Below are 107,276 nucleotides of genomic sequence, written 5' to 3' on the forward strand. Positions count from 1 at the left end.
CGATCTCTCGTTAGCGGGAGGCGAATTCTACAGCGTTACTCGCTGCTGTCAACACCTCTTTTTCACCGCTTTCGACCGAGAAGATCGAACCGCCGATAGAGCCAAACAACACCGCTCCACCTGCTCCTTCCGGGCTTCGATGAACTGAAGCCCCGCACCTTCGAAACCTACTTAACTCATTGAATCTCAAGGAGTTTTCCGTTTCGACTGCGCCGGAAGTGGGGCGAATTATAGACTTCCAGAATCTGCCGTCAACCCTTAATTTGATTTTTCTATCTTTAGCCCGACATGACACTTAAATCTGCCCGGTATATAGACGGAATCGCTGCATATGCGCAATATACTGCTCAACATTGCCCCCCGCCTTTATTCTGGACGACACTTCGTAATGACACCCCCTCCACATCGCAGCCTGGCCGCCACCCTGTATCCGGTTGCCCTACTATTAATAGCCATGGCCTCCATTCAATCGGGAGCCTCCCTCGCCAAAAGCATGTTCCCTGTAGTGGGCGCACAGGGCACAACAACGCTGCGACTCATTTTTGCCAGCCTCATCATGCTGTTATTGCTACGTCCCTGGCGCGCCAAGCTCACCGCCCAATCCCTGCGCACCGTGATCGTTTACGGGATGGCATTGGGCGGCATGAACTTTCTCTTCTATATGTCGGTTCGTACCGTTCCACTGGGCATTGCCGTAGCACTGGAGTTCACCGGCCCCCTGGCAGTCGCCATATACGCCTCACGCAGGGCAATCGATTTTCTCTGGATCGCCCTGGCAGTCGCTGGCCTGCTTCTGCTTATACCGACCGGTGCGACCAATGCCGGTATTGACCTGCTTGGAGCCGGCTACGCGCTGGGCGCAGGTGTTTGCTGGGCGTTGTACATCCTGTTTGGCCAGAAAGCCGGTGCGGACAATGGCGTACAAACCGCCGCTTTGGGGGTAATGATCGCCGCTCTGTTCGTCGCACCGATTGGTATCGTGCACGCGGGTGCCGCACTGCTCACACCGAGCCTGATTCCAATCGCCATCGGCGTCGCCATCCTGTCTACGGCCCTGCCCTACACCCTGGAAATGATCTCCCTGACCCGAATGCCAGCCCGCACTTTCGGTACTCTGATGAGCGTCGAACCGGCAGTCGCGGCCCTGTCGGGGCTAGTCTTTCTGCAGGAGTACTTGTCCTTGGCCCAATGGCTCGCCATTACCTGCATCATCCTCGCGTCGGTCGGCGCAACGATGACCATGGGCAACACTGCGAAGCCTGCCGTCGCGGCAGATTGAAGCAGGATTTAACGAAGGTCTGGTATTTGCCCCGCATTTAGGCCATGTTTAGACCGGTAACCCAATGTCAGACATGGATTTTTTCATACAGGACGTCATGAACGCTTCAAGCAAGAGCGAACACAATCGTACGTGGACACAAGATCCACGACGATTATAAGGACGGGAATGAAACGAATTTTGATACTGATCGCCGTACTTGCAGTAGCAGGCTGTGCGGCAACATCGAAAACTGAAGTCAAGCGCGGCAAGAAAGGCCTGCACATCAACTGCTCCGGCCTGTCCTCATCCTGGGATCAGTGCGCCGCCAGCGCCGCCAATTCATGTGCTCCCAAGGGTTACAAGGTCATTGCCAAGTCCGGCGACGCCGTCGAGGAGCCCGGGGATTATCCCTTCGGGCTCAACCCCGCTGGCTATACCAGCCGCAGCATGATCGTCATCTGTAAATAGGCCACGTCAGTCGAGCCCTTGCTCGGCCATTCGGCGCCTAATCTCCTCATGACTGGATTTGAGGACGTCACGCTGGACCTGCGGCGTGACCAGCATCCGCGCAACCACCAATGCTCCCACGCATTGAGACAGGATTGCCCAGGCCAGACTGTCGCTTCCCAATATCCGCGCCCAGCTTTCGTGCAAACGACAGATCCACGTTTGCGCCGCCTCCCTCACCTGGACATCCGATCGCGCGATCTCGGCACCCAGCACCGGTAACGCACACCCTGCTTCGGGCTGCTCAACGTGGCTCATGCTCAGGTACTGCTTGAGGCAGCGCTCCAGCTTCATTGAGTCCATCGCACCGTCGCCACTCAGACGATCCAGGCTTTGGGCCAATTCCCGCTCAACAATGGCCTTGAAAAGCTCATCCTTCGATGAGAAGTGGCTATAAAACGCACCGCCGCTCAACCCGATAGCTTTCATCAAACCATCGACGCCGACCGTGGAGAAACCCGACTTCTTGGCAGAGACGGCACTGCTGGCGAGCAGTTTCTCGCGGGTTTCCATTTTGTGATTGGCTGAATATCGCATGGTTCCTGCCCCTGATTGCTCACCTTGACGCTTGCCGGATCTTAGCATAACGTCCGTTTAGTTAACGATCGTTTACCAATGAGGCTGACCATGAATAACAAGAAGGTCGTACTGGTTGTTGGCGCGGGCGATGCCACCGGCGGAGCGATTGCCAAACGCTTTGCGCAGGAAGGTTTTGTGGCCTGTGTTACCCGTCGCAGCGCCGACAAACTCGAACCCCTGGTGGATGGAATCCGCGCCCAAGGCGGCGAAGCCCACGGGTTTGCCTGCGATGCACGCAAAGAGGACGACGTGATCGCACTCATCGAGCAAATCGAGAACCAGATCGGCCCGATCGAAGCCTTTGTGTTCAACATCGGCGCCAACGTCCCCTGCAGCATCCTCGAAGAAACCGCACGCAAGTATTTCAAGATCTGGGAAATGGCCTGTTTCTCAGGCTTTCTCAATGCACGGGAAGTGGCCAAGCGCATGGTCAAGCGCCAGCGCGGGACAATTCTGTTTACCGGGGCAACGGCGGGATTGCGTGGCGCTTCGGGGTTTGCCGCATTCGCGGGCGCCAAGCATGGCATCCGGGCACTGGCCCAGAGCATGGCCCGTGAGCTGGGACCGATGAATATTCACGTGGCCCACGTGGTGGTGGACGGCGCCATCGACACTGACTTCATCCGCGATAATTTCCCGGAGAAATATGCCACCAAGGATCAGGACGGCATCCTGAACCCTGAACACATCGCCGACAATTACTGGTACCTGCACAGCCAACCCCGCGACGCCTGGACCTTCGAACTGGACCTGCGGCCCTGGAGCGAACGCTGGTAAACCTCCCCTCACACAACAAGAGAGCAGATCCCATGAGCAAATCGGTGGAGTTTTACTTCGATTTCGGCAGCCCGACTACGTACCTGGCCTACACCCAGTTGCCGACACTGTGCGCGCAGACCAACAGCCAGCTGATCTATCGCCCGATGTTATTGGGTGGCGTCTTCAAGGCAACCGGCAATGCATCACCAGCGACAGTGCCGGCCAAGAATCCTTACCTGTTCAAGGATCTGAATCGCTTCGCCAAGCGCTATGGGGTCGCTTTCAAGTTCAATCCACACTTCCCCATCAATACACTGCAACTGATGCGCGCGGTGACTGGCATGCAATTGCGCCAACCTGAACGCTTCGAGGCCTTCGTCGATTGCCTGTTCCGCGCCTTTTGGGTGGACGCCCGCAACCTCAATGACCCCACGACCGTCGCAGCAGTCCTGAACGAAGGCGGTTTCGACGCCGACTATGTGCTGGCCCTGACGAACGACGAGCAGGTCAAGCAAGCCCTCAAGACCGCCACTGAAGAAGCCGTCGCACGGGGCGTGTTCGGCGCCCCGAGCATGTTTGTCGGCAACGAGTTGTTCTTCGGCCAGGATCGGTTGGACTTCGTCCGTGAAGCCCTTGCCTGATCCTCTACTTCAAATGGCCATCGTTCGCGTGTTCAGCCATTGCAGTGCGTCACCGTCCAGCAAGGGACCCAAACGACGCTGAACCTCGGCGTGGTAAGCGTTGAACCAGTCTTTTTCGTCCTGGGTCAGCAAAGAAGGTTCCAGGCAGCGGGTGTCGATCGGGCACAGGGTCAGGGTTTCGAACTCAAGGAACTCGCCGAACTCGCTGCTTCCGGCTTCACGGTTCAACACCAGGTTCTCGATACGCACACCCCAGCGACCGGGACGATAAGTGCCCGGCTCGATGGAGGTGATCATGCCAACCTGCATCGCCGTTTGCGGCGCGGCAGCGGCTTGATAGGCAATCACCTGCGGGCCTTCGTGGACATTGAGGAAATAGCCGACGCCATGACCGGTGCCGTGGCCGTAATCCACCTGCTCTGCCCAGATCGGTGCGCGCGCGATGGCATCCAGCAACGGCGAAAGAATGCCCCGTGGGAATTTGGCCCGGGACAGGGCAATCACGCCCTTGAGCACGCGCGTGCAATCACGTTTCTGCTCGGCAGTGGGTGTGCCGACCGGCACCATGCGAGTGATATCGGTGGTGCCCCCCAAGTACTGGCCGCCAGAATCGATCAGCAACAGGCCATCACCTTCGATGACCGCATGGGCTTCTTCCGTGGCGTGGTAATGAGGCATCGCGCCGTTGGCGTTAAAGGCGGCGATGGTGTTGAAACTCAGGGAGACGAAGTCCGGCCGGCGCGTGCGGGCGGCGGTCAGGTGCTCGTCGATGGTCAATTCGGTGATGCGCTCGCGCCCCCAGGCCCCTTCCAGCCAGGCGAAGAACTCACAGAGCGCCGCGCCATCCTGCTCCATGGCCCGACGGATGTGCTCGGCATCGGCCAGGCTTTTTCGGGACTTGGCCAGCGTCGTTGGGTTGAGACCTTCGACCAGCTTCACGCCGCTGCCCAGATTATCCAGCAAGCCGACCGTCACCCGCGCCGGATCGATCTGCAGGCTCGCACCGTCCGGCACTTCACGCAAAGCGCCGGCGGCTTCGCTGTAATCGCGCAGGGTCACGCCGTCCTGTTCAAGAACGGCACGCAGCGCTGCGTCAACCTTGTCCAGGGCCACGAACAGCGTCGCCTGTTGCTGGCCGATCAAGGCAAAGGAGACGAATACCGGGTTGAACGACACATCCGCGCCGCGCAGGTTGAACAACCAGGCGATGTCATCCAGCGTGGCGATGAAATGCCAGTCGGCACCACGCTCCTTGAGGGATTCGCGCAGCTTGGTGAGTTTCTCGACCCGGCTGACGGTCGCCTGGGGCGGCAAATGGGCATAGACCGGCTGATCCGGCAAGCTTGGGCGATCGCTCCAGGCCTCCTTGAGCAGGTCGATGTCGGTACGCAACCGCGCGCCACGCTCCGCAAGTTTGCCCCCCAGGGTTCGGGCCGATGCCACGGCCATGACCGCACCGTCGACGGCGACCACCCCACCCTCAGGCGTTTGTTCCGCCAGCCAGTCCAAGGGGCCGGGTTGGCCGGGAATGAGCTTGACCAGTTCGATACCACTGCCCTCCAGTTCCTTGGTGGCCTGCTCCCAATAACGGCTATCGGCCCAGACGCCAGCGAAACTGCCCGTCACGATCAAGGTACCCACCGAGCCATGGAAGCCTGACAACCATTGCCGCCCCTGCCAATAGCCCGGCAGATATTCGGACAGATGCGGGTCGGCCGATGGCACCAGAAGCGCATGAATGCCCTCTCGGCTCATCAGTTGGCGGATTTTGGCCAGGCGCTGGGGAACCAGTCCACGGGACAAAGGCTCGGTGCTCATTGTTTCTCCTGCTCATTGATATTGTTGTTCGATGCCGAAAACGGCTTATGGGGTCGTGGCCCAGAACGCCGGCGCAGTCGCGCACGCCGCCTGGATCAGCCGCACCGCCTCGTCGATATCCTGTTCAGTGGTAAAGCGGCCCAGGCTCAGGCGAATGGTTCGCCCGGCCGCGCGCGCATCGTGCCCCAGGGCCAGCAGCACGTGGGACGGGCTGTTCTGCGCCGAATTGCAGGCCGAGGTGGCGGAAAATGCAATCGATGCGCTCAACGCCGCCGGGTTGAACTCACCTTCGTTGAAGGTCAGGCTCAGCGTGTGGGGAATCCGGCGGCTCGCACTGCCGTTTATACGCACACCGGGCAAGGCCCGCAGCGGCTCAAGCAAACGATTGCGCAACCGGGCGATTTTAGCGAGTTCTTCCTCGAATGCCTCGGCCGCGAGTTCGAATGCGGCGCCCATGGCTGCGATCTGGTGGGTCGCCAGGGTCCCGGAGCGCAAACCACCTTCATGCCCACCGCCGTGAATCTGTGCCGACAGCCGTGGCCGGGCACAGTCGCCGACGTAGAGCGCACCGATGCCCTTGGGGCCGTAGATCTTATGCGCGGAAAAAGACATCAGGTCCACCGGCCAACGAGACAGGTCGATCTGCACCTTCCCGGCGCCCTGGGCTGCGTCCACATGAAACAGCGCACCGTGCGCGCGAACGATCTCGCCGATGGCGATGACGTCGTTGACGGTGCCCAACTCGTTGTTCACCAGCATCAGCGACACCAGGAACGTGTCTTCGCGTAACGCCTCGCGAACCGCTTGCGGGCTGATCAGGCCCTCGGCGTCCGGCGCCAGCCAGGTCACCGCGACGCCGCTCTCTTCAAGCTGGCGCGCCGTATCGAGAATCGCCTTGTGTTCGATCAGACTGGTGATGATATGGCCGGCGGAACCACCGCGCGCCTGGGCCACCCCCTTGAGGGCCAGATTATTGGACTCGGTAGCGCCGGACGTCCAGACGATCTGTTCGGGCTGAGCCCCGACCAGTTGCGCCACCTGCTGGCGGGCACGCTCTACCGAGCGCCGAGCCTCCTGGCCGAAGGCATGGGAACTGGAAGCCGGGTTGCCAAAGTTGCCGTCAAAGCCCAGACACTCGACCATGACCCGGATGACCCGCTCATCCACCGGCGTGGTGGCGGCGTAGTCGAAATACAAAGGACGTTTATTCATAGGAAACTCGCAGAGCCTGCTCCGGGATCAGGCGCCCTCGTTGGGTTCGAGACTAGCAATACCTGATCAAAGACCTTAAAGAAGTCGGACTTCGTTTAAAAGTGCGTAGGAACGCTCCTGAACAGCGAGCTTAGCAGGCATCGCGGCGAAGCTCAGCCCTCAACTGATGCTTTCGAGCAACAATGGATACAGCGAAGCGACCAACAGCAGCGCCATGCCCCAGTTGAACAGGCGCAACCAGCGACGATCACGCAACAGGTTGCGCAACAGGCTGCCGCACACCACCCACAGACTCACGCTTGGCAGGTTGATCAGGGCAAACACCGCCGCGATCACCAACACGTTAAAGAAATAACCCTGAAGTGGCGTGTACGTACTGATGGCACCGATGGCCATGATCCAGGCCTTGGGATTGACCCATTGGAACGCCGCCGCGCCCCAGTAGCTGATCGGCGTATTGTCTCCCGGCTGGCTTTCCGAAACCGGACCGGAGTGGGCGATTTTCCACGCCAGGTACAACAGATACGCCGCGCCGATGTAGCGCAGCGCGGTATAAAGCAGTGGATAAGTCTGGAACACCGCGCCCAGGCCAAGGCCCACCGCCAGCACCAGGGAAAAGAAGCCGCAGGTAATACCCAGCATGTGAGGAATGGTGCGGTTGAAACCGAAATTGACACCCGAGGCCAACAACATGGTGTTGTTAGGGCCAGGCGTGATCGAGGTCACCAGGGCAAACAGGGCGAAGCCCAGCAGCAGGTCAAGCGAAAGGGTCATTTCAAGGCAGTCCATCAGGGCGATCAGTCAAGTCACGACCCTACCCCACGCCTTGGCGCAAACCCACGGACAGTTGGGCAAAACTTTAAGCGGTACAGTCCCTCAACTTGACCGGCCTGGCTGTTGCACGACCCGCTCGGCACTCATCTGGCCCTGATCGTCGAAACCCACGTTTTTCTGCGACGAACCGAGTAACTCGGCTTTTTTCGCGTGGTATTCATCGAACGAGAGGCCGCGGCGATTCAGGGCCTCAAGCGCCAGTTCGCGGGTCTCGTCGGCGGTGTAGGGGCGCAGCTCCGGGGAAGAACTGGCGCAACCGCCCAGGAGGGTGGCGGTCAACAGCAGCAAAACAGCAAGGGTACGGTTCATGGCAAGTGTCCGGTGTTCTGGAGTTGGGCGATGAACAAAGGCTACCCGCCAGCCCTGCGCGGCAGAAATCAACCCTCTCGATAGTGGCTATTGCCTTTGCGGATCAGCCGCTGCACTCAGTCGACCAACTGGCAATGCAACGCGTTGTCCAGACTGCGCTCGATGTTGTGCAGCACTTGGAACGAGCCAAACGTCACGGCTTTGGCTCGATGAGCCTGGATCAGCCACCAGAAATCCCGCTCGCCCGTTTCGAAGCTTTGAAGCGCCGCCTCGCCTGCCTCGCGGGTTTGCCACTGCAAATAGTTGAGCACCCGCCGACCATCCTCGCTGGCCTGGATACTGGCACTCAGGAACCCCGGGTGGTCCCGAGCCAGGCGCTCGGTTTGTTCCGACAAGGCGGTTACCAGCGCCTGCTGCCATTGCGGTTCGATATCGAACTCCATCAACTGGGTGAAACTGCGGTTGTTCCTTGGTGATTGCATGAAAGGTCCCCTCTGCACGTAAGGCGGATCTTGCGACCCGAACGCGTGCAGGGTAAAACCTCAAGTTAACTTTAGGTCAAGCAGCGAATCGAAGCGATGACGCAGATCGATATCCACAAGGAACTCACCGTCGGCCAGGTGGCCGCCCGCAGCGGCGTGGCGGTCACGGCCCTGCACTTCTATGAATCCAAGGGGCTGATCAAAAGCACGCGCAACCAGGGCAACCAACGTCGCTACTCACGGGCAGTATTGCGCCGCGTGGCGCTGATCAAGGTTGCCCAGCGCCTGGGTATTCCTTTGGCGGAGATCGGCGAGGCGTTGAACAACCTGCCGGACAACCGTGCGCCAACGGCCGCCGACTGGCAGACCTTGTCGGCGCAGTGGAGCCGGGACCTGGACGAGCGCATCAACCAATTGGTGGCGCTGCGTGATCGACTCAACGGCTGCATCGGCTGCGGATGCCTGTCGATGGAGGCTTGCCCGCTGCGCAATCAGGGCGACGTGCTGGGCAAACACGGGCCAGGGGCTCACCTGCTGGAGCAGCCGTGAAGCGTTCGTCGGGACATGAGCCCGTCCACGGCGGCTGACCTATAGTGGATGGGCGCAAAACGACGAAGACTCTCTTCGCCTCCCATAACAACAAGGAGAACCGTCATGGGTGTCAAAGCCATTCCCGAAGGTTTCCATAACATCACGCCCTACCTGGGCATTCAAAAAGCTGCCGAAGCCATCGACTTCTACAAAAAAGCCTTCAATGCCACCGAGGTCATGCGCTTGGCCATGCCCGACGGAGGCATCGGGCATGCCGAACTGCGGATCAACGGGTTTCCTATCATGCTCGGCACGCCTTGCGACCAAGGCCCACTGAGCAACCCGGACAAATCGCCATCGGTCGGCCTGCATTTATATGTCGAAGACGTGGACAGCGCATTTGCCCAGGCCATTGCGGCTGGTGGCACAGTGATTTCAGAGGTCAAGGACCAGTTTTACGGCGATCGTACCGGCACCTTGAAAGATCCCTATGGGCATCTGTGGTTCCTGGCGACGCACAAGGAAGATCTGAGCCAGGAACAGATCGAGCAACGGGCCAGGGAGATGTTCCAACAGCAAGGCTGATTGCCCAGAAGCTCCCTGCCCTTGTGGCCAGGGAGCCGAGCTCCCTGGCCACAAAAAGCACTGAAACTAAACGCGAAACATTTTCTTTCATCTTCCTTTTCGGGATTTCGCTCGCTCGTTCGTCTTAATTAGATGCAGTAGGCCGCGTCGGCAAAAGCCACGGCCTGCCTTTTACGGTTCACGGTACTGCGAAGCCCGTAATACCGAACCTTTCATCGAATCAAGACGTTCAATCATGTCGAAGAAATCCCGCTCCAAACTCTGGTTCCTGGTCCATAGCTGGCTGGCACTGCCCATCTGGTTTTTCGTGCTCATCGTTTGCGTGACCGGCACCCTCGCGGTGGTCAGCCAGGAGATCGTCTGGCTGGTCAACCCTGACATGCGTGCCAGCAAGCCCTCGGACGATGCCCCGCTGCTCAGCTATGACCAGGTGATTGCCTCGATCAAGCAAGCCCAACCGCAAACCCAGGTGCAAAGCATCGCGCGTCCGGACGAGTCACATTTTGCACTGGAGGCCAAGGTAACCTATCCCGACGGGCGCCCCGACACGGTCTACGTCAATCCGTACAGCGGCGTCATCCAGGGCTCGGCACCGGCGTTCAATTTCAGGGGCTTCACCCGCGCGCTGCACGGATGGTGGTTGGTGCCGTTCACCAACGGCTACAGCTGGGGCTGGTACCTGGTGTCGCTCCTGGGGCTACCGTTGCTGGCGTCCCTGGTGACCGGGCTGGTGGTCTACAAGCGCTTCTGGAAAGGCTTTTTCCGTCCAACCTTGCGTATCCGCCACGGTGCCCGCATTTTCTGGGGCGACTTCCACCGGCTCAGCGGTATCTGGTCGATCTGGTTCATCGCGGTCATCTCCGTCACCGGCACCTGGTTCCTGATCGAAGCCTTGCTGTCCGACAACCAGATTTCCATCTCCAGCGCCCCGGTCATCCCGGTCGTCGCCCGGGAAAGCGTGCCGCTGTCCGTCGATGGCGTTGCGCCGCCGCAACTGAACCTGGACCGGGCCATCGAGATCGCCCGGCAGCGCATCCCGGGCTTGGAAGCGAGCTTTGTCAGCCTGCCCGGCAACGCCTACAGCCATCTGGAAGTCGGCGGCCGTGGTTGGTACCCGCTGATGTACCAGACCGCCACCATCAATCCCTACAACGGTGACGTGGCGGCCTCGCGGTTGCTGTCGGACCGCACGACGCTGGAGTTCGTCACCGAGTCCATGCGCCCACTGCACACCGGGGATTTTGGCGGCCTCTGGATCAAACTCATCTGGTTCTTCTTCGGCTTGATCCTGAGCATGATGGTCCTCAGCGGGTTGCTGATCTGGACCAAACGCACCGCCCTGGCCACTGCCAATGCGTTCAAGCGCAGCCAAAAACCTGCACGTGAAGCCCGGGCTGCCCGGGCATTGCAGCCGTCCATGCAGCGTGAATCGCCGGAGGGCAACCTGTGAACACGTCCAACACAGCCTCGCCACCGTCACGCCTGAGCCTGTTCTGGCACAAATGGCGCTTTCACCTCAACGTGCTGTTGCTACTGATTCCCCTGGGCTTCATGCCCAAGTATTTCTCGGAGGCGTCGTTGTTTCGCGGCGATGCCGGGCTCGGCGAGCGGGAAGTCGGTGAAGTCCAGGTCGGTCCCTGGAGCCTGCGCCTGGCCGAATTTCGCAACGAAGCCCCCCGCGTCCAAGGGCCTGCCGGGCCGATGAAACACTTCAACGCCGCCCTGTGCCAAAGCTGCATCGGTCAGGTCAAGGCCACCTACCTGCGTATCGGCAAGCCCCGCAGCCTGCGGGCCGCCGGGGTGATTTTCTTTGGCTCGCCCTATCGCATGGGCGCCTTGTTGCCGGTTCCACCAAAGACCCAGCCCGATGCCGAACTGTGGATAACCCTCGAAGGTTGGGACGGTTCGATGCATCAGGCCTCCATTCCCCTGAGCCAGGCCTCCCCGGCCACCGTTGCCTGGCTGAAGAACCAAGGAGCCAAACCATGACCCTCCGCGCTTTATCCAAGGGCCTGGCGCTGCTGTTCTGCGCAGGTGCAAGCACCAGTGCCCTGGCCCACAACCCGATGTGCGAATGCAAGGCCATCGACGCCGAGCAGATCCAATGCACCGGAGGTTTTTCCGACGGCAGCGGTGCACCCGGAGTGACCCTGGACGTGATCGGTTATGACGAAACCATCCTCGTCCCGGGCAAGCTCGGCGCCGACTCGAAGCTGACCTTCAAGAAACCGAACGCCGAATTCTACGTGCTCTTCGACGCCGGCCCCGGCCACGTGGTGGAAATCGACCAAGCCGACATCGAGGCCCCATGAGCAACGCCACGACTCAAGTCATCCGCCCCGCGGGTGCGGGCCATGAAACCCTGTATGTGTTGCTGCTCTGCCTGGTCATCGTGGTGGTCGCCGGGTCTGTGGTGGCCTGGCATGGCAAAGCCGAGGACACGCCTCACCTGGCCTCGAACCAGCTCGACGCCCGCCGCGACCTCAGCGCCGCCGAGCAAGGCATCTACGCCGACCTGCGGGTGACCCTGGATGAAATTCGCTTGCTGCGCGAAGACCAACCCACCCTGCCCAGTCCGCCAACCCTGGCCGAAGAAGGCTTCGCGCCATTCGCCCAGGACGCCAGTTCCGTCAGCCGGGGCGGCCACGCCTGGCAACAACTGCAGAACCGGGCTTACTTCGGCGCCAGTGCCAATCCGTCGGTGGCCGGCTCGTTTCTGATGCGTATCGGCGAAGCGTCCGACGCCGCCCCGGACATCTGGCTCAACCGCGGAACCGGCCTAGCGACGCCCACCGCGCTGGACGATGCGACGCTGTCCGCCACCGGCTGGCAACAGATCGTCGCGCAATTCGATGCCGGCGTAACCCGCCAGCACCGGCACTGACCCCACGCCTTCATTCGAGAGAAGACCGTTTGCCCATGCCTATTGCATCCCAACGCCGCCCCTTGCTGCGCCTGCTGCTGATCGGCCTGCTGGCCTGCCTGTTCACCTCGCCGGTGAGCGCCGAAACAGCCAAGCGTCTGCGCATCGGCATCACCCTGCACCCTTATTACAGCTATGTGAGCAACATCGTCGGCGACAAGGCCGAGGTCGTGCCGCTGATCCCGGCCGGTTTCAACCCCCATGCCTATGAACCACGGGCCGAGGACATCAAGCGCATCAGCGGCCTCGACGTGATCGTGCTCAACGGCGTGGGTCACGATGACTTCGCCGACCGCATGATCGCCGCCAGCGAAACCCCGAACGTGAAAGTAATCGAGGCCAATGAAAACGTGCCCCTGCTGGCTGCCACCGGCACGGCGGCTCGTGGCGCGGGGAAGGTCGTGAATCCACATACTTTCCTGTCCATCAGCGCCTCCATCGCTCAGGTCAATAACATCGCCCGAGAGCTGGGCAAGCTCGACCCGGACAACGCCAAGGCCTACACCCAGAACGCCCGCGCCTACGGCAAGCGCCTGCGGCAGATGCGCGCCGCGGCCCTGGCGAAGCTGACCCAGGCCCCCAACGCCGAGTTGCGGGTCGCCACGGTGCATGCCGCCTACGACTACCTGTTGCGCGAATTCGGCCTGGAAGTGACCGCTGTGGTCGAGCCGGCCCATGGCATCGAACCAAGCCCCAGCCAATTGAAGAAAACCATCGACCAACTGCGCGAGCTGGACGTGAAGGTGATCTTCTCGGAGATGGATTTCCCGTCCACCTACGTCGACACCATCCAGCGTGAATCGGGCGTGAAGCTGTACCCGCTCTCACATATTTCCTACGGCGACTACAGCCCCGAGAAGTACGAAAAGGAAATGGCCGGCAACCTCGACACCGTGGTCCGGGCCATCCAGGAGTCTGGCGCATGACCGTCCAGGAAACCCTCACTCTGCGACACGTCGGCCCCTTGATCGAGTTCGCCGATGTCAGCCTGAACCTGGGCCGCACCACCATTCTCGACCGCGTGGCGTTTCAGGTGGAACCCGGTAGCATCCATGCCTTGGTGGGCCCCAATGGCGGCGGCAAGAGTTCGCTGATCAAGACCTTGCTCGGGCAGATGCCACACCAGGGACGCTTGAGCCTGCAATGGCCAGGCGAACCCGGGGTGATCGGCTACGTGCCCCAGGCGCTGGAGTTCGACCGGGGCCTGCCCATGACGGTGGACGACTTCATGGCGGCGATGTGTCAGCGGCGACCGGCTTTTCTCGGCTTGAGCAAGCACTACGCTGGGGCCATTGGCCAGGCCCTGGAGCGGGTCGGCATGCAGGACAAGCGCAAGCGGCGCATGGGCGCGCTGTCCGGTGGTGAGCGCCAGCGAGTGTTGCTGGCCCAGGGGCTGATTCCCTCGCCGCAACTGCTGGTACTGGATGAACCGATGTCGGCCCTGGATGAGGCCGGTATCCAGGTATTCGAGCAATTGCTGCAGGACTGGCGCCAAGCCGGAATCACCGTGCTTTGGATCGAACATGACCTGGAAGCCGTCGGGCGCCTGGCCGACCGTGTCACCGGCCTGAATCGTCGCGTGCTATTCGACGGTCCGCCCCGCCAGATCCTGACTCCAGAACGCCTGCTGACGCTGTTTTCCACCCATCCGCGCACGAACGGGAGCGCTGCCTGATGAGTTATGAAGCCTTTCGTCTGATGGTTCAGGGCTGGGCCTCGTCCGGTTACCTGCCCGAGGCGCTGGCCTACGGGTTCGTGGTCAATGCGTTGCTGGCCGGGTTGTTGATCGGCCCGGTGCTGGGCGGTCTCGGCACGCTGGTGGTGGTCAAGCGCTTCGCGTTTTTCTCCGAGGCGGTGGGCCATGCGGCGCTGACCGGCGTGGCCATCGGCATCCTGCTCGGCGAACCCTACACCGGCCCTTACGGCAGCCTGTTCGGCTACTGCCTGTTGTTCGGCATCCTGCTCAATTACCTGCGCAACCGCACCGGCTTGGCGCCGGACACGCTGATCGGCGTATTCCTGTCAGTGTCCCTGGCCTTGGGCGCCAGCCTGCTGTTGATCCTGGCGGGCAAGATCAATGTGCACATCCTGGAAAACGTACTGTTCGGCTCGGTGCTGACGGTCAATGGCAATGACCTGCTGGTGCTGGCGGTGGTCGGCTCGCTGGTGATGGCCCTGGCCTTGCCGCTGTACAACCGCATCATGCTCGCCAGCTTCAACCCGCAACTGGCGGCAGTGCGCGGGGTGGCAGTCAAGACACTGGACTACCTGTTCGTGATCTTGGTGACGCTGATCACCGTGGCGGCAGTGAAAGTCATCGGCGCCATTCTGGTGGGCGCGTTGCTGGTGATCCCGGCTGCGGCGGCTCGCCTGCTCAGCCAATCATTGAAAGGCTTTTTCTGGTGTTCAGTGCTGATAGCCACCGCCAGCACCTTGTGCGGGATCCTCGCGCCGATTGTGTTCGACCTGCCGATCCCATCCGGTGCCGCGATCATCCTGGTGGCCGGCATCGCCTTCGCCCTGAGCGCCATCGCCCGCGGTGTCGTCCCCAGCCTCAAAGGGAATCTTGGATAAATGGTTTTTTCATTGCGACAACTGAGCCTGGCCGTCGCGTTATGCGGCGTGGCCATCACCTCGTCATTCGCCGGCGAAAAGGTTCGTCTGCTGGCATCGCTGCCAGTCACCTATGGATTGGGGGAAGCCTTGCTCAAGGGCACCGAGGTCAGCCTGGAGCGGGCCGCGCCCGCCAATCTGCCCGGCACCCGGCAGAGCGCCTACTTCAGCGGCCGTGGCGCGCCGGCCTTGAGCAAACTGGCCAGCGCTGCTGACGGGGTCATCGGCCTGCGCTCGCTGTGGCCGGACGATCCGCTGTACCCCATGGCCCGACGCAGCAATATTCGCATCGTCGAAGTCGATGCCGCGCGCCCGGTGGACGGTGCCCTGCCCGGTATCGCCGTGCAACCGGGCATGGCCGACGGCCTGGCGAGCCAACCGTGGATGGCCAGTCATAACCTGGGGCGCATGGCCGACGTGATCGCCGCCGATCTGGTGCGCCTGGCCCCGGCGGACAAACCGAAGATCGACGCCAACCTGGCGGCCCTGAAGCAGCGCCTGCTCAAACTCAGCGCCGATAGCGAAAAACGCCTCGCCAGCGCCGACAACCTGAGCGTGGTCAGCCTGAGCGAGCATTTCGGCTACCTGATCAGCGGGCTCAACCTGGACGCCATCAGCACCGATACCCGGCCCGACGCCGACTGGACAGCCGAAACTCTCAAGCAATTGACCGCGACCTTGAAAGACAACGACGTGGCGCTGGTGCTGCACCATCGCCAGCCTTCGGAGGCGCTGAAAGCCGCCATCACCGAGGGTGGCAGCCAGTTGTTGGTGCTCAGCACCGATGGGACCGATCCGGTGACGGAGCTGGAAAGCAATGTGGGGCTGGTCGTTACCGCGCTGACGGAAGGCTGACGGCCATCCCCTGTGGGAGCGAGCCTGCTCGCGATGAGGCCAGCACATCCAACAGCGATGTTGGCTGACACACCGCCATCGCGAGCAAGCTCGCTCACAGCTTTTTCGACTCAGTTCAAGACATCCCCCGGCACCCGCACAAACCCTTCCATCAACACCCGTGCGCTGCGGCTCATGATGGCTTTTTTTACGGTCCATTCGCCGTTGACCTGGCTGGCCTCGGCGCCGACGCGAAGAGTGCCGGACGGGTGCCCAAAACGCACCGCGTTGCGCTCGACGCCGCCGGCCGCGAGGTTGACCACGGTGCCGGAAATAGCAGCGGCCGTGCCAATGGCCACCGCCGCCGTGCCCATCATGGCGTGGTGCAGCTTGCCCATGGACAGTGCCCGCACCAGCAGATCGACATCCCCGGCCGCGACGGCTTTTCCGCTGGATGAAACGTAGTCCGCCGGCGGCGCGACGAACGCCACTTTCGGTGTGTGCTGGCGCTGGGCGGCTTCGTCCAGGTGCTTGATCAAGCCCATGCGCAGAGCGCCATGAGCGCGAATGGTTTCGAACATGGCCAATGCCTTGGGATCGCCGTTGATGGCGCCCTGCAACTCGGTGCCGATGTAGCCGACGTCCCGGGCATTGATGAAAATCGTCGGGATCCCCGCGTTGATCAGCGTCGCCTTGAAGGTGCCAACACCGGGCACTTCCAAGTCGTCCACCAGATTGCCGGTGGGAAACATCGAGCCACCACCGCCCTCTTCCTCGGCCGCCGGGTCCATGAATTCCAGTTGCACTTCGGCCGCCGGAAAGGTCACGCCGTCGAGTTCGAAGTCCCCGGTTTCCTGCACCGCGCCGTCCGTGATCGGCACATGGGCGATGATGGTCTTGCCGATGTTGGCCTGCCAGATCCGCACCACGGCCACGCCGTTCTGTGGGATGCGACCAGCGTCCACCAAACCACTGCTGATAGCGAATGAACCGACCGCTGCCGACAGGTTGCCGCAATTGCCGCTCCAGTCCACGAACGGCTTGTCGATGGACACCTGGCCGAACAGGTAATCGACGTCGTGGTCGGCTCGGGTGCTCTTGGACAGGATCACAGTCTTGCTGGTGCTGGACGTCGCGCCGCCCATGCCGTCGATCTGCTTCTCGTACGGATCGGGGCTGCCGATTACCCGCAGCAACAGGGCATCCCGGGCGGTGCCTGGGACACGGGCCGCTTCGGGCAGGTCTTGCAGACTGAAGAACACGCCTTTGCTGGTGCCGCCACGCATATAGGTAGCGGGAATTCTGATTTGCGGTGCGTGAGCCATGATGCTCCTCAAGCGGACAATCCGGGTGTCCGCAGCTGTGATTTAGACGGCAACCGCCGATTCAAGGAAGTCCTGGGCAAAGCGTTGCAGCACGCCCCCGGCTTCATAGATCGACACTTCTTCAGCGGTATCGAGGCGGCAGGTCACCGGCACTTCGACGCGCTCGCCGTTCTTGCGCGTGATGACCAACGTCAGCGTCGCACGCGGGGTGCGCTCGCCGATCACGTCATAGACCTCGCTGCCGTCGATGCCAAGGGTCTTGCGATCGGTACCGGGCTTGAACTCCAGCGGCAACACGCCCATGCCCACCAGGTTGGTGCGGTGGATGCGCTCGAAACCCTCGGCGGCGATCGCCTCGACACCGGCCAGGCGCACGCCCTTGGCCGCCCAGTCCCGGGACGAGCCCTGGCCGTAGTCGGCGCCGGCAATGATGATCAGCGGCTGCTTGCGCTCCATGTAGGTCTCGATGGCTTCCCACATGCGCATCACCTTGCCTTCCGGCTCGACCCGGGCCAGGGAGCCCTGCTTGACCTTGCCGTTTTCCTGGACCATTTCGTTGAACAGTTTCGGGTTGGCGAAGGTGGCGCGTTGCGCGGTCAGGTGGTCGCCGCGGTGGGTCGCATAGGAGTTGAAGTCCTCTTCCGGCAGGCCCATTTTCGCCAGGTATTCACCGGCGGCGCTGTCCAGCATGATGGCGTTGGACGGCGACAGGTGATCGGTGGTGATGTTGTCCGGCAGCACCGCCAGCGGGCGCATGCCCTTGAGCGGTCGCGCACCGGCCAGTGCGCCTTCCCAATATGGCGGACGACGGATGTAGGTGCTTTGTGGGCGCCAATCGTACAGCGGCGTCACTTTCGGCCCGGTGTCTTCCTGGATGGCGAACATCGGGATGTACACCTGGCGGAACTGCTCCGGTTTCACCGAGGCCTTGACCACCGCGTCGACTTCTTCGTCGCTCGGCCAGATGTCCTTGAGGCGGATTTCCCGTCCGTCCACCACGCCCAATACATCCTTCTCGATGTCGAAGCGGATGGTCCCGGCGATGGCATAAGCGACCACAAGCGGTGGCGAGGCGAGGAATGCCTGCTTGGCGTACGGATGGATACGTCCGTCGAAGTTGCGGTTGCCCGACAACACGGCGGTGGCGTACAGGTCGCGGTCGATGATTTCCTGTTGGATCACCGGGTCCAGCGCGCCGGACATGCCGTTGCAGGTGGTGCAGGCGAACGCCACCACGCCGAAGCCCAGCTTCTCGAGTTCGGACGTCAGGCCGGCCTCATCCAGGTACAGCGCCACGGTTTTCGAGCCCGGCGCCAGGGACGACTTGACCCACGGTTTGCGGGCCAGGCCCAGGCGGTTGGCGTTGCGTGCCAGCAGGCCGGCGGCGATCACGTTGCGCGGGTTGCTGGTGTTGGTGCAACTGGTGATGGCGGCGATGATCACCGCGCCGTCGGGCATTTGCCCCGGCACATCGTCCCACTGCCCGGAAATGCCTTTGGCGGCCAGGTCCGACACCGCGACGCGGGCGTGGGGGTTGCTCGGGCCGGCCATGTTGCGCACCACCGACGACAGGTCGAAGGTCAGGCCACGCTCGTATTGCGCGCCCTTGAGCTTGTCGGCCCACAGGCCTGCCTGCTTGGCGTAGGTCTCGACCAGTCGCACCTGGTCGTCTTCACGGCCAGTGAGCTTCAGGTAATCGATGGTTTGTTGGTCGATGTAGAACATCGCCGCCGTCGCACCGTATTCCGGGGCCATGTTGGAAATGGTCGCGCGGTCGCCCAAGGTCAGGGCACTGGCGCCTTCGCCGAAAAACTCCAGCCAGGCACCGACGACTTTTTGCTTGCGCAGGAATTCGGTCAGCGCCAGCACCATGTCGGTGGCGGTGATGCCCGGTTGCAGCTTGCCAGTCAGCTCGACGCCGATGATTTCCGGCAGGCGCATCCACGAGGCGCGCCCCAGCATGACGCTTTCGGCTTCCAGGCCACCGACGCCGATGGCGATCACGCCCAGGGCATCGACGTGGGGGGTGTGGCTGTCGGTGCCGACGCAGGTATCGGGGAATGCCACGCCATCACGTTGCTGGATCACCGGGGACATTTTTTCCAGGTTGATCTGGTGCATGATCCCGTTGCCCGGCGGAATCACGTCGACGTTCTTGAAGGCCTTCTTGGTCCAGTTGATGAAGTGGAAGCGGTCTTCGTTGCGCCGGTCTTCGATGGCGCGGTTCTTGGCGAAGGCTTGCGGGTCGGAACCACCGCTTTCCACCGCCAGGGAGTGGTCGACGATCAGTTGGGTCGGTACCACCGGGTTGACCTGCGCCGGGTCACCGCCCTGCAAGGCGATGGCGTCGCGCAGGCCGGCCAGGTCCACCAGCGCGGTCTGCCCGAGGATGTCATGGCACACCACGCGCGCCGGGAACCACGGGAAGTCCAGGTCGCGCTTGCGCTCGATCAGTTGCAGCAGCGACTCGCGCAGCGTGGCCGGGTCGCAGCGACGCACCAGGTTCTCCGCCAGCACGCGGGAGGTGTACGGCAGGCCGTCGTAGGCGCCGGGGCGGATGGCATCCACCGCCTCGCGAACGTCGAAATAATCCAGCGAAGTGCCGGGCAGCGGTTTGCGAAATTCTGTGTTCATCGTCAGGACTCGGTCACGGTGGTTTCAGAAAGGCGCTTGCCACGACCATGATCGTTCCCACGCTCTGCGTGGAAACGATCATGGTAATAGCGCGGCCCCTCCAGCTCAGCGTTGTTCGATTGGCACGAACTTGCGCTGTTCGACGCCGGTGTATTCGGCGCTCGGTCGGATGATGCGGTTGTTGGCGCGTTGTTCGAACACGTGGGCGGCCCAGCCGGTCAGGCGCGAGCAGACGAAGATCGGCGTGAACAGTTTGGTCGGGATGCCCATGAAGTGGTACGCCGAGGCATGGTAGAAATCGGCGTTGGGGAACAGTTTCTTCTGCTCCCACATGGTCTTGTCGATGGCTTCGGAGACCGGGAACAGCACCGTGTCGCCCACTTCATCGGCGAGTTTTTTCGACCAGCCCTTGATGACCTCGTTGCGCGGGTCGTTGTCCTTATAGATCGCATGGCCGAAGCCCATGATCTTGTCCTTGCGCGCGAGCATGCCGAGGGTGCCTTCGATGGCCTCCTGCGGTGAGCTGAAGCGCTCGATCATTTCCATCGCCGCTTCGTTGGCACCGCCATGCAACGGGCCGCGCAACGAGCCGATGGCCGCGGTGATGCAGGAAAACAGGTCCGACAGCGTGGAGGCGCAAACCCGGGCGGTGAAGGTCGAGGCGTTGAATTCGTGCTCGGCGTAGAGGATCAGCGACACGTTCATCACCTTGACGTGCAACTCGCTCGGCTTCTTGCCATGCAGCAGGTGCAGGAAATGGCCGCCGATGGACACTTCGTCGGTCACGCATTCGATGCGCTGGCCTTCGTGGCTGAAGCGATACCAGTAGCACATGATCGCCGGGAACGCGGCCAGCAGGCGATCGGTCTTGTCATGCTGCTCGGAAAAATCCTGCTCGGGTTCCAGGTTGCCCAGGAACGAGCAGCCGGTGCGCATGACGTCCATCGGGTGGGCGTCGGCGGGAATGCGCTCCAACACCTCTTTCAGGGCTTGGGGCAAATCCCGCAACTGGCGCAGTTTACCGGTGTAGGCGTCCAGCTGTGCCTGGGTCGGCAGCTCGCCGTACAGCAGCAGGTAGGCCACTTCTTCAAATTGCGCATCTGCCGCCAGGTCGCGAACGTCGTAGCCGCGATAGGTCAGGCCGGCACCCGATTGGCCCACGGTGGACAATGCGGTTTGCCCGGCCACCTGGCCACGGAGCCCGGCGCCACTGAGTACTTTTGCTTCGGCCATTTGCTGTCTCCATTTTCTTGAATTTGTAGGGGAGTCGCGCCTTACTTCTTCGCCGCGAACAACGCATCGAGCTTCTGCTCGAAGGTGTGGTAGTCGATGCGATCGTAAAGCTCCATGCGCGTTTGCATGGTGTCGATGACATTCTGTTGCGTGCCGTCGCGGCGGATCGCGGTGTAGACGTTCTCGGCCGCCTTGTTCATGGCCCGGAAGGCCGACAAGGGGTAGAGCACCAGGGACACGTCGGCACCGGCCAACTGCTCGGTGGTGTACAGCGGGGTCGCGCCGAATTCGGTGATGTTGGCCAGGATCGGCGCCTTCACGCGGCTGGCGAACAGCTTGTACATCTCAAGCTCGGTGATGGCTTCGGGGAAAATCATGTCGGCACCGGCCTCGATGCACGCGGCGGCGCGGTCCAGGGCCGACTCCAAGCCTTCCACCGCCAAGGCATCGGTACGGGCCATGATCACGAAACTGTCATCGGTACGGGCATCGACGGCGGCCTTGATGCGGTCGACCATCTCTTGCTGGGAGACGATTTCCTTGTTCGGACGATGGCCGCAACGCTTGGCGCCGACCTGGTCTTCGATATGAATCGCCGCGGCGCCGAACTTGATCATCGACTTGACCGTGCGCGCCACGTTGAATGCCGAGGAACCGAAGCCGGTGTCCACGTCCACCAGCAGCGGCAGGTCGCACACGTCGGTGATACGCCGTACGTCGGTCAGCACGTCATCCAGGCCAGTGATCCCTAAGTCCGGCACGCCGAGGGAGCCGGCCGCCACGCCGCCGCCGGACAGGTAGATCGCCTTGAAACCGGCGCGCTTGGCCAGCAGCGCGTGGTTGGCGTTGATGGTGCCCACCACTTGCAGCGGATGCTCATTGGCGACCGCATCGCGAAAACGCTGGCCTGGAGTGCTGTTGCTCATGACTCACCTCGTTCAGTGGCGCTGTCCTGGAAATGACGCGCGATGTTGCGTTTGGAAGCGCCGATGTGCCGGCGCATCAGTAATTCAGCCAGTTCGCCGTCGCGGTCGGCGATGGCGTCCAGAATCCGATGGTGCTCGGCAAAGGCCTGGCGCGGACGGTTGGGCGTGGTGGAAAACTGGATGCGGTACATGCGCACCAGTTGGTACAGCTCGCCGCAAAGCATTTGCGTCAGGGTGCGGTTGCCGCTGCCCTGGATGATCCGGTAATGGAAGTCGAAATCGCCTTCCTGCTGGTAATAACCGACACCGGCCTGGAACGCCGCATCGCGCTCGTGGGTTTCCAGCACCCGGCGCAGTTCGTCGATTTCTTCCAGGGTCATGCGTTCGGCCGCCAGGCGGCAGGCCATACCTTCGAGGGATTCACGGATTTCGTAGAGTTCCAGCAGCTCGGCATGGCTCAGCGACACCACCCGGGCACCGACGTGAGGCACCCGCACCAGCAGGCGCTGGCCTTCCAGGCGATGAATAGCCTCGCGCAGCGGCCCGCGGCTGATGCCGTAGGTGCGCGCCAGCTCGGGCTCGGAGATCTTGCTGCCGGGGGCGATCTCACCTTTGACGATGGCGGCCTGGATACGTCGGAAGACGTTCTCGGAAAGCGTCTCCGAATCGTCTTGGGCCACCACCGGGGTTTCGAGCTGATCGAGCATATTGTCGACACCTTGCAAATCAATATGACAAAAACTAACCAATAGCAGCCTTAACGTCAAAGCAAAAATCAATATTGTCGACAATCGTCTAATAAGCTCACCCGCCATAACCGCTCGTTTGAATGCGTCGTAGCGTCCGGCCAGCGGTGGCGTCAGAAAACCACCGTGCTAGAATGCCGCGCGATTTGCCGCTCCCCTTTTATAGGGAAGGCTGCCCAGGGAGCTTGTGCAGTAATGCCAGGGCCTGAACCGATAAACGGAACGCTGCGCACCAGGATCTATGACACTCAAGCCCTTCACCGCTGCTCTTTATTTCATGTGCCTGCCGGGGCTTGCCGTGGCGGGTGAAAAAACCGTGTACGGCCTCAACGAATACGCCGCCCTGCAGGGCATCGACCTGGAAGTCGCCGCCAAGCTCGACACCGGCGCCAAGACCGCCTCTCTCAGCGCCCGGGACATCAAGCGCTTCAAACGCAATGGCGAATCCTGGGTGCGGTTTTACCTGGCCATCGACGCGGCCCACTCGCACCCCATCGAACGTCCGCTGGCCCGGGTCAGCAAGATCAAGCGCCGCGCCGGTGACTACGACCCGGACGAAGGCAAGAAATACACGGCCCGGCCGGTCATCGAACTGGACATCTGCATGGGCTCGGCCCTGCGCAGCATCGAAGTGAACCTGACCGACCGCAGCGCCTTCCAATACCCGTTGCTGATCGGTTCCGAGGCGCTCAAGCGCTTCGATGCGCTGGTCGACCCCAGTCTTAAATACGCTGCCGGCAAACCCGCCTGCGCCAATGCCGCTCAAACCGCAGAGTAATTCCAATGCGCTCCCTTACCCTCCATCTGAAAATGCTGATCGCCATCCTGGTGGTGCTGGGCCTGTCGGTGACGGCCTATCAGATTTTCGTGCTCGGCATCCCGGTCACCGAAGACGCCACCGACGACTTGTGGAACATCGACGCCAAGGTCGAATTCGTGCCCAACGCCAAGGATCCGGTGAAGATCCAGATGTTCGTGCCGCCCCTGAGCCGCGACTACGTCAGCCTCAACGAAAGCTTCATCTCCAACAATTACGGGGTGGCGGTGAACCGGGTCGACGGTAACCGCAAGGTGACGTGGTCGGCCCGTCGGGCCAAGGGCAACCAGACCCTGTATTACCGCCTGGTGCTGACCAAGCGCTACAGTGCCGAGAAAACCAAGGTCAAGGGCCCGACCTTCCGCGACAGCATCGCCGTCGAAGGCCCGGAGAAACTGGCCGCCGAAGCCCTGCTCGCGCCGATCCGCCAGCATTCGGCCGACGTCGAGACGTTCATCAGCGAAGCGATCAAACGGGTCAACAACCTCAACGACGACAACGTCAAGCTGTTGCTGGCCGGCGACCCGTCCTCGGCCAACAAGGCGCGCATCGTCGAACTGGTGCTGTCCATCGCCCACGTGCCGGTGGAAAAGGTCCACACCATCCGCCTGGTGGCCGAGCAGCCGCAGACACCTGAACTGTGGCTGCGCAGCTTCAACGGCACCGACTGGCTGTATTTCAACCCGGACACCGGCGAACAGGGCCTGCCCACCGACCGCCTGCTGTGGTGGACCGGCGATGAAAACCTGATCACCGTCGATGGCGGCAAGAAAGCCACCGTCACCTTCAGCATGAACAACAGCGAAATGAACGCCATTCGCCTGGCCAAGCTGACGGACGAGAACACCGACGCCAACTTCCTCGAATACTCGCTCTACGGCCTGCCGCTGCAGACCCAGCAAACCTTCATGATCATGGTGATGATCCCGATCGGCGTTCTGGTGATCCTGATCCTGCGCAACCTGATCGGCCTGCAGACCCTAGGGACCTTCACCCCGGTGCTGATCGCCCTGGCCTTCCGTGAAACCCAGTTGGGCTTCGGCATCATCCTGTTCACGGTGATCACCACGCTGGGCCTGTCGCTGCGTTCGTACCTGGAGCACCTCAAGCTGCAGATGCTGCCAAGGCTCTCGGTGGTGCTGACGTTCGTGGTGGTGCTGATCGCCGCCATCAGCCTGTTCAGCCACAAGCTGGGCCTGGAGCGCGGCCTGTCGGTGGCGCTGTTCCCGATGGTGATCCTGACCATGACCATCGAGCGCCTGTCCATCACCTGGGAAGAGCGCGGCGCCGGCCACGCGATGAAAGTCGCCATCGGCACCTTGTTCGCCGCGTCCCTGGCGCACCTGATCATGAGCGTGCCGGAACTGGTGTACTTCGTGTTCACCTTCCCAGCGATCCTGCTGATCCTGGTGGGCTTCATGCTGGCCATGGGTCGTTATCGCGGCTACCGCCTGACCGAGCTGGTGCGGTTCAAGGCCTTCCTCAAGGCAGACTCCTGATGTTCGGCTTCTGGAAGACCTGGAAGGCCCTGGAAGCCCGGGGCATCATGGGCATCAACCGGCGTAACGCCGATTACGTGCTCAAGTACAACAAGCGCAGCCTGTACCCCATCGTCGATGACAAGATCATCACCAAGGAACGGGCCATTGCCGCTGGCATTCATGTGCCGGAGCTGTACGGGGTGATCTCCACCGAAAAGGAAATCGACAAGCTCGACGAGATCATCGGCGGGCGCACCGACTTCGTGATCAAGCCGGCCCAGGGCGCTGGCGGCGACGGCATCATCGTCATCGCCGACCGCTTCGAAGGCCGTTACCGCACGGTGTCCGGCAAGATCATCAGCCATGAGGAAATCGAGCACCATGTCTCCAGCATCCTCACCGGCCTGTATTCCTTGGGCGGGCACCGTGACCGGGCGTTGATCGAGTACCGCGTGACGCCGGACCAGATCTTCAAGAGCATCAGCTACGAAGGCGTGCCGGACATCCGCATCATCGTGCTGATGGGCTATCCGGTGATGGCCATGCTCCGGCTGCCGACCCGGCAGTCCGGCGGCAAGGCCAACCTGCACCAGGGCGCCATCGGTGTGGGCGTCGACCTCGCCACGGGCCTGACCCTGCGCGGCACCTGGCTGAACAACATCATCACCAAACACCCCGACACCACCAACGCGGTGGACGGCGTGCAACTGCCCTACTGGGACGGTTTCATGAAACTGGCCGCCGGTTGCTATGAACTGTGCGGGCTGGGCTACATCGGCGTCGACATGGTGCTGGACCAGGAGAAAGGGCCGTTGATCCTGGAACTGAACGCCCGGCCAGGCCTGAACATCCAGATCGCCAACGACTGCGGCCTGACCTTGCGCACCCACGCAGTGGAAGCCCACCTGGAAGAACTCAAGGCCCGTGGCGTTACCGAAACCGTGGAAGAGCGCGTAGCGTTTGCCCAGGCGTTGTTTGGGCATATTCCGCCGGTTGAAGGCTGAGGGCTGAACCTGAGGTTTGAAGTTTGCCCCTGTGGCGAGGGAGCTTGCTCCCGCTGGGGTGCGAAGCGCCCCCAAACCCGGCACCACGGTGCATCAGGCTGACCGCGTTCAACTGCCTGGGGGTTGCTGCGCAACCCAGCGGGAGCAAGCTCCCTCGCCACAAGGTGTTCACACCCGAATATTTTCGACAGCCACTGACGTGCTCATCTCCGACATCCCCCTAGGAGCAAATCCTACAGGGGATTACAATCGCTCCCCCGCCTGAACGGCTGATCCGCCCCGCCCATGCCAACCTGCTCCGTATACCCGCTGCCCTACCACGCCAACCCCGCCGAGTACTTCGCGGCGATCCGTCATGCCCCCGGTAGCGTGCTGCTCGACAGTGGCCGGCCGAGTGCGGAACGCGGGCGTTACGACTTGCTCAGTGCCTGGCCGCTGGAACAACTGGCCGTGTTGCCCGACGAGAGCGGTAGCGATTTCCTGCAACGCCTGCGCATTCAGCTGACGCAGCTAGGTGACGCGGAACTACCGACCACAGTGCAACTGCCCTTTGCCGGCGGCGTGATCGGCTACTTGAGCTATGACTTTGGCCGACACCTCGAAACCTTGCCCTCCCACGCCAAGGACGACCTGCAACTGCCCGACGCGCGTTTTGGCGTGTACGACTGGGCGCTGGTCAGCGATCACCAGGCCGGCACCAGCCAATTGGTCTTCCACCCTCATTGTGGCGAAGACGAACGCCAGCGCCTGATCGCGCTGTTCAGCCAACCGACTGCGGCATCGGTTGGCGTCTTCAGCCTCGAAGGACCGATGACCCCCGACCTCAGCGCCGAAGCCTATCGACAGGCGTTCGAACGCATCCAGGCGTATATCCAGGCCGGCGACTGCTATCAGGTCAACTTTGCCCAACGCTTTCGCGCGCCCTGCCAGGGCGACGCTTGGACCGCTTACCAAGCGCTGCGGGCGGCGTGCCCAACACCATTTTCCGGCTTCCAGAGCCTGCCCGATGGCGGCGCCGTGCTGAGCCTGTCCCCCGAACGCTTCGTCAAGGTCAGCGAAGGCCAGGTGGAAACCCGGCCGATCAAGGGCACCCGGCCCCGCGGCACAACCCCCAGCGAAGACGCGGCCCACGCCGCCGAGCTGCTGGCCAGCCCCAAGGACCGGGCGGAAAACCTGATGATTGTCGACCTGCTGCGCAACGACCTGGGCCGCACCTGCCGCATCGGCTCGGTGCGGGTGCCGGAGCTGTTCAGCCTGGAAAGCTACCCGAATGTGCATCACCTGGTCAGCAGCGTGACCGGCGAACTGGCTGTGGATAAGGACCCCTTGGACTTGATCGCCGGCAGCTTCCCCGGCGGCTCGATCACCGGCGCGCCAAAAATCCGTGCCATGCAAATCATCGACGAACTCGAACCGACCCGACGCGGCCTGTATTGCGGCTCGTTGCTGTACCTGGACGTGCGCGGGGAAATGGACAGCTCCATCGCCATCCGCAGTTTGCTGGTCAAGGATGGACAGGTGTGCTGCTGGGGCGGCGGCGGGATTGTCGCGGACTCGGACTGGGAGGCCGAGTATCAGGAGTCGATTACCAAGGTTCGGGTGTTGCTCAAAACTTTGCAGGATCTGTAGTCCTGTCACCGGATGCATTCCCACGCGAGCGTGGGAACGATCAACTTACAGGCTGAGATTGCGGTTCGAGGCCTTGAGGAATTCCTGCTTCAACTCGGCAAACGTGTGCACCGCCGGGAATTGCGGGAATTCACGGATCACGTTCTCAGGCGCATGGAACAGAATCCCTGCATCGGCTTCGCCCAGCATCGTGGTGTCGTTGTAGGAATCCCCCGCCGCAACCACGCGGTAGTACAGGCTCTTGAAAGCCAGGACCGACTGGCGCTTGGGATCTTTCTGACGCAACTGGTAGCCGGTCACCCGCCCGCTGTCATCGGTAATCAAGCGATGGCAGAGCAATGTCGGGAAGCCCAACTGGCGCATCAACGGCTGGGAAAACTCATAGAACGTGTCGGACAGAATCACCACCTGGAAGCGCTCGCGCAGCCAGTCGACGAACTCGATGGCGCCGTCCAGCGGCTGGAGGGTGGCAATGACTTCCTGGATGTCGGAAAGCTTGAGGCCGTGTTCATCGAGGATGCGCAACCGTTGCTTCATCAGCACGTCGTAGTCGGGAATGTCCCGAGTGGTTGCCCTGAGGGAATCAATCCCGGTTTTTTCGGCGAAGGCGATCCAGATCTCCGGGACCAGCACACCTTCCAGGTCGAGACAGGCAATTTCCACAAGACACTCCCATTTTTTCTGATGTTTATCGATTGAGCGAACAAAAGGCATGCCGACTCTAGCCATTCGTCGAAGCCTGCGCAACGCACAGGAGCGCGCCAGCCCCGACAGCTTTTGTTACCATCAGCCCCATATAGAGCGCCCAGCGCCACCGACCTGTAGGAAACCGCCCTGATGAGCCCATCGTTCGACGTCGTGGAACTCGCCACGACCTATGCCAACAAGTCCCCCCAGGACATCCTCAAGCTGGCCTTCGCCGAGTTCGGCGACGACCTGTGGATATCGTTCAGTGGCGCCGAAGACGTGGTGCTGGTGGACATGGCCTGGAAACTGAACAAGAACGTCAAGGTGTTCAGCCTCGACACCGGTCGCCTGCACCCGGAAACTTATCGTTTCATCGATCAGGTGCGCGAGCACTACAAGATCGACATCGAGCTGGTTTCGCCGGACTACACGAAACTTGAACCCTTCGTGAAGGAAAAAGGCCTGTTCAGCTTCTACAAGGACGGTCACGGCGAGTGCTGCGGCATCCGCAAGATCGAGCCCCTGCGACGCAAACTGACCGATGTCCGCGCCTGGGCCACTGGCCAGCGCCGTGACCAGAGCCCCGGCACCCGCAGCCAGGTGGCGGTGTTGGAAATCGACACGGCGTTTTCCACCCCGGAGCGCACCCTGTACAAGTTCAACCCCCTGTCGCAGATGACCAGCGAAGAAGTCTGGGGCTACATCCGCATGCTCGAGCTGCCTTACAACAGCCTGCATGAACGCGGCTTCATCAGCATCGGCTGCGAACCCTGCACCCGCCCGGTGCTGCCAAACCAGCACGAGCGCGAAGGCCGTTGGTGGTGGGAAGAAGCCACGCAGAAAGAATGCGGGCTGCACGCCGGGAATATCATCAGCAAATCCAAGGCTTGAAAAAACCGCAGCACCGCGGAAGCCTGGGGCCGCTTTATTTTGCATCGAAAAGGACAGCTCATGCGAATTCTCGTGGTCAACGTCAACACCACCGAATCCATCACCCAGGCCATCGCCCGCCAGGCCCAGGCCGTGGCCGCGCCGGGCACCGAAATCGTCGGGCTCACGCCGCATTTCGGTGCCGATTCCATCGAGGGCAATTTTGAAAGTTACCTGGCGGCCATTGCGGTGATGGACCGGGTGATGTCCTACGACGAGCCGTTCGACGCGGTGATCCAGGCCGGCTACGGCGAGCATGGCCGCGAAGGTCTGCAAGAACTGCTGAACGTGCCCGTGGTGGACATCACCGATGCCGGCGCCAGTACCGCCATGTTCCTCGGCCACGCTTACTCGGTGGTCACCACCCTGGACCGCACCGTGCCGCTGATCGAAGACCGGCTCAAGCTGTCCGGCCTGTTCGACCGCTGCGCCTCGGTACGGGCCAGTGGTTTGGCGGTGCTGGAGCTTGAGCAGGACCCGCAACGGGCGATTGATGCCATCGTGCAACAGGCGGAACTGGCAGTGAGCCAGGACAAGGCCGAAGTGATCTGCCTGGGCTGCGGCGGCATGGCCGGGCTCGACGAGCAGATCCGCCAGCGCACCGGCGTGCCGGTGGTCGATGGCGTGACGGCGGCGGTGACCATTGCTGAATCGCTGGTGCGGCTGGGGTTGTCGACGTCGAAAGTGCGCACCTACGCGACGCCTCGGCCCAAGACCATCATTGGCTGGCCGGGGCGGTTTGGGCGGTGAGTTCACAGGCTTGGACCGAAGTGTCCCGAGTCGGTCTGGTGCCCCGCTCAAACCGCACTAAACCGCCGCGCCAACCCCTGCTCGGCAAACTGCTCGATGATGAAATCCACGAACGCCCGGGTCTTGCCTGGCAACAGCTTGTGTTCGGCGTAGTAGATGGAGATGTTGCCGTCGTCGACGTACCAGTCCGGCAGCACCCGCTGCAGTGCCCCGCTTTCCAGGAAGGGAACGGCGATCGGCATGCTCACCAGGCCGATGCCAAGCCCTTGGGTGGCCGCCGCGCAATCGGCTTCCGAATCGCTCATGGTCATGCGCGTCTTGAGCGTCAGCGGGCTGTGTTCCCGATTACGGCTGGTCAGTTGCCAGGAACGCACGCGCCCGGTTTGTGGTGAACGAATCAGGATGCCTTGATGCTGTGACAAATCTTCCGGTTCTGTCACCGCGGCATGGGTTTGCAGGTAGTCGGTTGACGCAACCAGCACCCGATGAGCCACCGTCAACTTGCGCGCCACCACGCCCTGGGGCAGCTCGAAACCACCGCCGATGGCGGCATCGAACCCCTGGCCGATCAGGTCTACCTGGCGGTTATCGAAATGCCAGTCCGGGTTGATCGCCGGATAACGTCGCAGAAATTCCCCCAGCAGCGGCACGACATACAATCGACCGAACGCCGTGCCCATGCTCACCTTCAGCGTTCCCGTCGGTTGCCCACCGGCGCTGGCCAGGTTGGCGACGGCGTTCTGGATGGTGTTGAAGCTGCTGCCGACTTCCCTCAGAAACAACTGGCCGGCTTCGGTCAGCCTCAGGCTGCGGGTGCTGCGCTGAAACAGGCGTACGCCCATTCGCGCCTCCAGCTTGGCGACGCTTTTACCCACCGCGGCCGGGGTCACGCTCAGACGTCGCGCCGCCTCGGCAAAGCTGCCGACTTCGGCGCTGCGCACAAAGCATTCGATACTGTTGAAGGTCTCCATGAGCCCCACTCTAAACTTTTGGTTTAGACAGACTATAGCAATGGCGGTCTACACAGCCCACGGCACCTTCTTGATACTCGCTCCATCACCGCGGCACCTCGCCCCGGCACTTTTTGGAGAACATCATGAATACCCAAGCACTGAACGGTAAAGTCGCCTTGATCCAGGGCGGTTCTCGCGGCATCGGCGCCGCCATCGTCAAACGCCTTGCCGCGGAAGGCGCCGCCGTGGCCTTCACCTACGTCAGCTCTGGCGCAAAATCAGAAGAACTGCAGAACAGCATCATCGCAGCGGGCGGCAAGGCCTTGGCAATCAAGGCAGACAGCGCCGACGCCGACGCCGTTCGTAACGCCGTCGCCGCCACTGTCGAAGCTTTTGGACGGCTGGATATCCTGGTCAATAACGCGGGTGTGCTGGCCATGGGGCCGCTGGATGAATTCAAACTCGAAGATTTCGACCAGACCCTGGCCGTCAACGTGCGCAGTGTGTTCGTCGCCACCCAGGCGGCAGCGCGGCACATGGGCGAAGGTGGCCGTGTCATCAACATCGGCAGCACCAACGCCGACCGCATGCCCTTCGCTGGCGGCGGGCCTTACGCCATGAGCAAAGCCGCGCTGGTGGGCCTGACCAAAGGCCTGGCCCGTGACCTCGGCCCACGCGGCATCACCGTCAACAACGTGCAGCCCGGCCCGGTGGACACTGACATGAACCCGGCCGACAGCGACTTCGCCTCCAGCCTGCTGTCGCTGATGGCTGTCGGGCGCTATGGCAACGTCGATGAAATCGCCAGTTTCGTCGCCTACCTGGCAGGGCCGGAAGCCGGTTATATCACCGGTGCCAGCCTGACCATCGACGGTGGTTTCGGCGCCTGATCCGAGCCGATCATTGTGGCGAGGGAGCTTGCTCCCGTTGGGCTGCGCAGCAGCCCTTCGCTGTCAGGCCCACTCTAACTCCGGCAGACCGCAAAGGCTGGGCTGGAACATTTTCAAGGAGCGGATGATCCCATCGGCGTGGGCGTATTTTTCATCCGCCATGGCCGAATCCGGAATGGCAATGGCGGTCATGCCGGCGGCTTTCGCGGCGGTTACGCCGAACGGCGAATCCTCGAACACCAGGCAATCGCGCGGATCGACACCCAGGCGCCGGGCAGCGGTGAGGAAGATATCCGGCGCGGGTTTCGCCGCGCCGACCTCGGGGTCGTCCGCCGTCACGATGAAGTCGAACAGCGCGAACCAGTCCCGGTGCAAGGTGGTTTTCAGTGCGAACGTAGGGCTCGACGAACTGGTGCCCACCGCAATCGGAACGTTGTGGGCTTTCAAATGCCGCACCAGCTCCTCCGCACCGGGCATCCCCAGGGCGTGAGGAAAGCGCTCGCGCATCAGGGGCTCGCGGATGACCAGGAACTCTTCGGGGGTGATCGGCAACTCCAGCGCCTGGACGACGTAATTGGCCAAGTCCGTGGCCCCACGCCCGATGATGTTCTGCTTGACGCTCCAATCGAACGTGCGTCCGTAGCGCTCGGCGATGATGGACGTGACCTCGGTGTAGATCCCCTCGGTGTCCAGCAACAGCCCATCCATGTCGAAAATCACAGCTTTGATCGGGCCAAACTCTTTCAGCGGTGTATTCATCGCATCTGATCCGTTATCAACACAACATTCCAGGGATGGCTCAGGTGCGGCCAGGGCAGCGTGTTCGCCTTAAAGGATTCAGCAGGATAACGAAGGGGGCTTGGAACCGGCAATGGGAAATCCATGGATGGGGTTCGTGGCGAGGGAGCTTGCTCCCGCTCGGGTGCGCGGCAACCGTAGGATCGTGGGGGCTGCTTCGCAACCCAGCGGGAGCAAGCTCCCTCGCCACAGAAAGCGGATGGGTGTGAAGGGATGGTTATTGTCCCGAGCTGCCGGAGCCGCCCGACCCCGAGCTGCTGCCGCCCGAGCTGCCACCGCTGTCGCTGGTACCGGTTCCTCCGTTGGTCCCACCGCCGGCGTCGGCACCGCCCATCGTGCTGCCTCCACTCATCGAACCGCTACCCGTACCGGGGCTGGTGCTGCTGCCGTTGGCATCGCCGCCGTTCCCGCCGCTCACGGAGCCCGGGGGCAAGGCGTTACCGTTGGCACCGGAATTGGAGCCGGCCTCCATTTCTGAGGAAGGTGGCATCCCGCCCTTGTCCACGGGGGGCGTGCCGCCCGAAGATTCTGCCAAGGCAGCCAGTGAACTGAGCGAAAGAATCCCGGCGAGTGTCAGCGCTGTCATGTTGGACTTCATCATGGTGAGTCTCCTTTTCAAGATCCTTACCTGATGTGTGGCACGCGTGGCAGGACGATGGTGCCACTGAATCGACAGACGGGCCCGCGATCAGCTCGGCTTGCCGGAGGCATCGTCACCGGCGATGTCCGGGTCATCCGGGGTCGCTTCGACATCCTCATCGTCGCTGGGTACCTGCTCGACGCCCGCATCGTCATCGGGCGGACGTTGGTCGCGACTCAGGGAGTTGGTGGGCGAAGGCAGCGGGTATTCCGGGGTTTCATCCTCCTCGATCAAGGGAACCTGGGCGTCATCCATCAGGGACCCGGGGTCTTCATTGCCCGGGTCATTGACGACAGGCGTGCCCGAGGAGTCTTGTTCTTCCTGGCCTTGCGTTTGCGGCGTCATGGTACACCTCGCAATTGTTGATGGATGTATGTGTTCGAAGCGGGGGGATGGCAATCGTTCCGGAGATTTTGATTTGCCGTTTTTTTGGGGGGGCAGGTTGGAGTGTATATCCGTTTTTGTGGTAACGGCCGCTTATGGTTCCGCCGTTACGGCGGCTCGCTGGAAAGTGTCAACCATGTCCCCGCACACCCGTCAACCATGTGTCCGGTCCGTACACTTTCAACCAAAGCCCAAAAAAAAGGCGCTTCCCATTTCTGAAAGAAGCGCCGTTTTTTCCAGATGAACAGCATCACGGCACAAGGCCAGGTCTCTTCATCCAAGCATCCGCTTAACGATGCTTTTTCTTGTGCTTGTACTTCTTGCCACTGGAATGACGGTCGTTGTCATTGGACAGGTTGCTACCCAACGCGCCGCCCGCCGCGCCGCCGATGCCTGCACCGATGGTGGAGCCGGTGGAGCCGCCCAGGCGGTTACCGACAACCGAACCACCGGCCGACCCCAAGCCACCGCCAATGGCCGCTTCGGTGCGGCTGCCCTTGCGAGCGCCCACCGCACTGCCGGCTGCGCCGCCAACGCCCGCGCCAATCGCGGCGCCGGTGCTGCCGCCCATCTGCTGGCCGACCACATTGCCCAATACACCGCCCAGACCACCGCCGACCGCGGCGGTACCGTCGCCGGCAGCCATCGCGCCCTGGGCAACCACCAACCCCAGTACCAAGGTGGACAAAGTCAAACGCATGATAGAAACCTCAAAAATGCCGCATCGGGGAGAAATGGCCGGTGCGCGCGGGCGCGAGTTTACGCCAGACAGCGTCAGCCATGACGGTTGGACAACGAAACGGCGGTTTATTTTATGACAGGCAAAAAAAAGCCCGCTGGGGAAACGGGCAGGTACTGCTTTCTAACGGATGAGCTGAGAGTACGTACTTGCTTGTGAAAGAAACGTGAAAGAAATCGCCCGTTGAGAAAAGATGAAAAATATCTGCGTAGTGACCCCAGAAGCGGAACGCGGAGCGTCCCTGGCAACGTTCCCACCCAGGAGGGTAAAAACTGTCAAAAAAAAGGGCTGCTATGCAGCCCGGCGGGAGCAAGCTCCCCTACCATGATCCGCCGTCACTTTCTGACCGGGACCCTGGGCAAGAACTTGGCCTTCTCCCCTCGCTGCACTTTGGCCACCTTTGTCCTGATGGACTTGATCGGCTCGTCACCGAAGTCTGCATGATAGGCCGACTGGCCACACTGCAACCCTTCATTGATCGGATACGCGGCAGTGTTCTCCTCGCTGTACGGTGCTCCCATTGCCTTTCCCCTTTCATCGAGGCCCATACCGGCAACAACCGATTGCCTGAAAATATCGACCTTCACGACAATGAGACTAGTCGGTCATCAACAGACTGTTGATTCAACAAAGCCCTTGGCCGACGAATGGAACTCACTGTTTCAATAAGGAAACACTCATTCAGCCCCCAGTATCGTCCTGTTTAAAACCCGGGAAACCTGATCGGCCGAATAGGGTTTGGACAAGAATTCAAAGCCCTCATGGCCGCTGTGGGCCAACTCTTCGCTGTAACCAGAAGTCAGCACCACCGGCAAATCCGGGCGCCGCTGGCGCAGTTCCCTGGCCAGGGCAATGCCGCTGATCCCCGGCATCATTACGTCAGAAAATATCGCGTCGAATGCCATCGCATCCGGGCCGACCATTTCCAGCGCTTCTTCGGCGTTGGTCGCCCAGGCGGTCTCGTAGCCCAGGTCCTGAAGGATCTGGTTGGCAAAACGCCCCACCTCCAGGTTGTCTTCCACGATCAACACCCGACGCTTGCCCTTTTCCGGCAGCAGATGCGTGTGTTCTTCCCGGACAGGCTCATGGCTTTTTTCGGGCGCTACTTCCGGCAGGTACAAGGTGAACACCGTGCCCTCACCCACCACGGTCGAGACATCGACGTTGCCACCGGATTGCTTGGCAAAGCCAAACACCTGGGACAAGCCCAGCCCCGTGCCCTTGCCCACCTCCTTGGTAGTGAAGAAGGGTTCGAAGATGTGCTCGAGCACTGGCGAGTCAATACCGGTACCCGTGTCCGCCAGGGCAATGGCAGCAAAGGATTGCCCGGCCCCGGCATGACCACGGATCGGCGGCATGCCACCGCCGCAACTGAGCCGAAGCCACAACGTGCCCTGGCCATTCATGGCATCCCGGGCATTGAGGGCTATGTTGATCAGCGCGGTCTCGAACTGGCTCAGATCCGCCCGGATGTAACAGGGCCGATCGCACAACTCGACGTGGACCTGGATCCGCGCCCCGGTGACGGTTTGCAGCATGTCCCCCAGGCTCTGTACTTGCTTGCCCACATCGATGACTTGCGGCTTCAACGGCTGGCGCCTGGCAAACGCGAGCAACTGGCTGGTCAACTTGGAGGCGCGCTCCACGGTTTCGGACACCGCCGTCATGTAGCGTTGCCGACGCTCCTCGGACAGGCTGGGTTTGCGCAGGAAGTCGACCGAAGAGCGAATGATGGTCAGCAGGTTGTTGAAGTCATGGGCCACGCCGCCGGTAAGCTGGCCGATGGCTTCAAGTTTTTGCGATTGACGCAGCGCCGCTTCGGTCTGTTTCAAGCGCGTGGTGCGCTCCTCGACGCGTTCTTCCAGCGTCGCATTCAATTCGGCCAGGGCCGCCAGGCCTTCGCGCACGGCAGCGTCGGCACGGGCGCGCTCGATGTGGGCCCAGGATCGCTCGGTGACTTCCATCAGCAGCGCCAGGTCGTTGGATGACCAGACCCGCGGCATTTTATCGTGGATCGCCATCAACGCGGTCAATCGCCCGCCCTTGATCAACGGCACGCAGATGGTGGCCGCGATGCCAATGGCCTGGAACGTCGCCGCTTCCTCCGGCGCCAGTTCCTTGAGGTTATCGTTGATCACCAGCGGCTTGCCGGCCCGCAGGTTAGTGACCGCCAGTCGGCCAAAATCAGCCAGTCGATAATGCCCAAGGATATGGGGCGAACCCACCCTGGCCCAATCACCACGAATGGTGAAGCCGTCTTCGTCCTCATCCATGTCTGCGTAAGCACAATTGGACAGGTTCAGGTGCGCCGCCAGGATCCGTGTGGTGGCTGCCATGATGCTCTGCGGGTCGGTGGCATTCGCCACGGCATTGCCGATGGCATCGAGCACCGCCAGCCGCTGGGTCATGAACACCGTGGAAGTGGTCTCGGTAACCGTATCCAGCATGCCCACGACCTTGCCGAACTGGTCACGGATGGGGCTGTAGCAGAACGTGAAATAAGCCTGCTCGGGACCGCCGCCGCGCTCGATGACCAGGGGGAAGTTCTCTATAAAGGTCGCTTGCCCATCGAAGGCCGCGCGCACGATCGGCCCGATATCGCTCCAGACCTCCCGCCACACCTCATCGAACCGCCGCCCCAGCGCCTCGGGCTTGCTGCCAAGGATCGGCAGGAACGCGTCGTTGTACAACGTGATCAGGTCCGGCCCCCACACGATGGCCTGGGGAAAATGCGAGGCAAGGCTCAGGGCCACGGTGGTCTTCAGCACATCAGGCCACTGCGAAGGCGGCCCGAGCGGCGTGTCCCCCCAGGGATGGCGCCGAACCCGTTCAGCCATTTCTCCAGAGCTCTGAAGCCAATCTGTCATTGCGTTCGATCCTTCTGAGACGCCAATACCAACGAGGGGGAAACGCTTATGACCCCAAGCAGGGCCGTATTATCCCGCGCCGGATGGGAATGCGCGATTGGATTGTGGGAGGCGTCGGGGGGCAAATGGGGGGTAATGGGCAGATACGGGCGGTGAGGCTACAGAAATATCCTACATATCGTTGGGATTTAGCCCGATGTAAGTGAGGGGCTTGCTCAGTTGTAAGACATATAGCTCAGATACTTACGGCTGTGGCAACGTCCTACACATGATTGGGAATCCCCTTCGCTATCAATCCCTTGCGTATTTTTTGCGGCGGTGACTATAGTCTTCGCGTCGCCCAGATGGCGACCGGGTTTGGCGACTCGATTGACACAATTGCAACGGTGTTTTCTGCTGTGGCAGAAGCACACTCGTGCTCACAGAAACTGCTTTATGGCAGCTGTGCGCGGGAGACCTTCGGGTCTGCCGGCTCCTTGTGTCTCCGGTTCGCCAACCTGCGTACAGCTGCCACCCTTTGTTTGGCGACAAAGTGTGGCAGTTCATTCATGACACAAGGAATTGATATGAACCGATATATGGGCCTTACCAGCAACGCCGACGATCAACCCCTCTACGTCGATACCACCGCCCCGCTACACATCCTGCTCGACTCAGCCGCCTATCGAATCCGTGCCGCCACCCAATTCCTGGAGAATCTGGCGATGCGTGATGAATTGACCATCGATCCCGCAACCCTTCAGGACCTCGCACAACTGTGCTGCATCCCACTGCGTGATGGGTGCGACGTGATGGATGTGATTGCCCGAAGATTGGATGCGGCACCGGCAGGTTCCCCCCTATAAGCCTGCCCGCCGACAACCTGTGGCGAGGGAGCTTGCTCCCGCTGGGCTGCGCAGCGGCCCCAAAGACTTTGGCGCGGCGAACCAGGCAAATCACACCAGCCGGTTTCAGGACTGCTGCGCAGTCCAGCGGGAGCAAGCTCCCTCGCCACGGGGTTTTGTACGGCGTGATTGATGGTGGGCTATTCGGATTGGTCAGCGTCGGGCAGACCTCTTCATTGGCAACGCGGACTTTTTAATGCTAAACTCATGACACCGCCAGCACCAAAGCTGTGAACACACAACTGTGGCGAGGGAGCTTGCTCCCGCTGGGCTGCGCAGCAGCCCCAAAGACTTTGGCGCAGCGAACCAGGCAAATCGCATCCGCCGGTTTCAGGACTGCTGCGCAGTCCAGCGGGAGCAAGCTCCCTCGCCACGGGGTTGTGTACGGCGTGATTGATGGTGCGCTATTCGGATTGGTCAGCGTCGGGCAGACCTCTTCATTGGCAACGCGGACTTTTTAATGCTGAACCTCATGACACCGCCAACACCAAAGCTGTGAACACACAACTGTGGCGAGGGAGCTTGCTCCCGCTGGGCTGCGCAGCGGCCCCTTTTGTAAGCGCTGCGCACTCAAGCGGGAGCAAGCTCCCTCGCCACCGGTGCATCGTCGACCTGAACTACTCGACAATCCCGTTATAAACAACAGTCGCAGCGCCTTCCTTCTTGACCATGAGCTTGTTCCCTTCCGCCATGGCCTCGACCAACTCAGAACACCCGTCCACTTCACGCTTGCCATCAACGCGCTCGGCCTGGGTGTCGAAACTGAATACATAGGTCGACGCCGGGCAAGCATTGCCACCCTCCCCCGTGGAAACCACCAGAACATACTTGTTCGGACCAAACGTATAAGCCTTTTCAATCGTCACATAACCGGTGTACTCGGCCTGCTCGACGATGGATTCCATGACGTTCATCACACCCGCTCGCGATTGGTAATTCAGCGCAGTTGCCATCGCCTCAGTCTGCGTCGTGAAAGGTCCGGCACGCTCGGTATTGACGGGCAGCGGTTGATAGGCAACACCCGGAGGCGCGGGTGGTGCGGCTTGAGTCTTGGCGGTGGTTTTTGCAACAGGGCTTCGCTGGAGCTGAGGGCTGTCGCATTGGCCGTTTTTGCAGATGAAATCGCCCTGACAATCGATATCTTCCGAACACTGGTTCGTTTCTTCGAAGGTGCTCTGGTCGGCGTTGGCGTAGCCGATGACGGCCAGTGTCAGGAGGGTGCAGGCGAACAAACGCTTCATCAGTGAAGTCCTTTTCTTGGATGGTGGCTGGATGATAACTGCAAACCTACCGGGATTGTCTCTGGTCGCCGTCCTTTACCAATGTCGGGTGGTCCCACTTTGGTTTACAGACTAGCCTTCCAAATGCCCGCCCAAGGACGAACCATGGCTGACCACAAACAACTCCACCAAGACGGCTACGCCCTGCTCCGTCAAGCAATCCCGAACGAGTGGCTGGCCGACCTTCGTGCCGTGTTCGATGCAGGCGTGCGACCGTCGGACCAATGGCCAGTGCCCCGCGGCATGGACTGGCGCTATTCGATGCTGGACGATGATTCAAAGATTCAGGCCGTGTGTCGCCTACCCCAGCTACTGGCTGTGGCAGGTGAGTTGATCGGCGAGCGGTTCTTCCTCTCCCAAGTGGAAGGCCGCGAGCCCCTGGCGGGTAACGGTCACCAACAACTGCACCGCGACTTGTCAGCCCAACGGCCAGGCGACATCGTCATCGCCCTGGCTTTCTTCGACGATTACGGCCCCGAAAACGGCGCGACACGGATCGTCCCCGGCAGCCACCGCCCCGAGCCGGATGCCCCGCCCTTCGACTTCAATGACGAGTCAGGCGCCATACAGCTTTCAGGCTCTGCCGGTGACATCCTGGTGTTCGATGTCGATCTGGTGCATGCAGGCAGCCTGAACGTGATCGGTGCACGCCGTCGTTCCATTCTGATCAGCTATTTCTCGGAGTCGCTCTACGCGTCACACTTGGAAACCGTGGCGCTGCGCAATATTCGTATGGACACCAGCGACCGATTCGCACCGTCGGAGTTTGCTTTCGGGGACTAGTTTCTCGGGTTGATGAAAATCATGCGCAGCGGTTCGAATCTGAGCTTTAATGCCCGTGCTCATCGCCCCCCATTCGTCTAATCAAGGAAGAAACGACATTGAAAACAGCTTTCGGCGCCCTGTTGTTGGCCTGCCTGACAACAACCGCATTGGCTGGCGAGAACCCCATCGGTTTCCAATCTTCCACCCTGCCGGATCCGCACAATGGCCGCGCACTGGAGATGGTCGTCTGGTACCCCGGCGCAACGACCGAAACCGCGCAACTGATCGCCGATAACGCGGTATTTGTCGGCGCGTCTGCCGTGCGTAACGCGCCGCCAACGGCCGGCGAACATCCATTGGTGGTGCTCTCTCACGGATACAGGGGTAACTGGAGCAACCAGATCTGGCTGGCCAGTGCGTTGGCCCAGAAGGGTTACATCGTCGCCGCCGTCAACCACCCCGGCAGCACCACCCATGACCGCAGCCCCCAAGCGGCGGCGCAGTTATGGCTGCGGCCCGTTGATCTGCGTCGAGCCATCGATGCGGTCACGACCCAGCCTGAAAAATTTGGCCGGGTGGCCAATGGTCGAATTGCAGCCGTGGGCCATTCACTCGGAGGCTGGACGGCCCTGGAGATCGGCGGCGCTCGCTTCGACCCAGAGCGCTTCGCCCAAGACTGTAAAACCCACCCGCAGCTAGCCAGCTGCACCGTTTACGAACAGATGAACCCCGCCAGCACCGCTGAATCAAAGGCCGAACTGGCCGCCGCTTGGCGCGATAAACGCGTCACTGCGGTGGTGACATTGGACCTCGGCCTTTCACGGGGCCTGACCGATAAAAGCTTGGCCGCGCTGCCTGTCCCCGCTCTGGTGATCGCTGCCGGAGTACCGTCGCAAGAACTTCCCGCTGAGTTGGAATCTGCCAACCTGGCCAAGCGCCTGCCCCCAGCGTCTAGCCGTTACATCGAAATCAGCGATGCGAGCCATTTCAGCTTCATGTCGATGTGTAAACCCGGGGCGGAGGAAATGCTTGAGGAGGAAGTGCCGGGGGATGAGATCATTTGTCGGGATGGTGATGGCGGTCGTGCTCGGGAGGTGATTCAGCAGCAGGTCGCATCGCTGATAGCGGAGTTTCTGGCGCAATCACCTGCAGACAAAAAAGGCAGTTTGTAACCGATCACCTGCGCAGTGTTCGAACTATCCTTTACGCCTCCACCCCAAACGGAATTCGCCAAGATGTACCTGCGCTCAAGCGTATTGTGCCTGTGCCTTTTCAGCAGCCTGAGCCAGGCCGCTGTCAACTGTTCTGCCCTGGCGGAAAAGATCTCCGGAACGGTGCCTGAGTTTCATCCGTCAGTGCAAGGCAAGGTCATTGGTACCGGGCGCCTGTATTTCCACGAAGCGCCAGATGAAGCCTGTGCCAATAAGAAGATTTTCGTAATACCCGGCGACTCTCTCACCGTTTACTCCAGCCTTGAAGATGAATCGTGGCTGGAAGTGAACTTCATCGCCAAGAGCGGCGACGACTATACCGGTTGGGTAAAGGCTGATCGGGTCGAGATTGGCGCACCTTACGGAGCGCCACCGGAAGATGTCGAAGATGAACCGGCGGGTGATGCCCAATAAATACCTTTTTCATTTTTGAAGCGCAGGAGAAACGATGACGGGTTCGCCAGAAGAGAACGGTCTATTCACGGCCAGCACACACGGCGACCTAGACGCGGCTGATGTCACGGGTTTCGACGCCTGGGCTCGCGTCTGGGCGGAGCTTGGCGTCGTACGCGTGTCACGCGAGACATACGAAGAACCCATTCGACACTACTGCGAGCCGCACCGCGCCTACCATAACCTCCAGCATCTGAAGGAATGCCTTCAAGTGCGCCGATTCGTCAACGCGGCGTGCCAGGCCCCCGCCGAAATCGACCTCGCACTATGGTTCCATGATGCGATCTACGACCCCCTTCGCAGCGACAACGAACTGCGCAGTGCGCAATGGTTGGACCACGTGGCACGTGATAGTGGCCTGGGCGATGAAACGAGACACAGGCTTTACAACCTGATCATGGTGACGCGACACGACGGCGCCCCGGCATCGACAGACGAAGCGGTGTTGGTGGACACGGATCTGGCGATCCTTGGAGCGTCGTTCGAACGGTTCGAGGAATACGACCAACAAATTCGCCGCGAGTACCAATTTGTGCCCCTGCCGGTGTACCGCCAAAAACGGCGCCAGGTCCTTGAAGGCTTCCTGGCGCGCGAGCGCATCTATACGACTGCGGCGTACTTCGACGCATTCGAGCAGCAGGCACGCGCAAATCTTGCACGCGCCATCGAACGTCTCGACTGAGGACTGGATTCAAGCGGCGAAGGGATAACTTACTCCCCTGACTGCACGCTCTTCATGGCTTCGAGAAGCTGGCCCTCAAAGTACTCGCTCCCATCTCGTTCCTGCTCTTTTATGCGGCGCTTTGCTTCTATAAGCATCTACGAAGCATCTGCGTGACAGCGATGTCCTGATTCAAAAAAGTGGCAACCATCAGGTCGGTCAAATTTGCTAAGGGGTATCCCAGACCGCCCTGCAACGCTGCATCAGACCTGTAGGTGAATCCCCACATCACGGACCCAAAAAATTTGAGATTGTAAGATTCGAATTCATGGACCGACCTCTGAAGAAATCGAAGGGTGGGTCATTTCGCATGACCAGAAGATAGCTAAAAAACGAGATCGGATGACTACTTTTGGCCGATTGCGAGCCTTAGCGATAGGCAGCATACGGCCAAAAGCGGTCAGTGGATTTAGGGTGCTTGCACCTCTAGCTGTAGCTTTGTAGGATCCTGCGAGCGCACCGACAATGGCGGTTCACATGGACAGCACGTCAAGTTTGGAAATCGAGGGCGTTGATTTAAATTCCAGACTTCGATTACGCTGCGATCAGATATGGAGATTCTTCTACTTTGAATTATGGACAAGCTGTAGCAGTCGTCGAAGCCTTTCAAAATCTTGCACACAGAATTGACATTGAATTTCCAGAACGCCTCGCAGCACTCATGGGAATTGCGCATACCCCCCCTTCAAAGGCTGCACTGAGTAGCCTTGTAGATTTTCACTGGCTCGATGCCGAAGAAGCAGAACGAGAAATCAATGAGTGGCTTAACCCTGATGACCAGCAAGGTCGAACCTTTCTTCCCTTTGCGGCTACAGGCGGCGGTGAGCCTTACTGCCTGGTTCGATTGGAAAACGGGACTTCGGGGATTGCTCAGGTACTTCATTTTGCTCAGCCATCCCCACTTACCCATGCCGATATCTCGTCGTTCGTGACAAGGGAATACGTGCGCGTCGCTACGGACTTATCTTGGCTACCGCCTCAAATGGACTTCAGTATCGCACTGAAAAGTGAAGTGGCATTGATCGAAACGGCTTTGCTGCCCGCAGACTATGCGCTTCTTCAGGCCCTGTTTAGTCGACAGTGTGTCGCCATAAATTACCAGGCTGGCCCTCGAGGCATCTCGAAAATTGTCAAAGCCTTCATCTCTCAAGAAGAAGAGGAATCGTTAGCCGCCCGACTACGCCATCCGAACCCAACCGAGTTCGAAGCTCTTCGTGCTTGGATGCGGTGAATGTGTGTCCACTAGGAACCGAGCCGGCTAACACTCGCAACTTGCCAATATCCGCTTTGGGTTGTTGCTCGTCCCAATAGACAGCAATCGGCCATCAGCGGCCTTGGGCTGAAGTCGTAGACGACGGTGGTTGTCTCGCGGAGTACAGCCCCTACGATTGGCACCGGCAGAACAGCAAAAACCGGCGCCCCCCTTGCCCCCCTGCTACGTGTGTCCAACGGTGTGTGGTACTGAGCGAAGGCGGGGCGAAACGGCATATGCTGTTGGTACCGGTCTTGAAGCGCTAGGTCTCACAGTTGATCTGCCGCCTGACGGGCGAAGCCCCCGCAATTCTCTGCCGATCAGCATTTACCTGATCGAGCATCAGGACCCGCGACTGGCCTATTGCAAAGAGGCGGCGCAGATCACTTGCCTTGCGCTACTCAATCAAGTGAACCGAAGTTCCGGTGCTGGTGCACGTTCGTTGGCTGCGTGTTTCAGGCTCCAATCCTCAGTCATCACGTTTACCTGACCAACACTTTATCAATTTCCTCAGCCAGGGACCTGGGTATGGGCGTATCGGCGTACACCCGAGCCATCTCCATTGGATCGATCATTGGCGTGGTCACCCCGTCGAGGGAAAAACCGCCGACCACATAACGTGCGAAGGTCGGCGACGCCGGGTCTTCGTCGATCTGCCAATACCCGTCATACTGTGTCGCCAGGTACTCGCCGATGTAGTAACCGATACGAGTAATGAACCATACACGGTTGGCCTGGCTAATCACTGCACTTCGAAAACCGCTGTCCAATTGAGCCAAAAAACTCCAAGGAGTGTTCAAGACCTCGTGAGGTTGTTCAAACCCCAAGCTGCTGCAGAAATCATGGAGCACCGGCAGGCGCTCGGACGTGAATGCTGCGAAACCAGCCTTGCGACGCGCCAGCAATTGCTCGTCTACCCCTTCAAAATTATCCATGCAGCCCTCATCAACCAACTATGAATAAGCACATCAATTTTATTTTACTCCAGCCTCCTTGATTACTCTTGAGATGGCGAAGCTTCCAAAATATCCATCGTGGCTCATAACCTTTGAGCCACCCCGGTTTTTTTCAAATAATGACTGACCGCTTTTGTCCGAAAGCGGTCAGTCATGACCGGCTGCTTTCGATCCAAAAGGGGCCTACTGTTACACCCATAAAAGCGAAATTCACCCACCACTCAGCCTTCAAATCAACCGATCCACAACCCTCGCATTCCACAATTCCCGATACCGCTCCCGCCAGCCCGGGCTCCCCTTATCCAACCACTCCAACGTCGCCTCAATACTCTCAGGGCTGATCATGAAGTGATTGATATGCTCCTGGATCCGCTCTTCCGATAAATGCAGCGAATCCAGATAGCCATTGAAAGAATCCGCCAGCACCACGTACTCATCGCCCTGCTGGCGGCGCCCAGTCCAGGCAGGTAAGCCCGCCACCATCGCCGCCACGTCCTGGCGCCCTTCCCGCAGGTCCAGCAGCAAGATACTCGCGCCGCCGTCGCGACCGATCGGCAGCAATCCCGTTGCAGGGAAGCCGGGCTGCGCACGCAGTTGCTCCAGTTCGAAGGGGTTGGATTCATACTCTTTGTCCGGGTCCAGCCCGTACAGTGAAAAACTCAGTAGCTCCTCGTCGCCATTGGCCAGGGTCGCCAGCACATCGTATTCCACGTAGGCGCCGTTGCAGGTCTTGAGGAATTGGCGATAGTCGTCCGGCAAGCGGGCACCCAGGCGGGCTTCCAGTTGCGCGATGGCGCGGTCGGTGGCGCCTTCACGGGTATCTTCGAGGATGAGTCCGCGGTAGTCAGTCATTGTTGTCTCGAAAAGGTATTGGGACCCTAGAGGTCTTGAAACACACCGCGTCGCACAATCAGTCCGACGCATCGATAACAAGCGGCAAGTGCTGCGCTCACTCGCTGGCCAGATGTCTCTCGATCAGCCTCGCTGCCTCATCTGCGTGAGTAAAGCCCAGGTTGTGATCGGCGCCAGGGAAAACGTGCAGTTCAGCGCGGGGCAACAGTTGGGCAAGGTACTGGCCGACGCGAACGGGACTGATCGGATCAGCGTCGCCCCAGAGCAGCAGGACCGGCATGCGCAACTCGACCAAGCGGGATGTGAGGTCGGTGCGGTCGTCGAGAAACCAACTCGGCAGTGTCGAGTTGGCCGCCGCAAAATCCGGGCGCCAGTCGTATGCGCCCAGCGCCGACATGTCCACCCCGCCCGAGGTGACGGTCAGCACCAGGTGGGTGATCAGCTCAGGGCGTTCAAGTGCTGCGAGCACCGCGACGATACCGCCCATGGATTGCGCCACAAGCGCTGTGGGTTGGTCGATCTCGGCCAGCACACGCGCCACCAGGTCACTCATGCCGGTCACGCCAGGCATGGGCGGTGTGTCTCCAAAGCCGGGCCAGCCGATATGAACTGGCTGCGCCAGGTGGGCCAAGCGCTCAGCCACCGGATGCCAGAATTGGGTGTTGCCTGAGGCGCCGGGCAAGAAGATGAGTTTGGCGGGGGATGCGGTCACGGGTTCGTCCTTGAAAATGGGATTGAAAGAGTCAGCAGGAGGCCAAAGGGATACCAGCAGGTTCAATGACCGGCTCCAGCCTCACACCACACTCGCCCGATGCAGGCTGCTCATATGCCCAACGCCCGCCGCCTTCAAACGACTCACCAGATCCTCCCGCGCCGCTCGCCCTCCCGAACGCACGTATTCCAGCTCCGCCGCCGTAATCAATACCACCGGCACCAATCTGACCGGAGACAAGGGCATGTCATCCAGTTGGGTAGGAAAATCCGGTGCCGGGGCGCCGAGCAGAACGCCGGTGGAGTCGTCATCGGTCACGAAGAGCTTGGGCAGTTGATCGCTCATGTGATGGGATTGGCTCAGCCCGGGAAGCTCAAGGGATAGCGCCCCGTGCTGGTCGAGTTGATGGGTGATGCCGCCCGCGTCGGCCACCGTTTTGGCGACGTGCTCCAACAACTCGAATGCCCAGCTGCGTTTGAACGGATCGACCTCTCCCACGGGGCCATAGGCGTGCTCGGGGATATTCGCGGTTTCGACAAACAATTCCATCTCGAAACCGTTGCCCATTCCTTCCGTATCATCGAATGGATCGGACAGGCCTTCAGTGGCGAGGATGATCGCGTCGCCACGGCGCACCACGCGGTAGGCCTGGCGGGTCGAAGGCCAGTACGGGCCGCCGGAAAAGGTCGGGCTGATCAGGTAGGCAAGGACATCCCGCTCGACCGTGCCGACAGCGCTCCAATGACGATCCAGGCACGCTGCGCCAGCTTCCCGGACGGCCAGATTGGCGGCCTCAGCCTCGGTCAGGTCGCCAAGCTCATGGGGTTGCGGTGCAGGCTGGTCGTCTTGGGTTTCAGGCGCTTTCGATGAACCGAAGAGCTTCTTGAAAACATTCATGGGCGTTCCTTGCTGGTTTTTCGCTGAGCCTCATCTGCGTCAGCACTCGCTGATCCAAGGGCAGGCGTTGGGCGCATTGTGGCGTGTTGGCGTTGATATGAAAACGCGGGTAGGCACTTGCGGGCAGTTTCAACGAAAGGCGTGACAATCAGGCTATACACCGTCAGGTAACGCGCGTGGTCCTGTTCTCCGGTGCCGAAACACAAGTGCTCGGGCTGCGAGCGGGTGACATAGAGCGTGCCGAACATCCAGTCCCACAGCGACAGGTTGACGCCGAAATTGCGATTGAAATGGCGCGGTGCATCGCTGTGGTGGATCTGGTGCTGGGCCGGACTGTTCAGCACATGTTCCAGCACCGGGCCAAAGGACAACCAGACATGGGTGTGACGCAAGTTGGCCGCCAGGCTATTGAAGATGAACACCAGATACGTCACACCGAACAACGTGTAGCGGCTGATCTCACCACCACAGACATACCAGAAGCCGCCCGCGAAGAGGCCCATGCAGGCGGTGATGCCGAGCTTCTCGACGATCTTTTCCACAAAATGCACCCGACTGGCCGTAGCCGGCACCAGCACTGGCGCCGAGTGATGAACCTTGTGAAACGCCCAGAGCCAGCGCGAATGAAACGCCCGGTGCGCCCAGTAGTGGACGAAATCCTTCACCAGGAACACCCCCAGCCCATAGAGCAAGGCGAGCGAAAGGTTCTCCCCCAGACGCGGACGCGCGCCCCACAGGTTGCTGAAAAAAGCCAGGTAATCCCCGGAGCGCAGGATGTACGGATCGACCAGATGAACAATGGGCAACACCAAGGCAATCTTGAGAATCGCCCGGACGAAGTAGTAGCGATAGTCCAGCAGTGCCGAACGGTGCAGATGCACCTGATTGCCGCCAATGAATTGCCAGAACGAACGGGCATCGGTCAGGCCGCGGTGTTTTCTGAAACGGAACAGGCCATAGGCGACACCGTAGGAGGCGCAGAGAAACAGGACCCCGAGGCGGCCGTTCAGGTTGAAAATGCCGAGGAACTGCTGGGTGACGGGCTCGATTACCCATGCGCCCAGGTGTTGATAGACAAGGGAAAACGCATCCACGAACGGCCGCTCTCTGTCGAAGGAACGGCATTGTAAATCAGTCGCGTTGGGATGGGCTTGGGTTTTCAGGCATTTTCTGGGAGACCGCTCAAAAGAACCCAGGGGCGGCCCGATCTAACACGACGCATATGGATGAGTGCGGTTCTACGATTATCTGGAGAAACTCGCTCTTCGACAGCAAAGGGCAAAAAGCCCAGCTTTGGATAAAGCAGCAAGCCCGCCGTATTTTCATTGAAACACGATACCTGCACCTCAGTGGCGTCATAGCGGTCGAACGCCAAGGCCGTCATCGTTTCCACAAGAAAACTGGCAACGCCTTTGCCTCGCGCCTCTTGGGCAACGATGACATTGCCGATACAGCAAACCCCATCTTTTTCGGCCCGATAGAAGTTAGCAAAACCAACGACACGGTTCCCAGCCTCGATGACCGTCGAATCGAATCGTTGGGCGATAGCCTCAGCCAACTGAGCCTCAGTCAGAGGGTATTGGGCTTTCGGGAACATATGGAACAGTTCCCGAGCGTCCTGTGCAAAGTTACAGAGGGTCTTGATGTCATCAGCCATCACTGGCCTGCTTTGCAATATCATTGGGCGTCCTTGAGATCTATGTACTGGGTGCCTTGGCTCACCTGATTTTGCTCAAACATCTGTCGGGGCGCCAGGACCGGACCGATTCCAAAAGGATGAATATGACATTGACGGTCGAACGTTTGGTCAGGATAGCAATGGCCAATTCAATCAACGCGCAAATCACCTCGCGCTTGCCTTCACTCGGGTTGAATCAATGCATGCTCACCGCTGGCTGCCTGTTCCAAGCCGTCTGGAATCATCAGTCACAACGGCCACCGGCCTGGGGCGTGAAGGATTACGACGTTTTTTACTTCGACCCTGATCTGTCTTGGGAAGCCGAGAACGAAGTCATCAACGCCGCCCAGCGTGTCTTCCAGGACCTCGACGTCAACATCGAGATCAAGAACCAGGCTCGCGTCCATCTTTGGTACGGTCGGCGGTTTGGCAAGCCTTATCCTCAACTTCAGTCGGCCAGGGATGGCATTGATCGTTACTTGGTTGCCGGTACGTGTATTGGACTGGATGTTGAGACCGGTGAGGTCTATGCGCCCTATGGCCTGGACGACGTCGAGCAAGGTGTTCTTCGTATCAATCCAAAGAACCCCCAGCCCGATTTGTTCGATGAGAAGGCGAAAAGTTATCAGGCTCGCTGGCCGTGGCTCAGGATTATGGAGAAATGATGCAAACCGCCATAATCCTGTGGCGAGGGAGCTTGCTCCCGCTGGGCGGCGAAGCCGCCCCCAAACGGTCTTCCAGACAAACGGCATCAACCAGTCTACGACGGCTACGCCGTCGAGCGGGAGCAAGCTCCCTCGCCACGGAACGTGTTGCAAATCCCTGCTTCAGGATTGAAACACCTACCGACTCAGCCCTGACTCATCATCCCCGAAAAACTCACTTCCACCGGCCCGATAAGAAAGACCGCGCCCACGCCGTCCCATTGAACCGTCACGCTTCCACCATCACATTCAACCTCAACGCGCGGGTCCAACAAACCACGACGAATCCCATTGACAACCGCGCCACACGAGCAAGATCCCGAACCCAGCGCAATACCCGCCCCGCGTTCCCAGATGCGTAAGCGAATATGCGTGCGATCAATGATCTGGACGAAATGAACGTTGGTCTTGAGTGGGAACAGCGCGTTGGTTTCAATGGCTGGGCCGATGGTCGCGATATCAACGGTTGCCAGATCATCGACAAAATAGGTGCAGTGCGGATTTCCCATGCTGCACGCGGCTGGAGCGCCGGCAAGTGGCAACACAGCGGTGTCCAGCTCTTGGGCCAAAGGAACGTCCGACCAGTGGAAAAGCGGCACACCCATGTCGACGGAAATGTCGCCGGTTGGGGTACGCTCGCACGTCAGCAGGCCTCGGTTAGTGCGCAGCGCTACCGAAGCAACATTTGCTTCGCGCATCAGCATAGCCGCCGCACCCCGCGTCGCACTGCCACAAACGTCCAGCGCGGAGCCATCCGCGTTCCAGAACATCACGCGGGCATCGGCATCGTCGCAATCGAGCAACACCGCGAGTTGGTTGAAGCCCACACCCCGGTTCCGATCCCCCATTCGCTGGGCCATGGCACTCGTCACCGGGTTGGCCGAATGTCGCGAATCGACGATAACGAAATCATCGCCATTGGCATGCATCTTTTGAAAGTTCAGCGGCATGCAAACGCCCTGCTGGAGATGGAAATCGAATTACCGTCAGGGTCTTTGGCGTTGGCGAAAGAGTAACCGTCCGCCCTGTGCGTAGCGCCAGACCTCAGGCCTTGGGCCAGGCACTTGGCCTTGAAACCCTCGACGTCCTGAAGATCAAAGACAAGCTTTACCGTGACTTGCCCTGTTTTAATGGCCTTACCTGCCGGGTGAACCATCAGGATCGCGCCACCGTTTGCAGGGCTCAATTCGGTGACGCGGTCATCGGTTTTTCGTTGACTGGTAAAACCGAAATGACGCTCATAAAAATCGCAGGTCGCTTGAACGTCCCGGACATACAACATGATTCGATTGAGTGACGGCTGCATGGGTTCTTCCTTGATCATTATTAGTGTTGTGCCTGCTCATATGCCTTAGTCATCACCTCCCAGGTCTTCGCGTCGGCAGGAATCAGATGTTCGATACGCAATGAGCTCATGGTGATGTCGAGCGGCATGCCGAAGGTTGTGAACGTTGACATGAACTTCAGCTCACCGTGGGGAGAGTCGACTCGCGTCAGCAACAGCGGAGGCAGCTCGTTAACCAGTGCCGCAGAGCTGTGTGGGGCCGGCAGGCTCTTCAGAATCTCAGCCAACGCGGGATTACTCAAGGCTTCCCGAGACGCCCGTTGCCAGGCCACTAATCTTATTTCCTCGGCGTTACTCAAATGATCGCCCAAGCCACCGGGTTGCAGCAGTGTCACCAAGAGGTTGAGCCCATCAGGCGCATCCCTGGCAAGACCCACCAGATCGAACAGAACACCCGCGCTGGTGTTGGCTGCAAGGATGTCCCATTGGGGACCCAGAACAATCGCCGGAGCGGGGTTATTGGCGTGAAGTACATGATTAATGGCATCACGTACCACTTCCATTGACGACGACGTGAGCGGCGTCGTTTCGTAGCGAGGGGCATAACCACTGGCGATGAAGATGTCGTTGCATCGCTCCAAAGGTACATCCAGGGCAGTCAACAAGTTATGCAGAGTGCCAGGGCTTGGCTTGGCGCGCCCCGTCTCGATGCAACTAAGGTGACGCTGAGATAACCCTGTTATCAGTGCACAGTCCAACTGACTCAACCCGGCCTGTTGGCGCAAGTGACGCAGTTGCGCACCGGCCGAGGTTGGTGGCGTTGTTCGAGAAAAAGGTCGACTGGTCATCCGTTGACTCTGGCATTGCGGGTGAGTGGCGTCCATGACCTCAGAGGTCATTGAAACCATGACGGTCAAATCACTAGCCTACCTCTATTGACCCATGAACGAGTCCAAGGAGGTAAAGTGAAAAGACCCTACGTTGCACTTGTCGCGCTCCTGCTTTTTTCAATTTACACGGCGAGTACTGTGTTTCTCGCCGAGCAATCGCTCCTGGAATTCGGCGTCAGGCTCATGTCCAGCCCGGACACCGCGCAGGTAGTCATCGACCTTTATCTGCTCGCTAGCATGGCGTGCATCTGGATGTACCGGGACACACGTTCGAAAGGCAGATCGCTCACCTCGTTGCTGCCTTACTTCCTGATCACGGCGATCTTCGTATCAATCGGTCCACTGTTGTACATCGTCGTTAACGGATTTGGACGTCAATCGCCAGTTCAGCCTCCACCTAGCTGAGCACCAGAAAAGATGCACTGGCTCGAACCACGCGCTCCTCTCCAGCGCTGATATAGGTATTGGCAAACACCAATCGACTACCGGTTTTTTGAATATCTACGGCAGCCTCCAACCAATCGCCGATCTTAGCGGAGCCAGCGAAATCAGTAGTCATCGTGGTCGTCACGAGCTTAAGAGGAGGATCTTTCGAGAACGCAGCGCTGTAGCCCAGCGCGATATCAGCCAGCGCCATGAACAATCCTCCGTGAGCGATTCCACGCGCATTGGTGTGTTTCTCCTCCACCCGAATCCCAACGGTAAAACCTTCGGAGTTTTCCCGATAATAAAAGGGACCAAGTAAGTCAAGAAAAGGGCTGCTACGAAATAACGGCCTGAAACCCTGTGGAATATCCATTTCACATTCCTTTATCCGTTAACCCGACAGATAGATCCTGGTGACGACCGTGTTGAATTGTCGTTCACAGGCGACTTGACCCATTTGACTCTGCTCAATTCGATCCCAACGCGGACTTTTTCTCAAGCCAATTCTCACGCGTTATTTCCCAGATATCCTTAAGCAACGACCCACAGACAAACTCCCCCTGCTGCGTCCCGATCAGGCGCATGCCTTCATGCTCCGAAACTTTGCGCGAAGCCTCGTTGCCCACCGCCTTGGGCACTTGCATGACGGGGCGTTCAAGGTTTTCAAACCAATAGGCATTGATCGCTTCACAGGCCTCGCGCATGTAGCCCTTTCCCTGCCATTGCGGCGCCAGCCAGAAACCACGGTTGTTGCCGGGCTGGTCGTACAGGCTGATGCTGCCGATGCTCTGTGTCGGTTCTTCGGCAATGCGGATCATCCAGTGCCACTCGCGCCCGGCTGCAATAGCCGGGAGCGCATGGTCGCGCACGTACGTCAGCGCGCCGTCATCCGGGTAAGGCCAGGGCACGCGGCTGTCCAGGTAACGGACCACTTCCCAATGGGGAAATAGCCGTTGGATAGCCGGTGCATCCGTCAGCTCAAGGGGTGTGAGGATGAGGCGGCGGGTTTGGAACGTGGGGATGGGGCTCATGATGAAACTCCTTTTTCAACGTTATGGCGTCCTTGGAAAACCCTCCATGCTAAAAGTTATCCGTCGCCCTGCAGAGTTTGCTGTCCTTCAAGAATGAACGGGGAAGTTGTGTCGTTGCCGCAGGCAGTTGCTTGAGCCTCACCTCACACTCATAACGCCCCGCAGCATCCAGCTGGTAATCCTCCCCTGCCTTAGGGACAAAGCTGAACATGTTGTAGCATTGAGCACCGATGTAATGAAAGGCAATGGGCTGCCCGGCAGGCACCAGCAGCTCAGTCATGACCGTGGAAGACGAGTGTTTGTCGTCATCCGGCATGCCCAGGCTTTCGCCGTTGCGATTGGCGTAGCCATCGCGGAACGCCACCATGACGCCCGCGCCCGGCAGGCGGAAGTCCACGCAATCGGACTTGGGTACAGCCCTGACCATGCCATCGCTGATCACCCGCAAGCGGGCGGTCTCACCACCATCAGGCGTTGAGTAGGGAGTGGAAAAAGAGCGGACGTCCGATAGCGCTCCGCAGCCGGTGAGCAGGGTCAGTAAGGTGAGGCTCCAGGTATATCGCAGGACGCGGGACGTAATGCGCGGGCAAATGTCAGTTCGGGAGTTGAGGGGGTGCGGCGATTGGCTCACGATGATGCTCCATGCGGGTCAGATATCCAGGGCCAACGACGGTCGAGAAGAACGCGATGCCAGCGCGGGATTTTATAGAGGGTTCGGGGATTGGCTGCAATGGCCGAGGTATCGAAACGCGTGTCATCCTGAACTTCCGTGAATCGACAACCAATCCTGCCCCTTTCAGCAGATGATTGCCCTATCCCTTGTCCGGCTCTTTGGCTGTCTTTCTGTGGCCCTTCGAAGTCACCACGTTGTACTCACCGGCACCGGCCTCTTCCACTGAACATGCGATCGGAGAGCCCTCGTGCAAAACGTAATGACCTGAAGCGCTAACGGAAAGAGGGACAGTTTCGATATGAGCCGCCACCTTTGCTGAGGTCGCGGTCAAGAAAGCACTCGGCTCCATCGCAAACCGCTCCGCCAGCGCATACGCCATCTTGTGGCTGATAGGCCTATCGCCATTGAGCACTTTGGACACCGCCGTTTTATCACCGATTTCAGGGAGGTCCGAACCGGTGAGCCCGAGCGTCTCCATCAGATCCTTGATCAATTGCACAGGCGTGCAGGTCGCCTCAAAAGCGGCATTCGACTCGCGAAACTGTTCGGAGTCGCGCTGGTAGGCCAGGATTTCCTCCTCGAGCTCAACGAGAATTTTCGCCTCAGTCTTGCTCAGTTCGCGTCCGTCGGTGAGCGCATCGAGCAGGTCGGTCGCACGCTCATAATCGGCAGGGGTCTTGATGCCATGCACAAACTCACCGCGCAGGCGATCCAGTACCGCATGTAGCTCGCCAAGCGTTGCGATCACGGTTTGAAAGTCGTTCCGGGCTGCGCTCATCGTCTTACCCCTTTGTTTCTTGCATACCAACTGTTGGCAACGTCGTAATCGGCATGCGTGTAGATGTGTTTGACGTAGAACTTCTGCCGGGTGTAGTTGACGCCACCTATCACCCTGAGATTATTGCCGCCTACGTCGATCACCACCCAATTCATTGCGGCTCTGGGCTTGAACAAGTCGACACCGTGCGTACCGAAAAGCTTTTGCAGGTCCGCGAACGCTTTGGGGCGTGCCATCCTCAAAATGCGCAGGCATCGATCAAGCCCGGCCTTGTCGTTCGGGTACAAAATCGCAGCGTCGTCAAAACGTGATGGCGTGAGTATATCCATGGGCTTCCTTGTCTTTGAGCCGATGGTACTCTGGTTGTGTTTTTTCACAACTCCAATTTATTGGCGGCAGCGGGATTCATGCCGTGGCAAGCAGGCGATTTGGCCGGCAGCATTGGGCCAAATGGGTTATCACCTACACATCCCGAGACAAAAACATGAACCCTGTCGACTCGAACCGCCTGAAAACCTGGCAGGCCCTTTCCTCGCTCTTCCTGGATACCGAGATCGACGACCTGACCTACGACTACATCGCTCGCGTAGTCCTTGAAACCAATTATTCGCCAAAGGAAATCCACGACATCCTGTGGAATGAAGTGTTCCCGGTGCTCGAAACGAACCTCAGGTCCATGGCGGGTGAATGGGCGGGATGGACGGATGAGTGGCTGCTGGAGCACATCATTGCAAGTGATGGGATCGAGCCCAGGAAAGGCCGCGGCAGCATTGCCAAGGAGATTGCCAGGTGTTGGAGCCAGGTCGCGACGCGGCTCCCACCCGGATACGCTTGATACAACTGCATTGCCTCGTGACGAAATAATGGTGGTAGATTTCGACGGCATATGTTGAGGAACAAATGTTTCTCCAACCGTAACGAATACCGGAAGGATTCCGGGTAGATGCTGGTTTGGCCGGTAATGTGACAATCACAAGGAGTGACGCAGTGACGATTATCAAGTTCAGCTACAAAGATGCGAGGGGTAATTTGAGTGTCCGAGAACTGATCCAGTGGTCAGAGAACTCACTCTACATTCAGGGACGATCCACTGGCGACTCATTCCCAAAAACCTTCCGAAAGGATCGAATTGTCGAGATATTGTCGGGCGCGGAGCTATTACTGAATGACGCCGCCCCTCCCGCTCCAAGGCTTTCGCCAAAACCAAAACCGTCTGCTTTGGCAGCACTGGGGGCCGCCTCCAATTGTCCCCGCCCCAAGTCGCCGCCCGGCGGGATAAATCAAATTCTTTTCACTGGTTTTACTGCTGCGCATCGTGCAGAGCTCGAACAGAAGGCGCAGGATTTTGGGTTAAGGGTGATGAGTACTCCAGGCAAGACTCTGACGTTTCTTTGCTATGGCGATAACGCCGGCCCGACGAAGGTCGCAAAGGCACTAGCGGCTGGCGCTTTCATCTTCGATGCGGAACAGTTTTTGAACCTGATCACTACGGGCGAGATGCCTTGAGACAACCGATGCAGAGTCGTTTGAGCGGTTTGACATAGCGGCGGAATGTCCATCCCTAAAAGCAACGGTATGCGGGGCTGACTAACATGCCTTGCTGACCCCAACGTCAAAAGCGTTGGTGTCCACCTAGCTTTAAAGTGGACATCACTTCTAGCCTGGCTCCATCGGTACTGTCCCACCATGTAATCAATGCCCATTGGCGATATCAGCCTCAGCTTCGCCAATGAGCTCGTCAAGAGACACATGGACAGGCGTCTCATTGGCCTCGATCCGTGCCTTTACCATCTGTGCCAGCTCCAGTTCATCCAGGCGCTCAACCATGGCCTCGTAGGCACTTGCCGGGACCATGTAGCCCATAACACGGTTATGGTTCAACACGGCCACTGGCGCGCCATTAGCACCGTTCAGGACGGATGACGGATTTTTTTTGAGTTCGGATAGGCTGACGGCCACATCAGCCAAAACGAGTTGCATGGAGGCGGCTCCTTCAAAATAGGTCGTTATTTTGGTCTTTATTAACTGCACGGGCAAAGCGCAGACCAGCACACAACCTGAGACCTTACCTTCGCTTCCGCCTCAACATAGCAAGTTCATTAATTTGACCGTGTCATGACCTCCTTAAAGCTCTACACCCTCACCCCGTCACACACCCCTGCGGCACCTTCCCAGCAAAACTATCCACCAGACTCGCCACCACCATCTCCCCCATCCGCGTGCGGGTCTGCAACGTCGCGCTCGCCCGGTGGGGTTGCAGCACCACCTGCTCATTGCCAAACAATGCCTCAGGCACATGCGGCTCATCGACAAACACATCCAGCGCCGCACCGGCGATTTCACCAGCGGTCAGCGCCGCCACCAGGTCGACCTCGTTGACCAGTTTGCCTCGCGCCACGTTGATCAGATACCCGCCCTGGCCCAAGGCACGCAGCACCTCGGCATCGATGATGGCTTCAGCCTTGTCCGCGGCGGCCGCGAGGATCAGGGCGTCGCTGTCGCGGGCCAGTTGCTTGAGGTCGGCGACGAACGTGTGGTTCACGTCACTCATGGGTTGCAGGTCGGTGTAGCTGATCGGGCAACCGAACGCGGCGGCGCGGGTAGCCACGGCGCGACCGACCCGGCCCATGCCGACGATGCCGATGCGCATGCCGGACACCTGCCGGGCCAATGGCAGCGGGGACAATGGCGTCGGGCTGTGAGGCCATTGGCCGGAGCGCACGTAACGGTCACCGGTGCACAGCCCGCGACACACGGCAATCAATAGGCCAATCGCCAGGTCGGCGACATCTTCGGTCAGCGCGCCGATGGTGGCCGTCACGCGGATTCCGCGATCCCTGGCGTAGGCCAGGTCCACGGCATCGGTGCCCACGCCGTTGACCGCCACCACTTCCAGCTTGGGCAGTTGGGCCATGAGCGCCTGGCTGATGCCGGTATGCCCTCCGGTGATCACACCGCGAATATTGGCACCGTGTTCTTGCAGATAGGCTTGTTTGTCGGCCTGTTCGAAATAGCGCCGCACCGTGAACAGCTCGTTGAGCCGGGCGTTGATTTCAGGGATCAGGATCGGGCTGAGTTGCAAGACTTCTGGCTTCATGTAGACCTCGTATCGAAATAGGAAAAACTAACTCAAGCGCAATCAAGGCGTGCTCGAATCAGTGTGTGGCGAGGGAGCTCGCTCCCGCTTGAGTGCGAAGCGCTCATAAAAAGAACGGGGGCCGCTACGCAGCCCAGCGGGAGCAAGCTCCCTCGCCACGAATGCACACCTTCGAAACTGAACGGCACGCAGGCTCAACCGCGGCCGGCAAATGGCATGGCCGTGGCCATGACGGTCATGTTCAGGACGTTGGCCGACAACGGCAGGCCGGCGATGTAGCGCACCGCATCGGCGACATGCTTGACGTCCACCATCGGCTCCACCGCGATGCTGCCGTTGGCCTGGCGCACGCCCTTGGTCATGCGCACGGACATCTCAGTGAGGGCGTTGCCGATGTCGATCTGGCTGCAGGCGATGTTGTATTCACGTCCGTCCAGGGCCAGGGATTTGGTCAACCCCAGCACCGCGTGTTTGCTGGCGGTGTAGGCGCTGCTGAACGGTCGTGGAGTGTGGGCCGAGATCGAACCGTTGTTGATGATCCGTCCACCCTGGGGCTGTTGCCGGCGCATCAGGCCGAAGGCACCACGGGCACACAGGAAAACGCCGTTGAGGTTGGTGTCGATCACGTTTCGCCACTGCTCGAACGTCAGCTCATCCAGCGGCACGGCGGGCGCATTGACGCCAGCGTTGTTGAACACGACGTCCAGGCGTCCGTAGACCTCGGCGATGGTTGCAAACAGCCCATCGACACTGACCGGGTCGCGTACATCAGTGGGCACCGCCAAGGCTTCGCGCCCCTGGCTGGCCGCCAACTCGGCCAATGCCTGCAAGGGCTCTGGCCGACGACCGGCCAACACCAGTGTGTAGCCGTCTTCCATCAGGCCCAGGGCCACCGCTCGGCCAATCCCGCTGCCGGCGCCAGTCACCAAAGCCACTTTCAATGCGTTGGACATGTGGGTTCTCCTTTCTCGAATTCAGTAAGACAAACGCGGACCGACGTGCATTTCCAATTCGCCAATACCGTCGATGCCGGCCGTGACGACATCACCCGGCTGCAGCACATCGACGCCTGCCGGGCTGCCGGTCATGATCAGATCGCCGGCCCGCAGCGCCACCGATTGGGAGATGCGGGCGATCACTTCACTGACCGACCAGATCTGGCTGTCGAGGCTGTCGCGCTGACGCTCCTGGCCGTTTACGTTCAGCCACAACTCGCCATCGGGGTGCCCCGCCCGGGAGACCGGCACGATGGCGGTCATTGGCGCGGCGCCGTCGAACACCTTGGCACCCTCCCACGGCAAACCGTTGCGCTTGGCCTCGCGCTGGACATCACGCCGGGTCAGATCCAGACCCGCCGCGTAGCCCCACACATAAGCCAACGCCTGGCTCTCAGGGATGTTGGCGCCGCCCTCACCGATGGCCACGACCAATTCGATTTCGTGGGCGAACTCCTCGGTCACCGATGGAAACGTCACCTCACCCGCCGCTTCCACCACGCAACTGGCTGGCTTCATGAAGAACACCGGTGGCACTCGGGATTCACCCTGGGTATCAGGCCAGGGGTAGTTGCGACCGACGCAAAAGACCCGGCCGACGGGAAAACGCTGCGGGCTGCCAACAACCGGCAGGGTCACTGGCAAGTCCGGGGTAAAGACATACTCGGGCATGTTCATCCTGATAAAAGTCCTGTTGGAGGGGTCAGCGTACGGCGGCAATCCTCGGCGAAGTTGGAGGAATGCCACCTCGTGTTGGAGAAAAACAGCTTTTTTCCGGGCTCAACGCGCCTTGAGTTCAATGCGATACAAACGGCCGAGCAGCAACGAATAGGACAAGGTGCCGATCAGCGCCACGCCGCCGATGAACCAGAAGGCCAAGGCGAATGAGCCGGTCTTGTGGACGATTGCGCCAATCACGATGGGGGTGACAATCCCGCCGATGTTGGCCGCCAGGCTGGTGATCCCGCCGGTCAGCCCGATCAGTTCCTTGGGCGCCACTTCCGACACCGCCGCCCACGAGGACGAAGCGATGCCCTGGGCGAAAAAGGCAATCGTCAGTACGGCGATGCAGATCACGTTCGAATCGGTGAAATTCACCAGGACGATGGACATGCCCAGCATCGACCCGACCACCAACGGCAACTTGCGGGCGAAGGACAGCGAGTAGCCGCGACGGATCAGCAGGTCGGACACAATCCCGGCGAGCAGGATGCCCACCGTCGCGCCCACGAACGGCAGCACGGCGAAGATCCCGGCCTTGATCATGGTCAGCTGACGCTCTTCGATCAGGTACGTGGGGAACCAGGTGAGAAAGAAGTACAGCGCCGAGGTGCTGGCGAACTTGCCGATGCAAATCGCCCAGACCTGCCGATAGCTGAACAGCTCGGCGATCTGCCGCCAGTTGAAGCGGGTGCGCTCCTGGCTGCTCTTGACCAGCCCTCCCCCGGCTTCGATGTACTTGAGTTCTTCCTTGCTGACTTTCTTGCAGTTCATCGGGTCGCGATACAAGAACAGCCAGGCCACACCGAAGACGATGCCAAGTGCGCCGGTGCTGTAGAACACATGGCGCCAGTCATAAGTGGTGGCTAGCCAGAGCAGTGCACCGGTAAACAGCGCCGTGCCCAAGTACTGGCCGCAGACGTAAATGCTGCTGGCCAGGCCCCGTTCACGCGCCGGGAACCACACCGTGACCGCCCGGCTGTTGGCCGGAAACGCCGGCGCTTCCATCGCGCCGACGGCCAGGCGCAGACCGAACAGCGAAGCGAAGCCCGTGGCCAAGCCCTGGCACACGGTGACGGTCGACCAACTGATCAGCGACACCCCGTAGGTGAACCGGGAACCGAAGCGATCGGCGATGAAGCCGGCCGGCACCAGTGCGATCGCGTAAGTCCAGGCAAACGCCGAAAAAATCAGGCCCATCTCGATCTTGTCCAGGCCCAGGTCCTTGGCGAGGAACGGCGCGGCAATCGAGATATTCACCCGGTCGATGTAGTTGATGATCGTCGCGATCAGCAGCAACGACAACATGAACCAACGCCGCCGCGACGGCAGACGCTCTGGTACTGCGGCGTCCCGGGCGCTGGCAATTTGGGAGGTATGAGAGTTCGACATGGTGGACCTCGTTATTGTTAGAAGCGTCGAAATGTTTACGAGCAGCCGAAATCAATGCCCTCGATGCCGGGGCAGAACAATCGCTACAGGAATGAGAAGCGCGAACAGCCGGTGTCAGGTGTTCAAAGAGGCCTTGCAACAGGAACTGTCGCAGGAGCAATCGGGAGGGTCGGCGTGAAGCAGGAACAGGTTCATGATGTGCGCACCTTTTGATTGTTTTTGGATGGAGAGACGGGTTGCGTGGCTCAACAGTGGTCGTACAACCATTCAAAATCAACTGAGCTGTTAGATCATTTTTCCCGTTTAAAACCGCATCAAAGGAACCTGTCCAAAAAAATCAGATGGGTGCTTTTTTTCATAATCTTTCTAAGATCAACCTAAACGTTTGTTTTTAAAACACAAATTATGAAAATAAAATTTATCGTTTTTGGACAAGCGCCCTCCATTTTCAAGAGACAGAAAATTCACGCCAACAGCTTCGTCATCGTATGACTCCTTGAAAATCATCAAGATGCACAGTCACAATCGTCATCACCGTCATGCACCGCAAAGGATTCCCAGGAGATGTCATCACCGAGCCGAGTCCCCACCTACGTCATGCAGCAACGCAGCGAATTGACGGATTTCTACATCCGCGACAAAAAGGGCCGGCGCGCCGAAACCAGCCCGCACCGCCACGAATACTTCCAGATCCAGATCAACCTTGGCGGCGATACCGTGCAACACATTGGCAACGTCGAACGTCCGTTTCCGCGCAACACCCTGGCCTTCATCCTGCCCCACCGCGTGCATGTGATTCCGCACCCGGCCGAGAGCAACTTCATGGTGATCAATTTTTCCCAGACGTTCCTGCTGCCGCATCTGCAGTGCGACCCGATGGACCTGGAAGAGGTCTCGATTCTGCTGGCGCCGGAACTGTCACCGTTCCGCTTCCAGGAACACTTGGACTTCATTCTGGGGGATGAGGATTTCGCCAAAGCCTGCGCGCTGATCGAGCAGATGCGTGGCCTGGACCAGAACCGTCAGTTCGGCACCCGCGAGATGCTCAAGGGCTTGTTGCTGCAACTGATCGGCAGCGTCTGCGCCTTGTACGCCGAGCCGCTCAAGCGCTTGGCTGAAGAGAACGCCGCCGAAGTCAGCCGACGCGATGCGCTGGGCCGGATGTCCGAGTACTTGCGCAAGAACATCGCCGACCCCGACCTCAACCTGATCAAGGTGGCCGCGGCAACTTACCTGTCACCGACGTACCTGACCCACTGGCTGCGCAAGGAAATCGGCAAGACCTTCACCGAACTGGTACTCGAACGCCGGATGCATGCGGCGCGCAATTACTTGCTCAATGGAACACGGCCAGTGGGCGAAGTGGCGAGGTTGTGCGGTTTTGCCGACGAGGCCTATTTTTCCAGGCGTTTTCGCCAGATACATGGACAGCCGCCGGGGCAGTTCAGGCGACAGCAGTTGAATCCGGACAGTCCGCAATTGGCATTGAATACGTGATGAGTCTGTCGGCTATGGAAAAACGGCTCGTTCAGTCAACGAGCCGTTTTTATGCCAACTATTCCAGGCTGCGCCTAACCTGGAATGTGCGTGTTGATGCCGTCGAACCTCTTGTATTTCCAGCTGAATCCGTCTCGCTGCACAGGCGCGAAACTTTTAAACCAATCCACCCAATTACTCGCCGACGGCATCCACCAGCCCTTGACGGTATTACCCCAGTGAGCAAGTCCCAGCTCGGAAATCAGATAGTGGCTATGGCTCACACAGTTCTGGTACTGGGTTTTCGCAGTCGGGAGATTGGGCCAGAAAGCATCGTAGGAGGTTTTGGTTTTTTTTAGCTTGGCTTCAAGCTTCCGATACTTTTTCACGAAAGCTTTATTCACACCGATGTAATAGACATAAGTGGTCGCGCTGCCAGTGGCACGAGCCCAGTCGGTGGAGCCAAGAGTCCCTGTATTGAATACCCATCCGTCATCACTGATACCCGTCATGGTGATGTTTCTGCCGTCGACGAGAAAGGTCGTGGCATGCCCATCTTCGACAAGCTTGCCCAGTGTTTTTTTCCAAGAACCAAAACTGAAGGGACTGAAGCCTTTTCCTACACCGCTCCAGGTGAGTATTGAATAACAGATTCCGAAAATCCCTGCTGCTCCGGTGATTGTCTCTAAACCCGCTACCAACTCAGTTCCTTTCTTGTTCGCCATTCCATGACTCCCTGGACACCGTGCAATGAGTATCGATGTGGTCCTGCCGACCAGGAAAGACTAGGACACGGTGGGTGATGGCGCCAGGCCATGGATCCAGTGGAGACGAGTGGCCGGACAGTGGAACGGCAGCCCTTTTCAGAGTAAAGATTTACGTGGCGGGACTTACACGGCGCATCAAATTCATCGCTTCGCTTAAGTCATCCATATGGCCTGTGAACGCGGACTTTTTCTCGCCAAAGCGGCGAATCGGTTTGCATTCTGGATCACCTGACTTGTTCGGGTTGGGTTCGTTGTGGTCAGGCCCCTCAACAATGAGCTCTTGATTGACCACTTGTATGTCAGGCCCTGCGCGCAAGGCTCAAGAATAGGCGCTGCTGTTCTCGGTCATATTTTCAAGGAAGCGGATGCGGCCGCGCTCCCGCTCAGGGTGGGTGCCCTTAAGGAAAGCGCCTCGAATCGCTTTTACATCCGCCACGGTTTCCAATTCGTCGAAAGCAGCGAGTTCGACAATTATTATGTTCGGCAGAGCGCTTGCACGACGGGCCCGGCTAGCTAGCCAATCGACACAGTCACCGCAGAATCAACACCGCGGCCACCGCAATCACGGCCACCACGCCAAAGACCATCCGCGCGATCCACGGCGCGGTGAGCCAGACGCCGGTCACCCCGGCAATCTGTCCCACGTTCTTCTCAGTCAGGCGGAAACTCGGCTCCCGGAAAGGATTGCCGCAATGTGGGCAGGCGTAGGCCTTGTCGGAAATTCTGGAAGCGCATTCAGGGCAATCGATCAGACTCATTGTGCGACCTCAGGGAGAGACGAACTTGGGGTACTGACAAAGACCACGCATTTCCGGTTTTTGTTCTGAATCGAGTAAACCTTTTGGAGAGCACGCCACGGAAAAGCGAACTGCTTCACAGCCAACAAGATAGCCCAGCACTACTGTGGGGGTTTTACGCGTTGGATAAGATCGTTCAGCACGTAGGTATCCAGGAAGGCGGTGACTTCAATGATCTGACCATTCTTGAAGGTCATGTGCCACAGGTAGGTGTTGTTGTAGGGCTTGTGATCAAGCGCCGTGGCTGTTCCGTTCCACAGCACAACCACGACATCATTCTGAGCAACGATGCTCTGCACCGTGGGGACAATTGGTGTTGCCAGTCGCGCGGTAATCGGCCGCACGACTTGGGCCAGCTCAGCCTTACTGTTATAGACACCGGAAACAGGACTCGTCCCGGCCACGGTCCATTTCGCATTGGGCGCCAGCAGATCGAACGCCGTGCCGTTGCCCTGCTGCCAGTTAATGAACGCCTGGCGGACCAGCGTCGCATTCGCGTGCTGGGTGTTTTCCGAAGCCCAGACGTTGTTCGTAAACAATATTAAAGACAGTGCAAGCGCCTGGACGCGCCAAGCAAAATTCATCCATCGGGTCATGATGTTCTCTCACAGCCATGCAGTTGATAAGACGCTCTTCCAAGAGGACCTTAACGGCATGTGCCCAGAAACCTTTGCCCGATACTGCTGTGAGGTTGCCTGATGCTGTCCAGTGGCGAGGCTCCACGGGCAGCCGTCCATCAAACAATTTGCCGTGCCTTTCTGCCTTCAGTCTTCGCGACCTTCTTGCCCCAGTGCTCAATCTCCCCGCCCACCGGAAGCTATCGCACGCCTGAGGAGAATTTTTCATTCAGAGAAGGCTGGTTTCCAGAACCGCCCGGCCAGCCAGCGACTGACGCTCAAGGCCCAGGCAAGCAGAGCGATCAATCCGACACTAAGCAGCATCCCATTCACGCCCGTGCTGCTGATGAGCTTGCCGGCGATAAAGGGAAACCCGAATACGCCAATGAAGTAGGACAGGCTGAAAAGCAGCAGCGCTTGTGCGGTCAGCCCAGGTGGCGCCTCGTTGGCAGCCAGGCCATTGATGACTGAATAGTTGAGACCGTAACCGACCCCAAGCAAGGCGGCGGTCACCCCATAACTCAGACTGTCATGGACCCACACACCGAACCCTGTCACGGCGACCAACATCAACGTGGTCAACAGGCAAGAAGTCGCGAGAGGGTCACGGCTGACCACCCACCCGGCAATCAACAACCGACAAGCGATAGCCGCCCCCATGAAGCCGACGAAAAACAGGGAGTAATCAAGTCCCTGACTGGCGGCATAACTGGTCTGGAAACTGCCCAGGCCGCCAAAGATCGCGCCGCCCAGCCCCACCATCAAAATGGACAACGCCGAACGTGAGCGCAGCACATCCGTCGCCGATCTCAGCCCCATCCGAGCCTTATCGCCAGAGCGGCGCTCCACTTCGGCAAAGCCCGTTCTCAGCCACCAAAAATACAGCCCACCCAACAATGCTGCTGCGGCGGCAAAGAAGAAAGCCGTCTGTATGGGGAGCCCAACGGAGCTGGCCAACTTGCCTGAAAGAGGGCCACTACCGATCCCCGTCAACATGCTGCCCGACAAAAGCGCGAAGCAATGAGTCCGCCTGGATGGCTCGACCATCGCTGCGACCATGATGGGCCCAACCGTGTAAAACAGTCCCCAGCCGATCCCCAGCATCAAACCGCAGGCCAACAAACCGATACCAAGGTCCGATAGCAGCGCAAAACCCATGGACGCAATGACCAGAAACACAGCGCCAAGGGCCACGCACAGTGCAGCGCCTACGCGCTGCATCAAATGCCCCGAGGCGACCACCGCGACCAGAGTACTCGTCATGGCAACGGCAAAGACTTGCCCTGCATCGCGCTCAGTTCCCCCCAGGGAGGACACCAGCAGGGAGATCAGGAAAGTGGCGCCATAAGAAATGGACAGAAGGAAACTGGCTACGCAAAACAGGCCAAATCGATTGGAGGGCCTGCCGTTGGAGAGCGGTGGCATCGGAGTTTTCCCACGCGTTGAACAGGCCGTTTTGTAGCACGGCTACATGGGGGGATAGTCATTTGGGTGGCGGAGTCAAGGTTAGGAAATTCACACCTTTTGCACTGCCGGCGTATCACCTGGGGGCCATTGCCCCTATCGTCATTTTTTCAGACGGCAGAAACCACAAAACCCCTGGTTTTCTTGGGAAACCAGGGGTTTTGTGTGTATCGAATTTGGCGGTGAAGGAGAGATTCGAACTCTCGATACAGTTTCCTGTATACACACTTTCCAGGCGTGCTCCTTAAGCCACTCGGACACTTCACCGTATCTCGACAAACGTTCAGTCTGTCGAGGCGCGCTAATGTAGTCGAAAGCTTTTCCGATGGCAAAGGTTTTTTTCAGAATTTTCATGCGGTTAAGCTTGGTCGGGCATTTCAAACGCATCTGGGCAGGGCAAACCGGCCAATCTTCGGGGCTGTATAGGCAATGCTCTATAGATGAAGGCTTGGTGGGATGGGAGGGCCAGGCTGTTTGCGGGGCTTGGGGCTGACCGGTGAGTCAGTCACGGCGCTTTACCTGACCTGCGGCGGTGGGTAACGTCTGCGTCACTTCTCTTACAAGGAATAGCGTCATGAGCGACTTGATTACCTACCATCTCGAAGACGGTATCGCGACCCTGACCTTGAACAACGGCAAGGTCAATGCCATCTCGCCAGATGTGATTGCCGCGTTCAACGCTGCGCTGGACCAGGCGACGGCGGATCGGGCGGTGGTGATCATTACCGGGCAACCGGGGATTTTGTCGGGTGGTTACGATCTGAAAGTGATGACTGCCGGTCCCAAGGAAGCGGTGAGCCTGGTCACGGCCGGCTCGACCCTGGCCCGTCGCCTGTTGTCGCACCCCTTCCCCGTCGTTGTTGCTTGCCCGGGGCATGCGGTGGCCAAGGGTGCGTTCCTGCTGCTCTCGGCGGACTATCGCATTGGTGTGGAAGGGCCATTCAGCATCGGCCTGAACGAAGTGCAGATCGGCATGACCATGCACCACGCCGGTATCGAGCTGGCCCGTGATCGCCTGCGCAAGTCGGCGTTTCATCGCTCGGTAATCAACGCCGAGATGTTCAATCCGCAGGGCGCTGTGGATGCCGGCTTCCTCGACAAGGTGGTGTCGGCCGAAGAACTGCAGGGCGCGGCCCTGGAAGCGGCACGTCAGTTGAAGAAGATCAACATGACTGCCCACAAGAACACCAAGCTGAAAGTGCGCAAGGCTCTGCTGGATACGCTGGACAGTGCGATTTTGCTGGATCAGGAGCACTTGGGCTGACGCTTGTAGAGCCGGGCTTTTTCCTACGCGCTCCGTTTAAAAGTCCGCAACCGCTCTAGGCCGGTTCTGTCGCGTCATTTGGAAACATGTGCTTAAACATCGTCTATTTCCTACATCTATAGGGGCAATTGCCGAAAACAGTGCACATCCGTACACTGCGCAACCTTTTGTCCCGATGGGGCCCGTAGATGCTGTTTGTATTGCGTATGTTATTGATGGGCCTGCATTTTGTAATGGCTGGCGTGCTCGGGGTGATTCTGGGCCTGTGCCGGCCGTTCAACCCGGACAACAGCCGTTTATGCGCAAGGTTGTACGCATTGCCGGCGATGTGCATTTTGCGTTTGCGGGTCCGGACGCAGGTCGACTCGCTGGTGAATAAGCCCAACGGCTGCGTCATCATCGCCAACCACCAATCCAACTATGACCTGTTCATGTTCGGCAACGTGGTGCCGCGCCGTACCGTGTGCATCGGCAAGAAGAGCCTGAAATGGGTGCCGCTGTTCGGGCAATTGTTCTGGCTGGCGGGCAACGTGTTGATCGACCGCGGTAACGCGATCAAGGCCCGAAAATCGATGCTGACCACCACCCATACCTTGCAGCACGAGGACACCTCGATCTGGGTTTTTCCGGAAGGCACGCGCAATCTGGGCGCAGACCTGCTGCCATTCAAGAAAGGCGCCTTCCAGATGGCAATAGCCGCCGGAGTGCCGATTGTTCCGGTGTGCGTGAGCAGCTACATCAAGCACATGCGCCTCAATCGCTGGCGCAGCGGTGACATCCTCATACGCTCGTTGCCGGCGATTCCTACGGCCGGATTGAGCATGGATGACATGCCTCGGCTCATCGCCCAATGCCGTGAGCAGATGCGCGAATGCATCGCGGCAATGGACCGGCAGTTGCAAGCCGCCTGAATGGAAACCCACCCCCTCGGTGGGTTTTCTTTTGCCGCCGAACTCCGCAGATTTTGCTGACTCTCAAGCTACAGGGCGCGTTAAGCTGGACGCCGCCTGTCACTGCCATTTCCAATAAGAAGTGAACCACATTATGGGTAGAGTCGTTGCTGCTGCGGTCTACAGCGCCGGTAAGAAAGTCACCAATATCACCCTCGACGAGGGCAGCACCTGGGCTGCCAAACCTGGTCATTTTGTGTGGATCGGTCTCGAAGAGCCCAGCGCCCTGGAGCTGACCAACCTGCAGCGTCAATTCAACCTGCACGAACTGGCAATCGAAGACGCCATGGAGAAACACAGCCGTCCCAAGCTGGAGACCTTTGGCGATGCGCTGTTTATCGTCACGTATTCGCCGATACGCAAGGACGGCAAGCTGCAGTTCATCGAAACCCATATCTTTGCCGGCAAGGGCTACATCATCACGGCTCGCAACGGCCACTCCGCGTCCTACGCCCACGTCCGACAGCGCTGTGAGGCGCGTCCGCTGTTGCTGAAACACGGGGAAGATTTCGTCCTCTATGCCATCCTTGATTTCGTGATTGAAAACTACCAGCCAATGGGTGAGGCCATCCACGCCGAAATCGATGAGCTGGAACACAATGTCATGTGCAGTTCCCTGAACGAACGGGACATCCAGAACCTGCACAGCTTGCGCCGCGACGTATTGCGCCTGCGTCGCTATGCGGCGCCAATGGTGGAGATCAGTGAAGAGTTGCAGCGACTGGACTTCCCCTTCATCGACAAGAACATGAGCCCGTACTTTCGCGACGTGCAGATTCATGTCACGCGGCAAATGGAAGACCTGACAACCCTGGCCGACATCGCCAGCCAGACCATCGAAGTCGGCGTGTTGCTCGAAGCGTCGCGCCAGAGCGTGGTGCAGCGCAAGTTTGCAGCTTGGGCGGCGATCCTGGCGTTTCCCACGGCTGTGGCCGGGATCTATGGGATGAACTTCCAGGACATGCCGGAGCTGAGTTGGCAATACGGCTATTTCGCGGTGCTAGGAGTTATCGCGGTGGGATGCTCGTCGCTGTGGTGGAGCTTCAAGCGCTCGGGATGGTTGTAGGCGAGCGTTCTTCGCTGGGATGTGTGTGGGATTCATCGCGAGCAAGCTCGCGATGACCTGGCACATCCAGCATCAGGCCAACTGATCCCCCCTATCGCGAGCAAGCTCGCTCCCACATGAGGGGTGATCGTTAGCCTTGGGTGGCTTCGGCCTGCGGCTTGTGAGCGACGAAACGCATCATCCATTCCGCCACCGTGGTGCCGTGGTGCTCGTGGGCAAGGCTCGCTACGCCCTGGCTATAGATCTGCTCGCCGAGGTGCTGCTGGCGAATCTCCAGCAAGGCCCGGGAATAATCGTGGATGAACTCTGGGTGCCCCTGGAAGCACAGCACCTGGTCGTTGATGTGGTAGGCGGCGAACGGGCAGAAATCGCTGGAAGCGATGACCGTCGCGCTTTCGGGCAATTCGGTGACCTGGTCCTGATGGCTGATCAGCAAGGTCAATTCTTCCATCACCGGGCTCATCCAAGGCGCCTTGGCGGCGAGCTTGTAGCGATGGGTGCCGACGCCCCAGCCTTGGGTGGCGCGCTCGGTCTTACCGCCCAGCAACAACGCCAGCAGCTGGTGACCAAAGCACACACCGAGCAATTTATCGCCGCGCTGATAGCGCGCCAACAGGTAGGTCTTGAGGGTTTGAATCCAAGGGTCGGTGCCGAAGGAATCAGCCTTGCTGCCGGTCACCAGATAAGCGTCGAACTGCTCGTCATCGCTGGGGTAATGCCCCTCCATCACGTTGTACACAACAAATTCGGCCGCAATGGGCTGCTGCGAAAACAGGCGCTGGAACATCTGCCCGTAACCCTGATATTGGTCGACCAGTTCCGGACGCAGGATATCGGTTTCCAGAATGCAGATGCGTAGCGACATAAAAAATACCTGACACGATGATGGGAATATTGCACACCCCAGAGCCTGCCTTGAAACATGGTTCCAAGGCAAGCCCTTCCCCGGTCTGTCAGAACAGTTCGTGGCGGGCGGCTTTCTCCAACAACAAGGCCGGCGGGGAGAAGCGCTCGCCGTATTGCTCGGCCAGATACTGGGCGCGACCGACAAAGTCTTGCAGGCCGTATTGGTTGATGAACTGCAGCGCACCGCCGGTCCAGGCAGCGAAGCCGATGCCGAAGATCGAGCCGATGTTGGCGTCGGCCGTCGAAGTCAGCACTCCCTCCTCCATGCATCGCACGGTTTCCAGGGCCTGGATGAACAGCAGGCGATCCCGGATATCCTGCGGGGAAATCTGCCCATCGGTTTTCTCGAAGCGGCTCTTCAGCTGTGGCCACAGGTACTTTTGCCCATTGGCCGGGTATTCATAAAAACCGGCACCGGCGGCCTTGCCCGACCGCTTGTACTCGTTGAGCAGCAAGTCAATCACGGCGAATGCCGGGTGCTCAATCGGCATCTTCCCTTCTGCGTGCAGGTCCTTGGAGGTTTGCGCGCGGATATGGCTCATCAGGCTGAGGGAAACTTCGTCAGAGATCGCCAGAGGCCCGACCGGCATCCCGGCCTTGCGCGCTTCGGTCTCGATCATCGGCGCGCTCACGCCCTCGCCGAGCATGGCGATGCCCTCATTGGTAAAGGTGCCGAACACCCGCGATGTGAAGAAACCGCGACTGTCGTTGACCACAATCGGCGTCTTGTTGATCTGCAGGACAAAATCGAAACCCCGAGCCAAAGTCGCGTCACTGGTACGCGCCCCCTTGATGATCTCCACCAGGGGCATTTTTTCCACCGGGCTGAAGAAGTGCAGGCCGATGAACTTCGTCGGGTCCGGTACAGCCAGGGCCAGGCCGGTGATGGGCAAGGTCGAGGTGTTGGAAGCGATCACCGCATCATCGCCCACCACCGCCTGGGCGGCGGCCGACACGCTGGCTTTCAGGGCGCGATCTTCAAACACCGCTTCGATGACCAGGTCGCAGCCGGCCAGGTCTGCGTTGCTGTCGGTGGGGTGAATCCGCGCCAGCGTGGCTTCGCGCTGCTCGGCGGTGAGTTGGCCGCGGGCGACCTTTTTATCCAGCAACGCCGCCGAACGGGCCTTGCCCTTCTCGGCCGCCGCCAGATCGACATCCTTGAGTACCACCGCGATGCCGGCCACGGCGCTGACATAGGCGATACCCGCCCCCATCATGCCCGCGCCGAGCACGCCGACTTTTTTCGTCAGATAAGGCGCAAGACCCTGTGGGCGAGAACCACCGGCCTTGATCTCGTTGAGCTGGAACCAGAAGGTGCCAATCAGGTTCTTCGCCACCTGGCCGGTGGTCAGTTCAGTGAAGTAGCGGGTTTCGATCAGGTGCGCGGTGTCGAAATCAACCTGGGCGCCCTCTACCGCTGCGCAGAGGATTTTCTCCGGTGCCGGCAGGCAACCCTGGGTCTTGTTGCGCAGGATCGAAGGGGCGATTGCCAGCATTTGCGCAACTTTCGGATCAGACGGCGTGCCGCCCGGGAGTCGATAGCCCTTTGCATCCCAGGGTTGGATGACGCTGGGGTTGGCAAGAATCCAGGCCCGGGATTTGGCCAGTAGTTCATCACGATCCTTCGCCAGCTCATCGATCAAACCGGCCAGCAGCGCTTGTTGCGCATTGACCTTCTTGCCCTCGAGCAGATACGGCAAGGCCTTTTCCAAACCGAGCAGTCGCACCATCCGCACCACCCCACCACCACCCGGCAACAGGCCGAGCGTGACCTCCGGCAGGCCGAGCTGCACCGACGGCAGGTCCAGGGCCACACGATGATGGCAGGCCAGGCAGATTTCCCAACCACCGCCGAGGGCCGCGCCATTGATGGCCGCCACCACGGGTTTCCCCAGGGTCTCCAAAGTACGCAGTTGGGCCTTGAGCAGCAGGACCATGTCGTAGAAAGCCTTGGCCTCGGACTTGCCGACCTTGATCAATTCATTGAGGTCACCACCCGCGAAGAAGGTGTGCTTGGCCGAGGTGATGATCACACCGGCAATCGAGTCCTTTTCAGCCTGCAAACGGGCGACACAGGCGGCCATGGCCTCACGGTACACCGCGTTCATGGTGTTGGCGCTCTGGCCCGGCATGTCCAGGGTCAGGACGACGATCCGGTCCTGGCCAGTTTCGTAACGGATGGCATCGGTCATGAAAAGTGTTCCTTGAAGTCGGGGCTCAGAGGCGTTCAATGACGGTGGCAATGCCCATGCCGCCGCCGACACACAGGGTCGCCAGGCCATAACGCAGGCGACGCACCTCCAATTCGTCGAGCAACGTACCGAGAATTGCGCACCCCGTGGCGCCCAAGGGATGCCCCATGGCGATGGAGCCACCGTTGACGTTGACCTTGGCAGGGTCGATGGCCATGTCCTTGATGAACTTGAGCACCACCGAGGCGAAGGCTTCATTGACTTCGAACAGGTCAATGTCCTCCACCCGCAACCCGGCCTTGGCCAGGGCCTTGCGGGTAGCCGGCGCCGGGCCGGTGAGCATGATGGTCGGGTCGGTACTGGTGACAGCGCTGGCGACGATCCGCGCCCGGGGTTGCAGGCCCATGGCGCGCCCCTTGGCTTCGGAACCGATCAACATCAGCGCCGCGCCATCGACGATGCCGGAACTGTTGCCCGGCGTGTGCACGTGATGAATTCGTTCGACATGGCTATAGACGCGCAACGCCGTGCCATCGAACCCCATCTGGCCTATGGCCTCGAAGCTTGGCTTGAGCTTGCCCAGGCCTTCGAGCGTGGAGTCGGCGCGGATGAACTCGTCGTGGTCCAGCAGCACGATGCCATTCTGGTCCCGCACGGCGACCAGGGATTTATTGAACGAACCGTCAGCCCGGGCACGCGCTGCTTTTTGCTGGGAATGCAGCGCATAACCGTCGACATCCTCACGGCTAAAGCCTTCCAGCGTGGCGATCAAGTCGGCGCCGATGCCCTGGGGAACGAAGTGACCGTGCAGGCTGGCTTGCGGGTCCAGCGCCCACGCGCCGCCATCGCTGCCCATGGGCACCCGGGACATGGATTCGACGCCGCCGGCCACCACCAGGTCTTCGAACCCGGAACGCACTTTCATCGCCGCCAGGTTCACCGCCTCCAGGCCCGAGGCGCAAAACCGATTAAGTTGCACGCCTGCCACGCTGACATCCCAATTGGCCACCAGCGCGGCGGTCTTGGCGATATCGGCCCCCTGCTCACCTACCGGGGTCACGCAACCGAGCACGATGTCATCGACCTGGCTGGTGTCCAGATCCATGCGCTGCTGCAAAGCGCTGAGCAGGCCACCCATCAGGTTCACCGGCTTGACGCTGTGCAAGGCGCCATCGGCCTTGCCCTTGCCGCGGGGCGTGCGTAATGCGTCGAAAATCAAAGCTTGGGTCATGACGTCCTCGAAACCACGGGGTAATGCGATGCCTTCAACCATAAGCCCAGCGGCGCCGGATTCAATGACCGCAGTGCTCAATGGCGTTGACGGCCACGCTCAGACGAACGGTAGCGAGCTATCGGGTTAACCGATTCAGGAGGGCAAGCTGTCTAGCAAAAGGGCCGACAGGAAGGTGGCAATAGGCCTCATGCCTTTTTTAGAGCAACCTGTACCAAGCTGATACGAATTGGATCTAAGCCAAGGCCGCCGCGGCCCCTAATGTAATCCTTGTACAAGAAAGTCGTCGGGTTTTGCCGAGGCGCTTGTCGAACAGGAAGTGCAATGCCAGCCGCCATGGATATGCAGGCTGGCTTTTAGGAAATAACAATAAAGGCGGGTCAGCCATGTTCAAACATTCGAAAGTTCGCCAAGCCGGACTCATTCTCTTTGCCACGACGCTGCTGTTGATTTTGCCGAATATCACCAAGGTGATTGGCTGATTCCTGCGCGAGGGCATCTGCATCATCCATTAGTTGTGTCGCCAAAAAATGTGACGGGTTCTCTGTTCGAGCCGCGATGGCTGTGCCAACCTTTGCGGCATCCCCTCGACATGGAAGGCGATCGACTTGAAAGCTCTTATTGTGTTCGGGGCGTTGCTGCTCAGCACGCCCCTTCATGCCGCTCAACTGGTGCTGGAGTTGGGCGCGGGCACGCGCACCTGGCAAACCGAAGAACTGCTCAAGCATCCGGACGTTCAAACGGTCCAGATCGCTGATGACGTTTCCTACAAGAAACCGATGAGCTATCGAGCCGTGCCGCTGACGGCACTATTGACGGGCGTCCAAGCGAACGACCACCTGCAAGCCATTGCCCTGGACGGCTTCGCTGCCGAAATGCCTGCGGCGCCGTTACTCAACAAGAGCGGGGCCCGGGCCTGGCTGGCGATCGAGGACCCGGCCAAGCCATGGCCGTCGCTGGGGGAAGGCAAGCACAGTGCCGGGCCTTTCTATCTGGTCTGGACCGATCCGCAGGCTGGCCACATCAGCCCGGAGCAATGGCCCTACGCGGTGGCGACCATCAAGCGCCTGTCGGCCGTGGCCGAACGCTTCCCTGCCCTACTGCCGGCGCCCAGCCTGGCCAAGGACGACCCGGTCAATAAAGGTTTCGAACTGTTCCAGAAAAATTGCCTGGCATGCCACCGGCTCAATGGCGCAGGCGATGCACAGTTCGGCCCTGACCTGAACATTCCCTTCAACCCGACCGAATACTTCTCCGGGGATTTCCTCAAGCACTACATTCGCGACCCGCAAGCGCTGCGTCGCTGGCCCCAGGGCAAGATGCCCGGGTTCTCGGCTGCGGTGCTGCCGGATTCCGAGCTGGATTTGCTGGTGGGTTATTTGAAGCATATGGCGGGACGCAAGCAGCCATTGGCCCCGTGAGATTGCTTTTTTGTGGCGAGGGGATTTATCCCCGCTGGGCTGCGAAGCGGCCCTGAACCCCAGCCACCGAAGTATGCCGGGTTGGTTACGTTCAGCCTTTTTGGGGCTGCTGCGCAGCCCAGCGGGGATAAATCCCCTCGCCACAATGATTCAAACCATCCTTAACTGAACAGCATTACCTCGTTGGAGGGTTATTGTTGTTGCACCGTGATCACCGGCGCCGGTGGCACGACCAGCTTGGCATGCATCTGCTCGCAACCGCCGCCACGACGCATGCCACGTACCGGGCAGGCGTCCAGGTAATCCAGGCCCACGGCCAGCTTCAGGTGGCGCTCCGGACGGGCCAGTTGGTTGGTCACGTCGAAGCTGTACCAGGCGTCGTCAAGCCAGGCCTCCGCCCAGGCATGGCTTGCCAGGTGTTCGCTCTCTTCGCTGAACAGATACCCCGAGACATACCGCGCCGGCACCCCCAGGCTACGGGCGCAGGCCAGGAAGGCGTGGGTGTGATCCTGGCACACCCCGCTACGACCGGCAAAAGCCTGGGCCGCACTGGTCTCCACCTCAGTGGTGCCTGGGGTGTAGATCATGTGCTGGTTCAGCCCGTGCATCAGGTCGATCAGCGCCGAGCGATCACGACGCTGCTGGCATTGCTGCGCGGCGAAGGCTCGAAGGGCTTCGTCCGCTTCCGTTAGCCGGGTGAAGCGCAGGAACGGCAGCGCCGATTGGCTCTCGTGCTCGGCTTCGCGCAACGGATCGATATCCACCTGTCCGCGGGCACCGATGATGATTGTTTCGTGGGGTTCGTCCAGGGTCAGTACGTGAAGGATATTGCCGAACGGGTCCAACTGCGCACGCACCGGCCGGGGCAAATCCAGTTGCCAGCTCAGCACATGCTGGCGTTCGCTGTCGTGGGGCGTCAGGCGCAGGTACTGGATGCTGGCGCGCACCTGATCTTCATAGTGGTAGGCCGTTTCATGGCTGATCGAGAGTCTCATATGACCTCCAGGTAGGAACTGTGAATGGCATTGCCCAGTTCACGGACCAGTGGGATGAATTCGGTGAGCCAGGCATGCAGGCCCCCGTCGAGGATTTCATTGATGCCGGTGTAGCGCAGGCGTGCGTCCATTTCCGCCGCCAGCCGTTGTGCCTGCCGACCGTTGGTGCCCGGCAGGCTCGCGAGGATCTGGTTGATTTCTTCGGTGCAGGCGCGCAGCGAACGCGGCACATCGGCGCGCAACAGCAGCAACTCAGCCACATGGCGAGCGCCCGGGGCGTCACGGTAGATCTCGGTATAAGCCTCGAAGGACGACAAGGCTCGCAACAAGGCGCTCCATTGGTAATAGGCGTGGGCCGTGCCATCGCTGACCGTGTCGGCCTGGTCACCGGCCATTTCGTAGCGGGCGTCGAGCAAGCGCAGGGTGTTGTCGGCCCTTTCGATGAAGGTCCCCAGGCGAATGAAGCGGAACGCGTCGTTGCGCATGATGGTGCCGTAGGTGGCGCCGCGAAACAGGTGGGATCGCTCCTTGATCCACTCACAGAAACGGCTCATGCCGTAGCGATTCAAGCCTTGCTCGGCGATACCGCGAATTTCCAGCCAGGTGGCGTTGATGTTCTCCCACATGTCGGCGGTGATTCGCCCACGTACCGCGTGGGCACTGGCTCGCGCGGCGCCGAGGCAGCTGTAGATACTGGCCGGGTTGGCCGCTTCCAGGGCAAAGAAATGCAGCAGGCGCTCGGCGTGCAGATCGGCGTGTCGCTCCCGATAATCATCCAGCGTGCCGGTGATCAGCAATGGCATGGCCAGCTCGTGCAAGCCATCGCCACGCCCGTCCTGGGGCATCAGTGACAACGAATAGCTGACGTCGAGCATCCGTGCGAGGTTTTCCGCGCGCTCCAGGTAGCGCGACATCCAGTACAGGTCCGAGGCGGTTCTACTCAGCATGGCAGCTCCTCAATCCTCGACTACCCAAGTATCCTTGGTCCCACCGCCCTGGGATGAATTCACCACCAGGGAACCTTCGCGCAGCGCCACCCGCGTCAGCCCACCAGGCACCACGCGGGTCTCGCGCCCCGACAGCACAAACGGCCGCAAGTCGATGTGGCGCGGGGCGATGCCGTTTTCGACAAAGGTCGGACAGGTCGAGAGCGACAGCGTCGGCTGAGCGATATAGGCGTGCGGCTTGGCCTTGATCCGCTCTCGGAAGGCATCGATCTGCGCCGTCGTCGCGGCCGGCCCCACCAGCATTCCGTAACCGCCGGAACCCTGGGTTTCCTTGACCACCAGGTCGGGAAGATTCGCCAGCACGTGGGAAAGTTCAGCAGGATTACGACATTGCCATGTAGGGACGTTCTTCAGAATCGGCTCCTCGTCCAGGTAAAAACGGATCATGTCGGTGACGAAGGGGTACACCGACTTGTCGTCCGCCACGCCCGTGCCGATGGCGTTGGCCAGCACCACGTTGCCGGAACGATAGGAGGACAACAGGCCCGGCACCCCGAGCATCGAGTCCGGGTTGAAGGCCAGCGGATCGAGGAACGCGTCGTCGAGGCGACGGTAGATCACATCCACCGCTTTCGGGCCGTCGGTGGTGCGCATGAACACTTTGTCATCACGCACGAACAGGTCGGCGCCTTCCACCAACTCCACGCCCATCTCTCGGGCCAGGAACGCGTGCTCGAAGAACGCGCTGTTGAAACGCCCCGGCGTGAGCACCACGACACTGGGATCGTCCAGCGGGCTGGCGCTTTTCAGGGTGTCTAGCAGCAGGTTCGGATAATGATCGATAGGGGCGATGCGCTGGGCGGCGAACAGTTCGGGGAACAGGCGCATCATCATCTTGCGGTCTTCGAGCATGTAGCTGACGCCGCTGGGCGTACGAAGATTGTCTTCGAGCACGTAGTACGTGCCGTCACCGTCGCGAACCAGATCGACACCACAAATGTGGGCATAGATGTCGCGGTGCAGATCAAGCCCCTGCATCGCCAGTTGGTACTGCTCGTTGACCAGCACCTGTTCGGCGGGAATGATGCCGGCCCGGATGATCCGTTGTTCGTGGTAGAGGTCGGCCAGGAACATGTTCAGCGCCTTGACCCGCTGGATGCAGCCGCGTTCGACCACCCGCCATTCACTGGCCGGGATGCTGCGCGGAATAGTGTCGAAAGGGATCAGGCGCTCGGTCCCCTGCTCGTCCCCGTAGAGCGTAAACGTAATGCCAGCACGATGAAACAACAGGTCGGCTTCGCGCCTGCGTTGCGCCAGCAGCTCACCAGGCGTTTCAGCCAGCCAGCGGGCAAACGCCTGGTAATGCGGGCGGACCTGGCCGTTGGCATCGTACATTTCATCAAAACCGCTGCGGATCATGCCGTACTCCTTGTCACCCTGGCAGCAAGGCTTCGCAAGCCCCGTGCCATCGGCATAAACGCTTTATGATCAACGGGTTGGATTCTCCTCTGACAGGCCGCGCACTTTTCTAGTGCAACAAATGCCCCCACCCCGCTGCCCCCGCTTCATTGCGACGCAGGGGCGTCGCTCTGCTGAGCATAGTCTCGGAAAAACGACGCGACTTGATCTGGATACAGTTAAGTACAAAACCTGGGGAAGTGATTGTGGTGTGTCAGCGAGTAATGATGTTGATCGTGCAGCCGCCATCGCGAGCAAGCTCGGCTCCCACAGGGACGCTCGATTAGCTCACAGACATGAAAACGGCCGACACAAAGGTCAGCCGTTGCTGTGGTTGCGGTGAGTGACTGTCAGGCCTGCAGGCGCCGGATCTCTTGCTTGACACCCCAGCCCTCGATCACACCACCCAAGGGTTCGACGACTGCCTCAAAGTCTTGCTCGAAGTCGCCAATGTCATCGTAAGTGGCGTACATCACCCGGCTCAGTTCCAACGACCAAGCCCCATCGTCCCGTGCACTGATCTGCGCGTTCAACGATTCTCCCCGAAAATGACCTGCCGCCCTGCGCGCCCGCTCCTCGTCCGGGAAAATGGCGTAGAACTCAATGGGATGGAATCGGGAAAAATCGAAACCGCCTTCTTTCATGCGGCGCAACACGCTGGTGCTGATGTCTTCTTGATAGGCTGTGCTCATGAAACGTCCTCCTGAAACCAATGGATAGACTTTCCGTCTTCCCGTGCGTGAAGCCCTCAGGCTGCAAGCAGTACGGCATCAAATGGCCGTCGGGACACAAGCATGTAGCTGACAAGACCGGACCTTGGCGATCCTTTCGCTGATCTCAATTGCAGAGTAGCCGCAAGTGGCGGCCGCTGCCAAGCGAGACCAGGCACCGTTTCATGAAATCGGTGTAATGCTGATGATTTCGATACTGTGCTGGGACTTGAGGTTCTTGACGGTGGGATCTTCAGTGCGACCTTCCAGGTCGTTGAGGTCCAGTTGGGCGGAAACGGGCAGCAATTTTTCGCGAATCAGTTGTGCAGCCTGCTCCATCGTAGGCTCCTGCTCGTAGTCGAACTGCTCGGCGATGGCTTCGCCATGATCATCCACGAAAGTGATTTCCCACTTTTGCATCGGTGTCTCCTTGATCAATTCAGGGCCTGGCTTACCTTTATCTCGACATTGAGGTCTGGACAATCGTTCCGCCGGGCGTCTGGACGGCACCCATGAAAAGACCGCCTCTGGGGCGGTCTCTGGGTATGAAGCCGTGGCCGATCAGTTTTCGGCGCGCGCCTTGAGGGCTTTCAAAGTATTGAACGGTGCATCCACCACGAACTTGTTCGCCAGCCAGGACGGCACGTCCCCCCCTGGTTCGGTGTGGACCTGGTAGGTCACTTCGATCTGGCCAGCGCCCCTTGGCGTGAACTTCCAGAAGCCGTCGACCTGGGTCACGCGCACGAAACCTTGCTCTTCGGGCAGGTATTTCGGCACCCCCTTGAGCTTGCGGGTCAGGCTGCCATCGGCGCCCTCCTCGGTGGTGACTTCCAGTACCGAGTCCCGGGACGTCACCGGCCATGGCGTGTTGAACTGAGTGTAGGTCCAGCTCTGATTGCCTTCGTGCTTGAGCAGTTTCTGGCTCTTGCATTCATGAATCCAGGCGCAGGCACCGGGAACGTCTTCCTGCAGGGTCCGAAGCTTGGCCATGGTGGTTTTCATCACCGTCACGCCGCGATAGGCCTTGTATTTGGAGCCCGCCACCTCACTGAGGGAAACCTTGATACCGTCTTTCTCCTTGGCAACCTGCCAGTCCTCTGCCTGAGCGGTGGCCGTTGCCAGCAACACGGTCAACCCACACAACACAGCCATACGATGCAGCGAACCCATAGTTCTTTTCCTTATTGTCCAAGTTCGTTCAGTTAGGATCCGTTCATTGACTCATTACGCTGCCGTGATTTGCTCCCACCAACCGATCAGCCGGATGGCCTCTTCACTGCTGCTGCCGCACACCTCGATGTCGGCTTCGAACGCCGAGCACACCGCCGGACGCTCCGGCAGGCCGAAGATCCGGCACAGGTTATCGACCGACAATTGCACGCAACGTTCTCCCGCCGGCTTGCCTTGGGGCATGCCAGGGATAGGTGAGCTGATGGAAGGGGCGATGCAACAGGCGCCACAGCCTTCACGGCATTTCATGACGACAACATCCTCAGGACAGGTAATGGTTAGTAACAGAACACAGAGTAACGGCTAAAACACTCGTTTTAAATTACCGTCTGCGTGTTTTTTTGCCCACGGTGGGATGACCGAATGGTCAGCGACGAACTGCAGGCCTGTCGAAGGTTTATTGCTTGAATTCGAAATCCAGTGCTGCGCCTTCCACCTCATTGCGCTCCTGGTTGCGCAGTGGCAGCTGCATTTCATTGCTCAACAAACGGCCATTGAGCTGAAACGGCCCGGGTTTCTCGCCGAACATCGACGGCAAGAGGGGTTCACGCTTGAACTGCACCCCCTTACCCGGTGGTTGCAGTTGATCGACCATCTCATGGGGCAAGCTCAAATCCAGCTTGGCCGGCGGCAATGGGGTCTTGGCGACCTCGTGGGCGGATTTGCTCTTGGAGGCGATGGGCGCGCGTTTTTTCTTCGCCGGTGCCACCTTCTTGGCGGAAGGTTTCTTGGCCGCTGTGATTTTTTTCGGCGCATCCTTCGTGACACTGGCGGCCGGTTTTTCCTGCGCCGGCGCTGCCGCGACTACGCCTCCCATGTGGAAGACGCTCAACAGGCCGATCAAAACCCAGGCAGCAGGAACAATGGCTTTCATAGATACAACAGCATTGACGGCAGAGACCCCCATGCTCGCCTGATAATGAGGCGCTGACAAGCACATCGAGCTAAGCCACTGACGTCTAAAGAAATCCGTTGGCTGTCTCCTGGCACAATTGAGTGGCCAACAGCCCCAGCGTCATCAAGGCCCGCTCTGCCTCACGGTTCCAAGGGGTGCCGCAGTTCAAGCGAATGCAGTGGTTGAACTGCTCGGTGTTACTGAAAATCAGCCCTGGCGCGATGCTGATGCCTTGTTGCAACGCCCGCACATGCAACTCCTGGGTATTGACCCGCCCCGGCAGGCTGACCCACAGGATGAAGCCTCCAGTGGGACGGCTCATCTGCGTGCCTTCGGGGAAGTACTGCTGCACCGCCAGCTGAAAGGCGCTGAGGTTCTTGCGGTACTCCTGCCGGATATAACGCAAGTGCCGGTCATAGCCGCCGTTTTCCAGGTACGCGGCAATGCCCATCTGCGTGACGCTGCACGCCGAATGCGTACTGAAGGTCTGGAGCCGCTGGATTTCCTGCTGGAATTTCCCCGCGATCATCCAACCGATGCGCACACCCGGCGACAACGTCTTGGAAAAACTCGAGCAGTAGATGACCCGGTCCAGCCGGTCGTAGGCCTTGAGGGCCTTGGTGCGCCCCTGCTCGAACATCAACTCGCCATAGATATCGTCCTCGACGATCTGGATGTCGAAGTCCGACGCCAGGCGCAGCAGTTGCTTTTGTCGCTCCTCCGGCATGGTGCCGCCAAGAGGATTGCTCAGGCGCGTGGTCAGCACCAGCGCCTTGATCGACCATTGGTTGGCCGCCAACTGCAAGGCCTCCAGGCTCATACCGGTGACCGGGTCGCTGGGGATCTCGATAACCTTGAGGCCCAACAGATCCGCCAGTTGCAGCAAGCCGTAATAGGTCGGCGACTCAGCGGCGATCAAGTCCCCGGGCCGCGTCAGCACCCGCAAGGACATCTGCAACGCATCGACGCAGCCGTGGGTGATCACCACCTCGGAAGGGTCCACCACGACGCCGGCATCGCGCATGCGAATCGCCACTTGGCGGCGTAACGGCTCGAAACCCGGGCTGAACATGTAGCTGAACGCCCGCGGGCTGTGGAAGCGTGTGACCTTGGCCAATTGCTGATGCAGGGCCCGGACAGGCAGATAGTCGACGCTCGGGACCGCCGCGCCCAGGGGAAACACCCCTTCGCGGCGCGACTCGACCAATACTTGCTGAATGATGCTGCTGCGCGTCACCAGCCCCGGACGCTCGACCCGGGCAATGTCCGGCGTCGGTGCCGTCAGGGCCGGCGTCTGGTGCACGTAGTAGCCCGACTGCGGCCGCGCGCGGATCAGCCCCTGGTCTTCAAGGTTGGCGTAGGCCTGCAGCACCGTGGCATGGCTGACGTTGAGCTGCGAGCTCATCTTGCGCACCGAAGGCACGCGTTCACCGGGCTGATACACACCGCGCCGGATGTCTTCAGCCAGCTGTTGAGCAATACGTTGATAGAGCAGAAGGTTGGTCATGACGCAGCACTCGATTTCACGGGCATTTTATTCTTGTCGGAAACGATACCGGAACAGTTTAGAAGTGTACTGGGACAGTTGCCAGATTACTCGACAGTACAGTGGAGTGACAGCTCTAACTGTACTCATCGCGCATCGATTGCAGGGCCAAAAAAACCCGGCGCCTTCTACAGGGGCCGGGTTTTCCAGTGACGCAACCCTTAGCGGGCGGCGCCGAGCTGGCCTTTTTCGTCAGAGAACACAATTTCAACGCGACGGTTCTGTGCCCGGCCACGCTCGGTAGCGTTGACGTCCACCGGGTATTCATCACCGTAGCCTTCGACCTGGATGCGCTTTTCATCAACCCCAAGGTCCACCAGCACATCCGCGACCGCTTGCGCGCGATCGCGAGACAGCTTGAGGTTTTCCTGCTTGCCGCCCGTGCTGTCGGTGTACCCCTCGATACGCACCACGCGCTTGGGATTGAGCTGTAAGAACTGCACAATCTTGAGCACCACCCGGTTGGCCGAGTTTTTCAGTTCCGCTTCGCCGGTGTCGAACAGCACGTCGCCCAGGGTCATCACCAGGCCGCGATCGGTCTGGGTGGTCGCCATCGCCATGATCTGTTCTTCGAGCCATTTGCCCTGTTGCTGCACACTCAGCAACTTGGATTCGCGCAGGGCCAGTTGCAGGCGCTGGCGCTCCAGTTCGAGCTTCGCCGCGCGCTCTTCGTTGAGCACCTGATTGCTGTGCTCCCGGGCGATCGCACTGTAGCGCTGGCTCAGGTAGGCGTAATGCTGCACATCTTCGCCGCTGCCCCAGTAGCTGGACAAACGATCGGCACGGGCCAGGGATTCACCAGCGCGAATCACGTCCCGGGGCGCGGCACGCAACACGTTGGCGTCTTCCTTGACCTTCTGGAAATCGGTGCTGGCCTGGTCGAGCGCCGCTTCGCTGCGTTGGCCGGCGCAGCCATACAAGCTGGCCAGGCCGGCGAGTACCAGACCGCCCAATACGTGGGAGTGCTTCATTGGGCATCCTCCCTCAGCTGTTTGCGCAAGCGCTTGATGCGGGTGTCGAGCACATTCAGTTGCTCCTGGCTCTTGAGGGTCAGCACCTTCGCTTCGGCCAGGCGGGCGTCGAGTTCGGCCTGTTCGGCCCGCATGCGCGCCTTCTTGTAGGATTCGTCGGCCATGTTGGATTTGGCGCGAGCGAATTTTTCTTCAGCCAGTTTCAATTCGGGCACTTCGTCGGCAGTAGCGCCAACGGCCCGCGCTTGCTCCAGTGCCTGTTCGGTCAGGCGGATCTGTTCATTCGGCGCCGGATCGGCTGCGCAGCCCGCCAGAGCCAGAACGGCCAGGGCAGCGAAAAGAGGTCGAATAGTCACTAATGTTCCCTACTGTTTTGGGGCACTGACAGGTGGCTGCAACTGTGTTTTCCAACGCTCGAGATTGCGCTGCAACACAGCCTCCGTCAGACCGGACGCGGCCAATTCTGTCATCTTTTGCGCCAGCTGTCCGCGTAACCATGGGTCATTGCAGGCGGAGTTATGGGAAACCGCGAGGAACAGCCCGGGTTTGTCCACCGGTTGCGGTGCGGCTTGCAGATCGTTGGCCATCCCCAGTGTCTGCGCCATCGCCAGGCCCGAATAGCGCCCCGCCAGGACATATTCCACCTCTCCCAGCAGCAATTTCTGAAAGGCCTGGGTCAGGTTGGGCGTGCGCACCAGGGACAATTGCTGCTCGGCAAAGACGCCAAATCCCTGGGTCATACGGGCCTTTTCCGACAAGGCCCCGGGATGACCGTGAAGGTCTGCGGGCTGGTTGATGACCAGCGTCGAGTCCTTGCGGGTCCAGACCAGATAATCGTTTTCGAGCAAGGGCGGATGAACGTAATCCAGCACTTCAAGCCCGGTAACGGTCAATGGCGCGTCGGTGAGCAGGTCCATGCGTCCGCTGCGCACTTCGTCCAACGCCTGGGCGCGCTTGCCGGCATACAGCAGTTCGATCTTGATCCCCAGTTCTTGCGCGACGTGCGCCAGCAGGTCGGCACTGGCGCCAATCAAGTGCTTGGGGTCTTGAGGGTCCTGCCAGAGATAGGGCGGCGCATCCGGGCTACCGGTAGCGATCAGTCGTTCACATTTGCCGGCGGCGACAGACAGGCCTGGCACGAGCGCCAACGTCCACAGCAACGGCCAGCCGGCCAAACGACGCAGATCCATGGCAATACGCTCCTCTGAGGCAGAAATAAAAAGCCCGGCCAAAGGGCCGGGCTCTTTATAAGTGAAGACGCCGGATTAGACCAGCTTCTCCAGCTCAGGGATGGCTTCGAACAGGTCCGCCACCAGGCCATAGTCGGCCACCTGGAAGATCGGCGCTTCTTCGTCCTTGTTGATCGCTACGATCACCTTGGAGTCTTTCATGCCCGCCAGGTGCTGGATCGCGCCGGAGATACCGACGGCGATGTACAGCTGTGGCGCAACGATCTTGCCGGTCTGGCCGACCTGCATGTCGTTGGGCACGAAGCCTGCGTCGACCGCCGCGCGGGAAGCGCCGACCGCCGCGCCCAGCTTGTCGGCCAGGGCGTACAGGTGCTTGAAGTTATCGCCGTTCTGCATGCCACGGCCGCCGGAAACGACGATCTTGGCAGCGGTCAGTTCAGGACGGTCGGACTTGGCCAGTTCTTCGTTGACGAAGCTGGAGATGCCGGCGTCGTGGGCAGCGCCTACCGCTTCAACGGCAGCCGAGCCACCTTCGGCGGCAACCGGGTCGAAACCGGTGGCGCGAACGGTGATGACCTTGACCGCAGCGGTCGATTGCACGGTGGCAATGGCGTTGCCCGCGTAGATCGGACGCTTGAAGGTGTCGGCGCTTTCGACCGAGATGATCTCGGAGATCTGGTCGACGTCCAGTGCAGCAGCCACGCGCGGCAGGATGTTTTTGCCGTTGGACGTGGCGGCCGCCAGGATGTGGCTGTAGCCCTTGCCCAGCTCGGCTACCAGCGGCGCAACGTTTTCCGGCAACTGGTGCGCGTAGGCGGCGTTGTCGGCCGACAGCACTTTGGCCACGCCTGCGATTTTCGCAGCAGCTTCAGCCACGGCGCCAGCGCCCTGGCCAGCTACCAGCACGTGAATGTCGCCACCGATTTTAGCGGCAGCAGCAACAGTGTTCAGCGTGGCCGGAGCCAGCGCCTTGTTATCGTGTTCGGCGATTACGAGGATAGCCATGATCAGATCACCTTCGCTTCGTTTTTCAGTTTCTCGACCAGTTCAGCCACCGACTTGACCTTGATGCCCGCGCTGCGTGCAGCCGGCGCTTCGACCTTGAGGGTCTTGTTGGTGGAGGCGGTGGAAACGCCCAAAGCGTCAGGCGTCAGCACTTCAAGCGGCTTCTTCTTGGCTTTCATGATGTTTGGCAGGGACGCATAACGCGGCTCGTTCAAACGCAGGTCGGTGGTGACGATCGCTGGCAGTTTCAGGGAAACGGTCTGTGCGCCGCCGTCGATCTCGCGGGTCACGGCAACGCTGTCACCAGACACTTCGACTTTGGAGGCGAAGGTGCCCTGACCGTAGCCGCTCAAAGCAGCGAGCATCTGGCCGGTCTGGTTGTTGTCGCTGTCGATGGCTTGTTTGCCGAGGATCACCAGCGATGGTTGTTCCTTGTCGACAACGGCCTTGAGCAGCTTGGCCACAGCCAGCGAGGTCAGGTCTTCGGCGGATTCGACGAGGATGGCGCGATCGGCACCCAGTGCCAGCGCGGTGCGCAGTTGTTCCTGGGCGGTGGTCGGGCCGATGGAGACGACGACGATCTCAGTCGCCACGCCTTTTTCCTTCAGGCGTACGGCTTCTTCTACGGCGATTTCGCAGAAAGGGTTCATCGACATCTTGACGTTGGCGAGGTCGACGCCGGAGTTGTCCGCCTTGACGCGAACCTTGACGTTATAGTCGACCACTCGTTTGACAGCTACAAGAACCTTCATGGATTCCTCGTTACTCTCCGGTGAAAAAAAGTCGCCTAGGCGAACCTGGCGGTTGATGCTCATGGGCGCAAGGGCACCTCTAAAAACGCCGGCATGAACCACACATGACCCAGCTCACGGGAGTGAAGACCATTCGTCAGTGATGACCGATGAGTCATTCATTATCGCGGCGTGTAAACTGCGCGTCGGAACCACGCAATGCGTCACTTTGTGCTGCCTTCGCCCTGTCTTTAGAGGTGCTCTTGAAACCAACAGTCAGCCTACGGCGAGCGCAAAACCGCCCGTATCTTGACCGGAACGCCTATTCCGGTCAATACGGCAAAATGGTCAGTCATAAGCCGTACGTCAGTGATTTATCTGGGCTGCGGCAATTTCAAACAAACGTTTGTATTGGACCCTGAGAGTGGTGTAGATATAATGCGCCGCTTAAGAGAGACACGCGTTTCATCCATTGTCGCTTTCGTCGCTTTTTGCGAAGGAAACAACGGATGCAACGCCAAACCTCCAATTAGAAAAAACTGTGAGCCTTGAGTAGGAGATAGCCCTGTGGAACGCGAATACATGGAATTCGACGTGGTCATCGTCGGTGCCGGCCCCGCTGGCCTGTCTGCCGCTTGCCGACTGAAACAGAAGGCCGCCGAAGCCGGTAAGGAAATCAGCGTCTGCGTGGTCGAAAAAGGCTCGGAAGTCGGTGCGCACATTCTCTCCGGCGCGGTGTTCGAACCCCGTGCCCTGAACGAACTGTTTCCAGACTGGAAAGAACTCGGCGCACCGCTGAATACGCCCGTCAAACGCGATGACATTTATGTCCTGAAAAACGCCGAGACCGCGAGCAAAATCCCTGACTTCTTCGTGCCCAAGACCATGCACAACGAAGGCAACTATATTATTTCCCTGGGCAACCTGTGCCGCTGGCTGGCCCAGCAAGCCGAGAACCTGGGCGTGGAGATCTACCCAGGGTTCGCCGCCCAGGAAGCGCTGTTCGACGAGAACGGCGTGGTGCGCGGGATCATCACCGGCGACCTGGGTGTCGACCGCGAAGGCAATCCGAAGGAAGGCCTCTACACCCCGGGCATGGAGTTGCGCGGCAAATACACGCTGTTCGCCGAAGGCTGCCGTGGCCACATCGGCAAGCAGTTGATCAAGCGCTTCAACCTGGACAGCGAGGCCGACGCCCAGCACTACGGCATCGGCCTGAAGGAAATCTGGGAAATCGACCCGGCCAAGCATCAACCCGGCCTGGTGGTGCACACCGCCGGCTGGCCGCTGGACATCATGGGCACCGAGAACACCGGCGGCTCCTTCCTTTATCACCTGGAAAACAACCAGGTGGTGGTCGGCCTGATCGTCGACCTGTCCTACAGCAATGCCTACCTGTCGCCGTTCGACGAGTTCCAGCGCCTCAAGCATCACCCGGTGCTCAAGCAGTACCTGGAAGGCGGCAAGCGCGTCAGCTACGGCGCCCGCGCCATCTGCAAGGGCGGCCTGAATTCGCTGCCGAAAATGGTCTTCAAGGGCGGCGCGTTGATCGGTTGCGACCTCGGCACTTTGAACTTCGCCAAGATCAAGGGCAGCCACACCGCCATGAAGTCCGGCATGCTCGCCGCCGAGGCGGTGGCCGATCGCCTGTTCGCCGAATCCGAAGGCGGTGATGAACTGACCGCCTACGTCGACAGCTTCAAGAACAGCTGGCTGTACGAAGAGCTGTTCGCCAGTCGCAACTTCGGCGCGGCGATCCACAAGTACGGCGCCATCATCGGCGGCGGCTTCAACTGGCTCGACCAGAACATCTTCGGCGGCAAGCTGCCGTTCACCCTGCACGACAACAAGCCGGACTACGCCTGCCTCAAGCTGGCGGCCGACAGCAAGAAGATCGACTACCCGAAACCGGACGGCAAGATCAGCTTCGACAAACTCAGCTCGGTGTTCATCTCCGGTACCAACCATGAAGAAGAACAGCCCTGCCACCTGAAGCTGACCGACCCGAGCATCCCGATCAGCAAGAACCTGCCGCTGTACGACGAACCAGCCCAACGCTACTGCCCGGCGGGCGTGTACGAAGTGGTGACCAAGGAAGACGGCGAGAAGCGCTTCCAGATCAACGCCCAGAACTGCGTGCACTGCAAGACCTGTGACATCAAGGACCCTTCGCAGAACATCACTTGGGTGTCGCCGGAAGGCGCTGGCGGACCGACTTACCCGAACATGTAAGCCGACACGCTGAACATCGAGGCTCCCGCAATGGGGTAATGCTGTTCACTTAAGAAAAATGATGGACCTGTGGCGAGGGAGCTTGCTCCCGCTCGGCTGCGAAGCAGTCGTAAATCGGCGGGTGCGGTGTGTCTGATGCTCCGTATTTGGCAGGTTTTGGGGCCGCTTCGCGGCCCAGCGGGAGCAAGCTCCCTCGCCACGGGTTTGTCGACTGCCTTAAGTGAACAGCATTACCCGCAATGGGGGCCTTTTTGTTGCCTGCCATCCCAGGAACACCGCTCCCACAAGGGATTTTCAGCGGATCAGGCGGCGCGCTCTTCCCCAGGGTTGCGCTCGAAGTAACGCTTGTATTCCCGGCTGAACTGCGACGAACTCTGATACCCCACCTGATGCGCGACCTGGGCCACGCCCAAGCCTTCGCTGAGCAGCAGTCGTTGAGCCTTGAGCAGGCGCAGACGCTTGAGGTACTGCACGGGCGACAGCAAGGTGCTGCGCTTGAAATGCTCATGGAAGGTCGAAGCGCTCATGTTCGCGCAACTGGCCAATGTCTCGACGTTCAGCGGCTCGGTGAAGTGCGTATGCAAATGGCTCAGGGCCGCGGCAATCCGGGCGAATTGGCCTTGCTGCTCCACCAGCGCCCGCAGCACATCGGCCTGGGGCCCGCGCAACGCGACGAACAGCAACTCCCGCAGCCGCGCCTGGCCCATGACCTGGCATTCCAGTGGGTCGTGCAAGCACTGCAACAGGCGTTCGACGCATCCGCGCATGGCGCCATCGAGCACGGCGCTGGTCATGGACTCCGGCGTCTGGGCCGCGAGGCTTCGCCCCGGCATCAATCCCATGGCCAGCACCAGCTCGCCCAACAGCGCCCGATCGATCGCAACCGAAATCCCGAGCAACGGAGCATCGGGCATGGCGTAGGTTTCACATTCGAACGGCACCGGCAACGCCTGGATCAAGTAATGCCCGGCGCCGTACTCCAGCGTACGCGGTCCCAGGTACGCCAGCTTGCTGCCTTGGGCGATGATCACCAGGCTCGGCTCGTAGAGCTGCGGGCCACGGGCGATGTCCTGGCTGCACCGCAGCACTTGCACGCCAGGCAGGCGCGTAGGAATAAAGCCGTCACGGGTCGCCAAGGGTTCGATCAGCGAAACCAGCGCCGCGTTGGCATCGAGATGACGGGTCAGCAACATGGGGAAACTTCACGAAAAAATGGATGGGAACATCATCGCAGGTCTGGCGTCACATAGGAGCAATCCTAGGCCAAGGCCGGAGGATTAGGCATGACACCCGTAGGAATGGTCATCGCCGCATACGGTCAAGGCTCCCAGAATAGATCACCTCACTGTTCACTGCTTAGCGAGGTCCATCATGTACACCGCCATCGGATACGCCGCCCAATCGCCCACCACTCCCCTCGCCCCCATGAAGTTCGAACGCCGCAGCCCGCGAGCTGACGATGTGGCGATCGAAATCCTCTATTGCGGCGTCTGCCACTCCGACATCCACCAGGCGCGCAACGAATGGGGCATCGCCGTTTATCCACTGATGCCTGGCCACGAGATCATCGGCAAAGTCACCGCCGTCGGTGCAAATGTCACCCGTCATAAGGTCGGCGACTTGGTGGGTGTTGGCTGCATGGTCGATTCCTGCCGCGAGTGCGAAGCTTGTCACGCGGACCTGGAGCAATACTGCTATCAGGGCATGACCCAGACCTATGCCAGCCCGGACCGGGTCAGCGGCGGGCATACCATGGGTGGCTACTCCAACAGCATCGTGGTCCAAGAGCACTTCGTGTTGCGCATCCCGGCCGCGCTCGACCCGGCCAGCGCCGCACCGATTCTCTGTGCCGGCATCACCACCTACTCGCCCCTCAAGCACTACGGTGTGAAGGCCGGCGACAAGGTCGGCGTGCTGGGCATGGGTGGCCTCGGCCATATGGGTATCAAGTTCGCCAAAGCCATGGGCGCGGAAGTCACGTTGTTCACCCGCTCGGCCAGCAAGGCTGAAGAGGCCCGTCGCCAGGGCGCCGATCATGTGATCGTGTCCACCGATCCCGAGCAGATGGCCGCCGCGGCCGGACGCTTCCATTTCCTGCTGGACACCATTCCAGTGCAGCACGATCTCAATCCCTACCTCAGCACCCTGCGCTTCGACGGCGTGCACATCCTGGTGGGTCTGGTCGAGCCGATCGATCCACCGGTCCATGCGGCCAACTTGATCATGGGCCGGCGCGTCCTGGCCGGTTCGTTGATTGGCGGGATCGCAGAAACCCAGGAAGTGCTGGATTTCTGCGCCGAGCACAACATCAGTTGCGACATTGAGATGCTCGACATCCGTCAGATCAACGAGGCCTACAGCCGCATGATCGCCGGGGACGTGAAGTACCGCTTTGTCATCGACATGGCGACGCTCAAGGCCTGACCTTCGTCAAACCTTGGCACCCAGTTCCGCCGACAGCCGGGCTGTGACCCCTTTGACCAGGGGAATCAGCTCGGCCATCTTTTCCAGCGGCATGTACGGCACGGTGCTGGCGATGCTGATACCGGCAACGATGCGCTTGCCGGCGTCCCGGATCGGCGCCGCCACACAGCGAATCGACGGTTCGTTGTCTTCCAGGTCGAAGGCATAACCCCCCGCCACGTACTCCAGCATCCGTTGCTGGAACTGTTCCCAGGATTGCTCCTGATGCTGGGGCCAGAACTGATTCTTCCCACCGGCTGGCAGGCTGATTTCATACAGCCGCTTCCATTGTTCCTGCGAATCATCGAGCATCAGCGCCTTGCCGATCCCGGTGCGCGCCAGCGGCATGCGATGGCCTACGCGCGAACGCATTTCCGGGCCGTTGCGCCCTGGATTCTTCAGCAGGTACAAGACTTCGTCGCCCTCACGAATCGCCAGGTGAACGGTGTCCCCGGTGAGCGCCGACAGCTCGTCCAAGTACGGCCCCGCCAGGCTCACCAGTGGCAATTCTTCCCGGGCCTGGAAACCCAGCTCGATCAGCTTCGGTCCCAGCAGGTAGCCCACTTGCGGCACCACGCGCAGGTAACGTTCGTCCACCAGGCAACTGGCCAGGCGATGGGTGGTGCTGCGGGTGGTGCCGATCAGCCGGGCGATTTCCTTCAAGTCACGGGCGCCGCTGGCGACCGCCTGGACCACCCCCAGGCCACGCAACAATGTCTGCGTGCCCGTAGGTGCGGCATCCTTGGTGATTTTTGGATCGTCTTGCTGCATAGCCGGCCTTCAACAGTGAGCGGGGAACGGGCGGCATTATGGTCGCCCGCCCTGTCGGACTACAACTCGATGCGCTCGACCTTCCCGACCAGCAGGATGTAGGACAGCGCGCCAGCCAGTGCCAGGACAGAGATATAGGTGATGGCCGGGGCAAACGAATCGCCGCTGGCAAGGAAGCCAATGACGATCGGCGTGGCGATCGCCGCCAGGTTACCGATGAAGTTGAACACCCCACCCGTCAGCCCGAGCAACCGCGCCGGGGCCAGTGTGGAGACCAGCGACCAGGTGATCGACGCCAGGCCATTGCCGAAGAACGCCAGGGCCAGGAAGGCGATCACCAGCGGCGTCGATTCAACAAAGTTGGCGCCGATGATCGAGGTGGAGATCAACAGACCGCCAATGATCGGCAGCTTGCGGGCAAACCCCACCGTGGCACCGCGGCGGATCAGCCAGTCGGAAAAGAACCCGGAACACAACACGCCGACAAACGCCGCGAGGAACGGCAACGACGCCAGCAGGCCGGACTTGATGAAATCCATGCCGCGATATTTCACCAGGTAGGTCGGGAACCACGTCAGGAAAAACCACAGCGTGGAGTTGAGGCAGAACTGCCCCAGGTAAATGCCCCACAACTTGCGTTGACTCAGGACGATACCCAGGTCGGCCCAGCTGAATTTTGCCTTGGCCTTCGCCGTATCGGCCTGGATATCCACCAGCCCGCCGCCTTCGCGGATCAGCTCGATTTCGGCGGCATTGGCGCCTTTGAAATCCCGTGGCTCGCGGTACACCGCGTACCAGATCACCGCCCAGAGAATGCCCACCGCGCCCGTGGCGACAAACACCATGTGCCAACCGAACGCGTGTTGCAGCCACGCCAGTACTGGCGTCAGGAAAGCCAGCCCGACGAACTGCCCGGAGGTGTAGAAACCGATGGCCGTGGCCCGCTCACGCTCAGGAAACCAGGTAGTGACCACGCGGCTGTTGATCGGATAAGCCGGCGCTTCCAGGGCACCGACCGCCATGCGCAGCACGAACAGCGCGATGAAACTGGCGGCAAAACCCAGCATGACCGTGGCCACCGACCACAACAGCAACGCCACGCTATACAGAATGCGCGGCGGCACCCGGTCCACCAGCCAGCCACCGGGGATCTGCATGGCGGCATAGGTCCAGCCGAACGCCGAGAAAATCAGCCCGACATGGATCGGATCGATGCCCAGGTCGCTGGTCAACGCGGGGGCGGCGATCGAGAGGTTGCTGCGGTCCAGGTAATTGATCACCACGGTGATGAACAGCAGGACCATGATGAAAAAACGCTTGCGGCTGGGCGTCACCAACGACGCCTGCGCGCTCAGGGTGTGCGCTTGCATGTGAGGTGCCTCTTTTTATGGTTATTGAGGGCGAAACTAACGAGCAGTCGAGTCGACCCGTGGCGAGGGAGCTTGCTCCCGCTGGGCTGCGCAGCAGCCCCCTGTATGTATGAACTGACATCTCTGCGACTGCTGCGCAGTCGAGCGGGAGCAAGCTCCCTCGCCACAGGGGTTGTGGGTGTCTAGGCGATCACCACTCGGCAAAACTGCCATCGGCATGACGCCAGATCGGGTTGCGCCAGCGATGGCCGATGGCCGCGCGTTCGATGACGTATTCCTCGTTGATCTCGATGCCCAGGCCCGGGCCATTCGGGATTTTCACGAAGCCCTTGTCGTAGTCGAACACCTGCGGATCCTTGATGTAGTCCAGCAGGTCGTTGCTCTCGTTGTAGTGGATACCCAGGCTCTGTTCCTGGATGAACGCGTTGTAGCAGACCGCGTCCAGTTGCAGGCACGCCGCCAGGGCGATTGGGCCCAGCGGGCAGTGCAGCGCCAGCGCGACATCGTAGGCCTCGGCCATGTTGGCGATCTTGCGGGTTTCGGTGATGCCGCCGGCATGGGAGGCATCCGGCTGGATGATGTCCACGTAGCCTTCGCTGAGTACACGCTTGAAGTCCCAGCGCGAGAACAACCGCTCGCCCAGGGCAATCGGGGTGCTGGTCAGCGGCGCCAACTCCTTGAGGGCTTCGTAGTTTTCGCTGAGCACCGGCTCTTCGATGAACATCAGTTTATAAGGGTCGAGTTCCTTCATCAGCACCTTGGCCATCGGCTTGTGCACCCGGCCGTGGAAGTCCACGCCAATGCCGACGTTCGGCCCCACCGCATCGCGCACCGCCGCCACGTTGGCCAGGGCCAGGTCGACTTTTTCGAAGGTGTCGAGAAACTGCAGCTCTTCGGTGCCGTTCATCTTCACCGCCGTGAAGCCCCGCGCCACCGCCTCTTTCGCCGCCCGGGCGGTGTCCGCCGGCCGGTCGCCGCCGATCCACGAATACACACGGATCTTATCGCGCACCTGGCCGCCCAGCAGGTCGCTGACCGACACACCCAGGGCCTTGCCCTTGATGTCCCACAGCGCCTGGTCGATGCCGGCCAGGGCGCTCATGTGAATGGCCCCACCACGGTAGAAGCCGCCGCGATAGAGCACGGTCCAAATGTCTTCGATGTTGCGTGGGTCTTTGCCGATCAGGTAGTCGGACAATTCCTCGACAGCCGCCGCAACCGTGTGGGCACGGCCCTCGACCACAGGCTCGCCCCAACCGGTCACGCCCTCGTCGGTCTCGACCTTGAGGAAGCACCAGCGCGGCGGGACGATAAACGTGGTCAGCTTGGTGATTTTCATCTTGTTGTCTCTCTTGTCAGATGCAGCGCACAGGGCGCTGGAAAAGTCTTCAGTTCAAGGCGTTCCATGCGGCCACGTAGGCCTTGGCGCGCACCGCCACTTCATCCGCTGTCAGGCCCGGCTTGAACAGCCCGGAACCGAGGCCGAAACCCTTGACGCCGGCTTCGACAAACACCGCCATGTTGTCCGGCGTAATCCCGCCCACCGGCACCAGCACGGTCCCGGCCGGCAGCACCGCGAGCCAGGCCTTGACCACCGCCGGGCCCATCTGCTCGGCGGGGAACATCTTCAGTACATGGGCGCCTTCGGCCAGCGCGGCAAACGCTTCGGTAGGCGTGGCGACACCCGGCGACAGGTACAGACCCGCCGCTTTCGCCGCCCGCAGCACCTTCGGATCGCTGTGAGGCATGACGATCACTTGGCCGCCAGCGGCTTTCACCTGCTCCACCTGCTCCGGCGTGAGCACGGTGCCGGCGCCGATCAGGCAATCGGCGGGCAAGGTGCTACGCAGGATGCGGATGCTTTCGTACGGCTCGGGGGAATTGAGCGGCACTTCGACGACGCGAAATCCGGCGCTGTACAGGACTTCGCCGATGGCCGCCGCCTCTTCGGGACGCAGGCCACGCAGGATCGCGATCAGCCCGTTGTGCGCCAGTGCTTGAGTGAGCATGTCAGACCTCCAGTCAGGTTCAGGGGGCGGTGGAATCGAGCAACCCGGCCGCTACGGCCAGTTGCCACAAACCGCGTTCGGTGGCCTGTTCGGCCAGGACCACCCGGGCGAAACCGCAGGCGTCGAGGGCCCGTTGATAACGGACACAGAGTTGGGAGTTGCCGATCAGCACCACCGTCGGCAGATGGAGGCTGTCGCGTCGCCGACGCTGCACCTCGGCCAGCGCCGTCAGCTCATGGCCGATCAGCAGGCCCGAGAGGTAATCGGCCTGGGCGCTGGCCTCCAGTTCGCCGGTCAAGCCCAGGCTGCGAGCGCTGAACACCGTGGACAGCGGACCGATCTGGCCGTCCACCGACAACGCCACCTGTACGCCACGATCAAAGGCCACGCCATCGAAGGTCGTACTCCGTTGCTGGGTGCGGCCGAGAATGCTGTGGTCACTGAGCACGGCAAAGATCTCGCCGGTCATGAAGGTGTCGAAATGCACGATGCAGCCATCGGTCACTTCCACCCATTTCGAATGACTGCCGGGCAAGCCGATCAACACCGCTTCGTCCGGCAGGCTGTGCAAGGCGCCGAGCACCTGGGTTTCTTCACCGCGCATGACATTGGGCAAGCGTGAACGCTGAATCACGCCGGGCACGATGTGCACATCGACACCGCGAAGGCTGCGAACGGTTTGTAGGGAATGTCCGAGATTGGCGACGTTGGCGGGTGTGTCGCAGTAAGGCGCTTCACGCCAGCCCTGAGCACTGCCGACCATGCCACAGGCAATCACGGGCAAGCCTGGCTGGGCATCGAGCCAGTCGCCGCAGGCCTCGTCGAAGGCCAGTTCGAAACCGTCGATGCACACCCCGCCGGCCACGGTTCGCGGCCCGGAAGGCAACTGCATGATTCCCGATGACAGCGAGCGCTGCTCGAGCACCTCGCCACCGGCTGCGAGTTTGTAAGCCCGTAATGAGGTGGTCCCCCAATCGAGCGCGATCAATTGCGCCTGCATCCGCTTCACCTGTTCTGTTTTTTGGCAGTGAGTGGAAAGGACTATAAACCCGGGCGCAACAAAATCTCAATATATAAATATCACTCCCATATATTGGGATTTGATGAGCCAACCCTAAAGCCCATCGCCATCCGTTCAAGACCCTGCTACGTTTCTGAGCGGACGCCAAACAACTAGGGAAAAAGTGATGGGACAACAGCTGAAAATCCTCGGTCGCACTTCCTCGATCAATGTCAGAAAAGTGTTGTGGACCTGCCAGGAATTGGAAATCGCCTACGAACGCGAAGACTGGGGTATCGGTTTTTCCTCGACCCACGACCCGGCGTTCCTGGCCTTGAATCCCAATGCCCAAGTGCCGGTGATCATTGATGAGAACGGTGTGCTCTGGGAGTCGAACACCATTTGCCGCTATCTGGTGGGCAAACATGGGCGCAAAGACCTGCTGCCTGTCGAACCTGCCGCACGGGCGCGTGTCGAGCAGTGGATGGACTGGCAAGCCACAGAGCTCAACCCGTCATGGGGCTACGCATTCCACGCCCTGGTACGCAAGAATCCAGACTTCCAGGACCCACAGCGCATCGCCGCCGGCATCAAAGGCTGGAACGAGAAGATGGGTTTGCTCGAGCAGCAGTTGAACCGCACCGGCGCCTATGTGGCCGGCGCGGATTTTTCCCTCGCCGATGTGCTCATCGGCCTGTCCGCGCACCGCTGGCGCCAAACCCCCATGGAGCGTCCCGACTATCCGGCGGTCGCCGCCTATTGCAAGCGGTTGGAACAGCGCCCCGGATTTGCCGAGTACGCATCTGCCGCATATTCGTGAAGTGCTCAGTTGCCGTGGGCGAAATCCCGTAGCACCTTGCCGTCCATTCGGTAGCGCACCCATTCTTCCTGGGGCTGCGCGCCGAGGGATTTGTAGAACTCGATGGCCGGGGTGTTCCAGTCCAGCACACTCCATTCGAAGCGACCGCAATCATTGTCGCAGGCAATTTTCGCCAAGTGGCGAAGCAAGGTCTTGCCCGCCCCGCCGCCGCGCTGCTCTGGCGTGATGTACAGGTCCTCGAGGTACAGGCAATTGCTGCCCAGCCAAGTGGAGTAACTGAAGAAAAACACCGCAAAACCGATTGGCACGCCGTCACGCAGGCAGATCAAGCCGTGGGCGGTCGCGCCCTCGCTGAACAGGCTACGCTCGATGTCCGCCACACTGGCGATGACTTCGTGACGGGCCTTTTCGTAATCGGCCAGCTCGGTGATGAAGGCAAGGATTTGAGGCGCATCGCTGGGTTGCGCAGGACGGATCTCGATGGACATGAACAGGCCTTGTAGCCAATTGAAAGCGCCATACTAAGCCGCGACGCGGCGCTCGTCACATATCGATCCAACTATTTGATCGCGGCGCACGCCTCCTTCAGAACCGCCATTCGTCGCGTCCGAGGCACCAACCCAAATCCAGCGAGGCCCAAGATCAGGTAAGCATTCTGAAAAATGGAGGCGACACCCATGATCACTTCAAGGCTGACCGTATTCACCTTCGCCGCGTTGCTGTCCTCGGTGGCCTTCGCGGCTTCGACCTCCGGCACCGGGCCGACCGACCCCGTGCAAGCGCCCAACTCCCCCGCCACGCAAGGCCTGCCCAAATTGAACACCGACGGAACCGGCGGCGGCCTGAACAATGGCCAGCCGCCCGCTACCGGCACCGATCCGCGTGTGCAGGGTAATGACACGGGTCGTCAGGGCGGCATGAATACGCCGGACTCTACAGCGCCTGATAACGCCGAGACCGGGGTGGGCTCGAAAACCACGACCGGTGGCTCGGGCTCCGAAGGGGGCGCCGCCAGCCAATAGCCTCTGCTCAGACATTTGAGGAGGAACATCCCATGCCTCGTGGAAGCAAAGACAAATACACCGCCGAACAAAAGCGCAAGGCCGAGCACATCGAAGAGAGTTACGAGAAGAAAGGCCTGTCCAAGGACACGGCCGAGGCACGCGCTTGGGCAACGGTCAACAAACAGTCCGGCGGCGGCGAACGCTCCGGCGGTTCGGGGAAGGCGAAACCGGCCGCGGCAAAGAAAACCGACCGCAAGGAATCGGCCCGCCGCGCCGCCAAGACCCGCGAAGGTCATCCACGCACCAGCAAGGCCTCTCATGAGGCCCAGACGGTGGACAGCCTGATGAAGGAGGCCCGGGCGAAAAACATTCCCGGGCGCTCGAAGATGCGTAAGCAGCAATTGGTTGAGGCGTTGCGCAAGGCGGGGTGATTGTCGGCGTCTGGGTGCACGCCTTCGCGAGCAAGCTCGCTCCCACAGTGGGCCTGCGCTGTGCTGGAGCTCTGCGTCCCGGCACAACATCCTGTGGGAGCGAGCTTGCTCGCGATAGCGGTAGATCAGTCGCCAGAGATCGCTATGGGTTGTTCAGCGTTGTTTCAAGCGGTCGATCACCACCGCCAGCAGCAGGATCGAGCCGCGGATGACGTATTGGTAGAAGGTGTCGATGTTCTTCAGGTTCATCGCGTTTTCGATGATCGCCAAAATCAGCACGCCTGCAATGACGTGGCGGATCATGCCGATACCACCGCTCAACGACACCCCACCCAGCACGCAAGCCGAGATCACGGTCAGTTCGAAGCCCTGGCCGATCATCGGCTGGCCCGAGGTCATGCGCGAGGCCAGGATCACCCCGGCCAGGGCACCGATCACGCCATGCACGGCAAAGATGATGATCTTGGTGCGATCAACGTTCACGCCGGCCAAGAGCGCCGCTTCCTGGTTGCCGCCAATGGCCATGGTGTTGCGCCCGTAGGTGGTGTAGTTCAGCAGCCAGCCGAAAAACAGGAAGCACACGATGGTGATCAGGATCGGCACCGGCACGCCGAACATCTGCCCGTTGCCGAACACGAAGAACGATTCCTGGGACACACCCACCGCTTTGCCGTTGGCGAAGATGTAGGCCAGGCCGCGGACGATCTGCATGGTCGCCAATGTGGTAATCAACGCATTGACCCGCAGCTTGGCAATGACGATGCCGTTGATCAAGCCGACGATCAACCCCATCACCAGCGCCGCGCTGATGCCAAGGAACACGCTGTTGGTGTCGCGCATCACCACCGCCGCGACGACGCCGGCACAGGCAATCACCGAACCGACCGACAAGTCGAAGTGCCCGGACGCCAGGCAATACAACATGGTGCAGGCCGCGATGCCGGTGGTGGAAATCGCCAGGCCCAGCCCGCGCATGTTCAGCGGCGACAGGAAGTTGTCGATCATCAGGGTGCAGAGCACGAAGATGCCGATGGCCGCCAGCAACATGACCCAGTCATCCAGGAAGCGACGCAGGTCCAGGGGTTTGCGTGCCGTTGGCAGTGCATTGTTTTGAATGGTCATGATTTACCTCTCAGTTCGCCGCGTCGGCAACGCGTTGGCGCGGCAGCGCCAGTTGCAACAGGTTGGATTCGTTGGCCTGGTCACGCGACAGCTCGCCGCGCATGGCCCCTTCGCAAAGCACCAGGATTCGGTCGGAAATGCCCATCACTTCCATCAGGTCGCTGGACACCACAATCACCGCGATGCCATCGGCCGCCAGGTTGTGGATAATCTGGTAGATCTCCGCCTTGGCCCCGATGTCGATGCCGCGAGTAGGCTCGTCCAGCAGCAGGACTTTCATCGGCATCGACAGCCAGCGACCGAGAATCGCTTTCTGCTGGTTGCCGCCGGACAGGTACATGATTTTCTGTCCCGCCGTGGGGGTCTTCACTTTCAGCGACTTGATCTGTTTGTCGGCATTGCCCCGTTCCCAGTCGCCACGCAACAGGCAGCCGAGCGTGGAATGAGACGGGCGCGCACTGATGTTGATGTTCTCGCCCACACTGCCCAATGGGATGATGCCTTCTTTCTTGCGATCCTCCGGGCAGAGCAGCACGCCCGCGGCGATGGCATCCCGAGGTGAACGCAGTTTCAGTTCCTTGTCGTGCAGGACGAGACTTCCTTCGCGCTGGCGCTCCAAGCCACTGAGCAAGCGCAGCAGCTCGGTACGACCGGCGCCGACCAGCCCGAACAAACCGAGGATCTCGCCCTTGTGCACCTGGAAACTCACCGGCTCATGCAAGCCCGGCCCCAACAAGCCCTTCACTTGCAGCGCCACATCGCCGCGCTCCCGAGGACGGTAGTCATAGATGTCCTGGATATCGCGACCGACCATGCACGTGACGAGTTGATCATGGGTCAACTCGCTCATGTTCTCGAAGGTCCGCACGTAACGACCGTCCTTGAACACCGTCACCGCATTGCAGATGCGGAACACCTCTTCCATGCGATGGCTGACGTAGAGCACCACTTTGCCCTCGTCTCGCAGCCGGCCGATGATCGCCATCAAACGGTCGATTTCCCGGGCCGACAGGCTACTGGTGGGCTCGTCGAAAGCAATGACGTGAGCACCGCGAGACAAGGCCTTGGCAATTTCCACTAATTGGCGCTGGCCGAGGGACAGGCGACCGACTTTTTCCTGGGGGTCGATTTCGTCGGCCAGGCCTTTGAGCAGCGTCAGCGCCTGTTGGCGCAGCACGCCACGATTGACCAGGCCGAAACGCGCCGGCAAATGGCCGAGAAACAAATTTTCAGCGACGGTCATTTCCGGCACCAGGTGCAGTTCCTGGTGAATCACCGCCACGCCGCTGGCGATGCTGTCGGCGGTGCCTTTGAAGGCCATCGTCTGCTCGCCGATCTGCAAGTCGCCGCTGCTCGGGATGTAGGCACCACCGAGGATCTTCAGCAACGTGGACTTGCCAGCGCCGTTTTCCCCCATCAAGGCATGGACCTGCCCCGGATGGGCGACGAAACTGATATTGGCCAGCGCCTGCACGCCGGGAAAGGACTTGCCGATCCCGTTGAATCGCAAGCTGCCGCCGATGTTGTGTTGCCGTGTCGCTGTTTGCGCTTGCATAACCACCTCGAACTTACAGAGATCAAGCGACCCCGCCACTCAAGTGACCAGGGCCGCTTTTGAATCAACCGGCCATCAGTTCCACAGGCCGATTTTTTCCAGCTCTTGCTTGAAGTTCTCCCGGGTGATCAGCGTCACCTCGTCCATGGCGGTGTACTTCGGCGGCTCCTTGCCGGTGGTGATCCACTCGTACATCATTTCGGCGGTCTTGTAGCCTTCGATGTGAGGGCTTGGCAGCATCGAGCCGAAGAAGCCGCTGTCAGGCTTCTTCAATTCACCGATGGCGTCGGTGCCGTTGATGCCGATGCCGATCACATTGGCCGCCTTGAACCCCGCGGCTTCGGTGGCGCGCACGCCGCCCAGCACAGTGTTGTCATTCATGCCACCGATGATCAGGTTCTTGGCGGCGCTTGGCAGCTTCACCAGGGCCGAGTTGGTGGAGTCCATGCTCCCGGGTACGTCGAGGGTCTTCAGCGCCGAATAAAGGATGTGGTCTGCCGGCATCCCGGCCTTTTTCAGGGCATCGACCGAACCGTCGGTGCGCTTCTTGCCGGTGTCCAGTTCGTTATAGGTGTTGATGACGGCATAGGTGTCTTTCCAATCCCAGCCACGTTTTTTCGCCTCAGCCGCCATGGCGGCGCCCTGCTTCTGGCCGACTTCGAACGCCGCCATGCCCAGGTACGGTACGTCTTCCATGAACTTGCCATCGGAACCGACGAAGCGGTCGTCGACGGCGATCACTTTCATGTCATTGAGCTTGGCCTTGGCCACGATGGCCGGGCCGAGGGAGACGTCCGGCGGGCAGATCACGAAGCCCTTGGCACCGTTGGCGGCCAGGCTGTCGATGGCCGAGAGGGTTTTCTCGCCGTCGGGCACGGCGATCTTGATCAACTGGAAGCCTTTATCCTTGGCCGCCTTCTCGGCAAACGCCCATTCGGTCTGGAACCACGGCTCCTCGGCCTGCTTGACCAGGAAACCAATTTTTACCGCATCGGCCGCCAGCAAGTGGCTGCTGAGGCTGACCGCGGTAACCGCCAGGGCGGCGCGACACAGGGAACGGATCCCACGACGATGTTTCATAGTTGACTCCTTGTTTTTTTTATTGAAAGCCAAACGACCAGGGTTCTGCTCCACCGTCGGTGGAAATGCGCAGGCTGGGCGGTCACATCAAGTTGCTACACAGCATAGGCCCAAATAGTCATATCGTATGATGATTGGATTACAGGCGAAGTTTCCCACTGCAATCCAGGAATATTCAGTCGTGGTACATGACTGAACGTCCCCCATCGATGGTGATGCATGAGGCATTGATAAACGGTGCTTCATCGCTGGCCAGGAACACGGCCGTCATTGCCACTTCGATCGGTTGCCCGATGCGCCGTGGCGGGTGCAGATCCAGCGCGCGCTGGCGTTCGGCATAAGGATCGGCAAAGCCGTTCCAGTAGTCGACGTTCAGTTGGGTCTCGATATAACCCGGTGCGATGGCATTGACGCGTACGCCTTTGGGTGCGTATTCGATGCCCAGGGCGCGGGTCAGGCCGAGCAGGCCATGCTTGGCCACCGGGTAAGGGAAACAACCGGGAATGATGTGGGACGAATGGGTCGAAGCAATGTTGATGATGCTGCCCACGCCCTGCTCGAGCATCTGCGGCAATACCGCCTTGCAACCGTACCAGGCGCCATCCAGGTCGATGGCGAAGCAGCGACGCCAGTCTTCTTCGGTCATATCCAGCGGGTCACGGAATACATTGACACCGGCGCAATTCACCAGCACATCGATGCGACCGTGCCGCTCGACGGCATGCCGGGCCATGGCGTGCAGGTCCTGCTGGTTCGACACATCGGCTTTCAGCGCATGCACGTCCGCCCCGCGTTCACGCCAATGAGCGGCAACCGTCTCGACCTTCTCGGCCTGAATATCGCTGATCACCAGCCGTGCCTGTTGCGAAGCGAACGCGGCGACGATCGCCTCGCCAATGCCCTGGGCCGCACCGGTCAGCAGCACCACTTTGTTTTTCAGGCGCTCGCCCTTCGGGGGCTCGGGCACTGGCGGCAATGAAAGCGGCTCAGCCATGGATCAAGACTCCCGGACGCAGGCACGACAAAAACCGGGCATCCAGGGACGACCGGTCAAAAGACGTTGTAAGCAGCCGTGAATCGCGTACGCCGCAGAGGCGTACGGGGGAGGATCGTTGCATCACTTCACCTGTTTTGTTTTTTTAGTGTGAGTGCGTATTGCCGATGGAGCCGACTATAAACCCGACCGCCGAATAATCTCAATATATATATTTACATCCCATATTTTGGGATTCATCCCGCAAACCGAGTACAAGCCACGCCCGGTATGTCGACCCGCATGGACAGCACCGCACCGTCCAGCGGATGACCCAACGGGCTCGCCGCACTGGTGATGTACAAGGTCTTGAGGTCTTCGCCTCCAAACACACAGCTGGTCGGCCGGCTGACGGGCAGTTCGATCACCCGGTCGACCTGGCCTTGCGGATTCAATCGCAGCAGGCAACTGCCGTCCCAGCGCGCGTTCCAGATATAACCCCGGGCATCCATCGCCGAACCGTCCGGCCCGCCGCGCGGGTGTGGACCGAACCAGACCTCGGCGGGAGCCAGGCTGCCATCGGGATGGATAAAGTGCCGATACAAAGTGCCGTCGAGGCTCTCGCCGAAATACACCGTGGTGCCATCTGGACTCCACAACAAGGTGTTCGGGATACCCAGCCCGCGTAACAACGGCATGACCCGGCCATCGCCACTGACACGAAAGAGGCCGCCGGAGCGCCGCTCGATGGGTAGGTCCTCTGCGTTTTCACCGATGTTGTTCTGCATGGTGCCGAGCCAGAGCTGGCCCAAGGCATCGCAACGGGCTTCGTTGGCACGATTGCCCAGTTGCGGGTCGGCCATGCACAGCAGGGTCAAGCGCGGTTCCAGGCCCGGCGAATCGAGGTCCAGCCGGTAGACACCACTGCTCAGCGTCACCAATGCATCGCCACTCTGCGTCGGGATAAAGGCGGACACATGCTCGGGCATCTGCCAGATCTGCACATTGGCGCCGATCAACCGCAGCGCCTGCTTGCCGGCGATATCGACCCAGTACAACGCCTGGGTCGGCTCATCCCAGAACGGCCCCTCGCCCAAGATCGCCCGATGTTCCGTAACAGCCGTCCACTTCATTGAAACCTCCCGTTCCCTATCTGCCCGGCAGCGTCTGTCCGACCGGCCATGACATTAGGGTAAAAGCGCTTGATGGCCAGGTCAGCGTTATCGATCAGGGTCATGCAGGCCCAGACGCCCCGCGCCGCGTCACGGGCCGCGATGGCGTCGGCGATGTCCTTGTGGATGGGCAAGGTGCGGCGCAGCTCATCCGGGTCGGCAGCCGACACCTCGAACGATACCGCCAGCAGCGCGCCCAGGGCCGGGACCATCTGTTCGATGAATTGATTATGGCTGGCGGCGAGGATGCATTCGTGGAAAAACTGGTCGGCGCGGTTGTAATCCGCGCCGCTGTCCACGGCCCGCTCCAGCGCATGGTAGGCCAGGCGGATCGCCTGCACCTGGTCGGCCGTGGCCCGTTCACAGGCCCAACGCACCGCCATCGGCTCGATGGTGCGGCGCAGGTCCAGCAAGTCATCGACGAAATTTTCCGGCAAGCCGCTGCGTGACAGCCAGCCAACCACTTGGGGGTCGAACAGGTTCCAGCGTCGCACCGGCAACACCCGCGTGCCGACTTTCGGCCCGACCTCCAGCATGCCTTTGGCCACCAGGGTCTTGATCGCCTCGCGAATCACCGTGCGACTGACGCCCAATTGTTCGCCCAAGTCCGCCTCGACCTTGATGGTTTGCCCAGGCTTGACCTGGCCGGCGGCTATCCAGCCCCCCAGCCAATCGACGGTCGATGCATGAAAACTGCTGGACATGAAAACCCCGCGAGCCACTCTTATAGGAGGCTCACGCTAATCATCATACGATTGGGTGTCAATTTGAATTTTTACGTAACCCACCTGTGGGAGCGAGCTTGCTCGCGATAGCGGTCGTCCAGCCAACACAGCTGTTGGATCAACCATCGCTCCCAAGAGGGCTCAGGGTTCCAGGCCTATGGGGAAGAACTCGCCACCGCTCCACACGCCCAACCAGCGCTGCCCATCGATCTCGCGACTGACCGCCAGCTCCACCAGTTGGTAGAACACATTGCGATGGATCAGTGCTTCGAGATTGCTGCGCACATGCACGTAGGGCGCGGGTTCCTGGGTCTGGGGATCGATCACCACCCGCAGCGGATGCTCGCCGCCGGCCTCAGTGGTTTCCTCGACATTGGTGGTGAAGCGCAACAACTGCCCTTCCCCCTGCCCTTCGACCTCAAGGGTCACGGCCACGAACGGCGCGTCATCGACCTTGATACCGACTTTTTCCACAGGAGTGATCAGGAAGTAATCATCGCCGTCGCGGCGGATGATGGTGGAGAACAGCTTGACCATCGGCTTTCGCCCGATGGGCGTACCCAGGTAATACCAGGTGCCGTCCCGGGCGATGCGCATGTCGATGTCGCCGCAGAAGTCGGGGTTCCACAAGTGGACCGGCGGCAGCCCTTTGGTCTTGGGGATCTGCCCCAGCAAGTCATTGGCTTTTTGCGGTCCGCTCATGGTGACTCCTGATTATTTATTCGTCGCTCATCCCCAGCAGGCTGCGGGCATATTCACGCAAAGGCGTGGCGATGAGGTCTTGTGGCTGCTTGTCGTGCAACGTCAGTAAACCGCCACGACTCTTGATCCGTGCAGTATCAATCAAATACTGGGTGCTGGTCTCGATCAACATGATTTGAATCACGCTGGTATCGACACCCAAGCGATCCAAGGCTTCTTCATCCTGCCATTCATCCGTGTTGCCGATACGGTTGTCAGCCTTGGCGAAGCGGGTGTACAGCAAATAATGGGCGCCAGCGGAACGGGCCTCGCCCATGGCCTGGTCGAGGCCTTCGGGAACGCGGGCGCGACGGACCATGGGGAAATATTCGATGAAGCCATTGAAGGCTTCCTCGGCCACGACGTTGGGACGCGGATAAGCACTGCCTGGCGGAGCGAAGGCGCCCTGGGCGATGTAGATGAACGAGTCGGGCTGAATACGCAGGTTGTTCACACGACGGCTGTCGCTATGGTCCAGCAGGCCGGCGTCGCTCATGTGGTAACGAACGCCCTCTCCCATGTCACTGACATTCATGCAGCCACCAAGCGCCAAAATGGCCAGCAGCAAAACCAGGCTACGCATCCTACCCTCCAAAAACCGGTGTCGGAAAACCGGCGAATGGTCGTGGGATGCAGCTTTTGCGCCAGACCTTGGGATTGATTGGATTTTCCGCCTGGAATGCAGTTGTGGCGAGGGAGCTTGCTCCCGCTGGGGCGCGAAGCGGCCCTAAAACCCGGCGACACGGTGGATCAGGTTGATTGAGTGAGCTTGAGAGGGGGCTGCTGCGCAGCCCAGCGGGAGCAAGCTCCCTCGCCACAAAAGCATCCCGGGCGACCAACCGATTTGCTCTTGAGACTGACACTGACTCGAGGCATTCCCTTAACCCGCGCCATGCCCAATTCCCGTGGCGAGGGAGCTTGCTCCCGCTGGGGCGCGAAGCGGCCCTAAAACCCGGCGACACGGTAGATCAGGTTGATTGAGTGAGCTTGAGAGGGGGCTGCTGCG

General features: G+C 60.2%; 116 protein-coding genes, 1 tRNA gene and 1 pseudogene. 42 read left to right on the forward strand and 76 right to left on the reverse strand.

Annotated features, from left to right (window positions below):
• Window positions 1-388 precede the first annotated feature (388 nt).
• A complete protein-coding gene (gene rhtA / locus BLO97_RS23730) occupies window positions 389-1,279 on the forward strand; it encodes a threonine/homoserine exporter RhtA (RefSeq protein WP_072348772.1) in 891 nt (296 codons plus the stop codon).
• 168 nt (window positions 1,280-1,447) lie between these two features.
• Window positions 1,448-1,729 carry a hypothetical protein gene (locus BLO97_RS23735; protein ID WP_014337379.1) on the forward strand — a complete coding sequence of 94 codons (282 nt, stop codon included), beginning with the start codon at window positions 1,448-1,450 and terminating at the stop codon, window positions 1,727-1,729.
• A 6-nt stretch (window positions 1,730-1,735) separates the two neighbouring features.
• On the opposite strand, the gene BLO97_RS23740 is transcribed toward BLO97_RS23735, so the two are convergent.
• Window positions 1,736-2,305 (reverse strand): TetR/AcrR family transcriptional regulator, encoded by a 570-nt coding sequence (locus tag BLO97_RS23740; protein WP_018600292.1) that lies wholly within the window; start codon window positions 2,303-2,305, stop codon window positions 1,736-1,738.
• Window positions 2,306-2,395: 90 nt separating this feature from the next.
• On the opposite strand from BLO97_RS23740, the gene BLO97_RS23745 reads away from it, so the two are divergent.
• A complete protein-coding gene (locus BLO97_RS23745; protein ID WP_063325020.1) occupies window positions 2,396-3,124 on the forward strand; it encodes an SDR family oxidoreductase in 729 nt (242 codons plus the stop codon).
• A gap of 32 nt (window positions 3,125-3,156) precedes the next feature.
• Window positions 3,157-3,747, forward strand: coding sequence for a 2-hydroxychromene-2-carboxylate isomerase (locus BLO97_RS23750; RefSeq protein ID WP_072348767.1), 591 nt, complete (start codon window positions 3,157-3,159; stop codon window positions 3,745-3,747).
• Between the two features lie 9 nt (window positions 3,748-3,756).
• Here BLO97_RS23750 and BLO97_RS23755 read toward each other — a convergent pair whose 3' ends face one another.
• From BLO97_RS23755 to BLO97_RS23775, 5 genes are all read right to left on the reverse strand, one after another.
• Window positions 3,757-5,565, reverse strand: a complete 1,809-nt coding sequence (locus tag BLO97_RS23755) for an aminopeptidase P family protein (protein WP_092348454.1) — start codon at window positions 5,563-5,565, stop codon at window positions 3,757-3,759.
• Window positions 5,566-5,610: 45 nt separating this feature from the next.
• Window positions 5,611-6,777, reverse strand: a complete 1,167-nt coding sequence (locus BLO97_RS23760; protein ID WP_092348457.1) for a cysteine desulfurase family protein — start codon at window positions 6,775-6,777, stop codon at window positions 5,611-5,613.
• Between the two features lie 159 nt (window positions 6,778-6,936).
• A complete protein-coding gene (locus tag BLO97_RS23765; protein ID WP_014337373.1) occupies window positions 6,937-7,551 on the reverse strand; it encodes a LysE family translocator in 615 nt (204 codons plus the stop codon).
• 102 nt (window positions 7,552-7,653) lie between these two features.
• Window positions 7,654-7,920, reverse strand: coding sequence for a hypothetical protein (locus BLO97_RS23770; protein ID WP_092147440.1), 267 nt, complete (start codon window positions 7,918-7,920; stop codon window positions 7,654-7,656).
• 116 nt (window positions 7,921-8,036) lie between these two features.
• Entirely contained in the window at window positions 8,037-8,402 is a 366-nt protein-coding gene (locus BLO97_RS23775; protein WP_092348460.1) for an antibiotic biosynthesis monooxygenase, read from the reverse strand.
• 96 nt (window positions 8,403-8,498) lie between these two features.
• Between BLO97_RS23775 and soxR the strand changes: the two genes are divergently transcribed.
• From soxR to BLO97_RS23825, 10 genes are all read left to right on the forward strand, one after another.
• Complete coding sequence (gene soxR, locus BLO97_RS23780) at window positions 8,499-8,951, forward strand: redox-sensitive transcriptional activator SoxR (RefSeq protein ID WP_072348756.1); 453 nt, start codon at window positions 8,499-8,501, stop codon at window positions 8,949-8,951.
• A 105-nt stretch (window positions 8,952-9,056) separates the two neighbouring features.
• Window positions 9,057-9,518, forward strand: coding sequence for a VOC family protein (locus tag BLO97_RS23785; protein WP_092348463.1), 462 nt, complete (start codon window positions 9,057-9,059; stop codon window positions 9,516-9,518).
• A gap of 235 nt (window positions 9,519-9,753) precedes the next feature.
• On the forward strand, window positions 9,754-10,968 hold the full coding sequence (locus BLO97_RS23790) for a PepSY-associated TM helix domain-containing protein (protein ID WP_092348466.1): 1,215 nt from the start codon (window positions 9,754-9,756) through the stop codon (window positions 10,966-10,968).
• Complete coding sequence (locus tag BLO97_RS23795; RefSeq protein WP_092348469.1) at window positions 10,965-11,507, forward strand: thiamine pyrophosphate-binding protein; 543 nt, start codon at window positions 10,965-10,967, stop codon at window positions 11,505-11,507. The genes BLO97_RS23790 and BLO97_RS23795 overlap by 4 nt, the downstream gene beginning before the upstream one ends.
• Complete coding sequence (locus tag BLO97_RS23800) at window positions 11,504-11,830, forward strand: hypothetical protein (protein WP_063325011.1); 327 nt, start codon at window positions 11,504-11,506, stop codon at window positions 11,828-11,830. The genes BLO97_RS23795 and BLO97_RS23800 overlap by 4 nt, the downstream gene beginning before the upstream one ends.
• Window positions 11,827-12,402: a DUF6162 family protein gene (locus tag BLO97_RS23805; RefSeq protein WP_092348472.1), complete on the forward strand. Its 576-nt coding sequence runs from the start codon at window positions 11,827-11,829 to the stop codon at window positions 12,400-12,402. The genes BLO97_RS23800 and BLO97_RS23805 overlap by 4 nt, the downstream gene beginning before the upstream one ends.
• Window positions 12,403-12,437: 35 nt before the next feature.
• The gene (locus BLO97_RS23810; RefSeq protein ID WP_072348746.1) at window positions 12,438-13,367 is read left to right on the forward strand and encodes a metal ABC transporter substrate-binding protein; all 930 of its coding nucleotides are present in this window, start codon (window positions 12,438-12,440) and stop codon (window positions 13,365-13,367) included.
• The gene (locus tag BLO97_RS23815) at window positions 13,364-14,116 is read left to right on the forward strand and encodes a metal ABC transporter ATP-binding protein (RefSeq protein WP_072348744.1); all 753 of its coding nucleotides are present in this window, start codon (window positions 13,364-13,366) and stop codon (window positions 14,114-14,116) included. Before BLO97_RS23810 ends, BLO97_RS23815 begins: the two co-directional genes overlap by 4 nt.
• Window positions 14,116-15,015: a metal ABC transporter permease gene (locus BLO97_RS23820; protein ID WP_003204050.1), complete on the forward strand. Its 900-nt coding sequence runs from the start codon at window positions 14,116-14,118 to the stop codon at window positions 15,013-15,015. Before BLO97_RS23815 ends, BLO97_RS23820 begins: the two co-directional genes overlap by 1 nt.
• A complete protein-coding gene (locus tag BLO97_RS23825) occupies window positions 15,016-15,909 on the forward strand; it encodes a metal ABC transporter solute-binding protein, Zn/Mn family (RefSeq protein ID WP_092348475.1) in 894 nt (297 codons plus the stop codon).
• A 110-nt stretch (window positions 15,910-16,019) separates the two neighbouring features.
• Here BLO97_RS23825 and prpF read toward each other — a convergent pair whose 3' ends face one another.
• The 5 genes from prpF to BLO97_RS23850 form a co-directional block, all read right to left on the reverse strand.
• The gene (gene prpF, locus BLO97_RS23830; protein ID WP_092348478.1) at window positions 16,020-17,213 is read right to left on the reverse strand and encodes a 2-methylaconitate cis-trans isomerase PrpF; all 1,194 of its coding nucleotides are present in this window, start codon (window positions 17,211-17,213) and stop codon (window positions 16,020-16,022) included.
• A 42-nt stretch (window positions 17,214-17,255) separates the two neighbouring features.
• On the reverse strand, window positions 17,256-19,847 hold the full coding sequence (acnD, locus tag BLO97_RS23835) for a Fe/S-dependent 2-methylisocitrate dehydratase AcnD (RefSeq protein WP_092225154.1): 2,592 nt from the start codon (window positions 19,845-19,847) through the stop codon (window positions 17,256-17,258).
• A gap of 105 nt (window positions 19,848-19,952) precedes the next feature.
• Window positions 19,953-21,080: a bifunctional 2-methylcitrate synthase/citrate synthase gene (gene prpC / locus BLO97_RS23840; RefSeq protein WP_092225152.1), complete on the reverse strand. Its 1,128-nt coding sequence runs from the start codon at window positions 21,078-21,080 to the stop codon at window positions 19,953-19,955.
• A gap of 41 nt (window positions 21,081-21,121) precedes the next feature.
• Window positions 21,122-22,006, reverse strand: coding sequence for a methylisocitrate lyase (prpB, locus tag BLO97_RS23845; RefSeq protein WP_047228278.1), 885 nt, complete (start codon window positions 22,004-22,006; stop codon window positions 21,122-21,124).
• Window positions 22,003-22,713 carry a GntR family transcriptional regulator gene (locus BLO97_RS23850; RefSeq protein ID WP_063325003.1) on the reverse strand — a complete coding sequence of 237 codons (711 nt, stop codon included), beginning with the start codon at window positions 22,711-22,713 and terminating at the stop codon, window positions 22,003-22,005. The genes prpB and BLO97_RS23850 overlap by 4 nt, the downstream gene beginning before the upstream one ends.
• A gap of 280 nt (window positions 22,714-22,993) precedes the next feature.
• On the opposite strand from BLO97_RS23850, the gene BLO97_RS23855 reads away from it, so the two are divergent.
• The 4 genes from BLO97_RS23855 to pabB all read left to right on the forward strand — a co-directional run bounded on the left by BLO97_RS23855 (window position 22,994) and on the right by pabB (window position 27,683).
• The gene (locus BLO97_RS23855; protein WP_072348736.1) at window positions 22,994-23,530 is read left to right on the forward strand and encodes a retropepsin-like aspartic peptidase RloA; all 537 of its coding nucleotides are present in this window, start codon (window positions 22,994-22,996) and stop codon (window positions 23,528-23,530) included.
• A 5-nt stretch (window positions 23,531-23,535) separates the two neighbouring features.
• On the forward strand, window positions 23,536-25,068 hold the full coding sequence (locus tag BLO97_RS23860) for an osmotic stress tolerance membrane protein RloB (RefSeq protein WP_003204068.1): 1,533 nt from the start codon (window positions 23,536-23,538) through the stop codon (window positions 25,066-25,068).
• The gene (locus BLO97_RS23865; RefSeq protein WP_013693958.1) at window positions 25,068-26,054 is read left to right on the forward strand and encodes an alpha-L-glutamate ligase-like protein; all 987 of its coding nucleotides are present in this window, start codon (window positions 25,068-25,070) and stop codon (window positions 26,052-26,054) included. The genes BLO97_RS23860 and BLO97_RS23865 overlap by 1 nt, the downstream gene beginning before the upstream one ends.
• Before the next feature lie 285 nt (window positions 26,055-26,339).
• Window positions 26,340-27,683 (forward strand): aminodeoxychorismate synthase component I, encoded by a 1,344-nt coding sequence (pabB, locus tag BLO97_RS23875; protein WP_092348481.1) that lies wholly within the window; start codon window positions 26,340-26,342, stop codon window positions 27,681-27,683.
• 45 nt (window positions 27,684-27,728) lie between these two features.
• On the opposite strand, the gene thrH is transcribed toward pabB, so the two are convergent.
• Window positions 27,729-28,346, reverse strand: a complete 618-nt coding sequence (gene thrH, locus BLO97_RS23880) for a bifunctional phosphoserine phosphatase/homoserine phosphotransferase ThrH (RefSeq protein ID WP_072343907.1) — start codon at window positions 28,344-28,346, stop codon at window positions 27,729-27,731.
• Between the two features lie 174 nt (window positions 28,347-28,520).
• Between thrH and BLO97_RS23885 the strand changes: the two genes are divergently transcribed.
• Both BLO97_RS23885 and BLO97_RS23890 read left to right on the forward strand, forming a co-directional pair.
• Window positions 28,521-29,261: a phosphoadenylyl-sulfate reductase gene (locus BLO97_RS23885; protein ID WP_072343910.1), complete on the forward strand. Its 741-nt coding sequence runs from the start codon at window positions 28,521-28,523 to the stop codon at window positions 29,259-29,261.
• A 60-nt stretch (window positions 29,262-29,321) separates the two neighbouring features.
• On the forward strand, window positions 29,322-30,050 hold the full coding sequence (locus BLO97_RS23890; RefSeq protein ID WP_092147393.1) for an aspartate/glutamate racemase family protein: 729 nt from the start codon (window positions 29,322-29,324) through the stop codon (window positions 30,048-30,050).
• Between the two features lie 47 nt (window positions 30,051-30,097).
• On the opposite strand, the gene BLO97_RS23895 is transcribed toward BLO97_RS23890, so the two are convergent.
• Window positions 30,098-31,021 carry a LysR family transcriptional regulator gene (locus tag BLO97_RS23895; protein ID WP_092147390.1) on the reverse strand — a complete coding sequence of 308 codons (924 nt, stop codon included), beginning with the start codon at window positions 31,019-31,021 and terminating at the stop codon, window positions 30,098-30,100.
• Window positions 31,022-31,146: 125 nt separating this feature from the next.
• Here BLO97_RS23895 and BLO97_RS23900 point away from each other — a divergent pair, with 125 nt between their 5' ends.
• A complete protein-coding gene (locus tag BLO97_RS23900) occupies window positions 31,147-31,893 on the forward strand; it encodes a 3-oxoacyl-ACP reductase family protein (protein ID WP_092147387.1) in 747 nt (248 codons plus the stop codon).
• Between the two features lie 63 nt (window positions 31,894-31,956).
• On the opposite strand, the gene BLO97_RS23905 is transcribed toward BLO97_RS23900, so the two are convergent.
• The 6 genes from BLO97_RS23905 to BLO97_RS23930 all read right to left on the reverse strand — a co-directional run bounded on the left by BLO97_RS23905 (window position 31,957) and on the right by BLO97_RS23930 (window position 37,321).
• Window positions 31,957-32,652, reverse strand: a complete 696-nt coding sequence (locus BLO97_RS23905) for an HAD-IA family hydrolase (protein ID WP_092147384.1) — start codon at window positions 32,650-32,652, stop codon at window positions 31,957-31,959.
• Window positions 32,653-32,908: 256 nt separating this feature from the next.
• The gene (locus BLO97_RS23910; RefSeq protein WP_092147381.1) at window positions 32,909-33,292 is read right to left on the reverse strand and encodes a hypothetical protein; all 384 of its coding nucleotides are present in this window, start codon (window positions 33,290-33,292) and stop codon (window positions 32,909-32,911) included.
• An 87-nt stretch (window positions 33,293-33,379) separates the two neighbouring features.
• Window positions 33,380-33,586, reverse strand: coding sequence for a hypothetical protein (locus BLO97_RS23915; RefSeq protein WP_027911463.1), 207 nt, complete (start codon window positions 33,584-33,586; stop codon window positions 33,380-33,382).
• A 418-nt stretch (window positions 33,587-34,004) separates the two neighbouring features.
• On the reverse strand, window positions 34,005-34,415 hold the full coding sequence (locus tag BLO97_RS23920) for a glycine zipper domain-containing protein (protein WP_092147378.1): 411 nt from the start codon (window positions 34,413-34,415) through the stop codon (window positions 34,005-34,007).
• A gap of 374 nt (window positions 34,416-34,789) precedes the next feature.
• Window positions 34,790-35,041, reverse strand: coding sequence for a hypothetical protein (locus BLO97_RS23925; protein ID WP_256572267.1), 252 nt, complete (start codon window positions 35,039-35,041; stop codon window positions 34,790-34,792).
• Window positions 35,042-35,131: 90 nt separating this feature from the next.
• The gene (locus BLO97_RS23930) at window positions 35,132-37,321 is read right to left on the reverse strand and encodes a response regulator (RefSeq protein WP_092225140.1); all 2,190 of its coding nucleotides are present in this window, start codon (window positions 37,319-37,321) and stop codon (window positions 35,132-35,134) included.
• A 566-nt stretch (window positions 37,322-37,887) separates the two neighbouring features.
• Here BLO97_RS23930 and BLO97_RS23935 point away from each other — a divergent pair.
• A complete protein-coding gene (locus tag BLO97_RS23935) occupies window positions 37,888-38,166 on the forward strand; it encodes a short-chain dehydrogenase (RefSeq protein ID WP_092348484.1) in 279 nt (92 codons plus the stop codon).
• 656 nt (window positions 38,167-38,822) lie between these two features.
• Here the strand turns inward: BLO97_RS23935 and BLO97_RS23945 are convergent.
• On the reverse strand, window positions 38,823-39,446 hold the full coding sequence (locus tag BLO97_RS23945) for a hypothetical protein (RefSeq protein ID WP_092348490.1): 624 nt from the start codon (window positions 39,444-39,446) through the stop codon (window positions 38,823-38,825).
• A gap of 144 nt (window positions 39,447-39,590) precedes the next feature.
• Here BLO97_RS23945 and BLO97_RS23950 point away from each other — a divergent pair, with 144 nt between their 5' ends.
• The 5 genes from BLO97_RS23950 (at window position 39,591) to BLO97_RS23970 (ending at window position 43,866) form a co-directional block, all read left to right on the forward strand.
• Complete coding sequence (locus BLO97_RS23950) at window positions 39,591-40,268, forward strand: phytanoyl-CoA dioxygenase family protein (protein ID WP_092348493.1); 678 nt, start codon at window positions 39,591-39,593, stop codon at window positions 40,266-40,268.
• A gap of 98 nt (window positions 40,269-40,366) precedes the next feature.
• The gene (locus tag BLO97_RS23955; RefSeq protein ID WP_092225132.1) at window positions 40,367-41,422 is read left to right on the forward strand and encodes an alpha/beta hydrolase family protein; all 1,056 of its coding nucleotides are present in this window, start codon (window positions 40,367-40,369) and stop codon (window positions 41,420-41,422) included.
• Window positions 41,423-41,485: 63 nt separating this feature from the next.
• Window positions 41,486-41,875 (forward strand): hypothetical protein, encoded by a 390-nt coding sequence (locus BLO97_RS23960; RefSeq protein WP_092348496.1) that lies wholly within the window; start codon window positions 41,486-41,488, stop codon window positions 41,873-41,875.
• A 34-nt stretch (window positions 41,876-41,909) separates the two neighbouring features.
• Entirely contained in the window at window positions 41,910-42,596 is a 687-nt protein-coding gene (locus tag BLO97_RS23965) for an HD domain-containing protein (RefSeq protein ID WP_092348499.1), read from the forward strand.
• A gap of 607 nt (window positions 42,597-43,203) precedes the next feature.
• The gene (locus BLO97_RS23970) at window positions 43,204-43,866 is read left to right on the forward strand and encodes a hypothetical protein (protein ID WP_092147357.1); all 663 of its coding nucleotides are present in this window, start codon (window positions 43,204-43,206) and stop codon (window positions 43,864-43,866) included.
• 503 nt (window positions 43,867-44,369) lie between these two features.
• Here BLO97_RS23970 and BLO97_RS23975 read toward each other — a convergent pair.
• The 6 genes from BLO97_RS23975 to BLO97_RS24000 form a co-directional block, all read right to left on the reverse strand.
• Window positions 44,370-44,822 carry a hypothetical protein gene (locus BLO97_RS23975; RefSeq protein ID WP_092147354.1) on the reverse strand — a complete coding sequence of 151 codons (453 nt, stop codon included), beginning with the start codon at window positions 44,820-44,822 and terminating at the stop codon, window positions 44,370-44,372.
• Window positions 44,823-45,071: 249 nt separating this feature from the next.
• The gene (locus BLO97_RS23980; RefSeq protein ID WP_092348502.1) at window positions 45,072-45,695 is read right to left on the reverse strand and encodes an SMI1/KNR4 family protein; all 624 of its coding nucleotides are present in this window, start codon (window positions 45,693-45,695) and stop codon (window positions 45,072-45,074) included.
• Between the two features lie 97 nt (window positions 45,696-45,792).
• Window positions 45,793-46,407 (reverse strand): alpha/beta fold hydrolase, encoded by a 615-nt coding sequence (locus BLO97_RS23985; RefSeq protein ID WP_092348561.1) that lies wholly within the window; start codon window positions 46,405-46,407, stop codon window positions 45,793-45,795.
• 81 nt (window positions 46,408-46,488) lie between these two features.
• Window positions 46,489-47,304 (reverse strand): suppressor of fused domain protein, encoded by an 816-nt coding sequence (locus BLO97_RS23990; RefSeq protein WP_092348505.1) that lies wholly within the window; start codon window positions 47,302-47,304, stop codon window positions 46,489-46,491.
• Window positions 47,301-48,398, reverse strand: a complete 1,098-nt coding sequence (locus BLO97_RS23995) for a sterol desaturase family protein (protein ID WP_092348508.1) — start codon at window positions 48,396-48,398, stop codon at window positions 47,301-47,303. The genes BLO97_RS23990 and BLO97_RS23995 overlap by 4 nt, the downstream gene beginning before the upstream one ends.
• Before the next feature lie 65 nt (window positions 48,399-48,463).
• On the reverse strand, window positions 48,464-48,985 hold the full coding sequence (locus tag BLO97_RS24000) for a GNAT family N-acetyltransferase (protein ID WP_092147342.1): 522 nt from the start codon (window positions 48,983-48,985) through the stop codon (window positions 48,464-48,466).
• 101 nt (window positions 48,986-49,086) lie between these two features.
• Here BLO97_RS24000 and BLO97_RS24005 point away from each other — a divergent pair, with 101 nt between their 5' ends.
• Window positions 49,087-49,647 carry a nucleotidyltransferase family protein gene (locus BLO97_RS24005; RefSeq protein WP_092348564.1) on the forward strand — a complete coding sequence of 187 codons (561 nt, stop codon included), beginning with the start codon at window positions 49,087-49,089 and terminating at the stop codon, window positions 49,645-49,647.
• Between the two features lie 185 nt (window positions 49,648-49,832).
• Here the strand turns inward: BLO97_RS24005 and dapF are convergent, their stop codons facing one another.
• From dapF to BLO97_RS24020, 3 genes are read right to left on the reverse strand one after another with little or no spacing between them, the layout of a single operon-like run.
• Window positions 49,833-50,636 carry a diaminopimelate epimerase gene (dapF, locus tag BLO97_RS24010; protein ID WP_092147339.1) on the reverse strand — a complete coding sequence of 268 codons (804 nt, stop codon included), beginning with the start codon at window positions 50,634-50,636 and terminating at the stop codon, window positions 49,833-49,835.
• The gene (locus BLO97_RS24015) at window positions 50,627-50,992 is read right to left on the reverse strand and encodes a VOC family protein (protein ID WP_092348567.1); all 366 of its coding nucleotides are present in this window, start codon (window positions 50,990-50,992) and stop codon (window positions 50,627-50,629) included. Before BLO97_RS24015 ends, dapF begins: the two co-directional genes overlap by 10 nt.
• A gap of 20 nt (window positions 50,993-51,012) precedes the next feature.
• Window positions 51,013-51,819: a helix-turn-helix domain-containing protein gene (locus BLO97_RS24020; protein ID WP_092147476.1), complete on the reverse strand. Its 807-nt coding sequence runs from the start codon at window positions 51,817-51,819 to the stop codon at window positions 51,013-51,015.
• A gap of 117 nt (window positions 51,820-51,936) precedes the next feature.
• On the opposite strand from BLO97_RS24020, the gene BLO97_RS24025 reads away from it, so the two are divergent.
• A complete protein-coding gene (locus BLO97_RS24025) occupies window positions 51,937-52,266 on the forward strand; it encodes a DUF2834 domain-containing protein (RefSeq protein WP_092147334.1) in 330 nt (109 codons plus the stop codon).
• Here BLO97_RS24025 and BLO97_RS24030 read toward each other — a convergent pair.
• The 5 genes from BLO97_RS24030 to BLO97_RS24050 all read right to left on the reverse strand — a co-directional run bounded on the left by BLO97_RS24030 (window position 52,259) and on the right by BLO97_RS24050 (window position 55,098).
• Window positions 52,259-52,660, reverse strand: coding sequence for a PaaI family thioesterase (locus tag BLO97_RS24030; RefSeq protein WP_092147332.1), 402 nt, complete (start codon window positions 52,658-52,660; stop codon window positions 52,259-52,261). The genes BLO97_RS24025 and BLO97_RS24030 overlap by 8 nt on opposite strands.
• Before the next feature lie 94 nt (window positions 52,661-52,754).
• Window positions 52,755-53,318, reverse strand: coding sequence for a GNAT family N-acetyltransferase (locus tag BLO97_RS24035; RefSeq protein WP_092147329.1), 564 nt, complete (start codon window positions 53,316-53,318; stop codon window positions 52,755-52,757).
• Window positions 53,319-53,367: 49 nt separating this feature from the next.
• Entirely contained in the window at window positions 53,368-53,949 is a 582-nt protein-coding gene (locus tag BLO97_RS24040; RefSeq protein WP_063324972.1) for a hypothetical protein, read from the reverse strand.
• A gap of 181 nt (window positions 53,950-54,130) precedes the next feature.
• Window positions 54,131-54,769: a helix-turn-helix domain-containing protein gene (locus BLO97_RS24045; RefSeq protein WP_092348511.1), complete on the reverse strand. Its 639-nt coding sequence runs from the start codon at window positions 54,767-54,769 to the stop codon at window positions 54,131-54,133.
• Complete coding sequence (locus BLO97_RS24050) at window positions 54,766-55,098, reverse strand: type II toxin-antitoxin system HigB family toxin (protein WP_092225104.1); 333 nt, start codon at window positions 55,096-55,098, stop codon at window positions 54,766-54,768. The genes BLO97_RS24045 and BLO97_RS24050 overlap by 4 nt, the downstream gene beginning before the upstream one ends.
• Window positions 55,099-55,253: 155 nt before the next feature.
• Between BLO97_RS24050 and BLO97_RS24055 the strand changes: the two genes are divergently transcribed.
• On the forward strand, window positions 55,254-55,604 hold the full coding sequence (locus BLO97_RS24055) for a DUF7079 family protein (protein WP_092348514.1): 351 nt from the start codon (window positions 55,254-55,256) through the stop codon (window positions 55,602-55,604).
• Window positions 55,605-55,756: 152 nt separating this feature from the next.
• Window positions 55,757-56,275, forward strand: coding sequence for a BRCT domain-containing protein (locus tag BLO97_RS24060; protein ID WP_256572269.1), 519 nt, complete (start codon window positions 55,757-55,759; stop codon window positions 56,273-56,275).
• 186 nt (window positions 56,276-56,461) lie between these two features.
• Here BLO97_RS24060 and BLO97_RS24065 read toward each other — a convergent pair whose 3' ends face one another.
• The 5 genes from BLO97_RS24065 to BLO97_RS24085 all read right to left on the reverse strand — a co-directional run bounded on the left by BLO97_RS24065 (window position 56,462) and on the right by BLO97_RS24085 (window position 60,973).
• A complete protein-coding gene (locus tag BLO97_RS24065) occupies window positions 56,462-56,749 on the reverse strand; it encodes a type II toxin-antitoxin system Phd/YefM family antitoxin (RefSeq protein ID WP_092225097.1) in 288 nt (95 codons plus the stop codon).
• A 160-nt stretch (window positions 56,750-56,909) separates the two neighbouring features.
• Window positions 56,910-57,866, reverse strand: coding sequence for a 2-hydroxyacid dehydrogenase (locus tag BLO97_RS24070; protein ID WP_092348517.1), 957 nt, complete (start codon window positions 57,864-57,866; stop codon window positions 56,910-56,912).
• Window positions 57,867-58,060: 194 nt separating this feature from the next.
• On the reverse strand, window positions 58,061-58,819 hold the full coding sequence (locus BLO97_RS24075) for an SDR family oxidoreductase (protein WP_063324967.1): 759 nt from the start codon (window positions 58,817-58,819) through the stop codon (window positions 58,061-58,063).
• Between the two features lie 21 nt (window positions 58,820-58,840).
• Window positions 58,841-59,539: a fumarylacetoacetate hydrolase family protein gene (locus BLO97_RS24080; protein WP_092348520.1), complete on the reverse strand. Its 699-nt coding sequence runs from the start codon at window positions 59,537-59,539 to the stop codon at window positions 58,841-58,843.
• Between the two features lie 102 nt (window positions 59,540-59,641).
• Window positions 59,642-60,973, reverse strand: a complete 1,332-nt coding sequence (locus tag BLO97_RS24085) for an MFS transporter (protein ID WP_063324965.1) — start codon at window positions 60,971-60,973, stop codon at window positions 59,642-59,644.
• A gap of 564 nt (window positions 60,974-61,537) precedes the next feature.
• On the opposite strand from BLO97_RS24085, the gene BLO97_RS24090 reads away from it, so the two are divergent.
• Window positions 61,538-62,470 (forward strand): helix-turn-helix transcriptional regulator, encoded by a 933-nt coding sequence (locus tag BLO97_RS24090; protein WP_063324964.1) that lies wholly within the window; start codon window positions 61,538-61,540, stop codon window positions 62,468-62,470.
• Window positions 62,471-62,544: 74 nt separating this feature from the next.
• On the opposite strand, the gene BLO97_RS24095 is transcribed toward BLO97_RS24090, so the two are convergent.
• Complete coding sequence (locus BLO97_RS24095; protein ID WP_092348523.1) at window positions 62,545-63,174, reverse strand: hypothetical protein; 630 nt, start codon at window positions 63,172-63,174, stop codon at window positions 62,545-62,547.
• Window positions 63,175-63,454: 280 nt separating this feature from the next.
• Between BLO97_RS24095 and BLO97_RS24100 the strand changes: the two are divergent.
• A pseudogene (locus BLO97_RS24100) lies at window positions 63,455-63,733 on the forward strand (GNAT family N-acetyltransferase); the annotation flags it as partial.
• Between the two features lie 13 nt (window positions 63,734-63,746).
• Here BLO97_RS24100 and BLO97_RS24105 read toward each other — a convergent pair.
• From BLO97_RS24105 to BLO97_RS24120, 4 genes are all read right to left on the reverse strand, one after another.
• Window positions 63,747-63,974: an integrase gene (locus BLO97_RS24105; protein WP_003204158.1), complete on the reverse strand. Its 228-nt coding sequence runs from the start codon at window positions 63,972-63,974 to the stop codon at window positions 63,747-63,749.
• A gap of 140 nt (window positions 63,975-64,114) precedes the next feature.
• Window positions 64,115-64,597 (reverse strand): nuclear transport factor 2 family protein, encoded by a 483-nt coding sequence (locus BLO97_RS24110; RefSeq protein ID WP_092348526.1) that lies wholly within the window; start codon window positions 64,595-64,597, stop codon window positions 64,115-64,117.
• 258 nt (window positions 64,598-64,855) lie between these two features.
• Window positions 64,856-66,055, reverse strand: coding sequence for an MFS transporter (locus tag BLO97_RS24115; protein ID WP_063324961.1), 1,200 nt, complete (start codon window positions 66,053-66,055; stop codon window positions 64,856-64,858).
• Between the two features lie 216 nt (window positions 66,056-66,271).
• A tRNA-Ser gene (locus tag BLO97_RS24120) sits at window positions 66,272-66,361 on the reverse strand.
• A gap of 307 nt (window positions 66,362-66,668) precedes the next feature.
• On the opposite strand from BLO97_RS24120, the gene BLO97_RS24125 reads away from it, so the two are divergent.
• The 3 genes from BLO97_RS24125 (at window position 66,669) to BLO97_RS24135 (ending at window position 69,374) form a co-directional block, all read left to right on the forward strand.
• On the forward strand, window positions 66,669-67,358 hold the full coding sequence (locus BLO97_RS24125; RefSeq protein WP_092147211.1) for a crotonase/enoyl-CoA hydratase family protein: 690 nt from the start codon (window positions 66,669-66,671) through the stop codon (window positions 67,356-67,358).
• Between the two features lie 188 nt (window positions 67,359-67,546).
• The gene (locus tag BLO97_RS24130) at window positions 67,547-68,269 is read left to right on the forward strand and encodes a 1-acylglycerol-3-phosphate O-acyltransferase (protein WP_092225078.1); all 723 of its coding nucleotides are present in this window, start codon (window positions 67,547-67,549) and stop codon (window positions 68,267-68,269) included.
• A gap of 133 nt (window positions 68,270-68,402) precedes the next feature.
• Complete coding sequence (locus BLO97_RS24135; protein ID WP_063324951.1) at window positions 68,403-69,374, forward strand: magnesium and cobalt transport protein CorA; 972 nt, start codon at window positions 68,403-68,405, stop codon at window positions 69,372-69,374.
• 130 nt (window positions 69,375-69,504) lie between these two features.
• Here BLO97_RS24135 and BLO97_RS24140 read toward each other — a convergent pair whose 3' ends face one another.
• The 3 genes from BLO97_RS24140 to BLO97_RS24150 all read right to left on the reverse strand — a co-directional run bounded on the left by BLO97_RS24140 (window position 69,505) and on the right by BLO97_RS24150 (window position 73,703).
• Window positions 69,505-70,239, reverse strand: coding sequence for an amidotransferase (locus BLO97_RS24140; RefSeq protein ID WP_063324950.1), 735 nt, complete (start codon window positions 70,237-70,239; stop codon window positions 69,505-69,507).
• Between the two features lie 88 nt (window positions 70,240-70,327).
• Window positions 70,328-72,472, reverse strand: coding sequence for a 3-hydroxyacyl-CoA dehydrogenase NAD-binding domain-containing protein (locus BLO97_RS24145; protein ID WP_092348528.1), 2,145 nt, complete (start codon window positions 72,470-72,472; stop codon window positions 70,328-70,330).
• 25 nt (window positions 72,473-72,497) lie between these two features.
• The gene (locus tag BLO97_RS24150; RefSeq protein ID WP_092348572.1) at window positions 72,498-73,703 is read right to left on the reverse strand and encodes an acetyl-CoA C-acetyltransferase; all 1,206 of its coding nucleotides are present in this window, start codon (window positions 73,701-73,703) and stop codon (window positions 72,498-72,500) included.
• A gap of 608 nt (window positions 73,704-74,311) precedes the next feature.
• Here BLO97_RS24150 and BLO97_RS24155 point away from each other — a divergent pair.
• Window positions 74,312-75,124, forward strand: a complete 813-nt coding sequence (locus tag BLO97_RS24155) for a c-type cytochrome (RefSeq protein WP_092348531.1) — start codon at window positions 74,312-74,314, stop codon at window positions 75,122-75,124.
• Window positions 75,125-75,315: 191 nt separating this feature from the next.
• On the opposite strand, the gene BLO97_RS24160 is transcribed toward BLO97_RS24155, so the two are convergent.
• From BLO97_RS24160 to BLO97_RS24225, 14 genes are all read right to left on the reverse strand, one after another.
• Window positions 75,316-76,119, reverse strand: a complete 804-nt coding sequence (locus tag BLO97_RS24160) for a transglutaminase family protein (RefSeq protein WP_063324947.1) — start codon at window positions 76,117-76,119, stop codon at window positions 75,316-75,318.
• Window positions 76,116-77,066: an alpha-E domain-containing protein gene (locus BLO97_RS24165; protein WP_063324946.1), complete on the reverse strand. Its 951-nt coding sequence runs from the start codon at window positions 77,064-77,066 to the stop codon at window positions 76,116-76,118. The genes BLO97_RS24160 and BLO97_RS24165 overlap by 4 nt, the downstream gene beginning before the upstream one ends.
• 9 nt (window positions 77,067-77,075) lie before the next feature.
• Complete coding sequence (locus BLO97_RS24170; RefSeq protein WP_063324945.1) at window positions 77,076-78,485, reverse strand: circularly permuted type 2 ATP-grasp protein; 1,410 nt, start codon at window positions 78,483-78,485, stop codon at window positions 77,076-77,078.
• Between the two features lie 389 nt (window positions 78,486-78,874).
• Entirely contained in the window at window positions 78,875-79,216 is a 342-nt protein-coding gene (locus tag BLO97_RS24175; protein WP_003179463.1) for a ribonuclease E inhibitor RraB, read from the reverse strand.
• Window positions 79,217-79,417: 201 nt separating this feature from the next.
• Complete coding sequence (locus tag BLO97_RS24180) at window positions 79,418-79,654, reverse strand: hypothetical protein (RefSeq protein ID WP_057452053.1); 237 nt, start codon at window positions 79,652-79,654, stop codon at window positions 79,418-79,420.
• A gap of 141 nt (window positions 79,655-79,795) precedes the next feature.
• A complete protein-coding gene (locus BLO97_RS24185) occupies window positions 79,796-80,404 on the reverse strand; it encodes an START domain-containing protein (protein WP_092348534.1) in 609 nt (202 codons plus the stop codon).
• Between the two features lie 54 nt (window positions 80,405-80,458).
• Window positions 80,459-80,713 carry a YkgJ family cysteine cluster protein gene (locus BLO97_RS24190; protein WP_063324943.1) on the reverse strand — a complete coding sequence of 85 codons (255 nt, stop codon included), beginning with the start codon at window positions 80,711-80,713 and terminating at the stop codon, window positions 80,459-80,461.
• Between the two features lie 148 nt (window positions 80,714-80,861).
• Window positions 80,862-81,338, reverse strand: coding sequence for a translation initiation factor 2 (locus BLO97_RS24195; protein ID WP_092348537.1), 477 nt, complete (start codon window positions 81,336-81,338; stop codon window positions 80,862-80,864).
• 85 nt (window positions 81,339-81,423) lie between these two features.
• Window positions 81,424-82,866, reverse strand: coding sequence for an aminotransferase-like domain-containing protein (locus BLO97_RS24200; protein WP_014339472.1), 1,443 nt, complete (start codon window positions 82,864-82,866; stop codon window positions 81,424-81,426).
• 200 nt (window positions 82,867-83,066) lie between these two features.
• A complete protein-coding gene (locus BLO97_RS24205; protein ID WP_063324941.1) occupies window positions 83,067-83,876 on the reverse strand; it encodes an OmpA family protein in 810 nt (269 codons plus the stop codon).
• Window positions 83,873-84,232: a DUF4398 domain-containing protein gene (locus tag BLO97_RS24210; RefSeq protein WP_003204190.1), complete on the reverse strand. Its 360-nt coding sequence runs from the start codon at window positions 84,230-84,232 to the stop codon at window positions 83,873-83,875. Before BLO97_RS24210 ends, BLO97_RS24205 begins: the two co-directional genes overlap by 4 nt.
• Before the next feature lie 9 nt (window positions 84,233-84,241).
• Window positions 84,242-85,066 (reverse strand): substrate-binding periplasmic protein, encoded by an 825-nt coding sequence (locus tag BLO97_RS24215; RefSeq protein WP_092348540.1) that lies wholly within the window; start codon window positions 85,064-85,066, stop codon window positions 84,242-84,244.
• Between the two features lie 75 nt (window positions 85,067-85,141).
• Window positions 85,142-86,071: an electron transfer flavoprotein subunit alpha/FixB family protein gene (locus BLO97_RS24220; protein WP_092147187.1), complete on the reverse strand. Its 930-nt coding sequence runs from the start codon at window positions 86,069-86,071 to the stop codon at window positions 85,142-85,144.
• A 2-nt stretch (window positions 86,072-86,073) separates the two neighbouring features.
• On the reverse strand, window positions 86,074-86,823 hold the full coding sequence (locus tag BLO97_RS24225; protein WP_014339477.1) for an electron transfer flavoprotein subunit beta/FixA family protein: 750 nt from the start codon (window positions 86,821-86,823) through the stop codon (window positions 86,074-86,076).
• 546 nt (window positions 86,824-87,369) lie between these two features.
• Between BLO97_RS24225 and BLO97_RS24230 the strand changes: the two genes are divergently transcribed.
• A complete protein-coding gene (locus tag BLO97_RS24230) occupies window positions 87,370-89,034 on the forward strand; it encodes an electron transfer flavoprotein-ubiquinone oxidoreductase (protein WP_092147184.1) in 1,665 nt (554 codons plus the stop codon).
• A gap of 302 nt (window positions 89,035-89,336) precedes the next feature.
• Here BLO97_RS24230 and BLO97_RS24235 read toward each other — a convergent pair whose 3' ends face one another.
• Window positions 89,337-90,227: an AraC family transcriptional regulator gene (locus tag BLO97_RS24235; protein WP_063324937.1), complete on the reverse strand. Its 891-nt coding sequence runs from the start codon at window positions 90,225-90,227 to the stop codon at window positions 89,337-89,339.
• Window positions 90,228-90,405: 178 nt separating this feature from the next.
• On the opposite strand from BLO97_RS24235, the gene BLO97_RS24240 reads away from it, so the two are divergent.
• Window positions 90,406-91,458: an NAD(P)-dependent alcohol dehydrogenase gene (locus BLO97_RS24240; RefSeq protein WP_092225064.1), complete on the forward strand. Its 1,053-nt coding sequence runs from the start codon at window positions 90,406-90,408 to the stop codon at window positions 91,456-91,458.
• A 6-nt stretch (window positions 91,459-91,464) separates the two neighbouring features.
• Here the strand turns inward: BLO97_RS24240 and BLO97_RS24245 are convergent, their stop codons facing one another.
• The 5 genes from BLO97_RS24245 to BLO97_RS24265 form a co-directional block, all read right to left on the reverse strand.
• Window positions 91,465-92,268, reverse strand: a complete 804-nt coding sequence (locus BLO97_RS24245; protein WP_063324935.1) for an IclR family transcriptional regulator — start codon at window positions 92,266-92,268, stop codon at window positions 91,465-91,467.
• 59 nt (window positions 92,269-92,327) lie between these two features.
• Window positions 92,328-93,638 (reverse strand): MFS transporter, encoded by a 1,311-nt coding sequence (locus BLO97_RS24250; protein WP_092348543.1) that lies wholly within the window; start codon window positions 93,636-93,638, stop codon window positions 92,328-92,330.
• A 190-nt stretch (window positions 93,639-93,828) separates the two neighbouring features.
• Entirely contained in the window at window positions 93,829-94,977 is a 1,149-nt protein-coding gene (dgoD, locus tag BLO97_RS24255) for a galactonate dehydratase (protein ID WP_003179439.1), read from the reverse strand.
• A gap of 49 nt (window positions 94,978-95,026) precedes the next feature.
• Window positions 95,027-95,647: a 2-dehydro-3-deoxy-6-phosphogalactonate aldolase gene (locus tag BLO97_RS24260; RefSeq protein WP_092348546.1), complete on the reverse strand. Its 621-nt coding sequence runs from the start codon at window positions 95,645-95,647 to the stop codon at window positions 95,027-95,029.
• Window positions 95,648-95,666: 19 nt separating this feature from the next.
• Window positions 95,667-96,647 carry a 2-dehydro-3-deoxygalactonokinase gene (locus BLO97_RS24265; protein ID WP_092348549.1) on the reverse strand — a complete coding sequence of 327 codons (981 nt, stop codon included), beginning with the start codon at window positions 96,645-96,647 and terminating at the stop codon, window positions 95,667-95,669.
• 187 nt (window positions 96,648-96,834) lie between these two features.
• Here BLO97_RS24265 and BLO97_RS24270 point away from each other — a divergent pair, with 187 nt between their 5' ends.
• Window positions 96,835-97,467: a glutathione S-transferase family protein gene (locus tag BLO97_RS24270; RefSeq protein ID WP_092147166.1), complete on the forward strand. Its 633-nt coding sequence runs from the start codon at window positions 96,835-96,837 to the stop codon at window positions 97,465-97,467.
• Window positions 97,468-97,472: 5 nt separating this feature from the next.
• On the opposite strand, the gene BLO97_RS24275 is transcribed toward BLO97_RS24270, so the two are convergent.
• Complete coding sequence (locus BLO97_RS24275; protein WP_053123788.1) at window positions 97,473-97,955, reverse strand: GNAT family N-acetyltransferase; 483 nt, start codon at window positions 97,953-97,955, stop codon at window positions 97,473-97,475.
• Window positions 97,956-98,144: 189 nt separating this feature from the next.
• Between BLO97_RS24275 and BLO97_RS24280 the strand changes: the two genes are divergently transcribed.
• Both BLO97_RS24280 and BLO97_RS24285 read left to right on the forward strand, forming a co-directional pair.
• Window positions 98,145-98,489: a hypothetical protein gene (locus BLO97_RS24280; protein WP_092348552.1), complete on the forward strand. Its 345-nt coding sequence runs from the start codon at window positions 98,145-98,147 to the stop codon at window positions 98,487-98,489.
• A 32-nt stretch (window positions 98,490-98,521) separates the two neighbouring features.
• Window positions 98,522-98,902, forward strand: a complete 381-nt coding sequence (locus BLO97_RS24285; protein ID WP_092225058.1) for a Rho termination factor N-terminal domain-containing protein — start codon at window positions 98,522-98,524, stop codon at window positions 98,900-98,902.
• 153 nt (window positions 98,903-99,055) lie between these two features.
• On the opposite strand, the gene araH is transcribed toward BLO97_RS24285, so the two are convergent.
• The 8 genes from araH to BLO97_RS24325 form a co-directional block, all read right to left on the reverse strand.
• Window positions 99,056-100,024, reverse strand: a complete 969-nt coding sequence (gene araH / locus BLO97_RS24290) for an L-arabinose ABC transporter permease AraH (RefSeq protein WP_063324929.1) — start codon at window positions 100,022-100,024, stop codon at window positions 99,056-99,058.
• A 10-nt stretch (window positions 100,025-100,034) separates the two neighbouring features.
• Window positions 100,035-101,579, reverse strand: a complete 1,545-nt coding sequence (gene araG / locus BLO97_RS24295) for an L-arabinose ABC transporter ATP-binding protein AraG (protein WP_063324928.1) — start codon at window positions 101,577-101,579, stop codon at window positions 100,035-100,037.
• Between the two features lie 75 nt (window positions 101,580-101,654).
• A complete protein-coding gene (locus BLO97_RS24300) occupies window positions 101,655-102,659 on the reverse strand; it encodes a substrate-binding domain-containing protein (protein WP_092348555.1) in 1,005 nt (334 codons plus the stop codon).
• 175 nt (window positions 102,660-102,834) lie between these two features.
• Window positions 102,835-103,653, reverse strand: coding sequence for an SDR family oxidoreductase (locus tag BLO97_RS24305; RefSeq protein WP_092348558.1), 819 nt, complete (start codon window positions 103,651-103,653; stop codon window positions 102,835-102,837).
• Window positions 103,654-103,889: 236 nt separating this feature from the next.
• Window positions 103,890-104,765, reverse strand: a complete 876-nt coding sequence (locus BLO97_RS24310) for an SMP-30/gluconolactonase/LRE family protein (RefSeq protein ID WP_092147151.1) — start codon at window positions 104,763-104,765, stop codon at window positions 103,890-103,892.
• The gene (locus tag BLO97_RS24315) at window positions 104,762-105,508 is read right to left on the reverse strand and encodes a FadR/GntR family transcriptional regulator (RefSeq protein ID WP_063324924.1); all 747 of its coding nucleotides are present in this window, start codon (window positions 105,506-105,508) and stop codon (window positions 104,762-104,764) included. Before BLO97_RS24315 ends, BLO97_RS24310 begins: the two co-directional genes overlap by 4 nt.
• A gap of 162 nt (window positions 105,509-105,670) precedes the next feature.
• On the reverse strand, window positions 105,671-106,231 hold the full coding sequence (locus BLO97_RS24320; protein ID WP_014339492.1) for a DUF1285 domain-containing protein: 561 nt from the start codon (window positions 106,229-106,231) through the stop codon (window positions 105,671-105,673).
• A 16-nt stretch (window positions 106,232-106,247) separates the two neighbouring features.
• Window positions 106,248-106,853: a DUF4823 domain-containing protein gene (locus BLO97_RS24325; protein ID WP_063324923.1), complete on the reverse strand. Its 606-nt coding sequence runs from the start codon at window positions 106,851-106,853 to the stop codon at window positions 106,248-106,250.
• Window positions 106,854-107,276: the final 423 nt, after the last annotated feature.

Origin of the sequence: Pseudomonas sp. NFACC05-1 (assembly GCF_900100135.1) — a bacterium.
Classification (GTDB): Bacteria; Pseudomonadota; Gammaproteobacteria; order Pseudomonadales; family Pseudomonadaceae; genus Aquipseudomonas; species Aquipseudomonas fluorescens_Q.

Excerpts from the sequence above, each read along its gene's own strand:
- BLO97_RS24205 (WP_063324941.1), bottom strand. The coding sequence starts at position 83,876 with ATGAAGCACTCCCACGTATTGGGCGGTCTGGTACTCGCCGGCCTGGCC.
- BLO97_RS24055 (WP_092348514.1), top strand. The coding sequence starts at position 55,254 with ATGAACCCTGTCGACTCGAACCGCCTGAAAACCTGGCAGGCCCTTTCC.
- BLO97_RS24150 (WP_092348572.1), bottom strand. The coding sequence starts at position 73,703 with ATGACCCAAGCTTTGATTTTCGACGCATTACGCACGCCCCGCGGCAAG.
- BLO97_RS24280 (WP_092348552.1), top strand. The coding sequence starts at position 98,145 with ATGATCACTTCAAGGCTGACCGTATTCACCTTCGCCGCGTTGCTGTCC.
- BLO97_RS24085 (WP_063324965.1), bottom strand. The coding sequence starts at position 60,973 with ATGTCGAACTCTCATACCTCCCAAATTGCCAGCGCCCGGGACGCCGCA.
- BLO97_RS24090 (WP_063324964.1), top strand. The coding sequence starts at position 61,538 with ATGTCATCACCGAGCCGAGTCCCCACCTACGTCATGCAGCAACGCAGC.
- BLO97_RS24175 (WP_003179463.1), bottom strand. The coding sequence starts at position 79,216 with ATGAGCACAGCCTATCAAGAAGACATCAGCACCAGCGTGTTGCGCCGC.
- prpC (WP_092225152.1), bottom strand. The coding sequence starts at position 21,080 with ATGGCCGAAGCAAAAGTACTCAGTGGCGCCGGGCTCCGTGGCCAGGTG.
- BLO97_RS24020 (WP_092147476.1), bottom strand. The coding sequence starts at position 51,819 with ATGACCAGTCGACCTTTTTCTCGAACAACGCCACCAACCTCGGCCGGT.
- BLO97_RS24110 (WP_092348526.1), bottom strand. The coding sequence starts at position 64,597 with ATGAATTTTGCTTGGCGCGTCCAGGCGCTTGCACTGTCTTTAATATTG.
- BLO97_RS24135 (WP_063324951.1), top strand. The coding sequence starts at position 68,403 with ATGGGTAGAGTCGTTGCTGCTGCGGTCTACAGCGCCGGTAAGAAAGTC.
- BLO97_RS24225 (WP_014339477.1), bottom strand. The coding sequence starts at position 86,823 with ATGAAGGTTCTTGTAGCTGTCAAACGAGTGGTCGACTATAACGTCAAG.
- dapF (WP_092147339.1), bottom strand. The coding sequence starts at position 50,636 with ATGCCGCTGAACTTTCAAAAGATGCATGCCAATGGCGATGATTTCGTT.
- BLO97_RS24165 (WP_063324946.1), bottom strand. The coding sequence starts at position 77,066 with ATGCTGAGTAGAACCGCCTCGGACCTGTACTGGATGTCGCGCTACCTG.
- BLO97_RS24245 (WP_063324935.1), bottom strand. The coding sequence starts at position 92,268 with ATGCAGCAAGACGATCCAAAAATCACCAAGGATGCCGCACCTACGGGC.
- BLO97_RS24035 (WP_092147329.1), bottom strand. The coding sequence starts at position 53,318 with ATGAGCCCCATCCCCACGTTCCAAACCCGCCGCCTCATCCTCACACCC.
- BLO97_RS24145 (WP_092348528.1), bottom strand. The coding sequence starts at position 72,472 with ATGACCGATGCCATCCGTTACGAAACTGGCCAGGACCGGATCGTCGTC.
- BLO97_RS23915 (WP_027911463.1), bottom strand. The coding sequence starts at position 33,586 with ATGGATGACGCCCAGGTTCCCTTGATCGAGGAGGATGAAACCCCGGAA.
- BLO97_RS24265 (WP_092348549.1), bottom strand. The coding sequence starts at position 96,647 with ATGCAGGCGCAATTGATCGCGCTCGATTGGGGGACCACCTCATTACGG.
- BLO97_RS24270 (WP_092147166.1), top strand. The coding sequence starts at position 96,835 with ATGGGACAACAGCTGAAAATCCTCGGTCGCACTTCCTCGATCAATGTC.
- BLO97_RS23745 (WP_063325020.1), top strand. The coding sequence starts at position 2,396 with ATGAATAACAAGAAGGTCGTACTGGTTGTTGGCGCGGGCGATGCCACC.
- BLO97_RS23965 (WP_092348499.1), top strand. The coding sequence starts at position 41,910 with ATGACGGGTTCGCCAGAAGAGAACGGTCTATTCACGGCCAGCACACAC.
- BLO97_RS24105 (WP_003204158.1), bottom strand. The coding sequence starts at position 63,974 with ATGAGTCTGATCGATTGCCCTGAATGCGCTTCCAGAATTTCCGACAAG.
- BLO97_RS24215 (WP_092348540.1), bottom strand. The coding sequence starts at position 85,066 with ATGGATCTGCGTCGTTTGGCCGGCTGGCCGTTGCTGTGGACGTTGGCG.
- BLO97_RS23980 (WP_092348502.1), bottom strand. The coding sequence starts at position 45,695 with ATGACTGACTACCGCGGACTCATCCTCGAAGATACCCGTGAAGGCGCC.
- BLO97_RS23820 (WP_003204050.1), top strand. The coding sequence starts at position 14,116 with ATGAGTTATGAAGCCTTTCGTCTGATGGTTCAGGGCTGGGCCTCGTCC.
- BLO97_RS23800 (WP_063325011.1), top strand. The coding sequence starts at position 11,504 with ATGACCCTCCGCGCTTTATCCAAGGGCCTGGCGCTGCTGTTCTGCGCA.
- BLO97_RS24235 (WP_063324937.1), bottom strand. The coding sequence starts at position 90,227 with ATGTTGCTGACCCGTCATCTCGATGCCAACGCGGCGCTGGTTTCGCTG.
- dgoD (WP_003179439.1), bottom strand. The coding sequence starts at position 94,977 with ATGAAAATCACCAAGCTGACCACGTTTATCGTCCCGCCGCGCTGGTGC.
- BLO97_RS24185 (WP_092348534.1), bottom strand. The coding sequence starts at position 80,404 with ATGGGTTCGCTGCATCGTATGGCTGTGTTGTGTGGGTTGACCGTGTTG.
- BLO97_RS24070 (WP_092348517.1), bottom strand. The coding sequence starts at position 57,866 with ATGAAGCCAGAAGTCTTGCAACTCAGCCCGATCCTGATCCCTGAAATC.
- BLO97_RS24065 (WP_092225097.1), bottom strand. The coding sequence starts at position 56,749 with ATGCAACTCGTTTTGGCTGATGTGGCCGTCAGCCTATCCGAACTCAAA.
- BLO97_RS23775 (WP_092348460.1), bottom strand. The coding sequence starts at position 8,402 with ATGCAATCACCAAGGAACAACCGCAGTTTCACCCAGTTGATGGAGTTC.
- BLO97_RS24140 (WP_063324950.1), bottom strand. The coding sequence starts at position 70,239 with ATGTCGCTACGCATCTGCATTCTGGAAACCGATATCCTGCGTCCGGAA.
- BLO97_RS24300 (WP_092348555.1), bottom strand. The coding sequence starts at position 102,659 with ATGAAACATCGTCGTGGGATCCGTTCCCTGTGTCGCGCCGCCCTGGCG.
- BLO97_RS24325 (WP_063324923.1), bottom strand. The coding sequence starts at position 106,853 with ATGCGTAGCCTGGTTTTGCTGCTGGCCATTTTGGCGCTTGGTGGCTGC.
- BLO97_RS23945 (WP_092348490.1), bottom strand. The coding sequence starts at position 39,446 with ATGAAGCGTTTGTTCGCCTGCACCCTCCTGACACTGGCCGTCATCGGC.
- BLO97_RS23930 (WP_092225140.1), bottom strand. The coding sequence starts at position 37,321 with ATGACAGATTGGCTTCAGAGCTCTGGAGAAATGGCTGAACGGGTTCGG.
- BLO97_RS24195 (WP_092348537.1), bottom strand. The coding sequence starts at position 81,338 with ATGAAAGCCATTGTTCCTGCTGCCTGGGTTTTGATCGGCCTGTTGAGC.
- BLO97_RS24240 (WP_092225064.1), top strand. The coding sequence starts at position 90,406 with ATGTACACCGCCATCGGATACGCCGCCCAATCGCCCACCACTCCCCTC.
- BLO97_RS23735 (WP_014337379.1), top strand. The coding sequence starts at position 1,448 with ATGAAACGAATTTTGATACTGATCGCCGTACTTGCAGTAGCAGGCTGT.
- acnD (WP_092225154.1), bottom strand. The coding sequence starts at position 19,847 with ATGAACACAGAATTTCGCAAACCGCTGCCCGGCACTTCGCTGGATTAT.
- BLO97_RS24050 (WP_092225104.1), bottom strand. The coding sequence starts at position 55,098 with ATGGATATACTCACGCCATCACGTTTTGACGACGCTGCGATTTTGTAC.
- BLO97_RS23740 (WP_018600292.1), bottom strand. The coding sequence starts at position 2,305 with ATGCGATATTCAGCCAATCACAAAATGGAAACCCGCGAGAAACTGCTC.
- BLO97_RS23920 (WP_092147378.1), bottom strand. The coding sequence starts at position 34,415 with ATGCGTTTGACTTTGTCCACCTTGGTACTGGGGTTGGTGGTTGCCCAG.
- BLO97_RS24220 (WP_092147187.1), bottom strand. The coding sequence starts at position 86,071 with ATGGCTATCCTCGTAATCGCCGAACACGATAACAAGGCGCTGGCTCCG.
- BLO97_RS23750 (WP_072348767.1), top strand. The coding sequence starts at position 3,157 with ATGAGCAAATCGGTGGAGTTTTACTTCGATTTCGGCAGCCCGACTACG.
- BLO97_RS24075 (WP_063324967.1), bottom strand. The coding sequence starts at position 58,819 with ATGTCCAACGCATTGAAAGTGGCTTTGGTGACTGGCGCCGGCAGCGGG.
- BLO97_RS24080 (WP_092348520.1), bottom strand. The coding sequence starts at position 59,539 with ATGAACATGCCCGAGTATGTCTTTACCCCGGACTTGCCAGTGACCCTG.
- BLO97_RS23810 (WP_072348746.1), top strand. The coding sequence starts at position 12,438 with ATGCCTATTGCATCCCAACGCCGCCCCTTGCTGCGCCTGCTGCTGATC.
- BLO97_RS23890 (WP_092147393.1), top strand. The coding sequence starts at position 29,322 with ATGCGAATTCTCGTGGTCAACGTCAACACCACCGAATCCATCACCCAG.
- BLO97_RS23770 (WP_092147440.1), bottom strand. The coding sequence starts at position 7,920 with ATGAACCGTACCCTTGCTGTTTTGCTGCTGTTGACCGCCACCCTCCTG.
- BLO97_RS23755 (WP_092348454.1), bottom strand. The coding sequence starts at position 5,565 with ATGAGCACCGAGCCTTTGTCCCGTGGACTGGTTCCCCAGCGCCTGGCC.
- BLO97_RS24310 (WP_092147151.1), bottom strand. The coding sequence starts at position 104,765 with ATGAAGTGGACGGCTGTTACGGAACATCGGGCGATCTTGGGCGAGGGG.
- BLO97_RS24285 (WP_092225058.1), top strand. The coding sequence starts at position 98,522 with ATGCCTCGTGGAAGCAAAGACAAATACACCGCCGAACAAAAGCGCAAG.
- BLO97_RS23855 (WP_072348736.1), top strand. The coding sequence starts at position 22,994 with ATGACACTCAAGCCCTTCACCGCTGCTCTTTATTTCATGTGCCTGCCG.
- BLO97_RS24180 (WP_057452053.1), bottom strand. The coding sequence starts at position 79,654 with ATGCAAAAGTGGGAAATCACTTTCGTGGATGATCATGGCGAAGCCATC.
- BLO97_RS24160 (WP_063324947.1), bottom strand. The coding sequence starts at position 76,119 with ATGAGACTCTCGATCAGCCATGAAACGGCCTACCACTATGAAGATCAG.
- BLO97_RS24130 (WP_092225078.1), top strand. The coding sequence starts at position 67,547 with ATGCTGTTTGTATTGCGTATGTTATTGATGGGCCTGCATTTTGTAATG.
- BLO97_RS24015 (WP_092348567.1), bottom strand. The coding sequence starts at position 50,992 with ATGCAGCCGTCACTCAATCGAATCATGTTGTATGTCCGGGACGTTCAA.
- BLO97_RS24260 (WP_092348546.1), bottom strand. The coding sequence starts at position 95,647 with ATGCTCACTCAAGCACTGGCGCACAACGGGCTGATCGCGATCCTGCGT.
- BLO97_RS24000 (WP_092147342.1), bottom strand. The coding sequence starts at position 48,985 with ATGATATTGCAAAGCAGGCCAGTGATGGCTGATGACATCAAGACCCTC.
- BLO97_RS24125 (WP_092147211.1), top strand. The coding sequence starts at position 66,669 with ATGAGCGACTTGATTACCTACCATCTCGAAGACGGTATCGCGACCCTG.
- BLO97_RS23760 (WP_092348457.1), bottom strand. The coding sequence starts at position 6,777 with ATGAATAAACGTCCTTTGTATTTCGACTACGCCGCCACCACGCCGGTG.
- pabB (WP_092348481.1), top strand. The coding sequence starts at position 26,340 with ATGCCAACCTGCTCCGTATACCCGCTGCCCTACCACGCCAACCCCGCC.
- prpB (WP_047228278.1), bottom strand. The coding sequence starts at position 22,006 with ATGAGCAACAGCACTCCAGGCCAGCGTTTTCGCGATGCGGTCGCCAAT.
- BLO97_RS24315 (WP_063324924.1), bottom strand. The coding sequence starts at position 105,508 with ATGTCCAGCAGTTTTCATGCATCGACCGTCGATTGGCTGGGGGGCTGG.
- BLO97_RS23960 (WP_092348496.1), top strand. The coding sequence starts at position 41,486 with ATGTACCTGCGCTCAAGCGTATTGTGCCTGTGCCTTTTCAGCAGCCTG.
- BLO97_RS24250 (WP_092348543.1), bottom strand. The coding sequence starts at position 93,638 with ATGCAAGCGCACACCCTGAGCGCGCAGGCGTCGTTGGTGACGCCCAGC.
- BLO97_RS23860 (WP_003204068.1), top strand. The coding sequence starts at position 23,536 with ATGCGCTCCCTTACCCTCCATCTGAAAATGCTGATCGCCATCCTGGTG.
- BLO97_RS23895 (WP_092147390.1), bottom strand. The coding sequence starts at position 31,021 with ATGGAGACCTTCAACAGTATCGAATGCTTTGTGCGCAGCGCCGAAGTC.
- BLO97_RS24190 (WP_063324943.1), bottom strand. The coding sequence starts at position 80,713 with ATGAAATGCCGTGAAGGCTGTGGCGCCTGTTGCATCGCCCCTTCCATC.
- araH (WP_063324929.1), bottom strand. The coding sequence starts at position 100,024 with ATGACCATTCAAAACAATGCACTGCCAACGGCACGCAAACCCCTGGAC.
- BLO97_RS24305 (WP_092348558.1), bottom strand. The coding sequence starts at position 103,653 with ATGGCTGAGCCGCTTTCATTGCCGCCAGTGCCCGAGCCCCCGAAGGGC.
- BLO97_RS24170 (WP_063324945.1), bottom strand. The coding sequence starts at position 78,485 with ATGATCCGCAGCGGTTTTGATGAAATGTACGATGCCAACGGCCAGGTC.
- BLO97_RS23815 (WP_072348744.1), top strand. The coding sequence starts at position 13,364 with ATGACCGTCCAGGAAACCCTCACTCTGCGACACGTCGGCCCCTTGATC.
- soxR (WP_072348756.1), top strand. The coding sequence starts at position 8,499 with ATGACGCAGATCGATATCCACAAGGAACTCACCGTCGGCCAGGTGGCC.
- BLO97_RS23785 (WP_092348463.1), top strand. The coding sequence starts at position 9,057 with ATGGGTGTCAAAGCCATTCCCGAAGGTTTCCATAACATCACGCCCTAC.
- BLO97_RS24115 (WP_063324961.1), bottom strand. The coding sequence starts at position 66,055 with ATGCCACCGCTCTCCAACGGCAGGCCCTCCAATCGATTTGGCCTGTTT.
- BLO97_RS24030 (WP_092147332.1), bottom strand. The coding sequence starts at position 52,660 with ATGGATATTCCACAGGGTTTCAGGCCGTTATTTCGTAGCAGCCCTTTT.
- BLO97_RS23975 (WP_092147354.1), bottom strand. The coding sequence starts at position 44,822 with ATGGATAATTTTGAAGGGGTAGACGAGCAATTGCTGGCGCGTCGCAAG.
- BLO97_RS23765 (WP_014337373.1), bottom strand. The coding sequence starts at position 7,551 with ATGACCCTTTCGCTTGACCTGCTGCTGGGCTTCGCCCTGTTTGCCCTG.
- BLO97_RS23950 (WP_092348493.1), top strand. The coding sequence starts at position 39,591 with ATGGCTGACCACAAACAACTCCACCAAGACGGCTACGCCCTGCTCCGT.
- BLO97_RS23805 (WP_092348472.1), top strand. The coding sequence starts at position 11,827 with ATGAGCAACGCCACGACTCAAGTCATCCGCCCCGCGGGTGCGGGCCAT.
- araG (WP_063324928.1), bottom strand. The coding sequence starts at position 101,579 with ATGCAAGCGCAAACAGCGACACGGCAACACAACATCGGCGGCAGCTTG.
- BLO97_RS24200 (WP_014339472.1), bottom strand. The coding sequence starts at position 82,866 with ATGACCAACCTTCTGCTCTATCAACGTATTGCTCAACAGCTGGCTGAA.
- BLO97_RS24275 (WP_053123788.1), bottom strand. The coding sequence starts at position 97,955 with ATGTCCATCGAGATCCGTCCTGCGCAACCCAGCGATGCGCCTCAAATC.
- BLO97_RS23990 (WP_092348505.1), bottom strand. The coding sequence starts at position 47,304 with ATGAATGTTTTCAAGAAGCTCTTCGGTTCATCGAAAGCGCCTGAAACC.
- BLO97_RS23910 (WP_092147381.1), bottom strand. The coding sequence starts at position 33,292 with ATGATGAAGTCCAACATGACAGCGCTGACACTCGCCGGGATTCTTTCG.
- BLO97_RS23790 (WP_092348466.1), top strand. The coding sequence starts at position 9,754 with ATGTCGAAGAAATCCCGCTCCAAACTCTGGTTCCTGGTCCATAGCTGG.
- BLO97_RS24005 (WP_092348564.1), top strand. The coding sequence starts at position 49,087 with ATGACATTGACGGTCGAACGTTTGGTCAGGATAGCAATGGCCAATTCA.
- BLO97_RS23865 (WP_013693958.1), top strand. The coding sequence starts at position 25,068 with ATGTTCGGCTTCTGGAAGACCTGGAAGGCCCTGGAAGCCCGGGGCATC.
- BLO97_RS24045 (WP_092348511.1), bottom strand. The coding sequence starts at position 54,769 with ATGAGCGCAGCCCGGAACGACTTTCAAACCGTGATCGCAACGCTTGGC.
- BLO97_RS24320 (WP_014339492.1), bottom strand. The coding sequence starts at position 106,231 with ATGAGCGGACCGCAAAAAGCCAATGACTTGCTGGGGCAGATCCCCAAG.
- BLO97_RS23900 (WP_092147387.1), top strand. The coding sequence starts at position 31,147 with ATGAATACCCAAGCACTGAACGGTAAAGTCGCCTTGATCCAGGGCGGT.
- rhtA (WP_072348772.1), top strand. The coding sequence starts at position 389 with ATGACACCCCCTCCACATCGCAGCCTGGCCGCCACCCTGTATCCGGTT.
- prpF (WP_092348478.1), bottom strand. The coding sequence starts at position 17,213 with ATGGCTCACGCACCGCAAATCAGAATTCCCGCTACCTATATGCGTGGC.
- BLO97_RS23850 (WP_063325003.1), bottom strand. The coding sequence starts at position 22,713 with ATGCTCGATCAGCTCGAAACCCCGGTGGTGGCCCAAGACGATTCGGAG.
- BLO97_RS23885 (WP_072343910.1), top strand. The coding sequence starts at position 28,521 with ATGAGCCCATCGTTCGACGTCGTGGAACTCGCCACGACCTATGCCAAC.
- BLO97_RS23935 (WP_092348484.1), top strand. The coding sequence starts at position 37,888 with ATGAACCGATATATGGGCCTTACCAGCAACGCCGACGATCAACCCCTC.
- BLO97_RS23905 (WP_092147384.1), bottom strand. The coding sequence starts at position 32,652 with ATGAATACACCGCTGAAAGAGTTTGGCCCGATCAAAGCTGTGATTTTC.
- BLO97_RS23825 (WP_092348475.1), top strand. The coding sequence starts at position 15,016 with ATGGTTTTTTCATTGCGACAACTGAGCCTGGCCGTCGCGTTATGCGGC.
- BLO97_RS24095 (WP_092348523.1), bottom strand. The coding sequence starts at position 63,174 with ATGGCGAACAAGAAAGGAACTGAGTTGGTAGCGGGTTTAGAGACAATC.